General features: G+C 57.1%; 108 protein-coding genes, 1 tRNA gene and 2 riboswitches (2 of these 111 running past the window's edge). Of the genes, 48 read left to right on the plus strand and 61 right to left on the minus strand.

Annotation, left to right across the window (positions count from 1 at the left end):
• Both V6N04_RS01415 and V6N04_RS01420 read left to right on the plus strand, forming a co-directional pair.
• Positions 1-273: the 3' end of an ABC transporter permease gene (locus V6N04_RS01415; protein WP_371168326.1), read on the plus strand. The gene continues 789 nt to the left of window position 1, outside the view; the window shows 273 of its 1,062 coding nt (coding positions 790-1,062); the start codon falls outside the window, past its left edge; the stop codon is at positions 271-273.
• Positions 273-1,043 carry an ATP-binding cassette domain-containing protein gene (locus tag V6N04_RS01420; RefSeq protein WP_371168327.1) on the plus strand — a complete coding sequence of 257 codons (771 nt, stop codon included), beginning with the start codon at positions 273-275 and terminating at the stop codon, positions 1,041-1,043. The genes V6N04_RS01415 and V6N04_RS01420 overlap by 1 nt, the downstream gene beginning before the upstream one ends.
• Positions 1,044-1,164: 121 nt before the next feature.
• Here V6N04_RS01420 and V6N04_RS01425 read toward each other — a convergent pair whose 3' ends face one another.
• Positions 1,165-2,760, minus strand: a complete 1,596-nt coding sequence (locus V6N04_RS01425) for a GMC family oxidoreductase (protein WP_371168328.1) — start codon at positions 2,758-2,760, stop codon at positions 1,165-1,167.
• A 109-nt stretch (positions 2,761-2,869) separates the two neighbouring features.
• Between V6N04_RS01425 and V6N04_RS01430 the strand changes: the two genes are divergently transcribed.
• The 5 genes from V6N04_RS01430 (at position 2,870) to V6N04_RS01450 (ending at position 7,605) form a co-directional block, all read left to right on the plus strand.
• Complete coding sequence (locus tag V6N04_RS01430; RefSeq protein ID WP_371168329.1) at positions 2,870-4,102, plus strand: TRAP transporter substrate-binding protein; 1,233 nt, start codon at positions 2,870-2,872, stop codon at positions 4,100-4,102.
• A gap of 95 nt (positions 4,103-4,197) precedes the next feature.
• Entirely contained in the window at positions 4,198-4,866 is a 669-nt protein-coding gene (locus V6N04_RS01435) for a TRAP transporter small permease (protein ID WP_371168330.1), read from the plus strand.
• Positions 4,866-6,224, plus strand: a complete 1,359-nt coding sequence (locus V6N04_RS01440; protein WP_371168331.1) for a TRAP transporter large permease — start codon at positions 4,866-4,868, stop codon at positions 6,222-6,224. The genes V6N04_RS01435 and V6N04_RS01440 overlap by 1 nt, the downstream gene beginning before the upstream one ends.
• A gap of 8 nt (positions 6,225-6,232) precedes the next feature.
• Positions 6,233-7,030, plus strand: a complete 798-nt coding sequence (locus V6N04_RS01445; RefSeq protein WP_371168332.1) for an IclR family transcriptional regulator — start codon at positions 6,233-6,235, stop codon at positions 7,028-7,030.
• Positions 7,031-7,248: 218 nt separating this feature from the next.
• On the plus strand, positions 7,249-7,605 hold the full coding sequence (locus tag V6N04_RS01450) for a hypothetical protein (RefSeq protein WP_371168333.1): 357 nt from the start codon (positions 7,249-7,251) through the stop codon (positions 7,603-7,605).
• Positions 7,606-7,681: 76 nt separating this feature from the next.
• Here V6N04_RS01450 and V6N04_RS01455 read toward each other — a convergent pair whose 3' ends face one another.
• From V6N04_RS01455 to lipB, 3 genes are all read right to left on the minus strand, one after another.
• Positions 7,682-9,355 (minus strand): cytochrome c oxidase subunit I, encoded by a 1,674-nt coding sequence (locus V6N04_RS01455; RefSeq protein WP_371168334.1) that lies wholly within the window; start codon positions 9,353-9,355, stop codon positions 7,682-7,684.
• A 194-nt stretch (positions 9,356-9,549) separates the two neighbouring features.
• The gene (locus tag V6N04_RS01460) at positions 9,550-10,032 is read right to left on the minus strand and encodes a c-type cytochrome (protein ID WP_371168335.1); all 483 of its coding nucleotides are present in this window, start codon (positions 10,030-10,032) and stop codon (positions 9,550-9,552) included.
• 107 nt (positions 10,033-10,139) lie between these two features.
• Positions 10,140-10,820 carry a lipoyl(octanoyl) transferase LipB gene (gene lipB / locus V6N04_RS01465; protein ID WP_371168336.1) on the minus strand — a complete coding sequence of 227 codons (681 nt, stop codon included), beginning with the start codon at positions 10,818-10,820 and terminating at the stop codon, positions 10,140-10,142.
• A gap of 124 nt (positions 10,821-10,944) precedes the next feature.
• Between lipB and V6N04_RS01470 the strand changes: the two genes are divergently transcribed.
• The 3 genes from V6N04_RS01470 to V6N04_RS01480 all read left to right on the plus strand — a co-directional run bounded on the left by V6N04_RS01470 (position 10,945) and on the right by V6N04_RS01480 (position 12,758).
• Positions 10,945-11,031: transfer RNA gene (locus tag V6N04_RS01470), tRNA-Leu, on the plus strand.
• A 153-nt stretch (positions 11,032-11,184) separates the two neighbouring features.
• Positions 11,185-11,691 (plus strand): DUF2244 domain-containing protein, encoded by a 507-nt coding sequence (locus V6N04_RS01475; protein WP_371168337.1) that lies wholly within the window; start codon positions 11,185-11,187, stop codon positions 11,689-11,691.
• Positions 11,692-11,810: 119 nt separating this feature from the next.
• Positions 11,811-12,758, plus strand: coding sequence for a DMT family transporter (locus tag V6N04_RS01480; protein ID WP_371168338.1), 948 nt, complete (start codon positions 11,811-11,813; stop codon positions 12,756-12,758).
• A 57-nt stretch (positions 12,759-12,815) separates the two neighbouring features.
• On the opposite strand, the gene V6N04_RS01485 is transcribed toward V6N04_RS01480, so the two are convergent.
• A complete protein-coding gene (locus V6N04_RS01485) occupies positions 12,816-13,274 on the minus strand; it encodes a GatB/YqeY domain-containing protein (protein ID WP_371168339.1) in 459 nt (152 codons plus the stop codon).
• A gap of 195 nt (positions 13,275-13,469) precedes the next feature.
• On the opposite strand from V6N04_RS01485, the gene carA reads away from it, so the two are divergent.
• Positions 13,470-14,642, plus strand: coding sequence for a glutamine-hydrolyzing carbamoyl-phosphate synthase small subunit (carA, locus tag V6N04_RS01490; RefSeq protein ID WP_371168340.1), 1,173 nt, complete (start codon positions 13,470-13,472; stop codon positions 14,640-14,642).
• A gap of 103 nt (positions 14,643-14,745) precedes the next feature.
• Positions 14,746-16,671 (plus strand): glycosyltransferase, encoded by a 1,926-nt coding sequence (locus V6N04_RS01495; protein ID WP_371168341.1) that lies wholly within the window; start codon positions 14,746-14,748, stop codon positions 16,669-16,671.
• Here the strand turns inward: V6N04_RS01495 and V6N04_RS01500 are convergent.
• Positions 16,655-17,326, minus strand: a complete 672-nt coding sequence (locus V6N04_RS01500; RefSeq protein ID WP_371168342.1) for a GntR family transcriptional regulator — start codon at positions 17,324-17,326, stop codon at positions 16,655-16,657. The genes V6N04_RS01495 and V6N04_RS01500 overlap by 17 nt on opposite strands.
• A gap of 127 nt (positions 17,327-17,453) precedes the next feature.
• Between V6N04_RS01500 and V6N04_RS01505 the strand changes: the two genes are divergently transcribed.
• From V6N04_RS01505 to V6N04_RS01515, 3 genes are all read left to right on the plus strand, one after another.
• On the plus strand, positions 17,454-18,125 hold the full coding sequence (locus tag V6N04_RS01505) for a pyrimidine 5'-nucleotidase (RefSeq protein WP_371168343.1): 672 nt from the start codon (positions 17,454-17,456) through the stop codon (positions 18,123-18,125).
• A gap of 3 nt (positions 18,126-18,128) precedes the next feature.
• Positions 18,129-19,328 carry an FAD-dependent monooxygenase gene (locus V6N04_RS01510; protein ID WP_371168344.1) on the plus strand — a complete coding sequence of 400 codons (1,200 nt, stop codon included), beginning with the start codon at positions 18,129-18,131 and terminating at the stop codon, positions 19,326-19,328.
• A 101-nt stretch (positions 19,329-19,429) separates the two neighbouring features.
• Entirely contained in the window at positions 19,430-19,630 is a 201-nt protein-coding gene (locus tag V6N04_RS01515; RefSeq protein ID WP_371168345.1) for a hypothetical protein, read from the plus strand.
• Here the strand turns inward: V6N04_RS01515 and V6N04_RS01520 are convergent.
• The 3 genes from V6N04_RS01520 to V6N04_RS01530 are packed head-to-tail and all read right to left on the minus strand — an operon-like array spanning position 19,627 to position 21,722.
• Complete coding sequence (locus tag V6N04_RS01520) at positions 19,627-20,754, minus strand: aminotransferase class V-fold PLP-dependent enzyme (RefSeq protein ID WP_371168346.1); 1,128 nt, start codon at positions 20,752-20,754, stop codon at positions 19,627-19,629. The genes V6N04_RS01515 and V6N04_RS01520 overlap by 4 nt on opposite strands.
• A gap of 60 nt (positions 20,755-20,814) precedes the next feature.
• Complete coding sequence (locus tag V6N04_RS01525; protein WP_371168347.1) at positions 20,815-21,270, minus strand: Lrp/AsnC family transcriptional regulator; 456 nt, start codon at positions 21,268-21,270, stop codon at positions 20,815-20,817.
• Complete coding sequence (locus V6N04_RS01530) at positions 21,267-21,722, minus strand: Lrp/AsnC family transcriptional regulator (protein WP_371168348.1); 456 nt, start codon at positions 21,720-21,722, stop codon at positions 21,267-21,269. Before V6N04_RS01530 ends, V6N04_RS01525 begins: the two co-directional genes overlap by 4 nt.
• A gap of 137 nt (positions 21,723-21,859) precedes the next feature.
• Between V6N04_RS01530 and ilvC the strand changes: the two genes are divergently transcribed.
• Positions 21,860-22,882 carry a ketol-acid reductoisomerase gene (gene ilvC, locus V6N04_RS01535; protein WP_371168349.1) on the plus strand — a complete coding sequence of 341 codons (1,023 nt, stop codon included), beginning with the start codon at positions 21,860-21,862 and terminating at the stop codon, positions 22,880-22,882.
• Between the two features lie 49 nt (positions 22,883-22,931).
• Here the strand turns inward: ilvC and V6N04_RS01540 are convergent, their stop codons facing one another.
• Both V6N04_RS01540 and V6N04_RS01545 read right to left on the minus strand, forming a co-directional pair.
• Positions 22,932-23,387, minus strand: coding sequence for an SRPBCC family protein (locus V6N04_RS01540; RefSeq protein ID WP_371168350.1), 456 nt, complete (start codon positions 23,385-23,387; stop codon positions 22,932-22,934).
• A gap of 1 nt (position 23,388) precedes the next feature.
• Positions 23,389-23,697, minus strand: coding sequence for an ArsR/SmtB family transcription factor (locus V6N04_RS01545; protein ID WP_371168351.1), 309 nt, complete (start codon positions 23,695-23,697; stop codon positions 23,389-23,391).
• A gap of 78 nt (positions 23,698-23,775) precedes the next feature.
• Between V6N04_RS01545 and V6N04_RS01550 the strand changes: the two genes are divergently transcribed.
• Positions 23,776-24,678, plus strand: coding sequence for a DMT family transporter (locus V6N04_RS01550; protein ID WP_371168352.1), 903 nt, complete (start codon positions 23,776-23,778; stop codon positions 24,676-24,678).
• Between the two features lie 3 nt (positions 24,679-24,681).
• On the opposite strand, the gene glmM is transcribed toward V6N04_RS01550, so the two are convergent.
• The 8 genes from glmM to V6N04_RS01590 form a co-directional block, all read right to left on the minus strand.
• Positions 24,682-26,034, minus strand: coding sequence for a phosphoglucosamine mutase (gene glmM, locus V6N04_RS01555; RefSeq protein ID WP_371168353.1), 1,353 nt, complete (start codon positions 26,032-26,034; stop codon positions 24,682-24,684).
• A gap of 3 nt (positions 26,035-26,037) precedes the next feature.
• Entirely contained in the window at positions 26,038-27,042 is a 1,005-nt protein-coding gene (gene folP / locus V6N04_RS01560; RefSeq protein ID WP_371168354.1) for a dihydropteroate synthase, read from the minus strand.
• Complete coding sequence (locus V6N04_RS01565) at positions 27,042-27,953, minus strand: dihydroneopterin aldolase (protein ID WP_371168355.1); 912 nt, start codon at positions 27,951-27,953, stop codon at positions 27,042-27,044. Before V6N04_RS01565 ends, folP begins: the two co-directional genes overlap by 1 nt.
• Positions 27,954-28,055: 102 nt before the next feature.
• Positions 28,056-28,700, minus strand: coding sequence for a cell wall hydrolase (locus tag V6N04_RS01570; RefSeq protein ID WP_371168356.1), 645 nt, complete (start codon positions 28,698-28,700; stop codon positions 28,056-28,058).
• A 153-nt stretch (positions 28,701-28,853) separates the two neighbouring features.
• Positions 28,854-31,403 carry a pyruvate, phosphate dikinase gene (gene ppdK / locus V6N04_RS01575; RefSeq protein ID WP_371168357.1) on the minus strand — a complete coding sequence of 850 codons (2,550 nt, stop codon included), beginning with the start codon at positions 31,401-31,403 and terminating at the stop codon, positions 28,854-28,856.
• Between the two features lie 173 nt (positions 31,404-31,576).
• Positions 31,577-33,685, minus strand: a complete 2,109-nt coding sequence (gene glyS / locus V6N04_RS01580) for a glycine--tRNA ligase subunit beta (RefSeq protein ID WP_371168358.1) — start codon at positions 33,683-33,685, stop codon at positions 31,577-31,579.
• A 5-nt stretch (positions 33,686-33,690) separates the two neighbouring features.
• A complete protein-coding gene (locus V6N04_RS01585; protein ID WP_371168359.1) occupies positions 33,691-34,158 on the minus strand; it encodes a DUF6446 family protein in 468 nt (155 codons plus the stop codon).
• Positions 34,155-35,102 carry a glycine--tRNA ligase subunit alpha gene (locus tag V6N04_RS01590; RefSeq protein ID WP_371168623.1) on the minus strand — a complete coding sequence of 316 codons (948 nt, stop codon included), beginning with the start codon at positions 35,100-35,102 and terminating at the stop codon, positions 34,155-34,157. Before V6N04_RS01590 ends, V6N04_RS01585 begins: the two co-directional genes overlap by 4 nt.
• 265 nt (positions 35,103-35,367) lie before the next feature.
• Here V6N04_RS01590 and V6N04_RS01595 point away from each other — a divergent pair, with 265 nt between their 5' ends.
• Positions 35,368-37,173, plus strand: coding sequence for a serine protease (locus V6N04_RS01595; protein ID WP_371168360.1), 1,806 nt, complete (start codon positions 35,368-35,370; stop codon positions 37,171-37,173).
• Between the two features lie 9 nt (positions 37,174-37,182).
• Here the strand turns inward: V6N04_RS01595 and V6N04_RS01600 are convergent, their stop codons facing one another.
• The 4 genes from V6N04_RS01600 to metZ form a co-directional block, all read right to left on the minus strand.
• Positions 37,183-38,631, minus strand: a complete 1,449-nt coding sequence (locus tag V6N04_RS01600; protein ID WP_371168361.1) for a TrkH family potassium uptake protein — start codon at positions 38,629-38,631, stop codon at positions 37,183-37,185.
• Positions 38,632-38,713: 82 nt separating this feature from the next.
• The gene (locus tag V6N04_RS01605) at positions 38,714-38,941 is read right to left on the minus strand and encodes a DUF1127 domain-containing protein (protein ID WP_371168362.1); all 228 of its coding nucleotides are present in this window, start codon (positions 38,939-38,941) and stop codon (positions 38,714-38,716) included.
• A 102-nt stretch (positions 38,942-39,043) separates the two neighbouring features.
• Positions 39,044-40,147 (minus strand): GTP cyclohydrolase FolE2, encoded by a 1,104-nt coding sequence (gene folE2 / locus V6N04_RS01610; protein WP_371168363.1) that lies wholly within the window; start codon positions 40,145-40,147, stop codon positions 39,044-39,046.
• Between the two features lie 84 nt (positions 40,148-40,231).
• On the minus strand, positions 40,232-41,413 hold the full coding sequence (metZ, locus tag V6N04_RS01615; protein ID WP_371168364.1) for an O-succinylhomoserine sulfhydrylase: 1,182 nt from the start codon (positions 41,411-41,413) through the stop codon (positions 40,232-40,234).
• Between the two features lie 73 nt (positions 41,414-41,486).
• A riboswitch (SAM riboswitch) is annotated at positions 41,487-41,565 on the minus strand.
• Between the two features lie 126 nt (positions 41,566-41,691).
• On the opposite strand from metZ, the gene V6N04_RS01620 reads away from it, so the two are divergent.
• Complete coding sequence (locus tag V6N04_RS01620) at positions 41,692-42,393, plus strand: glutathione S-transferase N-terminal domain-containing protein (RefSeq protein WP_371168365.1); 702 nt, start codon at positions 41,692-41,694, stop codon at positions 42,391-42,393.
• 74 nt (positions 42,394-42,467) lie between these two features.
• Here the strand turns inward: V6N04_RS01620 and V6N04_RS01625 are convergent, their stop codons facing one another.
• From V6N04_RS01625 to ftsY, 3 genes are read right to left on the minus strand one after another with little or no spacing between them, the layout of a single operon-like run.
• A complete protein-coding gene (locus V6N04_RS01625) occupies positions 42,468-43,076 on the minus strand; it encodes an inner membrane-spanning protein YciB (protein WP_371168366.1) in 609 nt (202 codons plus the stop codon).
• Positions 43,077-43,085: 9 nt separating this feature from the next.
• Entirely contained in the window at positions 43,086-43,988 is a 903-nt protein-coding gene (locus V6N04_RS01630; RefSeq protein WP_371168367.1) for an EamA family transporter, read from the minus strand.
• A gap of 7 nt (positions 43,989-43,995) precedes the next feature.
• Entirely contained in the window at positions 43,996-45,291 is a 1,296-nt protein-coding gene (gene ftsY, locus V6N04_RS01635; RefSeq protein ID WP_371168368.1) for a signal recognition particle-docking protein FtsY, read from the minus strand.
• 110 nt (positions 45,292-45,401) lie between these two features.
• On the opposite strand from ftsY, the gene V6N04_RS01640 reads away from it, so the two are divergent.
• Complete coding sequence (locus tag V6N04_RS01640; protein ID WP_371168369.1) at positions 45,402-46,148, plus strand: BUD32 family EKC/KEOPS complex subunit; 747 nt, start codon at positions 45,402-45,404, stop codon at positions 46,146-46,148.
• Here the strand turns inward: V6N04_RS01640 and V6N04_RS01645 are convergent.
• Together V6N04_RS01645 and V6N04_RS01650 are read right to left on the minus strand one after the other, a co-directional pair.
• Complete coding sequence (locus V6N04_RS01645; RefSeq protein ID WP_371168370.1) at positions 46,145-46,780, minus strand: lysoplasmalogenase; 636 nt, start codon at positions 46,778-46,780, stop codon at positions 46,145-46,147. The two genes, V6N04_RS01640 and V6N04_RS01645, sit on opposite strands and share 4 nt — an antisense overlap.
• Positions 46,781-46,912: 132 nt before the next feature.
• On the minus strand, positions 46,913-48,598 hold the full coding sequence (locus V6N04_RS01650; protein ID WP_371168371.1) for an NAD(P)H-dependent oxidoreductase subunit E: 1,686 nt from the start codon (positions 48,596-48,598) through the stop codon (positions 46,913-46,915).
• A 149-nt stretch (positions 48,599-48,747) separates the two neighbouring features.
• On the opposite strand from V6N04_RS01650, the gene V6N04_RS01655 reads away from it, so the two are divergent.
• From V6N04_RS01655 to dtd, 9 genes are all read left to right on the plus strand, one after another.
• Positions 48,748-49,809: an alkane 1-monooxygenase gene (locus V6N04_RS01655; protein WP_371168372.1), complete on the plus strand. Its 1,062-nt coding sequence runs from the start codon at positions 48,748-48,750 to the stop codon at positions 49,807-49,809.
• Positions 49,810-49,906: 97 nt separating this feature from the next.
• Positions 49,907-50,734 (plus strand): TerC family protein, encoded by an 828-nt coding sequence (locus tag V6N04_RS01660; RefSeq protein WP_371168373.1) that lies wholly within the window; start codon positions 49,907-49,909, stop codon positions 50,732-50,734.
• Between the two features lie 151 nt (positions 50,735-50,885).
• Positions 50,886-51,773, plus strand: coding sequence for a 5-bromo-4-chloroindolyl phosphate hydrolysis family protein (locus V6N04_RS01665; protein WP_371168374.1), 888 nt, complete (start codon positions 50,886-50,888; stop codon positions 51,771-51,773).
• A 17-nt stretch (positions 51,774-51,790) separates the two neighbouring features.
• On the plus strand, positions 51,791-52,984 hold the full coding sequence (locus tag V6N04_RS01670) for a toxic anion resistance protein (RefSeq protein WP_371168375.1): 1,194 nt from the start codon (positions 51,791-51,793) through the stop codon (positions 52,982-52,984).
• A 22-nt stretch (positions 52,985-53,006) separates the two neighbouring features.
• Positions 53,007-53,957, plus strand: coding sequence for a DUF2927 domain-containing protein (locus tag V6N04_RS01675; RefSeq protein WP_371168376.1), 951 nt, complete (start codon positions 53,007-53,009; stop codon positions 53,955-53,957).
• A 27-nt stretch (positions 53,958-53,984) separates the two neighbouring features.
• On the plus strand, positions 53,985-55,094 hold the full coding sequence (locus V6N04_RS01680) for an SPFH domain-containing protein (RefSeq protein ID WP_371168377.1): 1,110 nt from the start codon (positions 53,985-53,987) through the stop codon (positions 55,092-55,094).
• A gap of 4 nt (positions 55,095-55,098) precedes the next feature.
• A complete protein-coding gene (locus V6N04_RS01685) occupies positions 55,099-55,626 on the plus strand; it encodes a cytochrome b (RefSeq protein ID WP_371168378.1) in 528 nt (175 codons plus the stop codon).
• Positions 55,627-55,635: 9 nt separating this feature from the next.
• Positions 55,636-56,751, plus strand: a complete 1,116-nt coding sequence (locus tag V6N04_RS01690) for a TFIIB-type zinc ribbon-containing protein (RefSeq protein WP_371168379.1) — start codon at positions 55,636-55,638, stop codon at positions 56,749-56,751.
• Between the two features lie 16 nt (positions 56,752-56,767).
• On the plus strand, positions 56,768-57,205 hold the full coding sequence (gene dtd, locus V6N04_RS01695) for a D-aminoacyl-tRNA deacylase (RefSeq protein ID WP_371168380.1): 438 nt from the start codon (positions 56,768-56,770) through the stop codon (positions 57,203-57,205).
• 23 nt (positions 57,206-57,228) lie between these two features.
• On the opposite strand, the gene V6N04_RS01700 is transcribed toward dtd, so the two are convergent.
• The 9 genes from V6N04_RS01700 to V6N04_RS01740 all read right to left on the minus strand — a co-directional run bounded on the left by V6N04_RS01700 (position 57,229) and on the right by V6N04_RS01740 (position 68,686).
• Entirely contained in the window at positions 57,229-58,161 is a 933-nt protein-coding gene (locus V6N04_RS01700) for a 2-hydroxyacid dehydrogenase (protein ID WP_371168381.1), read from the minus strand.
• Complete coding sequence (gene rodA / locus V6N04_RS01705) at positions 58,158-59,306, minus strand: rod shape-determining protein RodA (protein ID WP_371168382.1); 1,149 nt, start codon at positions 59,304-59,306, stop codon at positions 58,158-58,160. Before rodA ends, V6N04_RS01700 begins: the two co-directional genes overlap by 4 nt.
• The gene (mrdA, locus tag V6N04_RS01710) at positions 59,303-61,258 is read right to left on the minus strand and encodes a penicillin-binding protein 2 (protein ID WP_371168383.1); all 1,956 of its coding nucleotides are present in this window, start codon (positions 61,256-61,258) and stop codon (positions 59,303-59,305) included. The genes rodA and mrdA overlap by 4 nt, the downstream gene beginning before the upstream one ends.
• Complete coding sequence (locus V6N04_RS01715; protein WP_371168384.1) at positions 61,255-61,794, minus strand: rod shape-determining protein MreD; 540 nt, start codon at positions 61,792-61,794, stop codon at positions 61,255-61,257. The genes mrdA and V6N04_RS01715 overlap by 4 nt, the downstream gene beginning before the upstream one ends.
• Positions 61,791-62,735, minus strand: coding sequence for a rod shape-determining protein MreC (gene mreC / locus V6N04_RS01720; RefSeq protein ID WP_371168385.1), 945 nt, complete (start codon positions 62,733-62,735; stop codon positions 61,791-61,793). Before mreC ends, V6N04_RS01715 begins: the two co-directional genes overlap by 4 nt.
• A 53-nt stretch (positions 62,736-62,788) precedes the next feature.
• Positions 62,789-63,826, minus strand: coding sequence for a rod shape-determining protein (locus V6N04_RS01725; RefSeq protein ID WP_371168386.1), 1,038 nt, complete (start codon positions 63,824-63,826; stop codon positions 62,789-62,791).
• A 181-nt stretch (positions 63,827-64,007) separates the two neighbouring features.
• Positions 64,008-65,345 carry an MFS transporter gene (locus tag V6N04_RS01730; RefSeq protein ID WP_371168387.1) on the minus strand — a complete coding sequence of 446 codons (1,338 nt, stop codon included), beginning with the start codon at positions 65,343-65,345 and terminating at the stop codon, positions 64,008-64,010.
• 39 nt (positions 65,346-65,384) lie between these two features.
• Positions 65,385-66,923: a 2-isopropylmalate synthase gene (locus V6N04_RS01735; RefSeq protein WP_371168388.1), complete on the minus strand. Its 1,539-nt coding sequence runs from the start codon at positions 66,921-66,923 to the stop codon at positions 65,385-65,387.
• A gap of 290 nt (positions 66,924-67,213) precedes the next feature.
• Complete coding sequence (locus V6N04_RS01740) at positions 67,214-68,686, minus strand: MORN repeat-containing protein (RefSeq protein ID WP_371168389.1); 1,473 nt, start codon at positions 68,684-68,686, stop codon at positions 67,214-67,216.
• 186 nt (positions 68,687-68,872) lie between these two features.
• Here V6N04_RS01740 and V6N04_RS01745 point away from each other — a divergent pair, with 186 nt between their 5' ends.
• Positions 68,873-70,534 (plus strand): NAD+ synthase, encoded by a 1,662-nt coding sequence (locus tag V6N04_RS01745; RefSeq protein WP_371168390.1) that lies wholly within the window; start codon positions 68,873-68,875, stop codon positions 70,532-70,534.
• Between the two features lie 21 nt (positions 70,535-70,555).
• On the opposite strand, the gene V6N04_RS01750 is transcribed toward V6N04_RS01745, so the two are convergent.
• A complete protein-coding gene (locus tag V6N04_RS01750; protein WP_371168391.1) occupies positions 70,556-71,491 on the minus strand; it encodes an MBL fold metallo-hydrolase in 936 nt (311 codons plus the stop codon).
• 207 nt (positions 71,492-71,698) lie between these two features.
• On the opposite strand from V6N04_RS01750, the gene V6N04_RS01755 reads away from it, so the two are divergent.
• Both V6N04_RS01755 and V6N04_RS01760 read left to right on the plus strand, forming a co-directional pair.
• Entirely contained in the window at positions 71,699-72,187 is a 489-nt protein-coding gene (locus V6N04_RS01755; protein WP_371168392.1) for a VOC family protein, read from the plus strand.
• Between the two features lie 8 nt (positions 72,188-72,195).
• Positions 72,196-72,624, plus strand: coding sequence for a DUF1801 domain-containing protein (locus V6N04_RS01760; RefSeq protein ID WP_371168393.1), 429 nt, complete (start codon positions 72,196-72,198; stop codon positions 72,622-72,624).
• A 30-nt stretch (positions 72,625-72,654) separates the two neighbouring features.
• Here V6N04_RS01760 and V6N04_RS01765 read toward each other — a convergent pair whose 3' ends face one another.
• A complete protein-coding gene (locus V6N04_RS01765; protein ID WP_371168394.1) occupies positions 72,655-73,113 on the minus strand; it encodes a metallopeptidase family protein in 459 nt (152 codons plus the stop codon).
• 5 nt (positions 73,114-73,118) lie between these two features.
• Here V6N04_RS01765 and gltX point away from each other — a divergent pair, with 5 nt between their 5' ends.
• The gene (gltX, locus tag V6N04_RS01770) at positions 73,119-74,444 is read left to right on the plus strand and encodes a glutamate--tRNA ligase (RefSeq protein WP_371168395.1); all 1,326 of its coding nucleotides are present in this window, start codon (positions 73,119-73,121) and stop codon (positions 74,442-74,444) included.
• Between the two features lie 25 nt (positions 74,445-74,469).
• Here gltX and V6N04_RS01775 read toward each other — a convergent pair whose 3' ends face one another.
• The 5 genes from V6N04_RS01775 to V6N04_RS01795 all read right to left on the minus strand — a co-directional run bounded on the left by V6N04_RS01775 (position 74,470) and on the right by V6N04_RS01795 (position 78,252).
• A complete protein-coding gene (locus tag V6N04_RS01775; RefSeq protein WP_371168396.1) occupies positions 74,470-75,057 on the minus strand; it encodes an HD domain-containing protein in 588 nt (195 codons plus the stop codon).
• Between the two features lie 69 nt (positions 75,058-75,126).
• On the minus strand, positions 75,127-76,269 hold the full coding sequence (locus tag V6N04_RS01780; RefSeq protein WP_371168397.1) for a saccharopine dehydrogenase family protein: 1,143 nt from the start codon (positions 76,267-76,269) through the stop codon (positions 75,127-75,129).
• A 13-nt stretch (positions 76,270-76,282) separates the two neighbouring features.
• Entirely contained in the window at positions 76,283-76,531 is a 249-nt protein-coding gene (locus V6N04_RS01785) for a SemiSWEET family sugar transporter (RefSeq protein ID WP_371168398.1), read from the minus strand.
• 2 nt (positions 76,532-76,533) lie between these two features.
• Positions 76,534-77,589 (minus strand): saccharopine dehydrogenase, encoded by a 1,056-nt coding sequence (locus V6N04_RS01790; RefSeq protein WP_371168399.1) that lies wholly within the window; start codon positions 77,587-77,589, stop codon positions 76,534-76,536.
• A 12-nt stretch (positions 77,590-77,601) separates the two neighbouring features.
• Positions 77,602-78,252, minus strand: a complete 651-nt coding sequence (locus V6N04_RS01795; protein WP_371168400.1) for a histidine phosphatase family protein — start codon at positions 78,250-78,252, stop codon at positions 77,602-77,604.
• Between the two features lie 146 nt (positions 78,253-78,398).
• Between V6N04_RS01795 and fdhF the strand changes: the two genes are divergently transcribed.
• On the plus strand, positions 78,399-81,146 hold the full coding sequence (fdhF, locus tag V6N04_RS01800; RefSeq protein WP_371168401.1) for a formate dehydrogenase subunit alpha: 2,748 nt from the start codon (positions 78,399-78,401) through the stop codon (positions 81,144-81,146).
• Positions 81,147-81,192: 46 nt separating this feature from the next.
• On the opposite strand, the gene V6N04_RS01805 is transcribed toward fdhF, so the two are convergent.
• Positions 81,193-82,002 carry a M90 family metallopeptidase gene (locus V6N04_RS01805; protein WP_371168402.1) on the minus strand — a complete coding sequence of 270 codons (810 nt, stop codon included), beginning with the start codon at positions 82,000-82,002 and terminating at the stop codon, positions 81,193-81,195.
• Between the two features lie 184 nt (positions 82,003-82,186).
• On the opposite strand from V6N04_RS01805, the gene V6N04_RS01810 reads away from it, so the two are divergent.
• Complete coding sequence (locus tag V6N04_RS01810) at positions 82,187-83,605, plus strand: MATE family efflux transporter (protein WP_371168403.1); 1,419 nt, start codon at positions 82,187-82,189, stop codon at positions 83,603-83,605.
• Here V6N04_RS01810 and V6N04_RS01815 read toward each other — a convergent pair.
• Positions 83,576-84,142, minus strand: coding sequence for a gamma-glutamylcyclotransferase family protein (locus tag V6N04_RS01815; RefSeq protein WP_371168404.1), 567 nt, complete (start codon positions 84,140-84,142; stop codon positions 83,576-83,578). The genes V6N04_RS01810 and V6N04_RS01815 overlap by 30 nt on opposite strands.
• Positions 84,143-84,213: 71 nt before the next feature.
• A riboswitch (glycine riboswitch) is annotated at positions 84,214-84,302 on the plus strand.
• Between the two features lie 152 nt (positions 84,303-84,454).
• Here V6N04_RS01815 and gcvT point away from each other — a divergent pair.
• The 3 genes from gcvT to gcvP all read left to right on the plus strand — a co-directional run bounded on the left by gcvT (position 84,455) and on the right by gcvP (position 88,900).
• On the plus strand, positions 84,455-85,579 hold the full coding sequence (gene gcvT / locus V6N04_RS01820; RefSeq protein ID WP_371168405.1) for a glycine cleavage system aminomethyltransferase GcvT: 1,125 nt from the start codon (positions 84,455-84,457) through the stop codon (positions 85,577-85,579).
• A 27-nt stretch (positions 85,580-85,606) separates the two neighbouring features.
• Entirely contained in the window at positions 85,607-85,966 is a 360-nt protein-coding gene (gene gcvH / locus V6N04_RS01825) for a glycine cleavage system protein GcvH (protein ID WP_371168406.1), read from the plus strand.
• A gap of 90 nt (positions 85,967-86,056) precedes the next feature.
• Positions 86,057-88,900: an aminomethyl-transferring glycine dehydrogenase gene (gcvP, locus tag V6N04_RS01830; protein WP_371168407.1), complete on the plus strand. Its 2,844-nt coding sequence runs from the start codon at positions 86,057-86,059 to the stop codon at positions 88,898-88,900.
• Positions 88,901-88,963: 63 nt separating this feature from the next.
• Here the strand turns inward: gcvP and V6N04_RS01835 are convergent, their stop codons facing one another.
• On the minus strand, positions 88,964-90,013 hold the full coding sequence (locus tag V6N04_RS01835) for an ornithine cyclodeaminase (protein ID WP_371168408.1): 1,050 nt from the start codon (positions 90,011-90,013) through the stop codon (positions 88,964-88,966).
• A gap of 23 nt (positions 90,014-90,036) precedes the next feature.
• The gene (rocF, locus tag V6N04_RS01840) at positions 90,037-90,966 is read right to left on the minus strand and encodes an arginase (protein WP_371168409.1); all 930 of its coding nucleotides are present in this window, start codon (positions 90,964-90,966) and stop codon (positions 90,037-90,039) included.
• Between the two features lie 185 nt (positions 90,967-91,151).
• On the opposite strand from rocF, the gene V6N04_RS01845 reads away from it, so the two are divergent.
• The 4 genes from V6N04_RS01845 (at position 91,152) to V6N04_RS01860 (ending at position 95,300) form a co-directional block, all read left to right on the plus strand.
• Positions 91,152-91,577, plus strand: a complete 426-nt coding sequence (locus tag V6N04_RS01845; protein ID WP_371168410.1) for an Lrp/AsnC family transcriptional regulator — start codon at positions 91,152-91,154, stop codon at positions 91,575-91,577.
• 132 nt (positions 91,578-91,709) lie between these two features.
• Entirely contained in the window at positions 91,710-93,197 is a 1,488-nt protein-coding gene (locus V6N04_RS01850) for a di-heme oxidoreductase family protein (RefSeq protein WP_371168411.1), read from the plus strand.
• Positions 93,194-94,222 carry an imelysin family protein gene (locus V6N04_RS01855; RefSeq protein WP_371168412.1) on the plus strand — a complete coding sequence of 343 codons (1,029 nt, stop codon included), beginning with the start codon at positions 93,194-93,196 and terminating at the stop codon, positions 94,220-94,222. The genes V6N04_RS01850 and V6N04_RS01855 overlap by 4 nt, the downstream gene beginning before the upstream one ends.
• A 4-nt stretch (positions 94,223-94,226) precedes the next feature.
• On the plus strand, positions 94,227-95,300 hold the full coding sequence (locus tag V6N04_RS01860) for a DUF1513 domain-containing protein (protein WP_371168413.1): 1,074 nt from the start codon (positions 94,227-94,229) through the stop codon (positions 95,298-95,300).
• A 4-nt stretch (positions 95,301-95,304) separates the two neighbouring features.
• On the opposite strand, the gene V6N04_RS01865 is transcribed toward V6N04_RS01860, so the two are convergent.
• The 5 genes from V6N04_RS01865 to V6N04_RS01885 all read right to left on the minus strand — a co-directional run bounded on the left by V6N04_RS01865 (position 95,305) and on the right by V6N04_RS01885 (position 100,633).
• Positions 95,305-95,670 (minus strand): GFA family protein, encoded by a 366-nt coding sequence (locus V6N04_RS01865; RefSeq protein WP_371168414.1) that lies wholly within the window; start codon positions 95,668-95,670, stop codon positions 95,305-95,307.
• Between the two features lie 122 nt (positions 95,671-95,792).
• Positions 95,793-98,303: a GcvT family protein gene (locus V6N04_RS01870; RefSeq protein WP_371168415.1), complete on the minus strand. Its 2,511-nt coding sequence runs from the start codon at positions 98,301-98,303 to the stop codon at positions 95,793-95,795.
• A gap of 109 nt (positions 98,304-98,412) precedes the next feature.
• Entirely contained in the window at positions 98,413-99,069 is a 657-nt protein-coding gene (locus tag V6N04_RS01875) for a hypothetical protein (RefSeq protein WP_371168416.1), read from the minus strand.
• Positions 99,062-99,598: an AAA family ATPase gene (locus V6N04_RS01880; protein WP_371168417.1), complete on the minus strand. Its 537-nt coding sequence runs from the start codon at positions 99,596-99,598 to the stop codon at positions 99,062-99,064. The genes V6N04_RS01875 and V6N04_RS01880 overlap by 8 nt, the downstream gene beginning before the upstream one ends.
• A gap of 48 nt (positions 99,599-99,646) precedes the next feature.
• Positions 99,647-100,633, minus strand: coding sequence for a 2-hydroxyacid dehydrogenase (locus V6N04_RS01885; RefSeq protein WP_371168418.1), 987 nt, complete (start codon positions 100,631-100,633; stop codon positions 99,647-99,649).
• Positions 100,634-100,760: 127 nt separating this feature from the next.
• Between V6N04_RS01885 and V6N04_RS01890 the strand changes: the two genes are divergently transcribed.
• Together V6N04_RS01890 and V6N04_RS01895 are read left to right on the plus strand one after the other, a co-directional pair.
• Complete coding sequence (locus V6N04_RS01890) at positions 100,761-101,297, plus strand: SH3 domain-containing protein (protein ID WP_371168419.1); 537 nt, start codon at positions 100,761-100,763, stop codon at positions 101,295-101,297.
• Positions 101,298-101,353: 56 nt separating this feature from the next.
• The gene (locus tag V6N04_RS01895) at positions 101,354-102,262 is read left to right on the plus strand and encodes a cation diffusion facilitator family transporter (protein ID WP_371168420.1); all 909 of its coding nucleotides are present in this window, start codon (positions 101,354-101,356) and stop codon (positions 102,260-102,262) included.
• A gap of 7 nt (positions 102,263-102,269) precedes the next feature.
• Here V6N04_RS01895 and V6N04_RS01900 read toward each other — a convergent pair whose 3' ends face one another.
• The 6 genes from V6N04_RS01900 to V6N04_RS01925 all read right to left on the minus strand — a co-directional run bounded on the left by V6N04_RS01900 (position 102,270) and on the right by V6N04_RS01925 (position 108,459).
• Positions 102,270-104,294 carry a M3 family metallopeptidase gene (locus V6N04_RS01900; RefSeq protein WP_371168421.1) on the minus strand — a complete coding sequence of 675 codons (2,025 nt, stop codon included), beginning with the start codon at positions 104,292-104,294 and terminating at the stop codon, positions 102,270-102,272.
• A 77-nt stretch (positions 104,295-104,371) separates the two neighbouring features.
• Positions 104,372-104,869 carry a GNAT family N-acetyltransferase gene (locus tag V6N04_RS01905; protein ID WP_371168422.1) on the minus strand — a complete coding sequence of 166 codons (498 nt, stop codon included), beginning with the start codon at positions 104,867-104,869 and terminating at the stop codon, positions 104,372-104,374.
• Positions 104,847-105,878 carry a HesA/MoeB/ThiF family protein gene (locus V6N04_RS01910; protein WP_371168423.1) on the minus strand — a complete coding sequence of 344 codons (1,032 nt, stop codon included), beginning with the start codon at positions 105,876-105,878 and terminating at the stop codon, positions 104,847-104,849. Before V6N04_RS01910 ends, V6N04_RS01905 begins: the two co-directional genes overlap by 23 nt.
• Positions 105,879-105,890: 12 nt before the next feature.
• Positions 105,891-106,355: a dUTP diphosphatase gene (gene dut / locus V6N04_RS01915; protein ID WP_371168424.1), complete on the minus strand. Its 465-nt coding sequence runs from the start codon at positions 106,353-106,355 to the stop codon at positions 105,891-105,893.
• Between the two features lie 49 nt (positions 106,356-106,404).
• Positions 106,405-107,604 carry a bifunctional phosphopantothenoylcysteine decarboxylase/phosphopantothenate--cysteine ligase CoaBC gene (gene coaBC, locus V6N04_RS01920; protein WP_371168425.1) on the minus strand — a complete coding sequence of 400 codons (1,200 nt, stop codon included), beginning with the start codon at positions 107,602-107,604 and terminating at the stop codon, positions 106,405-106,407.
• A 75-nt stretch (positions 107,605-107,679) separates the two neighbouring features.
• A complete protein-coding gene (locus tag V6N04_RS01925; protein WP_371168426.1) occupies positions 107,680-108,459 on the minus strand; it encodes a ChaN family lipoprotein in 780 nt (259 codons plus the stop codon).
• A 103-nt stretch (positions 108,460-108,562) separates the two neighbouring features.
• Here V6N04_RS01925 and cobU point away from each other — a divergent pair, with 103 nt between their 5' ends.
• The 4 genes from cobU to V6N04_RS01945 all read left to right on the plus strand — a co-directional run bounded on the left by cobU (position 108,563) and on the right by V6N04_RS01945 (position 112,203).
• Positions 108,563-109,105, plus strand: a complete 543-nt coding sequence (gene cobU, locus V6N04_RS01930; protein WP_371168427.1) for a bifunctional adenosylcobinamide kinase/adenosylcobinamide-phosphate guanylyltransferase — start codon at positions 108,563-108,565, stop codon at positions 109,103-109,105.
• Positions 109,102-109,686, plus strand: coding sequence for a histidine phosphatase family protein (locus V6N04_RS01935; RefSeq protein WP_371168428.1), 585 nt, complete (start codon positions 109,102-109,104; stop codon positions 109,684-109,686). The genes cobU and V6N04_RS01935 overlap by 4 nt, the downstream gene beginning before the upstream one ends.
• 58 nt (positions 109,687-109,744) lie before the next feature.
• Positions 109,745-110,617 (plus strand): glutathione S-transferase, encoded by an 873-nt coding sequence (locus V6N04_RS01940; protein WP_371168429.1) that lies wholly within the window; start codon positions 109,745-109,747, stop codon positions 110,615-110,617.
• Between the two features lie 62 nt (positions 110,618-110,679).
• Positions 110,680-112,203 carry a YifB family Mg chelatase-like AAA ATPase gene (locus tag V6N04_RS01945; RefSeq protein WP_371168430.1) on the plus strand — a complete coding sequence of 508 codons (1,524 nt, stop codon included), beginning with the start codon at positions 110,680-110,682 and terminating at the stop codon, positions 112,201-112,203.
• Here the strand turns inward: V6N04_RS01945 and V6N04_RS01950 are convergent.
• Entirely contained in the window at positions 112,160-113,092 is a 933-nt protein-coding gene (locus tag V6N04_RS01950) for an alpha/beta hydrolase (RefSeq protein ID WP_371168431.1), read from the minus strand. The genes V6N04_RS01945 and V6N04_RS01950 overlap by 44 nt on opposite strands.
• Positions 113,089-113,296, minus strand: the 3' portion of a protein-coding gene (gene gshB / locus V6N04_RS01955) for a glutathione synthase (RefSeq protein WP_371168432.1). Its footprint extends 734 nt past the window's final position; the window shows 208 of its 942 coding nt (coding positions 735-942); its start codon lies beyond the right edge, outside the window; the stop codon is at positions 113,089-113,091. Before gshB ends, V6N04_RS01950 begins: the two co-directional genes overlap by 4 nt.

A 113,296-nucleotide genomic window follows, 5' to 3' on the forward strand; every position in this document is an offset into this window, starting at 1 on the left:
TGGGCCCTGATAGGTCGCATCGGTTCCGTATCGCCCACATCCGGGCAGCTGTTAAACATCGAAAGCATTACCGCGGTGGTGATCGGAGGTATCTCATTGTTCGGAGGTCGGGGTTCGATCTTGGGGACATTCTTCGGTGCACTGATTGTTGGGGTTTTCACACTTGGGCTGCGGCTGGCAGGCGCAGACGCGCAGTGGACATATCTTCTAATCGGCGCGTTGATCATCGGAGCGGTTGCCGTTGACCAGTGGATTAGAAAGGTAGCAGCATAATGGAACCGATTTTGAAAGGTCGTGGTCTGGTAAAGCGATATGGTCGCGTGACCGCACTTGATGATTGCGATTTCGATTTGATGCCAGGCGAAATTCTTGCTGTCATTGGCGACAACGGGGCGGGCAAAAGCTCACTGATCAAGGCGGTGTCTGGTGCTGTTGTTCCAGATGCTGGGACGGTCACTCTAGAGGGCAAAGAGGTTTCATTCTCGTCACCCATCGAGGCGCGTGAAGCTGGAATCGAAACAGTCTATCAGACGTTGGCCATGTCTCCTGCGCTATCGATTGCCGACAATATGTTCATGGGCCGTGAGCTTCGGAGACCGGGCTTTCGGGGCACATGGCTTCGGCAGCTAGACCGTCCTGCAATGGAAAAATTCGCCCGCGACAAGCTTACCGAACTTGGTCTGATGACAATCCAGAACATTAATCAGGCGGTCGAAACCCTGTCTGGAGGCCAGAGACAAGGCGTCGCCGTCGCCCGCGCGGCCGCTTTTGGCTCGAAGGTGATCATCCTTGATGAACCGACTGCTGCGCTAGGCGTGAAAGAAAGTCGACGGGTGTTGGAGCTGATTCAGGACGTAAAATCGCGAGGTATCCCGATCATCCTGATTAGCCACAACATGCCACATGTATTCGAAGTCGCAGACAGAATTCATGTACACCGACTGGGGAAACGACTTTGTGTCATTGATCCCAAGGACTACACAATGTCGGATGCGGTGGCATTTATGACAGGCGCAAAAGCAGCGCCTGTGGATACTGCATGACGCGCAGTAGCCGGTGAAACCCAGTTTCTGAACATGGTCGCGTAACAACTTGGATCCGACTTAATCCAGGCAAAGGAACGACCGCCAGCCGCATGAAAGGCTGGTCCAAGCTGGTGTGGCATTAAACGTTATCCAACATCAAATCGCTCGCCTTTTCGCCAATCATAATCGCCGGCGCGTTGGTGTTGCCGCTCACGATTTCCGGCATGATCGAGCAATCCGCGACTCGTAGTCCTTCAAGCCCGTGGACTTGCAGCTTGCTGTTAACCACCGCATCTTCTCCTTGTCCCATCTTACAGGTTCCCGTCGGGTGATAAATCGAGACCGAATTGTTGCGGGCCCAGTCGAGCGTGCCTTCGTAGTCATCTTGTGAAAGGTCCGCTGTTGGCCGGAACTCCTCGGATATTTTCGATGCTAGTGGGCGGTGGCGTGCGATATTGCGCGCGATGTTCACGCCGTCGACAATCGTTCGGCAATCGGTTTCGGTTGCAAGATAGTTCGGGTGGATTGTCGGATAGGTTCGAGGGTCGGGGCCATTCAGTCTTATTTCACCCCGGCTTTCCGGCCGAAGTTGACATACGGACATTGTGAATGCCGAAAACGGATGAACCCCTTCACCAGGGCTGTCTGCGGACCAAGGTTGAACGTGGAACTGAATATCAGGCGTCTCAACCTCGGGTCGGGTTTTCAGAAAGCCGGTTGCCAAACTTGCCGCCATGGTCATCGGACCTGCGCGGAACATTGCATATTTCAGCGCAATACGGGCCTGATTGAACAGGCTGCGCACCTCGTCGTTCAATGTCGGCTCGTTGCATTTGAAGACAAGCCGGGCTTGTAGATGATCCTGCAGATTGCGACCGATACCCCGCAGTGCGTGCAGTGGTGAAATACCATTGTCTCTAAGATGCTCTGGGTCGCCAATCCCCGACTGCATCAAAAGCTGAGGCGAGTTGATCGCACCTGCCGACACCACGACCTCGCGGTTTGCGGTGATCGTATGCTCCGCTCCCGCACGATCAAGATAGGTCACCCCTGTGACGCGTTTACCATCCAGATTGATCGATTTAACCTGCGCATGTGTGATGATCTGCAGGTTTTGGCGGTCGCGGATTGGTTTCAGATAGGCGACTGCAGCTGAGCAGCGCCGGCCCTTGCGAGTGGTCAGTTGGAAATACCCGACACCTTCTTGATCGGCCCCATTGTAGTCTGGGTTGAATTTGTATCCAGCTTCTTGTGCGGCGGCCACCCACGCGTCGCAGATCGGTCGCTGGATGCGCATATTCGACACGCTGAGCGGCCCACCAACACCGTGATACTCGTCGGCGCCACGTTCCTGATCCTCGGCCCGTTTGAACAGCGGCAGGACGTCATCCCAGCCCCATCCATCATTGCCCATCTGACGCCAACGATCATAATCCTCGGCCTGGCCGCGCACATAGAGAAGCCCATTTAACGAGGATGAACCACCAAGGACCTTGCCGCGCGGCCAATCTATTGAACGACCGTTTAGTCCGGGATCGGGTTCAGTCTTGTAACACCAGTCAAGCGACGGGTTATGCATGGTTTTGAAATAGCCAACTGGAATGTGAATCCAAGGATTGGTGTCTTTCCCTCCGGCCTCGAGCAGCACAACACGGTTTGAGGGGTCAGCGCTGAGACGATTGGCGACGACGCAGCCCGAAGACCCTGCACCGATGACGATAAAATCTGCCTCCAATTTATGCCCCTCCCGAAGTTGTTGAAAAAAAGTCTAGGCAATTTGCGCGAAGCAATCTAGCCTTAAATGAAACAAAACGTCTCAATAATTACAAAACGGGAGGAATGTAATGACAATTGATAACAACCTAAAAGGAATCTCACGCCGAGATTTCTTCCGCGTTGCAGGACGTTACGGGATGAGCTCGACGCTTTTGGCCGCGGGCAGTTTCGGTGGCGCGATGAGCCTCGCGAATCTCGCGAGTGCAGCCGAATCGACCTATGAGAAGCGCTTTTCGAAGCCCGCGAAGCACAATCTGACCTTTGGTGCGGCCGGGTTTAACCCCGCCAACCTGCTGATCGAACGGGCTGGTGCTTTGGAATTCGCACGGGACTTGGAAAGCCGGACGGATGGCGAAATTCGGATCGAGTTCATCGGCAACAACCAGATTTGCGGACAGACTTCATGCGTTGAAAAAGCGCAGCAAGGGATCATCGACATCTATGCGGCGTCGACGCAGAACTCGGCGGGCGGCGCCCCTTACCTGAACATTCTGGACTATGCCTATATGTTCCCCAGCCGGGCGGCGCAGTATCATTTCCTGTATAGCCCTGAATCGCAGCGCATCCTGCGCGACCCACTGGAAAAGCGTCACGGGTTGAAGTTCCTGTTCAGCCATTGCGAATTGCGCGGTATCCAACTGGGTCTTGGTTGGGAGAAGCGGCCAACGGTCACCAAGCTTGAAGAGCTATTCGGCACCAAAAACCGTGTCACTGGTACGCAGCTTGGCCGAATTGCAATGCAGGCGCTGAACCTGAACCCGGTGCCTGTGGCATGGGAAGAAACTCTAGACGGTCTGAAGCAGGGCTTGATTGACGGGGCCGAGACTTGGGCGTCAGCCGTGGCCTATGCCAACATGTCGCCTGTGGTCAGTCAGTCGGTCGACCTGAAGTTCTTCGCCGGGACCGAGCATACGTCGATGACGACCGCCGCGTTCGATAAGCTTGAGGGCTATTTGCAGGACGCAGTCATGGAAAGCTCCTACTGGACACAGACCCATGTTCAGGCTGCGAACGAGGCCGCGCTGGTGAAAACAGTAGGTTGGTCCGATCCTCAGCTGCCCGGCACGATCTTCAAGGAAAACAACGTGCGCAACGCGTTCTTGGCCGATGACCAGATCAAAATGGCGGAAGAAATGTGTTCGCCGCAGTTCCAACCCCAGCTTTGGGAACAATGGCGCGAGCGCCTGAATGGCTGGGCCGGCGGCATCGATACGTATCAGGAAATCTTCGACATTGCGCGGCAGATTCCGACCGATACACTGCCCGAAAACGTAGAGCCACGCCGCTGGTGGCGCGCCTAATACGGGCTATTACTATTGGGCCGGCGCAGGGTATCGCGCCGGTCTTTCTTGCCTGAAGACCGGATCAAATCCGGCGGGCATCAAGGGAGGATACGATGGGCTTCTGGTCTGATATCAGCGCCATATTCAGCGCGTTCGCGTCGCAGGACAGTTTTGAAATTCGCAACGCGCTTAAATCTGATGCGGTTTGGGTGTTTGGGGCCGTGGTCGCGGCTTTGGGCGGCTTTGTGATCATGTGGATCTATCGCATGGTCCCACTTCTAGATCGCCATCTTGAACGCACGATTATGGTCTGGAGCTATTTGGCCATCGCCTTCATCATCTTCTGGGGTGTGATCGACCGTTTCATCTTCTCTAACCAGCAGCCATGGTCGACCACTGTCCCACCGCTATTGTTCATGATCATGGCATGGTTCGGTGCGGCCTTTAACGTGCGTTTGCGCACCCATCTAAGCTTTGCAGAATTTCGAACCGCAATGCCACGCACTGGGCAGTTTTTATGCCTGTGTTTGGACGCTGTTTTATGGTTTGTCTTTGCGGTGATTGTTGTTGTGACAACAACACGGCTGACCGCGTTGTCTGCCTCGAATTTTCAGATCGTTCTTGGCACCGACAACGTGATGCAGTGGTGGTTCCTGATCACCGTTCCCTTGTCTTTCGTCCTGATGATCGCACGGGTGTTTGAGAACTTGATTGATGACATTCGAAACTTCAAATCGGGAGAGCCCTTGATCAAGCAAGCCGTTATCGGAGGGGATGTCTGATGGATGTTTCAACCTGGGTCACACTTATTTCCATCGGCGTTACGGTGTTTTTCATGCTGGGCGTCCCGGTGCTTTTGGTCATCGCTTATTGGGTCATCGGGTGTTCGTTCGTGCTGGGGCTGACATTAGACAATATGGGGTCCGAGCTTCTGAACGTCTTCAACAAGGGCTTCGCGCTTCTTGCCATGCCTCTGTTCATCCTGACCGGAGACCTGATCAACCAATCCGGCATCGCGCGACGATTGTCTGACTTTGCGTATTCCTGTCTTGGATGGCTGCGTGGCGGGCTTGCGATGGCATCTCTTGGCGCGTGCGGATTGTTCGCGGCTATATCTGGGTCGAACTCGGCCACCACAGCGACCATCGGGTCCATGTTGCATCCGGAAATGGTGAAGGGCGGCTATGACGAACGCTTTTCGGCAGCCACGGCGGCGGCAGGCGGCACGGTCGGGATCATCATCCCGCCCTCGATCATCTTTATCGTTTACGGGTTTTTGATGAACCTCCCGATTTCGGATCTGTTCGTCGCAGGCATCATTCCCGGCGCCTTGATGGTGATCGGGATGCAGTTTGCCTGCTGGATCATTTGCCGCATCAACGGATGGGGATATCTGATCCCTCTGCAACTGAACCGCGTTTTAAAAACTGCGTTTGGTGCATGGCTGGGCTTCTTCGCCATCGGTTTGGTGCTTTGGGGCATTTACACAGGCAAATTCTCACCAACCGAGGCCGCAGGCGTTACTGTCGGGTTCTGCGTCATCGCAGGGCTGGTCAGCTATCCGTTGAACAAAATTCTGGGCACCGACAGAGACAAGCCTGCGACTGAGAAATCATATCTCGAAATGTTCGTGGTCGAAGGCTTCACCATCCCGCAGATTCCATCGATCGTGGTTCGGTCGGCGCAAATTACCGGTATTCTTGCGCCGCTTATCGCCATATCGGTGGTCATGCAGCAAATCCTGTCGCTGCTTGGCGCGCAACAAGCCATCGGAGGGTTTGTAACCTCGATGGGTGGCTATCATGCGGTGCTGTTCACCTCGATGATGATCGTGTTCTTCTCGGGCATGGTGCTTGAAAGCCTGCCGGTCACGATCATTCTGGCCCCGATCCTTGCCCCCATTGCGGCATCCGTCGGGATCGACCCGATCCACTTCTCGGTGATCTTCCTTGTTGGCGCGTCCATTGGCTTCATCACGCCCCCTTATGGGCTGAACCTTTATGTGGCGTCCGGTGTCACGGGAGTTCCCTATTTCAGGCTGCTTCGGTATACGGTGCCTTATCTTGCAGCGTTGATTGGCGTTTGGATTCTGGTGTCACTTGTTCCTGATCTGGCGTTGGTCCTGCTGCCAAACAGGTAGGCAAAGATATGGCAGACGCTCCGGCGACCTCGACACCCTCGCAGATACCGACCAATCTGCGCTTGCTTTTGCTGGTGGAAGAAGTTGCCCGCCGGGGTGTCGCCGTCAAACCCGCCGAGTTGATAGACGCCATCGGATTGCCAAAACCCACGATCCATCGGCTGTTGCAAACGGCCGAGGCAGAGGGGTTCCTTCAGCGGGATCTTGACGGGCGCTCGTATGGTCTTGGACCACGATTGCGCGCGCTGGCGTCAAACGTGATGTCATCTGAACACCTAAGAACTGCACGCCTTGCCATACTGAAAGGCCTTGCCGATGAAGTGGGCGAGACCTGCAACCTGGCCACCCCAGATCGCGAAGGCATGACATATCTCGACCGGGTCGAGACAAGCTGGCCCCTACGCATCCAATTACCAATCGGCACACAGGTTCCGTTTCATTGCACAGCCAGTGGTAAGATGTATTTGTCTTCATTGCGACCAGCGACGTTGAACGGCCTGATATCGGCCCTGGACCTCGAGGCCAAGACGGCGCAAACAATTACGTCAGGCGTGGATCTCAAGGAAGAACTTCGCCTCACCCGGCAACGGTCCTATTCAACGGATGACGAGGAGTTCATGGTTGGCATGGCAGCTGTGGCTGTGCCAATACTGGACCAACAGCGGCGTTTGCTCGCCACACTCTCGATCCACGCACCTGTCCAGCGCCATGGTGTCACAGAACTCGTATCATTTCTCGCGCCTCTCAAAGAGGCCGCTGCGAAATTGGCAATGTTGCATAAGAACAGTTCGACCCAGAGCACCTGAGCGTCAAATGTAGCGAACTTTTTCCCGAACTCTCACAGAGTGGTCCAAAGCCTCTTGGGAAGCCTCTGAACGTTCGCGGTCGGGAACACGGCCAGTGACCGCTGAGCAACCCAAGTGCGGGGCTGGTGTGTGGGAATCGCATAACCCTCGCTAGGACGTGATTGGCGTCAGGGCCAGTCGCGGCACTATGCTGGCACTGATAGAAAGAGGAGAGTTCGATGCGCATGCTACTGCTTGGGGTGATCTGTGCAGCGTCGCCAGCCTTAGCCCACGAGGCCACGATAAATGGCGCGACCGCGCAGCAAGAGGGCGGCGAGTGGCGCATTGCCGTAAGTCTTGCGCATGAGGAAACCGGTTGGGATGATTATGCAGATGGCTGGCGGGTTGAGAACGAGGCGGGGGATACGTTAGGCACCCGCGTTCTGCACCATCCTCATGCAAATGAACAGCCATTCACTCGCAGTCTGTCGGGCGTGATTGTGCCCGACGGGACCGAGGCCGTTTGGATACGAGCACGCACAAGCGCCGACGGTTGGGGGAATGCTCGGTATCGGTTGGAGTTACCTGCCGAGTGATACGAACTCGACGATTGGGTGAACAAAAAAGGCCCGGACAATGTCCGGGCCTTTCTTTTGTTTTGATCAGGGCTGATCAGTGAGAATGGCCCTTATCCCAGTCTTCCTGCTTTGGCAGGATTTCGAACGTGTGCTCTGGCGGAGGCGTGGGCAGTGTCCATTCCAACGTATCCGCATACTCGTTCCAATAGTTGTTCTCGGTGATCCGTTTGCCGCGTGTCAGCGTGTAGAAAACAATACCGATGAAGAACAGGAACGACGCAAACGACAGGAACGCACCGTAAGAGCTGATCTTGTTCCAATAGGCGAACGCTTCCGGATAGTCGATGTACCGACGCGGCATCCCCTGACGACCCAAGAAGTGTTGTGGGAAGAAGGTCAGGTTCACACCGATGAAGAAGGTCCAGAAGTGGATCTTACCGGCCCATTCCGGGTACTGGCGCCCAGACATCTTGCCGATCCAGTAGTAGATACCTGCGAAGATACACATCACCGCACCGATCGACATGACGTAGTGGAAGTGCGCCACAACATAGTAGGTGTCATGATACATCCGGTCGACGCCGGCTTGCGACAGCACAACTCCGGTAACGCCACCAACCGTGAACAGGAACAGGAAACCGAACGCGAACAGCATGGGCGTATTGAACTCGATCGAGCCCCCCCAAAGCGTCGCGATCCACGAGAAGATTTTGATCCCGGTCGGGACTGCGATCACCATCGTGGCCAGCATGAAGTAGGACTGCTGGTTCAGCGACATACCGACGGTGTACATGTGGTGTGCCCACACAACAAAGCCGATCACGCCAATAGCGATCAAGGCCCAGACCATCGGTACATAGCCAAAGATCGGTTTACGGGCGAAGGTGCCGATGACATGGCTGATCAGGCCAAAACCCGGCAGGATCACGATGTACACTTCCGGGTGTCCGAAGAACCACAGGATGTGCTGATACAGGATCGGATCGCCGCCACCTGATGGGTCAAAAAACGTCCCGCCGAAGTTACGGTCAACCAGAAGCATGGTGATTGCGCCGGCCAGAACTGGCAGGGACAGAAGGATCAACCATGCGGTGACAAAGATCGACCAAGCGAACAGCGGCACCTTGAACAGGGTCATGCCGGGGGCACGCATGTTCAGGAACGTCGTGATGATATTGATCGCGCCAAGGATCGAAGAAGCACCCGACACGTGGACCGCGAAGATCGCAAGATCCATGGAATAACCGCCCTCGGTTGTGGACAGCGGGGGATAAAGCACCCAACCCACGCCAGAACCAAGCTGGTCATTGCCGCCCGGCGCCAACATTGACGCAACACCCAGTGCCACGCCAGTGGCATAAAGCCAGAACGACAGGTTGTTCATGCGCGGGAATGACATATCCGGCGCACCGATCTGCAGCGGCATGAAATAGTTGCCAAACCCGCCAAACAAGGCCGGGATGACAACGAAGAACATCATCAGGACGCCGTGATAAGTGATCAGGACGTTCCAAAGGTGACCATTTGGCGTACATTCCGCCGCGGCATCCGCGAAGAACCGTGCGCCTTCTAGGCACATATACTGTACACCTGGCTCCATCAGTTCCATTCGCATGTAAACTGTGAAGCTGACCGAAATGAAACCGGTCAGGCCGGCCAGAAACAGGTAAAGGATCCCGATATCTTTGTGGTTGGTCGACATGAACCACCGGGTAAAAAACCCGCGCTCGTCGTGGTGGTCCTGGTCGTGAATGGCTGCGTCCGCCATGTATCCCTCCCTTGGGGTTAACTAGTCGGGGGCGGGGAATTACCCCACCCGGCTTTTTAACGTGTTTAATATGCAGTGCCGGGGCGAGCAACGACGCAATGGTCGCAGGGGCCAAAAAAATGCGCCCCACAGCGCGATTTGCGGTGTGGGGCGCAGGATATCTTGGAAATTTCAGCCGCTTGGCGGAAACTTGATCAGTTGGTAGCGGTCGAATCGCCTTCGGTTGCTTCACCTTCGCCCTCAGCGGCGGCATCATCTGCCGGCATCTCAGGCGAGAATGTCGCCAAGAATGCCACGATGTTTTCCGGCTTACCCCACTTAAAGGTCATCTTGGATTTGGCTTTGCCGTCGCCTGTGTGTTCTTTCAAGAAGTCCTTTGGGTTCTTGATGTAGGCATCCAGCAGCTCCGGGGTCCAGATCAGGCCAGCTTCACCGGCAGCAATCAAAGATTTCCCGTATTTGAATCCTTCAACGGTACCGGCCTGACGCCCGACAACACCATAAAGGTTTGGTCCGGTCTTGCCGCCTTTGAACAGAACCTCGCCTTCTGGGTCAACTATGGCATGGCAGGATTTGCACTTCTTAAAGTCCTTTTCGCCTTTGGCGACATCGCCTTCAGCAAATGCAGCGCCCGACAGGGCCAGGATCATGGCTGCGGAAGAGAGAATCGTCTTCATGTTGTTCCTCGTGCTAGATCGTTTCACGCGTTATGCGTCATTGTGCTGGACAGTGCTTTGATTACAAGCGGAATGTAAGATGGCGAGCTGTCGCAGGCAGCGGGGTCTTAACGAGATGGACCAAATGTTTCATCGAACGTTTTGCGCAAAGCGACGTCCACATCCTGCAACGTCACTGGCAATCCCAGGTCAACAAGGCTGGTCACGCCATGTTCCGAGATACCGCAAGGCACAATACCCGAGAAATGCTCCAGATCAGGTTCGACATTGATCGAGATCCCGTGGAAACTGATCCACTTCCGAAGTCGCACGCCGATAGCAGCGATCTTGTCCTCAGGTGGTTGGCCGGTGACGGTCAGCGGCTTGTCGTTGCGCACGACCCAAACGCCAACACGACCCTCGCGCTGTTCGCCATCGACGTTGAATTCGGCAAGGGTTCGGATCACCCAGTCTTCCAGCGCCCCCACGAATGCCCGAACGTCACGTCCGCGTTTGCCAACATCCAGCATCACATACGCCACCCGCTGACCGGGACCATGATAAGTGTACTGCCCCCCGCGTTTCGAGGCGTGGACCGGAAACCGGTCCGGTGCAACCAAATCCGCCGGGTCGGCTGAAGTGCCCGCAGTATAGAGAGGGGGGTGCTCCAGAAGCCAAACCATCTCACCCGCCTCGTCGCGGGCCATAGCGTCGACATGGGCTTCCATTCGGGCAACCGCTTGTTCGTATTCGATGAGAGTATCGGCAGTTTCCCAGGTGACTGGGGGCATATCGGGTAAGGCTTTCATATCTCTCATTTGGCACCGCATGGAGACATTGTCAAAAAGAGCCCGGAAAACTCCAGCGCGGGTGTTTTTGGACTTCACATCCCTAAACCCCTTCGCTATGAAGCGCGTCACCTAGCCTAGGCTTGCGGTCGTGGCGGAATTGGTAGACGCGCAGCGTTGAGGTCGCTGTGAGGTAACACTCGTGTGGGTTCGAGTCCCACCGACCGCACCAAGGCTTCTGGTTTCTCCTGATACTTCGAATAGCCATTAGATTTCGGGATTTCGTGTTTGCCTGCTTACCACCAGCGGGCTACAAATGGCCACTCTAGGATGCGTGAGAAGCAGCGACTGGTTCGCTAGAAAAGCATTTAGAAAGCCGCCAACCATGCCATATGAGTGGATCGCACCCCATACACCTAATCCCCCTAAGGCCGAACTGCATTTGTGGCCCTTTCGATCCTTACCACGCCGCGGATTCGTTGGGATCATGGCAATGGGATTCACACTGATTCTGATCCCCATTCTGGCCTTGTTAGGCACAGTGACATTATGGTGGCTGTTGCCTTTTGCACTGGGCGCGATGGGCGCGCTGTGGTTCTTTATCGAAAAGAGCTACAAGGATGGTGAAATCCTTGAGGAGCTGTGTATTTGGCCAGACCACATGACGCTGACGCGCTTCGGGCCACGCAAGGCGCACAAAAAATGGGAGGCCAATCCCTATTGGGTGACGGTCCACCTACACAAGACTGGGGGGCCCGTGCCGAACTATGTCACGCTAAAGGGCGATGGGCGCGAGGTCGAGATCGGAGCTTTCTTGTCGGAGGATGAACGGCCACAGCTCTATGAGGAACTGTCAGAGCGACTGCTGCGCATCAAATCGCACGGGCCATAAGCTCCTGTCAGAAAAGTCGGCGCGTATGTGGTCACCATCGTAACCGCACGAAACGGATCGGCTTGCTTTGCGTGGCGTGCTAACAAAATGTACGTACCGACAACAGTGAACGCATTCCTATGACCAACAGTCCCTCGCCCACCCTGGATCTACGATCCACCGCAATGCTGCTGTTGCTGGCCGCTGTCTGGGGAGGTTCATTTTTCTTTGGAGAGGTCGCCTTGCAAGAGGTGCCGCCGCTTACAATCACCCTTTACCGAGTCATCGGGGCCCTACCGGTATTAGCTGCTATCGTAGTTCTGAAGCGCATCCCGATCCCGCGTTCCATACGGATCTGGTGGGCTTACCTTGTGATGGGCGCGCTCAACAACGCAATTCCCTTCTCGTTGATATTTTGGGGACAGACGCAGATCGAAAGCGGTCTGGCGTCCATTTTGAATGGGACAACCGCCATGTTTGGTGCGGTGGTTGCGGGTCTATTGCTACGTGACGAGCCTCTCACCACGAAGAAAGTCATCGGCGCGGCCCTCGGTTTGGCTGGCGTGGCTTTCATCATGGGACCAGAGGCGATAACTGACTTCAATCCAAGTAATCTGGCACAGCTCGCGATCCTCGGCGCGACCTTATCCTATGCGTTTGCCGGGGTTTGGGGAAAAACCGCCCTGTCTGCGCAACCTCCCCTTATGAATGCGCTTGGCATGGTCGCAGGCAGCACTCTGTTGATGACACCGATGGTCCTGATTTTCGATGGACCGCCAAATTTGATGCTTTCAACCAGCATTTGGGGCGCGCTGACTGGCCTTGCCGTCCTGTCGACGGCGCTCGCTTACGTGCTCTACTTCGCTATTTTAGCCCGAGCCGGAGCGGCCAATCTGTTGCTCGTCACTCTGCTTGTACCACCATTCGCCATAGGACTTGGTGTCTTGTTTCTGGGAGAGGCAATGGGAAAGCAAGAATGGATCGGTTTTGGCATCATCGCTGTGGGGTTCGCCGTGACGGACGGGCGCTTGTTCTCGCTTTTCAGGCGCAAAGCGCGGGTGGCGACGAAGCCAGGCCATGGGTCATGACCTGAGCTTACAAGAGGCCTCCGGCGATAGTTTCGCCGCCAGAAGCAAAGTCCAGGCTTAGCCCAGCTTCTCTTTCACCATCGGGCCGACTTTGCCGAAATCCATTTGGCCAGTGAACTGCGCCTTCAATGCGCCCATCACCTTGCCCATGTCGCGAATACTCTCTGCCCCAACCTCTGAAATGGCGGCAGCGACGGCTGCATCGGTTTCGTCATCCGACAGCTGCTTGGGTAAGTAGTCTTCAATCACCAGTATCTCAGAGCGCTCTTTCTCGGCCAGTTCAAGCCGCCCGCCTTCTTCGTAGGCACGAGCACTTTCCTGACGCTGCTTGACCATCTTGCCAAGAATGGCAAGGACATCGGCATCAGTCACTTCGACCTCTTCGCCGGTTCCGCGCATCGCAATATCACGATCCTTGATCGCAGCGCTGATCAGCCGAAGCGTCGACAAGCGCGCGGCATCCTTGTTCTTCATAGCCGTTTTCAGGGCGTCGTTTATCTGGCGTCGCATGTCCATATGTCTGTCCGTTTGCTGTGAGCTTCACGAAGCTTGAAACCTATCGAATAATAAGATGGCATTCAACTGGCGAGTTGATGCGCTAACACCTTGAAAATCAAGGATATGCGAAATTTCCTGTTCGTGACGCTGCCCCTTGACCCCGCGTCCCCACACCTCTAGTTTCGCGCCAATTTGTCGATCGGGAGTCGCCTAATGTCTGCAGCCACCGCACTTGCTACTACCCCTGCCAAACCAACCGCCTGCCTTGCGCTAGCGGACGGTACGATTTTCTACGGTCACGGGTTCGGAGCCGTGGGCACCACCACCGCTGAACTGTGCTTCAACACCGCGATGACCGGATATCAAGAGATCATGACGGACCCGTCCTATGCGGGTCAGGTGGTCACGTTCACGTTTCCTCATATCGGCAATACCGGCGTAAATGACGAAGATGATGAAACCGCAACTCCAGTTGCCGCGGGCATGGTAGTGAAATGGGACCCAACCGAGCCGTCGAACTGGCGGGCGACCGAACGGCTGGTCGATTGGCTGGGCAAACGTGGCAGAATTGGCATAGGAGGCGTTGATACGCGACGCCTGACCCGCGCGATCCGCCATCAGGGCGCCCCGCATGTCGCAATCGCACATGATCCCGAAGGCAATTTCGATATAGAGGACCTGATTGCTCAGGCACGCGATTTTTCCGGGCTAGAGGGGCTGGACCTGGCCAAAGACGTCACCTGTGCCCAGAGCTATAAATGGGACGAAATGCGTTGGGCTTGGCCTGATGGGTATCCAAAGCAAGAAAGCCCCCGCAACAAGGTGGTTGCCATCGACTATGGTGCCAAGCGCAATATTCTGCGCTGCCTTGCATCGGCCGGGTGTGACGTCACTGTTTTGCCGGCCACTGCGACGGCGGACGACGTGTTAGCGCTCAATCCTGACGGCGTATTTTTGTCAAATGGTCCGGGCGACCCGGCCGCAACCGGTGAATATGCGGTGCCGATGATCAATACGATCCTTGAGACAACTGATTTGCCGATCTTTGGCATTTGTCTGGGTCATCAGATGCTGGCGCTGGCCCTAGGAGCCCGCACCATCAAGATGAACCACGGTCACCACGGGGCCAACCATCCCGTAAAAGACAATGACACGGGCAAGGTGGAAATTACTTCGATGAACCACGGCTTCGCAGTTGATACAGCCAGCCTGCCCAACGGTGTTGTCGAAACCCACGTTTCGTTGTTTGACGGATCCAACTGTGGGTTGCGAATGAAAGACCGCCCGGTCTTTTCGGTCCAGTACCACCCCGAAGCCAGCCCCGGACCTATGGACAGCTACTATCTGTTCGAACGGTTTTCGGACGCAATGGACGCCCGCGGTTAACCGACCACCAGACAGGAAAGTTGTAGGAAATTGTGCTTGGTTAACCGGCTGTTAACCACAGGCTTGCCATGTTCATTCGGTCGTACAACCCGAAAGCACGAATATGTCTGCAACCAACCTGCGTCTTGTCCCGGCCGACCGCGCACCAGCGCGTGGCTTGGAGGCGGTCGGGCAGCCAAAACAGAAACGCAGGCCGCTCGGGCAGGTATTGGTCGACATGGGGGCACTGACCCCTGAAAACTTGGCAATGGCGGTGTCTCTGCAAGCCCGCGAGGATGCACGTTTCGGCGATATACTCCTAACCAATGGCTGGGTGCGCAGCGCGGATCTATATGCCGGACTCGCACGCCAGTACGGGTGCCAGATCGCTGATCTTGGTCGCGAACCACCCGATGTTCGTCTGATCGATCAGTTGGGGGCTGCGTTCTGTATTCGCAATGGAATCGTGCCCTGGAAACATGTTGGTGGCGCAACGGTCGTGATCTGTTCACGCCCCGATAGGTTCCAGTATCTTAAGGAGGAATTTCCTTCAGAATGGGGGCGTTGCTTTCTGGCCATCGCGCCGGAACAAGACATTCAACGCGCATTGATCGAAATGCGCCACCGCTCGCTCGCGATACGCGCTGAAAGCCGCGTAAGTGATGCCGAAAGCTGCCGCAGTTGGCGCTCGGGCTCTGTTGCCCGCCTTGCCGCCGCCCTTTTAATTGCGGTTTGCGCAGTGTTCATGCTGTCCTCATTCGTCGGTTTCGTCCTGCTGGTTGGCTGGGCCGTGCTGACCTTGCTCCTAAACTCGTCCCTCAAGGCGATTGCGGCCGTCCAGTTCTGGCGCTTCAGCCGCAATCCTTCGAAACACCCCGACCTGCCTGCGCCGACCAAGGGCTTTCTGAAACTGCCGACCGTCTCGATCCTCGTGCCGTTGTACAAAGAACGCGAGATCGCAGCGCGGCTGGTCAAGCGGTTGGAACGGCTATCTTATCCGCGCGAACTGCTTGATGTCTGCCTTGTCGTGGAAGAAGACGACACGTTGACGCAAGAAACTCTTGCCGGATCAAACCTGCCCCGCTGGATGCGCCAGATTATCGTCCCGCGCGGCGCGGTGAAAACCAAACCGCGCGCCATGAACTTTGCGCTCGATTTCTGCCGTGGCTCGATCATCGGTGTCTATGACGCCGAGGACGCACCCGACCCAGATCAGATTCACAAGATCGTCCGAACATTCTCGGAACGGGGGCCAGATGTGGCCTGTCTTCAGGGGCGGCTTGATTTTTACAATGCTAGGACAAACTGGTTAAGTCGTTGTTTCACAGTGGAATACGCCACCTGGTGGCGCATTGTTCTTCCCGGTGTCGCAAGGGCTGGCTTTGCCATCCCTCTCGGCGGAACGACTTTGTTTTTTCGACGGGACGCGCTGGAGGAATTGGGGCGCTGGGACGCCCATAATGTCACGGAAGATGCCGATCTTGGTATCCGGCTTGCCCGCCGCGGCTTTCGCACCGAGCTGGTCGACACCGTCACGGAAGAAGAGGCCAACTGCCGTGTCTGGCCGTGGATCAAACAAAGGTCGCGCTGGATCAAGGGATACGCGATGACCTACGGCGTCCATATGCGCCAACCTCGACAATTGTGGCGCGATCTTGGCTGGTGGAAGTTTCTTGGATTTCAGATCCTGTTTCTTGGCAGCCTATCGCAGTTCCTGCTGGCCCCAATCCTTTGGACGTTCTGGGCATTTCCGCTGGGCCTGCCCCATCCCTTACGTGGTGTGGTCCCAAGCGAGCTATTGATCATTCTGGGAACCGTATTCATGGCAACCGAGCTTTTGACCATCACCGTGGGAATTCAGGCGGTCAGCAATGCCAAGCTTCGATGGCTTCGCTTTTGGGTCCCGACGCTACACTTCTATTTTCCGCTGGCCTCGCTTGCCGCAATGAAAGGGTTTATCGAGATCGTCACGAAGCCGTTCTATTGGGACAAAACGCAGCATGGTGCCTTTGACCAAGCCGACCAGGACATGGTCACTCTCCAGCCATAGAATCCAGCTTGATCCGCGTTTCGAACGCCTTCGAGATGTGGGTTTTCAATGCCGCGTGGGCTGCGTCCTGATCGCGCGCTTCAATCGCGGTTACGATGGCATCATGTTCGGCCACCGCCACCTCGCTGCGACCCTCGGCAGCCAGGGACGTGGTCGCCAACAGCGCCATTGTCCGATGAACCAAATCCAACTGCTGCACCAGGTACCGGTTGTGTGACGCCAAGTGCAGTTGCTTATGAAAGCGGCGGTTTGAGCGCGACAGCGCGGCGGGGTCAGACAGCCGTTGGCGGTCATCCTCGACCATATCGCGCAGCACTCGAATTTCCTCGGGTGTTGCGTGTTGGGCAGCCAACGCGGCGGCGAGCCCCTCCAGCTCAGAGCGGACCACATATAGCTCGGCCAGTTGATTGTGACTAAGCGACGCGACGATCAGACTGCGCCCGTCGCGCGCCAAAAGCGATTGCGTTTCCAGTCGTTGCAAAGCTTCCCGGATTGGGGTGCGCGAGACGCCAAACCGTTCGGCCAATTCGCTTTCAACCAAGCGGTCGCCGGGCTCGTAGACGCCAGTATCAATTGCCTCAAGGATCAGTTCATAGGCGTCCTTCTGTCCCTGTTTTGCGTCTGCCACGGCGTCCTCGTCCTTAGTATGGCCCATTTGAGCGTCACCTAAACATGCAAGCGAACCCAAATCAAACCCGAACCCGACAACACAGTGTCGCAGCGCGCCAGAATTACGCCCCTGCCCCCTTTTCCCCGCCCCCCAACAAGAGTAGCGTCGCGCCATGGTCGCCGATCAATTTTCCCATGTCAGCGCCTGGGTCTTTGACCTGGACAACACGCTGTACCCGCCCCATGCACGCCTTTTCGATCAGATCGAAATCCGCATGACCAACTGGGTTATGCAAGAACTTGGCGTGGACCGGCCCGAGGCTGATCACTTGCGCCAACACTACTGGAAAACCTACGGCACCACGCTTGCCGGCTTGATGCGAGAGCATGACGTCGACCCGGCACCGTACCTTACTGATGTGCACGATATCTCGATGGATCACTTGGACGTTGACCCCGATCTTGCCCGGCACATCCGGTCCCTGCCGGGGCGCAAGATCGTGTATACCAACGGTTGCGCGCCTTATGCAGAGCGGGTGCTGGCGGCGCGCGGGTTGGCCAACCTTTTTGATGCCGTCTATGGCGTGGAACACGCGAATTTTCATCCCAAGCCAGACCGAACTGCCTTCGACAAGATATTCGCCCGTGACGGGATCAGCCCAGATGTGGCCGCCATGTTCGAAGACGACCCACGTAACCTTGCCGTGCCTCACGCATTGGGTATGCGCACCGTCCACGTCGCCCCGGACCCCGAACCCGCCGCTCACATTCATCACCACACCGACGATCTGACTGCTTTCCTGAGCAACTTGGTCGACGCCGCCTGCCCCGAGACGAAAGACTGACCCATGACGGATTATAGCGCAGACATCTTCATTTCTGGCGGCGGCATAGCAGGTCAAGTCGCAGCCGCAGCCTTCGCCGAGGCTGGGTTTACCGTGGTCATGGCCGATCCCTTCACCCCTGTGGTGACCGCAAGCGACGACAAGTCCGATTTACGTTCGACAGCCTTCCTGCAACCGGCCCGGCAGTTGTTCGAGAGGATCGGCCTTTGGTCCTTGCTAGCACCGCACGCCAAGCCCCTGGATCAGCTCGCCGTCGTCGACACCACCGGCTGGCCGCCTGAAATACGAGATCAACGTGTATTTCAATCCGGCGACATGAGCGATGAACCGTTTGGGTGGAACCTGATGAACTGGGTCGTACGGCGTGAAATCTGGGGATATTTGAAAGAACAGCCAAAAATCGTGCCGCTGTATGGCGCTGGTTTTCGCTCTATAGTTCAGCGTACCGGAGAGATCATCGTCACACTCACAAATGGCGACAAGATCCGTGCGCGGATGGGAATTGCGGCAGATGGGAAACTGTCACCACTGCGCGAGGCGGCCGGCATCACCGTTTCCACCACGCGGTACGGGCAAAAATCGCTGGCCTTTACGATCACTCACGATCTGCCACACGAAAATGTATCGACCGAGATTTACAATGAAGGCGGACCCTTCACGATCGTCCCACTACCGGACATCGGCGGTGAAAGCGCCTCGGCGATTGTTTGGATGAACAAGGGGCCTCGCGCTGTTGAATTGATGAACATGCCCGTGGCTGAGTTCGAAGACGTCATGTTTGAACGTTCCACTGGACTGTTGGGCCGGATGCATTTGCAAGGCAACCGCTCAATTTGGCCGATCATAACGCAAACGGCCGATCAGTTGACCGCTGGCCGCGTGGCAGTGGTGGCCGAGGCCGCACATGCCCTACCCCCGATTGGGGCGCAGGGGCTGAATACGTCTCTGAACGACGTGATCGCATTGCTGGAGTTGGCGGAAGCAACGCCAGATACCATCGGAGATCCAGCAATGATGCGTGCCTACGCAAAGGCACGGTCCACTGACATCGCACGGCGCGCCCGCGTCATTGACCTGTTCAATCGTGTCACCCGCTCAGGAGATGGGTTTCTGCAAGCCGTGCGCTTGTTGGGATTAAAAGCCGTTCACGATGTGAAGCCGATGCGAAAGCGCGTGATGCGGGCAGGCTTGGGACCAAGTTGAAACTGCTGCGGCATCCCGACGCAAGGTCAGCGTGACGCATTCCAATTCTCGACTATACTGGCGACTACGTCCCTCAACGCAGCGAACAAGGACCAACCGCCATGACATCTGAAAAAACCGCAGAAGAAAAAGCCGCCGAAAACCGCGACGAAAAAATTGCCTTCATGATCATGGGTTTGATCGTCTTAGCACTCGTCGCTGGATTTCTTGTGATGGGAATCACAGGTGTTGGGCTTGTGGCGCTTGCGACAGTCCCAGTGATCTATTTCCTGCTGATCATGATGGCGACCGGCAAGGGCTAGAGCACTTTCGACAACACGGCGTCCAATCGCGCAACGCTTGCGTCAACGTCATACAGTTTGTCGAGACCAAACAGCCCCAGCCGGAAGCTGGAGTAATCGTCGCCCTCGTCACACATCAGCGGGACACCAGCGGCGATCTGCACGCCCTCTGCGGCAAACGCCTTGCCTGCTTTGATGTTCGGATCTGAAGTATAGGACACGACGACGCCCGGCGCTTCGAACCCTTCGGCCGCGACGGATTTCACACCCTTTGAGGCCAGCAATGCGCGGACACGGCGGCCTTGCACCCACTGCGCGTCTTGCAGCTTTTTGAAACCATATTCTTTCGTTTCAATCATGGTATCGCGAAACGCCCGCAAGGCGTCGGTGGGCATCGTGGCGTGATACGCATGGCCCCCGCCCTCATAGGCCTCCATGATGGACAGCCACTTGCCCAAATCGACCGCGAAAGACGTTGATGTCGCCGATTTGGCCAGATCTCGCGCGGCGTCGTTCATCATCACAAGCCCAGCCGACGGTTGCGCCGACCAGCCCTTTTGCGGGGCGGAAATCAAGACGTCTACACCGGTTTCCTTCATATCCACCCAAGCGCAACCCGATGCAATACAGTCCAGAACGAAAATCCCTCCGATTGCATGAACAGCGTCTGCAACAGCTTTCAGATAGTCATCCGGTAAGATCATCCCGCTTGCGGTTTCGACATGCGGCGCGAACACCACGTCGGGGCGTTCGTCTTTGATCCGGGTAACCACCTCGTCGATTGGAGCGGGTGCGAATGGGGCGTCGGGCGCATTGCCAACGCGACGCGCTTTCATCACGGTCTCGTTCGAAGGGATTAAACCAGCCTCGAATATCTGGCTCCAGCGAAAGGAAAAGAACCCATTGCGGATCACCATGACGCGTTTACCCGTTGCAAACTGGCGCGCTACGGCCTCCATCGCGTATGTGCCGCCGCCGGGCACAACCGCTACGGCATCCGCGTTATAGACCTCTTTCAACGTGGCTGAGATATCGTTCATCACACCTTGGAATGCCGTCGACATATGGTTCAACGAACGATCAGTGAAGACCACCGAGAATTCGAGCATTCCATCGGGATCAATATCGGGCAAAAGTGCGGGCATGGTCGCGTCTCCTTCACATAGCCAAGTGAGACTGACGGAAAACCACCTTGCAGGGAAGGGTCAAATTGGCCCGGGCCTGCGTTCTTCTGACAAAAGTACGTTGGCTTCCACATCGCCAACCCCCGGCAATGTCATGACCCGTCGCCTTAGCACCCGCTCGAAATCTGCCAGATCACGTGCCACGACACGCAGACGGTAATCATACAGCCCCAGCACGTGTTCAACGGTTTGAACTTCGGGGATGGCCGAAACCGCGCGTTCGAAGTCTTCCAGGCTGACTCGCCCTTTTGTCGCCAGTTTCACGCCAAGGAAAACGGTGACGCCAAAGCCCAGTGCCTCACGATCAAGATCCAATCGTCGGCCCGCCAGAACACCGTGTTCGGTCAACCGCTTGATACGGCGCCACGTCGCAGGTTGGCTCAGCCCAACATCGCGCCCCAAAGCACCGGCCGATTGGGTCGCATCTTCTGCTAGCGCCCGGATTAGAGCCCGGTCGATGTCATCAACTTCGATCATAGCGGCAGGCTCTCATCAGCCTTGATCCGCGCAACCTGCATCAGAGCTTCGATATCCGCGATGTGAGGCAACCCCAAGATTTGATCCCGATAGATCGCCTGATAATGCGGCATATCCCGCGCAACGACGGACAAACGAACATCGACACGGCCGAGGAAGGTCTGGATTTCGATCACTTCACGAATGTCACGTGCCGCAGCGATGAAGTCGTCGAAGGCGCGCGATTGGGTCTTATCAAGCGTAATGCGCAAGCTGACCTCGACCGCATAGCCAAGCGCGCGCCAATTGATCACCGCACGCGGGCCCCGCAAGATTTTCTGATCACGTAGCCGGTCGATACGACGTGTCAGCCGCGCTGTGGACATCCCTATAAGATGGGCAAGATCAGGCGCTGCCATCATCGGGTCCGCCTGCATCTGCCTAAGAATGCGTCTGTCGGTGTCATCTAACATGATTATTTCATTATCATTCTATATGACGAATTAAAACTGCTACATTGAGTGTAAATTCCGCCTTTTCGCATCTCGCACACCACAGCAACATCCTTATGATGCCTTCAGAATGAAACACATCTAAGGGAGCGCCCGATATGCGCGTTTATTACGATCGCGATTGCGACATTAACCTGATCAAAGACAAAAAAGTGGCCATCCTTGGCTACGGTTCGCAAGGCCACGCGCATGCTCTGAACCTGCGCGACTCGGGCGCGAAGAACCTTGTCGTTGCGCTGCGTGAAGGCTCGGCTTCGGCCAAGAAAGCCACCGCCGAAGGTCTGGAAGTCATGGGCATCGCAGAAGCCGCCGCTTGGTGCGACGTTATCATGTTCACCATGCCCGACGAACTGCAGGCTGAGACCTACAAGAAATATGTCCACGACAACATCAAGCCCGGCGCAGCCATCGCATTCGCTCACGGCCTGAACGTGCACTTCGGCCTGATCGAGCCCAAAGAAGGCGTTGACGTGATCATGATGGCCCCGAAAGGCCCCGGCCACACAGTTCGCGGCGAATACCAAAAAGGTGGCGGCGTACCGTGCCTTGTTGCTGTGAACACAGACGCGACCGGCAAAGCGCTGGAAATCGGCCTGTCCTATTGCTCTGCCATTGGTGGCGGTCGCTCAGGCATCATCGAAACCAACTTCCGCGAAGAGTGTGAAACCGACCTGTTCGGTGAACAAGCTGTTCTGTGCGGCGGCATCGTTGAACTGATCCGTTGCGGCTTTGAAACTCTGGTTGAAGCTGGCTACGCACCGGAAATGGCCTATTTCGAGTGTCTGCACGAAACCAAGCTGATCGTAGACCTGATCTATGAAGGCGGCATCGCGAACATGGATTACTCGATCTCGAACACTGCCGAGTACGGCCAGTACGTCACCGGCCCGCGCATCCTGCCTTACGAAGCCACGAAGAAAGCTATGAAAGAGTCGCTGGAAGACATCCAGTCAGGCAAATTTGTTCGTGACTTCATGCTGGAAAACGCTGTTGGTCAGCCGACCATCAAAGCGTCGCGCCGTGCCAATGATGAGCATCAGATCGAGGTGGTTGGTAAGAAACTGCGTGACATGATGCCTTGGATCTCGGCTGGCAAACTGGTCGACCAAGAAAAGAACTAAGACGGTCAAACGTCAGGGAAAGGGCGGTCCAAGTGGCCGCCCTTTTTCGTTAGGCGGTACAGGCATTGGCATAGAAATTGCCAAAGACATTGTCCCAGCCGCCATTGTAGCCATTGCGACGATCATCGGCATCGTCACCCAAGATCTCCCAACCTGAATGAGTGAGCGTGACTTCTGTTTGCTCATCTCCTAGCACCGCGAACGCGACATCGACGCGCGTGGGCGTATCTGCATTTGCGCCCGGATGCCACGTCATGGCGATCTTGCTGCCGGGTTCATATTCCAGCACTTCGCCCCAATCTGTTCGCGTTCCGTCATACATCGTCTCATAGACCGCACCCCCAACGCGTGGCTCGATTGTTACTGCTAGAGCCGCCTTGCCCTTCGAGGCGGACACTGCATGGCCATCCAAGGGCCACCAGCTTGAGGTTCGGTTCACAAAGACATCGAACGCATGATCAGCAGAGCATTTGACGCGGATGGTTTTCACAACGGGATCGGTCATTTCAGTCAATCTTTCTTTCGTTGATTTCTTGGGCGAAGCTTTCAAGCACATCGCCCCAATACTGGTCGAGCCACTGACGAAGTTCTGCCAGCCCCTCTGGTCGCACGGCATAGATGCGGCGCGTCCCTTGTTCGTGACACACCACCAAGCCCGCGTCGGACAAGACCTTCAAATGCTGAGAAACCGCAGGGCGGCTGACAGGCAAACCCTTTGCCAGTGCGCCCACCGGTCGGGGGGCTTTCGCCACAGCTTCAAAAACCTGGCGTCGGGTTGGATCAGCTAGTGCAATGAGTGATTCTTGGTAAGCCATAACTTACCGTAAGTGAATACTTACCAATTTGCAAATTCTTCGGATGACACGCTCTTGGCTGCGGGATATGTGGATCAGATGACAAGCAACCCGACAACCTCAGACTGGGCAGGCGTTGTTGCCCTTGGATTGATTTGGGGCGGCACCTTTATGGTCGTCGCCATCGCGCTTGAAGGCTATGGCCCGATAACCGTTGCCACCGCGCGAACTACTTTAGGGGCGCTGGCCCTGCTTGGTCTGATGCTGGCCCGAGGGAAACGGATGCCTGGCAGAGACCCCGCCCTGTGGCGCTCGATCGTTGTGATCGGCATTCTGTCGACCGCCCTACCATTTGTCCTGCTGAGTTGGGGGCAGCAATATGTACCATCCGCTTTCGCCGGGCTGTCGATGTCTGCGATCCCTCTGATGGTGCTTCCGTTGGCTCATTTCTTTTCAGACGAACCCTTGAACACGCGGCGGATGATCGGTGTCACACTGGGGTTTAGTGGCGCATTGGTCTTGATCGGGCCGGGTTTGGCGCAGCTTGGGCAAGGCGCAGAACCCTTGGCCCAACTTGCCTGCATCGGCGCAGCGTTTTGTTATTCGCTAGCGTCGATCACCACGCGACGTTGCCCGCCTGTCGACCCGCTGGTCCTGTCGGCCCTAACGCTGGTGGTCGGATCAGTGCTGCTTTTACCGTTGATGTTGGCGCTTGAAGGCGTCCCTGACTGGCAGGGTGCCCGACCGGGAATAGCACTGATAGGCTTGGGGTTGATCCCCACCGCACTGGCCACACTTTTCCGCGTTTCGATTATTCGCAGCGCCGGGTCCGTGTTCATGACGCTCGTAAACTATCAGGTGCCGATCTGGTCGATGGTGTTCGGCGCTTGGATCCTGTCCGAGGCGCTGCCTGTCAGGTTTTACGTCGCGCTCGTACTTATCCTGACGGGACTGGCGATCAGCCAGTGGTTCAGTCTCAGGCGGATGCTTTTGGGACGGTAGATTTCAGACCAAAGCGGCGGCGGCTTCGACCTCGGCGACGATGCTGTCAACGACATCTACAAGCAAGGCATCATCCTCACATTCGGCCATCACCCGGATCAACGGTTCGGTTCCCGATTTTCGGATCAACAGGCGACCACGTCCGTCCAGTTTCGCCTCGGCATCGGAAATCGCGGACTTTACGCTGGTTGCATCCAATGGCGTTTGCCCGGCCTCGTAACGCACGTTTTTCAAAAGTTGTGGCACGGTCTCAAAAACCTCGCACAGCTCCGACGCGGGCTTGCCCGTTTCGACCATGCAGGCAAGGAACTGGATCCCTGCGAGCAGCCCGTCACCAGTGGTCGCGAAATCGGTCATGACGATATGGCCGGACTGTTCACCACCAAGATTAAATCCACCCGCGCGCATCGCTTCGACCACGTGACGGTCGCCAACTTTGGTGCGCAAAAGCTCCAACCCTTTCGAGGACACATAACGCTCAAGCCCAAGGTTCGACATCACCGTCGCGACCAGCTTTCCACCTTTCAGGCGGCCTTCGTTTGCCCAATGACTGGCGAAAAGGCCCATGATCTGATCGCCATCGGCAACCCGGCCTTTCTCGTCAATGATCATGATGCGATCTGCGTCACCATCCAGGCAGATGCCCAAATCCGCACCGGTCTCGACCACTGTTTTGGCAGCAAGCGCGGTGTTGGTCGATCCGCAGCCTTGGTTGATGTTGGTGCCATCAGGCCCAACGCCCACAGGTACGATCTCGGCACCAAGCTCCCACAGAGTATCTGGCGCGGTTTTGTAAGCCGCCCCATTGGCGCAATCGATCACAACCTTGAACCCATCAAGCCGCTTGTTCTCGGGGAAGGTTGTTTTGAGGTATTCGGTATAGCGCATCCGGCCTTCGTCAATCCGCTTGGCGCGCCCAATGTTTTGTGGCTGCACCGGCTCGACCCCATGGTGCACCAGCCGTTCGATCTCGGCCTCATCTTCGTCGGAAAGCTTAAATCCATCCGGGCCGAAAAACTTGATGCCATTGTCATGGAACGGGTTGTGTGACGCCGAGATCATGATGCCCAAATCCGCCCGCATCGAGTGTGTCAACCGCCCGACTGCAGGCGTCGGAACCGGGCCCAGCAAAAGCACGTTCATGCCGGTCGATGTCAGCCCAGCGGTCAGCGCATTTTCCAGCATATAGCCAGACAAGCGTGTGTCCTTTCCGATCACGACCCGGTGCCCGTTGGACCCATCGCGTCGGAAATGCCGGCCTGCCGCCGCGCCAAGCTTCAATGCCATGTCCGCCGTCATCGGCCAGCTATTGGCCAGTCCGCGCACACCGTCAGTTCCGAAAAGCTTATCAACCACTGCTCAACTCTCTCTTTCCATCAACGCCGCTTGCAAACGGATCGCTTGCCGGGTCTCAAACGTGTCGTGCACCCTTAGGATCTGCGCCCCTTGTTGAATGCCGTGAAGCGCGACTGCCAGCGATCCTGCAACCCTGTCCTTCGCGTCATCCACCTGTCCGATTGTACCAATGAACCGCTTTCGAGACACGCCCAATAGTATCGGCAATCCCAGATCATGTAACAGCGACAGGTTCTTCAGCAAAGTCACATTGTGTTCCAAAGTCTTACCGAAACCAATGCCCGGATCGGTCACAATCCGCTCAGGCTTGATGCCTTTGGCCTCGGCAAATGCGATCCGTTCGGCCAAAAAGTCCATGACATCGAACAGTACATCGTCATAACGCGGATCGTTCTGCATGGTCTCGGGCTGGCCCTGTGCGTGCATCAGGCAGACCGGTACATCACGCTCGGCGACCAAGTCAGCCAATTCGGGATCGAAGGTAAACGCAGCCACGTCGTTCACCATATCCGCGCCCGCATCCAGCGCTGCCTCGGCCACGCGCGCTTTGCGTGTGTCGATCGAAATCGGGGTGGATATCCCGGCCTCGCGAAGGGCTTTGATCACCTCGGCGGTGCGCCTGATCTCTTCGCGTTCAGACACCTCTTGCGCGCCCGGCCGTGTGCTTTCACCCCCGATGTCCAAGATATCGGCATCACGCGCCATATCACGTGCGCGGGCCACCGCAGCCTTAAGCGTGACGTGATCCCCGCCGTCCGAAAAACTGTCTGGCGTCACGTTCAGAACACCCATGATCCGAGGGCGATCCAGTGTCAGCCCACACAGATCAGACCGAGGGTCGGCCAGACGGGATCGCATGCTGGACGAGCAATCCGCAACACCGCCCCGCTTTGACACAGCCCCCCGTTCCCGCATCAATACCTGATCGAACCAAACTGTCGAAGAGCCGGCCAGAGGCAACCCTTCGAAGGGTGATCCAGTGCGAGGGAGTGCCTGTGCGTAAGGCATCAAGGGGCCGCTGCCAGCGTCACCGCCCGGCACGTCAGGCTGGAAATGTCAGGCACGTCGGCGCCGATGACCAACAGTTCCCCAGCATTCAGGAACTCGCCAATCCAAACCGCCAGACCAAGCGGATCGGTGCTAATGGGACTGCCTACGGTGTCCAAAACAATCTTGGACGGGGCCCAAACGCTGACCTGGTCATTCTTCATCCCCCAGTCCAACTCGGTCCGGGTTCCGACGACCACACAACGGGGATCGATTGAGGACAAATGCCATGCGTTCTGTTCAATCGACAGCAGGTCAATATGACGCTGGGGCCCACCATCGGCCGCGGATATGCTATGTTGATCGCGTTGCGATACACACAGAACGAACGCACGTTCATCGGCTTGAAGCCGGTCCAAAAAGCCACCCAATGCGGGGTCGGAGAAAGCTGAATTGTCGAGATAAATCAACGTTGGGTGCACCGTGGTCGCCGCGCCATCCGCCAACCGTTCGGATGAACGATCGCGCACGATCTCGACCCCTAGATTGCCGGGTCCGCGGTCCAGTTTCTCAATGCGAACAAAGACTCTTAGCGATTGCGGCTCGGTCAAAATGCGATCTGCGATGCGTTCGGCTAAGGTCTCAAGCAGGTTTAGCCGCTCTGCCGCCAATTCTGCCTCGATCGCTTCTGTGACGGTATCATAAGACAGAATATCGTCCACATCATCCGTCACGGCACCAGTGCTTGGCGCGACCTCAACTACAACACTGAAACGTAAGCGCTGCGTGGTATCTCTCTCGGCTTGAAACGCACCGATTTCCACATCAACAATGTGATCGCGAACGGAAATCCTGTCGGGTTCTACAACCCCGGTCGTGCGCGCGGCCCGCTCCTCTAGCGGTGCAAAAGCGGTCGATGCATCATTGCCCATGAAAGCCCTCATACTTGATGTGGTCACAATGCCCCTTCAAGACCGGGGAAGGCCAGTGCAAATCGTCGGATAAGAGGTCTGAAACGACTGGGCGGGCATCCATCAACGATAGAAGCGGTGCACCCCGATCTTGGCGGTCCGCGTCAATCGTTTCGCCCAAGATGGAACCACCGCGGTTGTGTGATAATGCGTCGCCCCACCCGTCAACCCACGATCCGCACCATCTATCATCGCCTGTGCAACTTTCCCAAGCCGCGCATAGGCAGCGGGTTCCGAGATGACTTCGGCTCGGCCATCGCATGTATAGGTAAACTGACACGCATATTTCCGCCCGGTGCCTTGGTTAATCACGCCGCAGATCGAGTTGGGAAAACGCGGACTCTCGACTCTGTTCATGATAACCTCGGCCACTGCGAACTGACCCTTGATTGTCTCGCCCCGCGCTTCGAAATAAAGCGCTTCTGTTAGGCATTGCCACTCTTTGCTTTCAGTCGGAGCACCCTGACTTGCCAACCATTGGGTCGAGTACATCGCGGTCGAAGGAACAGGTACAGCATCACCTGCCGACGGAAGTTTTCCCAACGCCGCAATGCGTTCCGCAGGCATGGCAGCCAACCCATCATGATCGTGCCCCAACAGGGCATCAAATGGGCTACTGGCCTCCTGCGCTTTTGCAACATCAGACGTGAAAATCAGCATTAAACTCAGGCAAAATGCGCCTGCTACTGCGCGAATAGTCATAATCATTAATCCCCCCAACCCGGAAATAAACCGGGCCACAACGACGAGGATTTACGAAAAAATATGTCCGTCGTCCAGTCTGGCACAGAATGACGGATAATTTGAAACGCTCTGAGTTTCGCGAAATCTACCGGAACGTCGAAAATTTATGAATAAACGTCAAAGATTTACGCGGCGCTCGTCCATCAACTCTTCGATCGCAAGATGCGCCGCAGCCAAACGGGCGACAGGCACCCTGAAGGGCGAACATGATACGTAGTCAAACCCCGCATTTCGACAGAATCGGATCGATTCTGGGTTGCCCCCGTGTTCACCGCAGATCGACAAAGTCAGTTCAGGGTTTTCCTGCCGCCCGCGTGCCGCGCCCATCTGCAATAGCTCGCCCACTCCGTCCGCATCGAGCATATGAAACGGGTCCTCGTCATAGACGCCCTGCGCGACGTATTCGCCCATGAACCGCCCAGCGTCATCCCGCGACAGACCGTAGGTCATCTGAGTTAGGTCATTAGTGCCAAAGGACATGAAGGACGAATGCTGCGCAATTTCACTGGCACGCAATGCGGCCCGCGGTGTTTCAACCATGACCCCAAGCCGATAGGTGAAATCAGTCCCCTTCTCGATCCGCACCTCAGCCGCAACCGCGTCGATCCTGGCTTTCACGATCTCAACTTCGCGCTTGGCCGATACCAGCGGGATCATAACCTCGGGCACGATGGGATCGCCGGAGCGCGAAGCCTCGATCGTGGCTTCAAAGATCGCGCGCGCCTGCATATCGTAGATTTCTGGCACGGTGATCCCAAGCCTTACGCCACGCATACCAAGCATCGGATTGAACTCGCGCAGCCCCGCGACGCGGCGTTCGACATCCCGCAGGGGAAGATCCAGCGCTTCAGCAAGCTCTCTTAGTCCTTCGCGACCATGTGGCAGGAACTCGTGAAGGGGGGGGTCAAATAGGCGGATGCAGACCGGCAAACCCTGCATGATCTCAAACAACTCTGTGAAGTCGTCGCGCTGCATAGGCAATAGCCGGTCAAGTGCGGCCCGCCGGTCGTCAGTGTGATCTGCAAAGATCATTTCGCGCATCGCCAGCAGGCGGTCATCGTCAATAAACATATGCTCGGTCCGGCACAGCCCAATGCCTTCGGCAGCGAACATCCGGGCGTTGCGCGCATCGGGCGGTGTGTCTGCATTGCAGCGCACGCCAATGTCACGATATTCGTCCGCCCAAGCCATCAAGGTCTGAAAACTCTCGCCCAATTCTGGGGGAAGTTTTGCAACCGTGCCCGCATATGCTTCGCCGCTTGTACCGTCGATGCTGATGACATCGCCTTCCCCGAACGCACGCCCATCCGGCGCTATCAGCGCCCGTTTCTTCTTGTCGAGCACCAGATCCTGCGCACCGACAACACATGGCAGACCCAGCCCACGCGCGATCACGGCCGCATGGCTGGTGATCCCACCACGAATAGTCAAAATCCCATTGGCCGCGTGCATGCCGCGAATGTCCTCTGGGCTTGTCTCACGGCGTACAAGAATACAGTCCTCGCCCTGTGCCGCCATCGCTTGCGCCGCACGCGCGTTGAAGACAATTTTTCCGGTTGCTGCACCCGGGCTTGCAGCAATGCCCGAGCCGAATAGATCGCGTTCGACTTCTGGATCGAACTGGCTGTGCAAAAGCTCGCTCAGCGCGCGCGGTGGAATGCGCAGAACAGCCTCTTCGCGACTAATAACATCGTCTTTCGCTAGGGCGACGGCAATGCGCACATTCGCCCGCTCACTGCGTTGCACCCGCACGGCATCCAGAATGAAAAGCTGTTCGTTATCAATGGTGAACTCAATCTCCATCTCTTCGCGCAACCGGGTGCGGCACAGCTCTCCGTATGAGATGAGGTTGGCGAAATTCTCAGGCAGAACCTCTTCTATCGAGCGGCCACGTGGGTCCTTGGTCAGGTACATCACATCGCGATCTTCCGCCTCGGTCAGCGCATCTCGCCCCTGGCTTTTGCACAGGTAACGCCCACGGATTTCCTGATGCCCAGACTGACCGTTTACGAATTGGATTACACCTGAACCGGAGACATTCTGTCCGACACCCAGCGCCATTTTCTGAACCACCAGACCAAGCCCGGCATCAGCAGGCGCGCCCTTGGCTTCACGCAGCAGCCGAGCGGTTGTGCCCTCCCACGCGCGCGCCATCGAACGCAGAATTTCCGACAATTGCTCGGTCGGGTCTTGTGGGAAATAGCTGTCTGTCTCTTCTTCATAAAGGTCGAGGGCAGCTTGCAACGTGTCCGATGTGGGCGCGGAAAACTCGTCGAACTCGTCCGGGTCAAGGCGGGCGACATTCACAGCATAGGACTGGATAAAACGGAGGTAGAGCGCATTGGCCGCCGCTTCTCCATGCGACTTGATGATTTTGGCGTGGACGGCGTCATTCATCCCGATGTTCAAGATTGCACCCGGGCCGCCCCAGTCGGGGTCCTCCGACGAGGGGCGGACGGAAACCAGAGGATCGGCGCCAAACAGTGTCATCATTTGCGCAAGATCAGGCATATCGCCTGCCGAAATTCCGTGTACCGCCTCGAAACTCAGCGCGACAGTTTTCGGAACCGGCATATCGAGCCGGATCAGGCGTTGCAGGCACTTGGCCCGCCCGCCGTGGCGCGTGTTTTCGATTGCCGCTGTTGGCGTGATCTCTGTAAAGGGCATGTGGTCCACTTTCTGCACTGCAGCACCGTCTTATCGGGGAGTACCATAGCGCGCGAAACCTGTGGGACAAGCCTTAGGTTTAGGAAATATAAGCCGAGGGTTCAGGGGCGCTGCCCCTCGGACGTCCCTTATGGGACGCCCTCACCCCGGGATATTTAAGGAAAGAAAATGGATCAGCCTTCGATACGGGACAGGTCAGCGACACCACCCGAAATCGTGCGGATGCGTGATAGCAGGTTCAGGCGGTTACGGCGCAGAACTTGATTGTCGCTGTTGATCTGGACGGCTTCAAAGAAGGCATCAATGGGCGCGCGCAGGGTTGCCATGGCTGACATCGCGGCGGCGAAATCCTCGGCCTCCATCGCCGGAGTGATCTTTGCCTCGGCCTGATCAAGGGCTGAGAAGAGCGCCTTTTCCTCGTCACTTTCCGCGAATTTCACGTCGGCGCCGTATGAGTATTCAACGCCATCCTTTTCTTCAGCTTGCGCAAGGATGTTTGAGGCACGCTTGACACCTTGCAGAAGGTTTTCGCCGTCATCGGTGGCGAGGAAGTCGGACAAAGCCTCGGCGCGTTTGACCAACAGGGTCAGATCATCGTTGCCCGGCATGGCGAGGCACGCGTCGATCACATCGTGACGGATGCCTTTGTCTTTGAGGTAGACTTTGAGGCGGTCGTGGAAGAAGGAGAGGAGGTTTAGGTCCACATCCAGTCCCGTATAATCCTCAGTATCTTGGTCATTGGGTCGAGCGGAACCATTCGCGGCCAAGCCGACCGCTATCTGTTCTTCCAATCCAAAGCGCAGCCCATTTTCCAACACCAACCGAATAAACCCAAGTGCCGCACGACGCAAAGCAAACGGGTCTTTCGACCCAGTCGGTTTTTCATCAATCGCCCAGAAGCCTGTCAGCGTGTCGAGCTTGTCCGCAAGGGCAACCGCTACCGAAATCGGCGCGGTGGGCACGTCGTCAGATGGGCCAAGTGGTGAGTAGTGTTCTTGCGCGGCATTCGCGACCTCTTCGGGATACCCAGCAGGGGCCGCGTAGTACTTGCCCATCAGGCCTTGCAGTTCCGGGAACTCATAGACCATTTCTGAGGACAGGTCGGCCTTGGCCCAGCGCGCGGCTTTTTCGGCCAGATCGTGGTCTGCTCCGACACTCGGCGCGATTGCTCCGGCGAGCTGTGCGATCCGTTCTATCCGGTCCGCCAGCGTGCCCAGCTTGTTGTGGAATGTCACGTTGGCAAGGCTATCCAGCCACGGATGCCCCCCGGCCTCAGCCACGCGAATGTCGTTTTCCCAGAAGAACTTGGCGTCGGCCAGGCGGGCAGACAACACTTTCTGGTTGCCCGCAAGGATGGTTGCGCCGTTGTCGGCAGTTTCGCGGTTGGCGACGGTGATGAATTTCTCGATCCGGTCGAATTTCGGATTCTTGACCGAGAAGAACTTCTGATGCTCGCGCATCGAGGTTTGCAGCACTTCTGGCGGCAGATGGATGAATTCATCGTCAATGTCGCCCATCAGGACCACAGGCCATTCAACAAGGCCGGCGACCTCGGACAGAAGCGCTTTGTCCTCGACAATCTCAAGCCCTCGGGCGAAGGCAGCGTTCTGCGCCTCGGCCCAGATATGATCGGCGCGCTCGTCCGGCGACAAGACGACCTTGGCGGCCTTCAGTTTGGCTTCGTAGTCGGCAAACCCGGTCACGGCAAAGCGGTCGGGGGCCATGAAGCGATGACCTGCGGTCTTGTCGCCCGACGTGATCCCATCGACATCCATAGGAACGACGGTCGCACCGGCTTCATCAGACAGGATGCACAAGATGGAGTGCAGCGGGCGCACCCAACGCAAAGATCCCGCCCCCCAGCGCATCGATTTGGGCCATGGGAAGTTACGTATGGCGGCTTCCAACACTTCGGCGATGATGTCGGCGGCGGGGCGGCCCTGTTTTTCGATCAGGGCGAAGTAAACCGCACCTTTAGGCGTCTCGCGTTCCTCAAGCTGATCGCGGGTCACGCCTGCCCCACGCAGAAACCCATCGATCGCTTTATCGGGCGCGCCCACTTTTGGGCCTTTGCGTTCCTCGCGCGTGTCGGGCGAGCGATCCAGCAAGCCTTCGACAGCCAGCGTCAGGCGACGGGGCGTGGACAGCGCGGCGGCACCGGCATAGGTCAGACCAGCCTCGACCAAACCATCAGTCACAAGCTTTTTCAGGTCCTCAGCCGCGCGCTTTTGCATGCGGGCTGGGATTTCTTCCGAGAAGAGTTCGATCAGCAGGTCAGACATATCGCTTACTCGCTATATTTTTCGTTCAGCTGGTGCCAGGTGTAGCCCCGGCCATCGGGGAAAACAGCGACCACGCGGTCAACCCCGTCCTGAATGTTGCGTTCGCCAAGAAAGGCCACGGCCTCGCCGTTTTCTAATGCTGCGCCGATTTGAACGGCGTCAAAACAGTCGAACCAGCCAGGGGCGGTCAGGGGTGTGGCCTCGTCATAAATTTCGAAGGTTTCGGTCAACATGGCAAGGCTCATCGAGGTGGTGAAGCACCCACGATAGCGCAAGGGCGAACTGTTCGCATCGATCCCTTCGAAGCTGTCGTAAAGCACAATTTCGGGCTCGCCGGTGACCACATTGGTCATGCGAAGCGGTGCGTCTGCCGACACCTCGTCATAGAATGCGTAGAGTTGTAACCAGTAGATGGCCACACCTGCGATAAGTGCCGTTACCACGATAAATGTCCCTATGATCTTGCCGCTCACGCCGCGTCCTCGCCGCCTTCGGTCCAACCGCCTGCGCGGGTTTGAACGAATGCATCGGCGCAGAGTTTCGCCAAGGCCCGCACCCGACCGATATAGGCCTGACGCTCGGTGACTGAGATCACACCGCGAGCGTCCAATAAGTTAAACAGGTGCGAAGCTTTGATGCATTGGTCATAGGCCGGGTGGGCCATCACGATACGCTTGCCAGTTTTGGGGTCGATGTGCTCCTGATCAAGGATCGTCTGGCACTCGGCCTCGGCCTCTTCAAAATGCCGCAGCAGCACGTCGGTGTTGGCCACATCGAAGTTCCAACGAGCGTATTCTTCCTCGGTCTGTTTGAATACGTCGCCATAATTCAGTGCGATGGGCGCATCCGGGGCATTGAACGGCATGTCCATGACGTGATCCACGCCAAGGATATACATCGCAAGACGTTCCAGCCCGTAGGTCAATTCGCCCGAGACCGGGTGGCAGTCATAGCCGCCGACTTGCTGGAAATAAGTGAACTGGCTGACTTCCATACCGTCGCACCATACCTCCCAGCCAAGCCCCCAAGCGCCAAGCGTCGGGCTTTCCCAATCGTCCTCGACGAAACGGATATCGTGCATGTCCATGTCGATGCCAATGGCTTCAAGCGATCCCAGATACAGCGCTTGCAGATTAGGCGGGCTGGGTTTGATCAGCACCTGAAACTGATAGTAGTGCTGCAAGCGGTTCGGGTTCTCACCATAGCGGCCATCCGTCGGACGTCGCGAGGGCTGTACATAGGCTGCGGCCCATGGTTGCGATCCGAGCGAACGCAATGTTGTCGCCGGGTGGAACGTACCCGCGCCCACTTCCATATCGTAAGGCTGCAATACCGCGCAGCCCTTCTGGGCCCAATAAGTTTGAAGCCGAAGAATGATCTCCTGAAAGCTTTGCGGTCTCGTGTCGCTTTTGGCCATGGAATTGCCCGTCTGGTCGTTGCCGGAATATCTGCCCTCAATACGGCCTGCCCCCCAAAGGGTCAACGCGTGAAACGGCACATCGCAACGACCAGCTGCTGCAGTTGCCACCCCACTGGCACGCGTTTGTTGCCAAAGCGACCCAACCTGCTGGACCCGCCCGCGGAAACTGTCATATTGCCAACCTGTTATTGACCGACGCAGGGCGAATTGTGTTATTTGCTCCAACAGAATCCCAACACGCGCCATCGGGCCAAGAGGATATATGACCAAACGCATTGCCGCAGCCCTTTTGACAGGACTTTCAACCAGCCTGATTTCCCCTTTGGCGCACGCACAACAAGCCAATGTAGTCGCATCACAGGCCGAGAACCTGCGCTGGATTCAGATAGAGGCCCAACCCACCCTGCGCGAGGCAGAGGCGCGCGTACGCAACTATGCCAGCCGGTTGGAGGGCGTGAACGGATTTCGTCTATCCGGCAATTGGTATGCCATCGTTCTTGGACCGTACACCGAAGACGCCGCAGCAATTCAATTGCGATCGCTGAAGAACGCCGGGGTGATCCCGCGTGATAGTTTCATCACATTCTCGGGCGAACTACGCCAACAGTTCTGGCCCGTTGGGGCAAATGCCCTAACCACTCAACCAGTGATCCCAGCCGCACCAGAGGATACTGACCAGCTTGCCTCGGTTGCTCAGCCCAACGCGCAAGCAATTCTGACACAACCCGAAGCGCCGCGTGATGAAACCAAGCGTGAGGCATTGGATGGCGAGCGGTTGTTGGACCGCGATGGGCGAAAAGCCTTGCAAGTCGCACTGAAGTGGGATGGCTACTACACCTCCGCTATCGATGGGGCCTTTGGTGCGGGCACACGTCGGTCCATGGCCGCGTGGCAGTTGGATCGCGGCTACGATGCTACGGGCGTCCTGACCACGCGTCAGCGCAAGGAACTGCTGGACGGCTATCGCGCCGTGATTGCTTCGTTAGGAATGCAGCCTTACGCAGACGACCAAGCCGGAATAGCCATGAGCATCCCCGGCGCCATGGTCAAATTTGACCGCTACGAGGCCCCATTCATCCATTTCGACACGCTGAATGACAGCGGCGTCAAGCTGGTGCTGATCAGCCAGACCGGTGATCAGAACACACTTTACGGCCTATATGACATCCTTCAATCATTGGAAATCGTCCCTGTGGACGGACCCCGCGAACGGCGCAAATCATCGTTTACCATTGAAGGAAGCGACGCCAAGATCTCGTCTTACACCCAAGCTAAACTTGAAGACGGCACCATAAAAGGGTTCACTCTGATTTGGCCGCGGGGCGATGACAAGCGCCGTGATCTTGCACTGGGCGATATGAAGGCAAGCTTTGCCTCGCTGGGATCAAAGGCACTGGCCGATGATGCAGGGCTTGATGCATCGACGCAAAGCCTTGATTTGTTGTCAGGTCTGGAAATCCGCTCGCCGGACCTGTCCCGCTCGGGGTTTTATGTTGACGGAGATGGCAACATCCTGACCACGACAGAGGCTGTGCAAAGTTGCAGCCGGATCTCGATCAACGACGACTACAACGCCGAGATTCTGGCGACAGATGCGAAGCGCGGACTTGCGCTTTTGAAGCCGACAACACCATTAGCACCGATCGCGCACGCTTCGTTCTTATCGGTCGATCCACGGCTGAAATCGGACGTGGCAGTGGCCGGGTATTCCTATGAGGGCCGTTTGACTGCCCCAAGCCTGACCTTTGGTACACTATCTGAACTGGTGGGCTTGAACGGTGAAGACGGCGTGAACCGCCTGACACTGGCCGCCCTGCCCGGCGATGCTGGCGGGCCAGTTTTGGACGCAGGCGGCGCTGTGACAGGCATGTTGTTGCCCGGGCAATCGTCGGACGGGCGCAGCCTTCCCGATGGGGTAAGCTTTGCGCGGGATGCGGGGGCTGTCACCTCGTTCCTGTCGGAAAACGGCGTCGTGCCGGATGCGACGGAAGTGGTCGCGTCACTCGATCCGGTTGACCTCAGCGCTCGCGCATCCGACATGACCGTGCTGGTGAGCTGCTGGAACTAGCGCCCGCGTTCAGCCGCGCCAGAACGTGACGGTGAACAAAACAAATACCGCCAGAAGTTCAAGACGCCCGATTAACATCGCGGCGGACAATATCCATTTGGCGGTATCACTCAGCCCCGAGAAATTTCCAGCAGGACCAATGATGTCGCCAAGCCCTGGCCCGATATTGGCAAGTGCTGCCGCGGCACCAGATACCGAAGTGATAAAGTCCAGCCCCGTCATACCAAGCAGCACGGCGATAATTCCAAGCGTCACGACGAAGAAGACGAAAAACCCCATGACAGATGACAAAATACCGTCATCAACCCGCCGTCCTGCGTACCGAGGTGTAAAGACGCCATGTGGCGAGTGGATCGAGCTGATCTGGGCCCGAATCGCAGAAAAGAGCAGTTGATAACGGAATATCTTGATCGAGCACGCCGTCGATCCCGCACATCCACCAATCAGACCGAGAAAAAAGAAGATGACGACGGGAAACGGGCCCCAAAGTTGATAGTCAACACTGGCATATCCTGTCCCGCTTATGATCGAGGTGACATTGAATATACCTTCTCGAAACCCGTGTTCCAAATGGTCGCCATTGGCGATCAGGCGATAGAGAGTCATCATGATGGTAACGGTTAGAATCGTCGCCAGATAGGCTCTGATTTGCGGGTCTCTGAAAAAGGGTTTCGCGGTACCACTGATCAATTGGATGTAGCGTACAAACGGAAGGCTTGCGAGGATCATAAAGAAGGATGCGACATACTCCGGCGCACCTTGAAATGCGCCAAACGATGCATCTCGCGACGAAAACCCGCCGGTCGAAAGTGTGGTCATGGCGTGATAGATTGCCTCGAACGGGGGTAATCCGACAGCAAGATACGCGATGATGCAAACGATCGTAAGCCCCGCGTAAATCTGACTGATCCTGCGTGCAATCTCGGCGGCGCGGGGCAATACTTTTCCCATAGTATCAAAGGCTTCCGAGCGGAAGATCTGCATACCACCAACCCTGAGCTCCGGCAGAAATACCATCGCAACAACGATGATCCCGATACCGCCATACCACTGCAAAAGCGCGCGCCAGAACAAAAGCCCCTTTGGCATCTCGTCAAGATCATTCAGCACAGTAGCGCCCGTGGTGGTCATCCCTGACATTGCTTCGAAAAACGCGTCGACCGGGCGTACGCCGATGTCTGATAACACCAAAGGCAACGCCCCAAAGATCGGCAAAGCAACCCAAACGCCGGTGGTCAGAAGGAAGGTTTGTTGGATGGATAGCCCACGCCCAACTCCATTGGCAGTCGCCAAGGCCATGGACCCCCCTACAAGTGTGGTGATCACTGCACTTTCAAGAAATGTCGCCCAGTCAGAACTGCCATAATACATGTCGACCCCCATAGGGATCAGCATGGTGATACCAAGTGCTGCGACCAACAGGCCGGTGACATATACGACGGGTCGCAAATCGAACATGGGCGCAGGGTTGGCCCCCCGCGCCCAGACTGTCAAGGATCAGATGGCCTTGCCGATGCGTCTTCCGCGCGGCTGTGCCTGATCAGATATAGAGCATGTCCCGGAACACATGGCGCGGGATGTCCGCGCGGGAAAGCCCCAGTTTGGCCAACTCGGCGTCACTGCGTGCTTCAAGTGCTTGAACGTCTCGCATGCGCGAGCTGTTTTCACTGGCCCGCATCATGGCGTGCCCGAAAGCCGTCATCCAAGACCAGAGTGTTGCGGTGATCGAGCGACGCTCGACACGGATGTTTGTAGTGTGCGTAGCCATTGGAAACCCCATGGAAATGGTTGTTGGTTTCCTCCCTGACCCAAAGATAGGTCAGGCAACGTGACTTTACCAATGCGTTAGACGCAACCCCGCCTTGCAACACTATCCGACGTGGAACAGCGTGGAAAACAGTTTGGGATCAAGGCTTTCGGCTTCAAAGGTCGCGCCTTCGGTCAGGATCGACACAGCATCATGGCTGTGCAGGCTTTCCTGATGACTGGCAACAATGCGGAAATCCCCAATGCGCGCGTCCTCTTGCAGATGCTCACAGAACAAGCGCGCGGCGTCCTCAACAAAAATCGGGTTGGCAGCATTCAATTCCGCAAAGGCCTGTTCGTCTTCGCGCTTGACCATCACCTGAGTTTCGGTGGGAACAGCGGCCCGGCACAGATCGATCAAATCCTCAAACCAAAGCGTCTGAGGCTGCTTCACCTTCTCAACAGAAATTCGCGCCACCGATCGTTGGGAGTGCGGCGTCGCAAGTTGCCCTCGCATCTGGCGCGCATGTTCGGACAACTCCAGCGAACAGGGGCAGGTCGAGCTGTAAACATAGTCAAGATGCATGAACTTGCGACGCTTGCCGCGATGTTCAACCAATTCCAGCGCAATATCGTAAAACTGATAGCCCGTTAGGCCAGATCGCAAGCTTTCCACCTTAGCCGGGTAGGAAAAGCGCATTTCAATGCGCGCGTCCAGGCTTTCAAGATCGGTTTTGTAATCGTCCAGCGCGGCCTCGATCACATCGAAACTGAAGGTTTTTTCGGCATGCGCATAGAAGCTGCGCATGATGCGCGACATGTTGATGCCCTTCTTGCCTGCCTCAAGGCTGACGGTGCCGGTCACCGATGTCTCTAACGTCACATCCTCGCCGTCGCGTGTGTGATATCGGATCGGTAGGCGGAAATTTGAAATACCGACATGCTGAATATGGCGTTTGGCGCCTTGGATCAGGCTGGCAGGGCCATTCTGAAGGTCGGGCATAGACGCGCGATAAGCGTCATCAACCGCGAAATCGGCTGGATAGTCACGATTGAGGTCCGGATAGTTCGACAGCTCCGCCCCCGGAAGAAGACGTGCAATCGCGGGATCAAGCTTTGCCACTTCAACGGGATCAGCCTCGGCCGCCCAATCGCGTAGCACATTCAGCGCATCACGCGCGGCTTTTTCCGTTGGCGCATCACCGCCCTTGCGCTTCATCTGGTTCATCGTGGACCCTCCGATCCTGTCGCACCCCGATAACATAGGAGTGTGACAGGGATTCTCCAAACGCGATGCACGAGATGCGACAAATCAGGCCGCGTTCAAGGCTCTCATAAGGTCGGCAATCAAGTCTTGTGTGTCTTCAAGGCCGATCGACAGGCGCAAAAGACCGGGCGTGATGCCCAGTTGCGCCTTTTGCTCATCGGATAGACGCTGGTGAGTTGTCGTGGCCGGATGGGTCACGATGGACTTGGCGTCACCAAGATTGTTCGATATCAGAACAATCTCGAGCGCATTCAGGAACCGGAACGCAGCGTCTTTGCCACCAACAAGTTCCAGCGTCAGAACCGTGCCCGCACCGCCGACCATCTGTCGTTCAGCAAGGGCTTTGTCTGGGTGGCTGTCCAAAAGCGGATGAATAACCCTTGAGAGTTTGGGATGTCCGTCCAAAGCCTGCGCAATGTCCAGCGCCGAGGCCGCCTGTGCTTTCACACGAAGCTCCATCGTTTCAAGGCCTTTGAGCATGACCCACGCGTTAAACGGGCTCATCGCGCCGCCGGTATGTTTCAGATAAGGCTCAAGCGTTTTGCGGATGTAGTCCTGCGTACCAAGCACAACGCCGCCAAGGCAACGTCCCTGCCCATCCACGTGTTTCGTGGTCGAGTAAACGACAACATCCGCACCTTGCGAGATCGCGCGACTAAAGACCGGCGTTGCAAAGACGTTATCGACCACCACCAATGCGCCGACCGCATGGGCAATCTTGCTGACACCTTCGATGTCGATGACCTCAAGCGCAGGGTTCGACACACTTTCAAAGAAACACACCGCGGTATCCGGTCGGACCGCAGCGCGCCACGCATCCAGATCGGTGCCATCAACAAGCGTAATTTCCACGCCAAATCGCGCCAGAATATCTTCCAGGACAAACAAGCATGAGCCAAAAAGCGCGCGCCCGGCAACCACATGGTCGCCAGCCTTCAGGATCGACATCAGCGCGCCGTTGACAGCAGCCATGCCAGAGGCTGTTGCAAAGGCGTCCTCGGCCCCTTCAAGCATCGCCATACGGTCTTCGAACATAGCGACAGTAGGATTGCCATAGCGGGCATAGATGAACTCTTCCCGCGTGCTTTCGATAAAGCGGGCTTCGGCCTGTTCGGCGCTGTCATAGACGAACCCTTGGGTCAGGTAGATCGCCTCGCTTACCTCGTTGTACTGGCTGCGGCGCGTGCCGCCATGAACCGCCTTGGTCCGGTTTGTCCAGTCTGTCATCGCGCGTTCCTTTCGCACAAAAAAACCCCCACCGCATCACGAGCGTCGGGGGTGAATTTTGCGAAGCACTTTGCCCGCAAGGTCCCTGACCTCTTTAGCAGATTATTTAACGTGGCCCGCAATCCGGTGTACAAATCGCCACGCGCTAGCCCTAGACCTTGTCGAACAAAGCGTCAAGACATCAACATGATCGCTGGATCGTGAAGTGCCCCCCGTATCTGCGTGGTTGCCATTTGGGTCCGGCCTGTCATCCTAAGCGCTCTGACAGGAGGAACGATATGCCCAACCCGATAGAGCTTTACTACTGGCCCACGCCCAATGGATGGAAAATCTCAATCGCGCTGGAGGAGATGCAGCTACCTTACGAGGTGAAGCTGGTGAACATCGGGGCCGGAGAGCAGTTCGAACCGGATTTCCTGAAAATCGCGCCCAACAATCGGATGCCCGCAATCATCGACCCTGATGGGCCTGATGGTGCGCCAATTGCGATCTTCGAAAGCGGCGCGATCTTGCAATATCTGGCTCGCAAAACCGGTAAATTTTGTGGAGAGACCGAGCGCGCACGCGTGGCCGTCGATCAGTGGCTGATGTGGCAGATGGGCGGGCTGGGGCCGATGGCTGGACAGGCGCACCACTTCCTGAAATACGCCCCTTCCATGGATCCGCCCCATGATCTTCCATACGCGAAAGATCGTTATCGCGCTGAAACTGGGCGGCTTTACGGTGTCATGGATCGCCAGCTTGCAGATAATCGTTATCTCGCCGGAGACTTCTATTCGATTGCGGACATGGCCTGTTGGGGCTGGGCATCGCTTTGGGAAGGGCAGGAGCAAACGCTTGACGACAAGCCGCATTTGGCGCGTTGGCTAGATGAAATCGGCGCACGGCCCGCCGTACAGAGGGGTCGTGCTGTTGCCGCTGAACAACGTGGGAATCTGCAAACGGATAAGAAGGCGCAGGACTTGCTGTTCAAGCGATAAGGGGCTTTGCCCCAGTTTGAGAGCCGTGCGGCTTTCAAACTTCCCCAGGATATTTCTGGAAAGAAAATTAGGCGTCAGCTTTCGCTGGTGTCTTCGTCTATGCCGAAGCGTTTGAACAGGCCCGCCTGCGTCATAAAGAAGGCGAACATGGCCAGCGGCAGGCCGAAGGTTTTGAAATTGACCCAAGCATCGGTGGACATCATGCGCCAGATCACCTCGTTCGCGACGGCAAGACCTACGAAGAATAGTGCGAGGCGTTTGGTGAGGATCATCCAACCTTCGCGTTCGAGCGGCAGGGCCTTGTCCATCACGGCCTCCAGATAGCTGGTGCCGCGCATCAGGCCAAAGCCCAAAATACCCGCGAAGAGCAGATAGATCATCGTCGGCTTCATTTTGAAGAAGCGCTCGTCGTTGAACCAGATCGAAAGGCCCCCGAATCCGACGACCAACACAAGGGTCATGATCTGCATTTTCGACAGGTGACCCGTGAGCTTCCACATTGCCAGAGTAGCAAGGGCAAGAACCGGGATGAACATCGCGGTTACCGCCACAAAGCCCGAATACTCGGTGCCGCCAACCATAAAGGAGCGGTCTTTCAAAAATGTGTAGGCCACAAAGAACAGAATGATCGGGCCATATTCCAGCGCGCCCCTAAGGGTCGGGTTTACGTGTTTCTCGGACATGGAGCCTCCTTAACCGCTCATCTCGACTATCACAGCGCCCGCGGCGATCAAACCCATCATCGTCAGGCGCTTGGGTCCGACGCGTTCATTCAGCACGAGCCACGCGATAAGAGCGGCGAAAACGGTGGATGTTTCGCGCAGGACGGCGGCCTCGCCAACGCTGTCCAATCGGGTGGCAAGCATGATCGAACCAAAGCTGAAATAAGCCACAAAAGCGCCAATTATTCCCCGGCCTGCCAAAGGGGCAAGTCTTGGCCGCGTCGGCATGTTTCGCCAACGAAACGCCGCCACCATGGGCATGAAGAAACCGTCGATGAAGAAAAACCAAGCGAGGAAAGTGAATGGGTTGGCAGTGGCTCGAATGCCGTAGGCGTCATATGTGGTGTAAGCGGCCACAAAAAGCCCGGTCAGAACTGCCATGGCAAGCGCGGGTTTCAGCTTATCCCGGCCCATCTGCCAGTGTCGCAAGTTATAGACAGCGAGCGAAAATATCCCGGCGACCAATGTGGCCACCCCCACCCACTGCATAGCCGTGAATGTCTCACCGAACAGAAAGCCCGCCCCGATGACGGTAAAAAGGGGGCCCGTGCCACGCACGACCGGGTAGACGACAGAATACGAGCCCAGCGCATATGTGTAACTTTGTGCGAGTTTATAGCCCACATGGATCAGGAAGATCACCGCAAAGATGGGCCACATATGCGGTTCAGGCCACGGCACAACGAACAAAGCGAAGGGGGCAGCGATCAGTCCATAGGACAGATCAATTGCGCCGCGCGACAGCCATGGGTCGTGGCTTCCTTTCTGAAGCGCGCCGAACAATGCGTGCAGAAATGCCGCAAACAGCGCCAGTAGGAGGGCCAGACGGTGCCCCGCCTCGGTGCCCTCCAACGATATGAGCCAATCGCTCATGCCGTCGTTACTCGGTGATGCCGATCAGGGCGCGCGCGAATTCTTCTGGGTCAAATGGGGCGAGGTCGTCGATTTGCTCGCCCACGCCTATCGCGTGAATGGGCAGTGCAAATTTGTCGGCCAAAGCGACCAGCACGCCACCTTTCGCAGTGCCATCCAGCTTGGTCATCACCAGGCCGGAGACATCCGCCAAATCCTGAAACGTCCCAACTTGGGACAGGGCATTCTGGCCCGTTGTCGCATCCAGAACGAGCAACGTGTTGTGTGGCGCAGTTTCGTCCTTTTTCTTGATGACGCGGACAATTTTGGCCAGTTCCTCCATCAGATCCGTCCGATTTTGCAGACGCCCCGCGGTATCGATCATCAACAGGTCGGCGCCGTCCGCCTCAGCCTGCGTCATAGCATCAAAAGCCAGCGAGGCGGGATCCGACCCCTCGGGCGCGGTCAAAACGGGCACGCCCGCGCGTTCGCCCCAGACCTGAAGCTGTTCAACAGCTGCCGCCCGGAACGTATCGCCAGCCGCGATCACGACCTTCTTGCCAGCCGCTGTGAATTGGCTGGCGAGTTTGCCAATGGTCGTGGTCTTGCCCGCGCCATTGACACCGACAATCAAAACGACCTGCGGACGTTTGGGGTAAAGCGGCATCGGGACCGCAACAGGTTCCATGATGCGCGTGACTTCCGAGGCAAGGACGGATTTGATCTCGGCCACCGAGAGTTTCTTGCCGAAGTGGCTTTCCGAGATGTTGGCGGTTACGCGCATAGCGGTGTCAACGCCCATGTCGGACGTGATCATCAAGTCTTCGAGGCTTTCCAGCATATCATCGTCAACCGTCCGTCGCACGATAGTTTTCGTTTCCCGACGTCCGAACATGCGGCCCAGCAGGCCGGGTTTGGCGGCTGGGGCTGGTGTGTCCTCGCTGAGATCGATAGCGGCGGGTTCAGAGGTTGAAACGGGTTCCGGTTCCGGTTCCGGTTCCGGTTCCGGTTCCGGTTCCGGTTCCGGTTCCGGTTCCGGTTCCGGTTCCGGTGAAATCTCTTCAACTTCAACGATTTCCGCAACAGGCTCAGGCTCAGGCTCAGGCTCAGGCTCAGGCTCAGGCTCAGGCTCAGGCTCAGGAATTACATCTTCGGGGGCGGGCTCTGCGTCAACCTTTTCTGGCGCAACATCTCCGACCGAAGTTTCGTCCACGGCCTCAAGCTGTTCCTCTTCGCCACCATCTTCGACAATAGCCTCCAATCCTTCTTCCAGTTTGGAGGAGGATTTGAACAAACGTTCCTTAAGTTTCGAGAAAAAAGCCATGTACGCCCTCTTGATCACTTCCTACCCAAGTAAGCCACAAAGGCAGCGGATGGAAGGGGCAGCGCGAAAGGCGCTTTAACCACCGGACCGCGTCGGGTTACATTACCCAAATGACACGCCACGACACCCAGTTCGCTGACCCGACATTACAGCATCAGCTTGATTTGTTTCTGGCCGATCCAAAGGCACGTATAACGCAGATCAAGCATCGCGATGAACGCTATTGGGCGAAGAAATGCGAGACTCTATCGCTTCGTTGGCGGATACAAAAAGGCGACCCCAAGCTGGCGTTTGAGGCCGATCGCACCGGCCATCATGCCCTATCCGATGCCGGCGTTCCCGTGCCAGAAATCGTGGCTGAGGGCGAGAACTACATTGTCACCAAGGACAGTGGCGAAACACTGTCCCATCTTCTTGTACAACAAACCCAGGATCCGTCGGCACGGATTGCAGCTTTCACCGAAGCAGGCCGTCAACTTGCCCGCATGCACGCCAAGGGCCTGACGCATGGGCGTCCTGCGATCAAGGACATGTGCTGGGACGGGACCAACTTGGTTTTTCTGGATTTCGAGCGGTATTCACCGACCAGAAACACACCCAAAGGGCACATGCAGGATCTGATCATCATGATCCATTCCTGCTATGCGTTCTTACCCGAAGACAGCCCAGAGGCGGACGCAGCAGCAGCCGCTTATCGCAGGTTTGACGAAACCGGCACTTGGGACCGAGCGTCGGCTTGGTGTCGGAAAATGCGCTGGATTGATGTCGTCACGAAACCGCTTCAATGGGGCAACCGAGCTGGCGCGATGGAATTCAAGGCGATTCCCTTTACACTAAAATCATTCGGCGTCAGTTAGGTCGTTAGACCACCCCACAAAATCAGAGCCTGACCTGCAATGTAAAACGACCAAATCGCGTATCCGGCTAACTTTCGATGACGGTTGGTTTCAGACATTCGAAAAAGCTCAATCGCTAAGATCACGTCAGAGATGATGAACAGCATGGCCCCCAACAGGCTCCAACCAAGTGGGAGTGCCAGCGCGGTTAGTCCCATTGCGCCAATAATGATCACATAGATGCGGACCGGCCAGCGAAGTGCACCTGTAAACGGGGCCAGCCACAGCTCGGTTGACACCATCAACGCCACCAAAGCGATCGCGGCTATCGGAGTGGAGACAAACGCCTCGTAGAATGGGGCCTCTGACAGGGTCAGGAAGTGCAGGATATAAAGGACATGCGCCAAAGCGAAGGCAGACAGGCCATAAAGGAATGGGCCGTCACCGTCACGCGACAATCCAAAATCACCAAGCGCCGATAGGAACAGCCCGGCCACCAGAAACACCCCTGCGCCCCCCAGATAAGCCGCAACCGCAAAGAGCAGAAGTGGGATCGTTTTGATGATCGACCTTGGCCAACTCGCCGGTGCGGACGTGCGCGGAAAGTAGGCCATTGCGACAACAAGGCCCGAGACGAAAACGAGTTGAGACATGATCCGCTTATACCTCGCGCTGCGTTAATAGTCGGTGATCACGCGTGACCCCCTGCCACAGCGATGCGCGGCAAGGGGTATTTGGTCAAGCTTGACGTCGGCGGAAGTTTAGCCGCTGCCTGAAGGCCGCGACTAAACCTCGTCGGCGAAGTGCTTCATGGTCAGCAGGATAGGGTTAGGTGCCGCCTGCCCCAGTCCGCAGATCGACGCATCCTGCATCACCGTGCATAGCTCTGTCAGAAGGCCTTGATCCCACTGATCTGCTTGCATCAGCTTCACCGCTTTCTCGCAGCCCGACCGGCAAGGCGTACATTGCCCGCAGCTTTCATCCTCAAAGAAGCGAAGCATGTTCAGGGCTGCATCTTTGGCACTGTCTTGATCAGACAACACAACGACCGCGGCTGACCCGATAAAGGTGCCATGCGGTTGCAAGGTGTCGAAATCCAACGGGATGTCATTCATCGATGCGGGCAGCAGGCCCGAGGATGGTCCGCCCGGTTGATACGCCTTGAACGCGTGCCCATCGGCCATACCGCCACAGGCCTCGATGATGTCGGTGATGGTCGACCCGGCGGGCAGCAGATGCACACCCGGATTGGCAACGCGCCCAGATACCGAGTAGCTGCGCAGGCCCTTGCGGCCGTTCTTCTCAACCGAGGTCAGAATTTCTGGACCCTCTTGCATGATGCGCGCAACCCAGTGCAGCGTCTCGACGTTATGCACCAGCGTTGGGCGGTCAAAGATACCAACCTGCGCCACAAATGGTGGCCGGTGACGGGGAATGCCGCGCTTGCCTTCGATCGATTCGATCATCGCGCTTTCTTCGCCGCAGATATAAGCCCCCGCCCCGCGCCGCAGGTCAATATAGCCCGGTTCGACAATCCCGGCCTTTTCCAGCGCCGTGATTTCATCGGCAAGGATCGCCAGCACCGCCGGATACTCGTCGCGCATATAGATGAAGCAGGTCTCGGCCTCGACTGCCCAGGCTGCGATCAGCATACCTTCGAGCATCAGATGCGGGGTGCGTTCAAGATAGTAGCGGTCTTTGAACGTGCCCGGTTCGCCCTCATCGCCATTCACGGCAAGGTATCGCGGGCCTTCATTGGCGCGTACAAAGCCCCATTTGGTGCCCGATGGGAATCCAGCGCCACCTAGGCCACGCAGACCCGCTGACAAGATGGTCTCTTGCACAGCCTTCCAGTCGCCACCTTCGCGAAGCTTGCTCAGTTGGGCATAGCCGCCTTCGGCCTGATAGGCCGCGAGACCCTGATAGTCAGGCACATGCGCATGGGTGTCATCAGCAGCAATCGCGGCCTGAACCTTTTCAGGTGTGGCGTAGTCAATGTGGTTGTGACCAATTTCGAGCACCGGGGCCGTATCACAGCGGCCCATGCAGGGCGCACGGACGACACGCACCTCGGAGGCATCCAACCCATCCTCAAGCGCTTTTTGCAACGCCTCGGACCCGGCCAGTTCGCAGGACAAGCTGTCACAAACACGGATGGTCAATGCGGGTGGAGGTGTCTCGCCTTCCCGCACCACATCGAAATGCGCATAGAAGCTGGCGACTTCGTAAATTTCAGCCTGACCGATTTTCATCTCTACGCCCAGCGCGCGAATATGCGCGGCGGACAGCTGGCCATAGTGATCTTGAATTAGGTGCAGAAACTCAATCAACAGATCGCGGCGACGGGGCCGATCCCCAAGCAGGTCCTGCACTTCAGCCAGCGCATCCGGGTCAATCTGGCGGCCTTTGGGTCTGTGGCGACCCTTGCCCTTACCTGACTTCCAGATACCTTTTTTTTCGTCCAGCGCCATGGCCAACCCCAATCTCTATTCGCGCTCAACATAGCCAGAGGCGAAACCCGGGCGCTATCCAAAAGCGACATACACATGGCGGATTGCGCATAGTGGTGAATTCGCTGATAGTCTTAACAACTTGCCACTGATCCTGCGCGCGGTTCGCTATGTCCGGAATTTTTTCCCATCCCCTAAGAGTTTACGCGCTCGCCACTCTGGCGCCGATCCTGCTGATCGCACTGGGTGCCGTCTTCGGGGGCTTCTTTGCAATCGCAGCTCTGATCTACATGACCGCACTGGCTTACGGGCTTGATGCTGTCATCTCCCGCACTGCTCCCACCCATCAAGAGGACGAAACGAAGGGCGCCGCAGATATACTGTCTGTTACCCTCGGCTTGCTGCATTTCACGCTGCTCGCGCTGATTGTCTTTGCCCTAAGCGGCGGTACGGGTCTGACCATAGGCGCAACGGCTTTGGTCTTTCTGGCGGCGGGTTTGTTTTTTGGACAAGTTTCGAACTCCAACGCGCACGAACTGATTCACCGAGGTAATTGGGCGCTGCGGACGTTGGGCAAATGGGTCTATATCTCGCTACTGTTTGGGCATCATGCCTCGGCTCATCCGAAGGTTCATCACCGATGGGTGGCCACACCAGATGATCCAAATACGGCGCAAGAAGGCGACAGCTTCTATGATTTTGTGGCTGACGCTTGGATTGGCTCATTCGTGGCTGGTTACGAGATGGAGAAGCAAGATCTTCAGCGCCGATCTAAGCCCGGACTTAATCCGTATTATATATATGTCCTTGGCGGCTTTGTGATGCTGGTCCTTGCAGCGGTTATAGGAGGTATCGGCGGATTGATCGGATACGTCCTGCTTTGCCTTCACGCGCAAATTCAGCTGCTGTTATCTGATTATGTTCAGCACTACGGCCTTCTGCGAAGCAAGAATTCGGAAGGAGACTACGAGCCTGTTGGGCCCAAACACAGTTGGAACGCGCCCCATTGGTTTACCGGCCATATGATGTTGAACGCGCCAAGACACTCGGATCATCACGCCCATCCGATGCGCCCCTACCCATCGCTTGCGCCGCCAAGTGAAGGCGAGGCCCCGATCCTGCCCTATTCGCTGCCAATGATGGCGACCATTGCGTTGGTCCCACCGCTTTGGAACCGTGTTATGGGTCGAACCCTCAAGAGATGGCATAAACAACAAGATCAGCCGACCTGACCGGCCGCGCATCTAAGGAGAAAGCGGAGCTGTCTTTCCCCCTTGCCCAGTTTTTGCCCGCCATTATGCTGCACCAGGTTGAAATTCGGAGGGGCGTATGGTCGATCTATTGACGTTTGAAAACATGGGCAATTTGCTGATGTTGTGTTTCTTGCAAGCAGTGTTGGGATTCGACAACCTTCTATACATCTCGATTGAAAGCCAGCGCGCGCCTGTTGCGCACCAAAAGTCTGTCCGGTTTTGGGGCATTATCATTGCAGTCGCTCTGCGCGTTGTCTTGCTTTTCACTATGATCCACTTGATCGGTGCACTTTCAGCCCCGTTTTTCACCTTCAACATGCCCGGTATCATCGAAGGCGGTGTGAATTTCGCCACCCTGGTCTTTGTCCTCGGGGGTATATTCATTATCTACACTGCAGTGAAAGAAATCGGCCACTTGTTGTCTGTCGATCATTTGCACACCGATCTTGGGAACAAACCCGGCAAATCTGCCTTTAGGGTCGTTTTGATGATTGTGTTCATGAACTTGATCTTCAGCTTCGACAGCGTTTTGTCTGCCCTCGCAATTACAGACGTCTTCCCTGTTCTGGCCGCCGCTATCTTGATATCCGGTCTTGCGATGCTGCTGTTGGCAGACGGCGTTACAAAATTCCTTGAAAAAAACCGTATGTACGAGGTGCTGGGCCTGTTTATCCTACTGATTGTCGGTGTTGTCTTACTGGGCGAAGCTGGACCTGCTGCGGCCCACGCAATGCATGATGACAGCCTGCAAATCAAACTCATGGGCTACGACCTCGTCCCAATGTCCAAGACCACCTTCTATTTTTCCGTCATCGTGCTGTTTGTCGTCGAGGCGATCCAATCGGGTTATTCCCGCAAACTGGCCGCTGAACGTCGTGCCGCCCAAAGCCAAGATCATTCATAAACCCATAGCGATAATGGCCGCGTGCCCCTATATTGCAACTGACGTGGCGACCGAGGAAGGAGCCAGACGTGTCTGAGACCGGATTACAGAAAACTGCATTTTTCGTGCTTGTCGCGTTGATCCTCTATGTTTCGATCACAGGGGGCGCGTGATGTCACAACGCTATGGCGGGCAATACAGTCCAAAGGGAAACGGGGACGAGAAGGGAAAAACACCGCCTCGCTCGCCCTATCACGGCCAATCGCGCACTCGTGCGGGTGGACGCGTCAACCTGTTGTTCCTCGCGCCGCTTCCGCTGGCATTTCTCGCATTTTTCAGCACCCCCAATGGCCTGATCCTCCGGCTGTTGGCGTTTGGCATCCTGATTTCTGCTGCATGGCTGACCCGCGAGGGCGTGCTGGCACAAGAAGAATACGATGCCCGCAAAATTGCGCGCCGACCGGCCATGCCGCGCAAGCTGTTTGGGTCCATCCTGACAGGTCTTGGCGTGTTTGTTGCTGCATCGGTTGATGGCGCAATGCTGACCTCGGGCGTGTTCGGCGCGTTTGGGTTCGGGCTGCATATGCTTGCCTTCGGTCTTGACCCAATGCGCCACAAGGGCATGGATAATATTGACGAATTCCAGACCGACCGCGTTGCCCGCGCGGTCAACGAAGCTGAAAAGCACCTGAGCGCCATGAAACAGGCCATCGGGCGCACCAAAGACCGCCACCTTGATGCGCGGCTAGAGCAGTTTACAACCACCGCCCGCGATATGTTTCGCACTGTCGAAGATGACCCGCGCGACTTAACGGCTGCGCGCAAGTATCTGGGCGTCTACCTGTTGGGTGCACGTGATGCGACGGCCAAGTTCGTTGACATTTACATGCGCGATCCATCTGGGGGCGCACGGGCCGACTATGAAACCCTGCTGGACGATCTCGAGGCCAATTTTTCGGCTAAAACCCAGCAATTCCTAAGCGATGATCGCACAGACCTTGACGTTGAAATCGAAGTCCTGCGCGAGAGATTGGCACGCGAAGGCGTGCGCATGGAGTAACTTGTGAGGACTTTTCAATGACCAATACGACCCGCCAACAGGCCGAAGCTGCCCTGAAAGACATCGAAGAAGTGACAGCCGTCGTGCTGCCAGAGCCATCGACCGCGCTTATCCCGTTGGAAAAGGCCAACAAGAAGGTCACAGCGGCCATACAAAAGCGGATGAACGAGATCGACATGGAGAACACCCAGTCGATCATCGAGTTCGGATCCGCAGCGCAAGCCGAATTGCAAGTGATCAGTCAAGATATGTTGGCGGGTGTGCGCAACAAGGATGTAGGCCCCGCAGGGGACGGCTTGCGCAATATCGTAACCACGATCCGTGGCTTTTCGATTAGTGAAATGGACATGCGACGCGAGCGCAGCTGGTGGGAAAAACTTCTAGGCCGCATGGCGCCTGCCGCGAAATTCATGGCACGTTACGAGGATGTTCAGGGCCAGATCGACAGCATCACCGACAATCTGCTAGGTCACGAGCACACGCTTTTGAAAGACATCAAATCGCTCGATAAGCTCTATGAAAAGACACTCGAGTTCTATGATGAGCTTGCGCTTTACATCTCGGCTGGAGAGGCCAAGCTGGCCGAACTCGATGACAATGTAATCCCAGCGAAAGAGGCTGAAGTGGCCGATGCGCCAGAAGATCAGGGCGTGATAAAAGCACAGGAATTGCGCGATTTGCGCGCTGCGCGTGACGATTTGGAACGCCGCGTACACGATCTGAAGCTGACGCGCCAAGTGACAATGCAGTCTCTGCCGTCGATCCGTCTGGTTCAGGAAAACGACAAGTCGTTGGTGACCAAGATCAACTCGACCCTCGTGAACACTGTGCCACTTTGGGAAACGCAACTGGCGCAGGCCGTGACAATCCAACGCTCTGCCGAGGCCGCCGCTGCAGTCAAGGACGCCACCGATCTGACCAACGAGCTTCTGACAGCCAACGCGGAAAATCTGCAAGAAGCCAACCGCATGGTGCGCAAAGAAATGGAGCGCGGCGTTTTCGACATCGAAGCCGTGAAATCTGCCAACGCCACCCTGATCGCAACGATCGAGGAAAGCCTTGCCATCGCGGACGAAGGCAAAGCCAACCGTGCGGCTGCCGAAGAAGAATTGATCAAGATGGAAGCCGAATTGAAAAACACTCTGTCCGCTGCGAAAGCCCGCGGCACAGCGTCCGGCCACAACATCGCCGAGGCCGTGTCAAACAGCTGACACGGGTGAACATGGGGGCAACATGCGCCTGAACGCGCTTAAAACAGCTATGGGAGTGCTGGCGGTAACGCTGGCACTTTCGGCGTGTCAGACGCCCTTGCCGGGGGCTGGGCCAGAAACTTCACCCACGCCCAAGCCACGGACCGATGCTGCGCCGCAAGAACCAAGTGCAGAAAGCAAAGCTCTTGGTGTCTATTATGCAAGTGTTCAACGCAGCCTCTTGACCCAAGGATTGCTGCGCACGGATGGTGGCGGTGCCGACGTTCCGTTCAGCGCTGCGATGCTTGCCCGAAACTTCGAACGGATCGCGTTTTTTCAGGAATATTCACCATCAGGCGGAAAACTGATTGCACGCGAACGCGCCTCTCGACTGACACGTTGGGAAGAACCGGTACGGGTTTCCCTACGGTTTGGATTGTCTGTTCCGCCAAGCGAACGCACGCATGATCGGTCGCTGCTATCGCAATATCTACGCCGGTTGGCACGTGTTACAGGCCACCCGATCAGCCTTACAAATGGTAAAGGGAATTTCGCGGTATACGTCTTGAACGAGGACGAGCGAAAGGCGTTTGGTCCCGAACTTCAGCGCATCGTTCCGGGTATCAGCCCGGTAAGTCAACGCGCGGTGATCAATATGCCCCGCGACACCTATTGCCTTGTCTTTGGGCGTGACCCCAAGGACAACGGAGTGTTTGATCAGGCGGTTGCCATCATCCGCGCAGAACATCCCAAGCTCATGCGGGCATCGTGCATTCATGAAGAAGTCGCCCAAGGTTTGGGTCTGTCCAACGACAGCCCCTCGGCCCGGCCATCGATCTTCAACGACGATGAAGAGTTCGGGCTACTCACCACACATGACGAAAACCTACTTCGCATGCTTTATGACGAACGGCTGCGCCCCGGCATGATCGCCGACGAGGCCCGTCCGATTGTAAAACAAATTGCCGTCGAATTGACCGGCGGCTCAGTATGACCGACACCCCAAGGAGGGAGCGTAACTATGGGAATTCTTGATTTTTTAACCGGCGAGTTTATTGACGTCATTCATTGGGTGGATGACACCCGAGACACAATGGTCTGGCGGTTCGAGCGTGAAGGGCACGAGATCAAATACGGCGCCAAGCTGACTGTCCGCGAAGGGCAGGCGGCCGTGTTCGTTCACGAAGGGCAACTTGCCGACGTGTTCACGCCGGGTCTTTACATGTTGGAAACCAACAACATGCCGATCCTGACGACGATCAATCACTGGGATCACGGCTTCAAATCCCCGTTCAAGTCCGAGATCTACTACGTCAACACGACGCGGTTCCACGACCTGAAATGGGGCACCAAAAACCCGATCATGTTGCGTGACCCCGAATTCGGACCAACTCGCGTGCGTGCCTATGGCACCTACAGCGTGCGAGTTTCGGACCCGGCGAAGTTCTTGGTCGAAATCGTCGGAACCGACGGCGAATTCACCATGGACGAGATCAGCTATCAAATCCGCAACATCATCGTTCAGGCGTTCAGCCGCGTTATCGCGTCCTCGGGCATTCCGGTTCTGGATATGGCCGCCAACACCGCCGATCTTGGCAAGCTGATCGTGACCGAAATCTCTGGCATCGTGGCTGAATACGGCCTAACGATCCCCGAATTCTATATCGAAAATATCTCGCTGCCACCCGCGGTCGAGGCCGCGTTGGACAAGCGCACCTCGATGGGGATTGCCGGTGACCTAGGCGCCTATAGCCAGTATTCGGCAGCCGAAGCGATGACATCTGCGGCTCAAAACCCCAACGGAGGCGGCGGTATGGGCGCAGGTCTTGGGATGGGCATGGGAATGGCCATGGCTGGTCAGATGGCACAAAGCGGCCCATGGGGGAGCGCCCCTGCAAGCACCCAAACGCCACCGCCAGCCCCGATCGAGCGCGTGTGGCACGTGGCGGAGAACGGCCAAAGCACCGGCCCGTTTTCCAAAGCTGCGCTGGGCCGAATGGCATCATCAGGCGACCTGACACGCGACACCCATGTTTGGACCCCGGGATTGGACGGCTGGAAGCCTGCTGATGAAGTGGCAGAGCTGGCGCAGCTTTTTACAATCCTTCCACCACCGCCGCCTGGAGCATGATGCTTTGAACCGTCGTACGATGATCAAGTGGCTGCATTGGTTGGCCTTTGGGTTGATTCTGTATTTCTTCATCGTTGAACCCGAGGGTGTTCGAGGCAGCCCCGGTCTGGGGCTGGCAACGCACTCTGGAATGGGCATTATTCTTGCGTTGGTGGCTGCCGTTTGGCTGGGGCTATTCGTCAAAAACGGACTGGCGGGACGTGCTGGGCCAAAACTGCCTGTATGGGGCAAACGATTCCATGGGCTTTCCCATCGTTTGCTTCAAATCGGTTTGCCGGTAACGGTCGCGACCGGTGCTTTTGCCGGTTTGGCAGCTCCGTTTGCTATCAAAGCCTTTGGCGTCCTCCAGATAAACCCCGCCGCAGGGACGAAAGGGCTGCACGAATTTACCGAAGAGATCCACGAGATCGCATTCGATGCGTTAGTCGTCCTAATCGTTGCCCACGCTGGATTCCATTTGTGGCGCCACTTCATGCTAAAGGACAACGCCCTACGAATAATGGTGCCAAAGATGCTCCATAGATATCTTTAGGGGAATTCCATGGCCTACCCGCGCGAAGACACAGAAGCTCCGCTGGAAGAACACCGCTTTCCCTGCGACCAATGCGGGGCAGATATGCGTTTCGATCCGGAACGCAATGAACTGACCTGTGACCACTGCGGCTTTCACGCGCCAATTGATGATCGTCCAGCCATGGTTCCGGTTATCCGCGAATTGGATCTGAAACGTGCATTGGCGGATCAGCTGCCGGATGCCGAGACAGAGGTGACACGCGTCGTTACTTGCCCAAATTGTGCGGCGCTGATCGAGTTTGATGACCATACTCACGCCACTGAATGTCCGTTCTGTGCAACACCCGTTGTGACCGACACGGGCACACATAGGCGTTACAAACCAAAAGGAGTGGCCCCGTTCGAGGTTGAAGAGAGCGAAGCGCGACAAGCAATGACAGATTGGCTTGGACGTCTTTGGTTCGCCCCCAACGGGCTGCGGGATTACGCCCGTAAAGGGCGTAAAATGACGGGCATCTATGTGCCCTATTGGACCTTCGATGCCGACACCAAAACCAGATACTCTGGCCAACGCGGTACTGTGCATGAACGGGTGCGCACCGTGATGGTGAACGGCGAACGACAGCAAAGGCGGACCCGTCACGTGAAGTGGCGCTCGGTCTCGGGCCGCGTTGCTCGGTTCTTTGACGATGTGCTGGTGCTGGCATCGCGCGGCCTGCCGAAAAAGTACACGGACGCACTGGAACCTTGGGACCTGTCCCGGCTGGAGCCATATCGCCCTGAATACCTCGCCGGTTTCCGGGCCGAGGGATACACGATCGAACTTGAGCAGGGTTTTTCCGAAGCACGGGACTATATGAACCGCATCATTCTGCGCGACGTGAAATTCGACATTGGCGGCGATCGTCAGCGGGTCAGTGACATGGATACCAATATGTCGGACGTCACCTTCAAGCACATCTTGCTGCCGGTTTGGCTTGCCGCATACAAATATCGCGGGCGGACCTATCGTTTTGTCGTGAATGGACAGAATGGACGGGTCCAAGGGGAACGTCCGTACTCTGCGTGGAAAATCACTTTTGCCGTCATTCTGGGCCTGATCGCGGCCATCACCATCGGCTATTTGTCTGCACAAAGCCAATAAGCATCAGGGAATTAACATGAGAGCCTTAGTACAACGCGTCAGCGAAGCCGCGGTGCATGTGGACGGCACACTGATCGGGGACACTGGCCCCGGCCTGTTGATCTTGGTTTGCGCGATGGAAGGCGACACCGAGGCCAATGCCGACACCTTGGCCGCCAAGATCTCAAAACTGCGTATCTTCAAGGACGAAGCGGGCAAAATGAACCGCTCGCTGGTCGACACGGGTGGGGGTGCTTTGGTGGTCAGCCAGTTCACACTCGCTGCTGATACATCGCGCGGCAACCGGCCCGGATTTTCGACCGCTGCTGCCCCATCCGAAGGCGAGCGCTTATACGAGTATTTCGCAGACGCGCTTCGCAAATTGGGCATCAATGTTGCACAAGGTCAGTTCGGTGCGGACATGAAAGTGTCTTTGGTGAATGACGGACCCGTGACCATCTGGATGGAGTTCTGAGGCGCGACAAGCCTGAGCATGTCTCAATATCCGGCGGTACGATCCAGCAAATGCAGTAGCGGCTCGCCTGCCTCGCTTCTGCGAAGGTTTTCAGCAACGACGCGTGCTGCTGTATTGGGGCGAGTGTCCGACGCGATGTGCGGAGTCACTGTTACCTTCGGATGCGCCCAAAAGGGATTGTCGTCTGGCAAAGGCTCAACACGGAAGACATCAAGGGTGGCGTGGCCAATCTGCCCGCGATCCAACGCGGCCAGCAATGCGGCGTCGTCAATCAACGGCCCACGGCCGGGGTTAATGACAACCGCGCCTTGCGGCATGAGGTCCAGCCTCTCTTCGTTCAGCACGTTTTCAGTCTCGGGCGTTGAAGGCAGCAACAGAACGACAATCTCGGCGCCCGCAAGAACAGAGGCCAGCCCCTGCTCACCGCTATAGCATGTGACGCCCGGGATATCCTTTTGGGTTCGGCTCCACCCGCTGACCTTAAAGTTCAGCGCGACAAGTGCTTGTGCCTCTGCGGCACCCAGTTCCCCCAGTCCCAACACAGCGACCGAACGGTCCCGCGCCAAGGGCGGGACATGCCGGTTCCAAAGGGGCTGAGTACGATGGACGAATTCGTCCATCCCCAGATGGTGACGCAGCACATGACCTGTCACCCATTCAGTCATGCCTTCGCGCAGGCCCCCATCAACCATCCGCGTATAGGGAATGGTCAGGGTTGGGTTGCCAACCACCTTTTCGGCCCCAGCCCACAGCCCAAACACCGCCTGGGCACGTATGAACGGCGTGAAATCCTGCACGGGGCCATTTGGCGCATAAACGATGTAATCAACGGTTTCCGGCGGCATGTCATCGGACAGATTGACGGCGATCCCGACCTCTTCAAGTGATTTGTGTAACTCGGTTTCATAGATGGGCCACAGCGCTGGGTTGCCCGCGTAAAGAACATTGATGGTCATCGTTTCTGCCTCGCTCTATGCACATGGGCGCTTTGCACCAAACCAAATCCAACCAGCAAAACCAACATGGCCGACCCACCATAGCTGACCAAGGGAAGCGGCACGCCCACAACCGGTGCCAAGCCCATGACCATGGACATATTCACAGCAAAGAACAGGAAGAACGTTACGGCCACCCCAAGGATCAGAAGCGAGCTGAAACGGTCCTTATTCTGGAACGCCGCCGCCGCGCAGAAAGCAAGGATCAACACGTAAAGCCCCAACAGAGACACCCCGCCGATAAAGCCCAGTTCCTCGGCCAGGGTGGTGAAGATAAAGTCGGTTTGTTTCTCTGGCAGAAAGTTCAACCGCGACTGCGTGCCTTGCATGAACCCGCGCCCGGTCCAGCCACCTGACCCCAAAGCGATCTTAGATTGTGTGATGTGATAGCCTGCCCCCAAAGGGTCTGATGATGGATCCAAAAAGGTGTCGATCCGACGGTATTGGTAGTCCTTCAGAAGTTGCCAATCTGTACCGCGCGACATGAAGACGGACGTCACCAGCCCGACGCCGGCGGCAATCACAGCGCCGAAGTACCAAAGGCTGACCCCCGCCAAAAACATCATTGCGCCGCCACCTGCCAACAACAGGATCGAAGTGCCAAGATCGGGCTGCTTCAAGACCAACGCGGTGGGCAAAAGAATCAGAATAATCGGAAGTAACACCCAAAACGGGCGCGAGACCTTTTTGATATCGAGCCAGTCGTAATAGGCGGCCAAGATCATAACCAAGGTGAGCTTCGACAGCTCTGACGGTTGTAGCCGCATGAACCCCAGGTCGATCCAGCGCTGAGCACCCATTCCGGTGGTTCCGATCAGCTCTACCAAAACCAGTAATATCAGAGAGATGATATATCCCAGCCCAGCCATATTGCGCCAAAACCAGATGGGCACCATCGCGATGGCGAACATAAGGAACATACCCAGCGCAAACCGTTTCATTTGGGCGGCTGCCCATGGTTCCATACTGCCGCCAGCCACGGAATAGAGCATCAGAAACCCCATTCCCGCCACTGCTGTAAGCAACAAAACCAAGAACCAGTTTACGTAAAGCACCTTACGTAGCCCGGCTGGGACGTATTTGACGTTATACTCTAAATAGCTCATGCGCGGTTTTTGCTGTCGACGAAACGCTCGACGGGCGGGCGGCTCAGCAATTCCTCAATGTCACGTTGACGCGCCCGGATCGTGCCGCGCTGGCTCTCGGGATAGGCCTCCAACGGCGGCTCTCCGTTATAGGCGGTTTGCAGCAGGATATCGCGTGCGATAGGTGCTGCCGCTTTGGAGCCACCCCCGCCGTGCTCAACAACCACTGTGACCGCGTAGCGCGGCGCCTCAGCAGGGGCATAACACACAAACAGCGCATGGTCGCGACGGTTCCAAGGCAAATCCTCGTTCCGGGTCACCCCGCGTGCGCGCTCGGCCTTGGTGATATTGCGCACCTGACTTGTACCGGTCTTGCCCGCCATGCGCAGTTCCTCAGCAACGATCTTAGACCGCCCTGCTGTACCCCGCTTGGCATTGACAACATCGTACATACCTTGACGAACAAGGCGTAGGCTTTCGGACCCGACACCGAGCACCCCATCATTGCGAATAGGCTGTTCTACCCCGTTGATCGCCCGCACAAGACGCGGAGAAATCGCCTGACCAGTCGCGATACGCGCCGTCATTACTGTCAGTTGCAGCGGAGACGCCAAGACGAAGCCTTGCCCTATGCCCGCATTCAAACTGTCACCGATAACCCAATCCGCCCCCCGCGCTTGCCGTTTCCAGTCCTTCGTCGGGATAAGGCCCTGCGCAACCGCTGACAGCGGTAGGTCGTGTCGTTCCCCCAACCCTAACTTGCGGGCCATCGCGGCAATCTTCTCGATCCCGACGCGCTGCGCGATTTCATAATAATAAACGTCGCAGCTTTGCTCCAAGCTCTTGTTCAGATCGACCTTCCCGTGACCCGCACGTTTCCAGCAGTGGAACCTGCGGCCATGAACCTCCAAAAACCCGTTGCAGCGTATGATCTCTCCCGGGCTGACCACACCTTCTTCCAGCGCCGCAAGCGCTGTCACCATCTTAAAGGTCGACCCCGGCGGGTAAGTCCCCTGCGCTGATTTTGCTGCAAGCGGGCGATAGGGATCTTCCAACAAGGAATTATAGTCCGCGCTTGAAATGCCGCGCACGAATTTGTTCGGGTCGAAAGACGGTGCGGACCCGATGGCCAAGACATCACCGTTCCGCGTGTCCATCACAACAGCCGCCGCGCTTTCACCCGCAAGCCGGGCCTGAACATAAGCCTGCAAATCGGCGTCCACAGTCAGCTGGACATTGTCCCCCACCTGTCCTTCTTCGCGCCCCAGCTCGCGCATTTCGCGGCCCACAGCGTTTACTTCGACCTCCCGCGTGCCAGACGAACCGCGCAGGTCGAGTTCCATCTTCGTCTCAACCCCGCTTTTCCCGATTTGGAACCGGGGAATTTGTAAAAGCGGGTCTGGGTCCTCAAGCTTGCTTAGGTCGTAATCCGAAACCGGGCCGACATAGCCCACGACATGGGCGAAATCAGACGCGCGCGGATAGATCCGGGATAATCCAACCTCGGGCGTGACGCCGGGCAATACGGGCGCGTTGATTGCTACTTCGGTCACATCTTCCCAAGCGACGCGGTCTGCAACTGTGACCGGAACGAAAGAGCTTCGGCGCTTCATCTCGTCCAGCACCCGCTCAACCTCGTCGTCTTCAATCCAGACCAGCTTCCGAAGGTTGTCTAGCACCTTGACGGGATCGCCTGCATCTTCGCGCACCAGAACGATACGATAATTCTGCTCGTTCCCGGCAATCAGCTTACCATTGCGGTCGTGAACCAAACCCCGCGCCGGCGGGACTAGCTGGAACTTGATACGGTTCTCTTCTGCAAGGGATCGGTACTCTTCGGTCTGGTCGACCTGCATGAAGCGCATACGTCCGACCAGTAGGGCCGCAAAGGACACCTGCAAGCCGCCCAGAAACAGACCGCGGCGCGTGATCTTGCGCGCGCTCTTCTCTGTATCGATTGGCGAACGTTTCATGCGGCTTGCCCTTTAATCGGATCATCACCCGGTTGCAGCTTTTCGACGCCCAAAACATAGACAGACACAAAAACAGCAATCGGATATATGGCGACGGTTGCCAGCAGTTGCAACAAGGCGCGACCAAATGGCACCTGTTCCACGAAGAACACGCTTAGCAGCAGACGCTGGGCAATCAGCATAGCAAACAGAGTGGCCGCCACCAGCCCCCATTCCACTAAGAAATGCTGTTCGCGCATTGCTGGTTCACGACGGCGCAGGAATTCGGATCCTGCCACAATCATCAACGGCCAAACGCCGGGTACGCGTAGGAACATCATGTCCATAATGAAAAACAGTAGGGCAACCAGCAGCACAGGTACATAATCCGGGCGACGCAAAACCCAAGCAAAGACGAAGGCAAGAAGAACATCGGGACCTGGGATGCGCCCGGGCGTTAGATCAATTGGCAAGAGCCGCGCAAACAAAACGACCATGGCGATCCCAACCAGCCCTGCGGCAAACAGCATGCGCATGAGGGTTAGCCGATCGGTCATCCATCCGCCTCCTCGACAACGGGTGTTCCGGGGGGCGTATCTTCGACCTCCAAATCGATTTGCGGCGGGGGTGCTAAGGCAGGGGTCGAGACGATCAAGGCACCGTCGTCGTCCACCTTTTCGCCGGGGTGACTGCGCAGAACGCGTAGAAATTCAAGCCGTTCATAATCCGCCGACAGCCGCACCCGAAGGCGCCTGTCCGTTCCCATGGCCACATGCCCCACCAAAAGCCCTGCCGGGAACACGCCCCCATCACCGGACGAGACGACACGGTCGCCGGGCCGAACCTTCTCTGGGGCTTCAAGGAATTCTATCGGGGGGGCTGCACTGTTGTCACCCACAAGCAGCGCAGTCTGTCCTGAGGGTTGAACCATGATCGGCACGCGACTGTTGCTGTCGGTAAGTAGGATTACGCGGCTGGTCTGCTGACCCACCCCCGAGATGCGGCCGGACAGGCCCAACCCATCCGTGGTGGCCCAACCGTCCATGATCCCGTCACGTGCCCCGATATTCAAAAGCACGGATTGTCGAAAAGGAGATCCGCTGTCCGTCAACACCACGCCCGTGACATAGGACAGTTGGGCATCAAGGCGCACATTATTTAGGGTCAAAAGCTGCGCGTTTTCCTGTTCCAACTGAAGGGCGGCTTCTTTCCAAGCCTTCATTTGCTGAAGCTCACGCCTTAGCTCTTGGTTTTGCTCGTATATCCGCTGATAGGACTGAAAATCTTCAACCATGCCCACCAATTTGGTCACTGGCACCAGCGCCCAGTCAAAGCTTGGCACAACGCGGTCCACCAGATTTGCGCGGAATTGTTCAACGCGCGGACTGTCGATGCGCCAGACAAGGAAGACCAAAAACAGACACACCATCAGTATCCCGACAAAAAGCCGACGCAATGGGCGGGCGTAGATGTCGCTCTGATTGGGTTTCTTTGCCAAAATGGCCTCCGGTTGCACCAGACAGCGCTTGCCCCGGAACCAGGGCGGAACTGTCAGCTATCGTAGTCGATGACGTGGCGCAGTTGCTTTTCGAATTCCAGCGCCTTGCCGGTACCCAGCGCAACGCAATTCAAGCTTTCGTCGGCAACTGAGATGGACAGGCCTGTCTGCTCTCGCAGGGCCAAATCAAGTTCACCCAGCAGCGCGCCGCCACCCGTCAGCATAACACCACGGTCCACAATGTCTGCGGCCAGATCAGGCGGGGTCGCCTCCAACGCGGTCATCACGGCCTCGCAAATCTGCTGAACCGGCTCGGCAAGGGCTTCGGCCACTTGCGCCTGGCTGATCTCTGTCTCTTTTGGAACACCATTCAGAAGATCACGCCCGCGGATTTGCAGCGACGCACCACGCCCGTCATCGGGCATCCGCGCGGTTCCGATCGAGGTCTTGATCCGCTCAGCGGTGGTTTCACCCACCAGAATGTTCTGTTGGCGACGCAGATAGTTGATGATCGCGTCGTCCATCCGGTCTCCGCCCACACGGACCGAGCGCGCATAAACGATGTCGCCCAACGACATAACCGCAACTTCAGACGTACCGCCGCCAATATCGACAACCATGTTGCCCGTTGGATCTGTGATTGGCATGCCCGCCCCTATCGCTGCAGCGATAGGTTCCGCAACCAGGCCTGCTTTACGGGCACCTGCCGAAATAACCGACTGGCGAATGGCCCGTTTTTCCACAGGCGTTGCTCCGTGGGGAACACAGACGATGATCTTTGGTTTCGAAAACGTCGTGCGTTTGTGGACCTTGCGGATGAAGTGCTTAATCATCTCTTCCGCGCTGTCGAAATCCGCAATCACACCTTCGCGCATCGGGCGGATCGCCTCGATCGAGCCAGGTGTCCGGCCAAGCATCAGTTTTGCATCTTCGCCAACGGCCAGGACTTTTTTCACACCATCTTTGACGTGATAGGCCACCACAGACGGCTCGTTCAGAATGATCCCTTTGCCCTTCACATAGACGAGCGTGTTCGCAGTCCCGAGGTCAATCGCCATATCCGACGAGAACATACCCAATAAACCAGCCATCAATGCCTACCCCGTTTGCAAACCCTTCAAGTCCGCGATTCCCATCGGGCGCAGACCGAAGAATATATAAGCGCCGGTAAGCGTAGGTGAAAGCCCTAATGCACGCGCACAGGCGGATCACTGGCGGCTTATTGCTTAGTCGGAAAGGGCAAAGTTGTTGGATTTGTGCAAGTCACCAACTTTAGCCATTGGTGGGCCAAACCCGATGTTCATCATCAATGACAAAGACATGAGCATGCCGTCGGCCCTGACCGTGATGCGCGCGAAGATGGGGATGTTCAGGTGGCAGTTCTGGATGCGAGTGTTCGACCACCCGCTCTCCCGCCGCTGGCCACATCCAAATTGCTGACAATATACCGACAACACCCAAGCCACCCAAAACGACCAAAGCCGACGCCAGGCCAGCGCCTTCTCCGACCCATCCTGCCAATGGGTAGGTTATCAACCAACAAGCGTGCGACAGTGCGAACTGAGCGGCGAATATCGCTGGGCGGTCCTCGGCATGGACCGAGACCCGCAAGAGCCGACCAGACGGCGTTAGAATTGCCGAATACCCTGCGCCAAGAAGCGCCCAAAATACCAAGAAGACTGGCCAACTTGGCAGCTGCTCTCCAACAATAAGTGACGCAAATACAAAGGCTAGCGCGGTAACTCCCACCGCCGAAGGAAGCATGACGTTTCGTTCGCGCATACGCGTCAACAGGCGTGGCAGTATGATCGCGGCCAGCATTGAACCACCCCCGTAAGCGGCCATTGCCGTGCCAAGGTCGCGCGCGCCAAATCCATATTCACCGCGGACCAGCACCACCGTGTTTACCAATACAAAGGCGCTGATCGCCGCAGCCGTTAAGTTCAACGAAAGCAACCCCCGCAGCCGGGGCGTGGCCAGATAGATGCGTGATCCTCTGGTTAACCGCTCTCGGAATGGTCGCTGTTCTTTGGGTGGGGGGCGTGACGGCAAATTGGCTTTCGCCACCAAAGCGGCGGAAATCAGGAAGCCGATGACCGTGCCGGCAAACAGACCATGAAACGAGATGAACAGCAGCAAAAACGCCGCCAAGGCCGGGCTTAGCAGGTTTTCGAGGTCATAAGCCAATCGCGTCAAAGAAAGCGCATTTGTATAATCTTCCTCGTCCGTCAAAATATCTGGAATCGTCGCCTGAAAGACGGGTGTGAAGCTTGCGGAAGCGGTTTGTAGCAGGAATATCAGAACGTAGATGTGCCAAATCTCGGTGATGAACGGCAAAGCCAGTGCCACGCTTGCACGCACTAAATCCGCCCCGATCAGGACCAGTTTTCTTGGCAAACGCTCTGCCAGAGCAGCAAGCACAGGCGACAGTCCAACATAGGTGACCATCTTGATGGTCAATGCCGTTCCCAAGACCGCACCAGCCGCGTCCCCCGCCAACTCGAATGCCAAAAGCCCCAGCGCGATTGTCATCAATCCGGTGCCAAGAAGCGCGACAACCTGCGCTGCAAACAGCGTGGCAAATATCCGATGAGAGAGAATTCTGATCATACGGACGAGTGTAGCCCCGCCCGTATGTCGGTCAATGTGTCAAACCGCTTCGGGTTTGGTTTTTTCGCGACGTACAAGCAGGTTGTTCAACGCGTTGACGTAAGCCTTGGCCGATGCCACGACAGTGTCCGTGTCCGAGGATTGGCCGGTCACGATCTTACCGTTTTCCTCCATCCGAACGCTCACTGTCGCTTGCGCGTCTGTGCCTTCGGTCACGGCGTGGACTTGATACAGTTGCAGGCTCGCGTCGTGGGAAAACAGCTCTTTGATCGCATTGAATGTTGCGTCGACTGGACCGTCGCCAGTTGCGGTTTTCTGATGATCCACGCCATCGATTTCCAGCGTCAGGTCAGCGGACTGAGGCGCTTCTGTCCCGCAGATCACCCGCAGGAACTTCACCTGAATACGGTCATTGGCGGCGTCCGTTCCATCACGCATCAGGGCGATCAGGTCGTCGTCAAACACCTCTTTCTTGCGGTCTGCCAGCTCTTTGAACCGAACGAACACGTCTTTCAACTGGTTGTCGCCAATATCGAAACCCAGTTGGTTCAGACGATCGCGCAGCGCGGCCCGGCCCGAATGCTTGCCCAGCACCAAGCTGGTCTCGGACAGGCCCACATCTTCGGGGCGCATGATCTCGAACGTCTCGGCGTTTTTCAGCATGCCATCTTGGTGGATGCCGCTTTCATGTGCGAATGCGTTCTTGCCCACGATAGCCTTGTTGTACTGCACCGCAAAACCCGACACCTGTGCCACACGGCGCGAGATGTTCATGATCTTCTTAGTGTCCACGCCCGAGCTCCACGGCATGATATCATGGCGCACCTTCAGGGCCATCACTACCTCTTCCAGTGCCGTGTTGCCTGCACGTTCGCCCAACCCGTTGATCGTACATTCGATCTGGCGCGCGCCCGCTTCGACAGCCGCCAAAGAGTTCGCCGTCGCCATGCCCAGATCGTTGTGGCAGTGGGTGGCGAACGTCACCTCATCCGCGCCTGGTACTTTTTCGATCAGCATACGGATCAGTTCAGCACTTTCGCGCGGCGCGGTGTAACCTACCGTATCGGGGATATTGATCGTCGTGGCCCCGGCCTTGATCGCAATCTCAATCACACGGCACAGATAGTCATGCTCGGTCCGGGTCGCGTCCATTGCAGACCACTGCACATTATCGGTCAGATTACGCGCATGTGTGACTGTCTCGTGGATCAGATCCGCCATTTCGTCTTTAGTCAGGTTGGGGATTTCACGGTGCAGCGGCGAGGTGCCAATAAACGTGTGAATACGTGGTTTTGCGGCGTGGCGCACGGCCTCGGCGCATCGGTCGATGTCCTTAAAGTTGGCGCGGCTCAGCCCGCAAATCACCGAGTTTTTGGACCGTTTTGCAATCTCGGAAACGGCGGCGAAATCGCCCTCGGATGCAATCGGGAAACCCGCCTCGATGATGTCCACGCCCATCTCGTCCAGCATCTCGGCGATTTCCAGTTTTTCGTCATGGGTCATCGTCGCGCCTGGGCTTTGCTCGCCATCGCGCAGGGTCGTGTCAAATATCAACACTTGGTCTGATGTCTTGGTCATTTTCTTATCTCTTCAATATCAGTGTCTTAGCCATTTACCCCAGAGGGCTTACCCGGTTCGGGCGCATGTTTTCCATATGGGGCGGAGTATGTGGCGCGGTTGACATATCCTCTGAGCGGTCGCGCCGAACCGGCACGCTCAGAGGCGGCTAAGAAGTAGCAGAAGGCTCTGACCCAGCGCGGGGCGAGCGATGATATGTGTCTGCGTTTCCATGGTGGCGACTATACGGTGGAATTGCGCAAGTTAAAGCCCCTTTTTCCGTGAGATACGGATCGGGTGCCCAAAACGGCTCAGTTCGCAGACGCTCCCGCGCTGGCTTCCGCCGCTGCGGCACCGGCGTCCCCGTCGACTTGGGGTGCTGGTGATGCGGTCACTGCCCCAGCGATCACGCCGTCCTCCCAATCGCCTTCCTCAATGCTGCCGTCTGCACGGGTCACAACGCCTTTGCCGTTACGTTTTCCTTTAACGAAACTACCCACATAGCGGTCTCCGTTCGCATATAGCGCTTCGCCAAGACCTTCGAACAGCCCCGAGATCCAGTCGCCTTCATATATGAAGCCATCGGCAGCCACATATTTTCCCTTCCCCTCGCGTAGACCACCGACAAAACTGCCTTCGTAAACGGAACCATCTGTGAATTTCGACATTCCCTGACCGTGCGGCTGACCCGCCTGCCACTGTCCTGTATAAGAAGACCCGTCCGCAGCGGTTAAGCTACCCTGACCGTCATAGAGCGCATCCTTGAAGCCCCCGTCGTAGACCGTACCGTTGGAATACCGCGCAACACCTTTGCCCTCGATCACCCCGGCCTTCCATTCGCCATCGTAGACATTTCCATCCGGGTAATTGATCACCCCTGCCCCGTCGGCAAGCCCGCCCCGGAATTGCCCCTGGTAGGTCGAGCCATCGGGATAGGTAACGCTCCCGTCGCCCTCGATCACACCGGCAACCCAGTTCCCGTCATATTGATAACCATCCGCGCCGACAAACAGGCCCTTACCGTTGCGTTTGTCATCAGCAAATCCACCTTCGTACCGGTCTCCATTCGCATATACGACAACGCCTTGCCCTTGGCGGGCACCGGCTTCGAAGTTGCCTGTGTATATATCACCATTGGCCTGTTTCAGGACGCCCTTGCCCTGCATCTGTCCTTTGGACCAATTGCCGTCATAGATCATACCGTCAGCTTGCGTCAGGATGCCCGTTCCATCACGTTCACCACTGCGCATCTGGCCGTCGTAAAAAGATCCATCTGCATAGGTCGAGTTGCCTCGACCCTCTTTCACGCCTGCGACCCAATCACCCTCATAAACATAACCAGAGGGGCTTTGCAGCCGCCCTTGTCCGTGGTGCATGGCGTTGCGAAATCCGCCTTCGTACTTGATACCATTGGCATAGATCGCCATGCCAGATCCGTTGATCTTGCCATCGACCCAATCGCCTTCAAAGGTCGAGCCATCAGCGAACGTGATCTTCCCGAAACCTTCTGGCTTTCCTTTGGCAAAGCTGCCCTCATACACAGAACCGTTGGGGAAGCGGGCTACGCCCTGCCCAATGATCTCACCCTCGAAGAACTCACCGGTATATTCATATCCCGTGGGCAGCTGCAGCGTGCCCATGCCATGTTGCACGCCGCCTTTGAACGTGCCTTCATAGACAGCGCCATCTTCGTATTGTTTGGTCTCCACCTGAGCGAATGCCGGCAACACGCCCAGCGCCAAACCGAACGCAACACTTTGAAAACCAATACGAAGGCGAGCCATGTGCAACCTCTTTGCTGAGCGTACAATGTCGCGCGCACCCTCGCACGACCCCGGCCAAGCCTAAGCGAGCGATAGGTGTGAAACAACGGTTTTCACACGCGTGGTCTTTAACCCGCTCACAAACCTGCTACATCTGTGCCAAAGATGAAGCCTGGCATTGGGTGTCGGGTGACAAGGATACGCGCGATGAGTGACCATTTCCGCCTGACATTGGCACAGCTGAACCCAACCGTCGGCGCCATTTCCGCCAACGCAGACAAGGCCAGAAAAGCTTGGGCCGAAGCAAAGACGGCGGGCAGCGATATGCTGGCATTGCCCGAGGCGTTCATCACCGGCTATCAGACGCAAGACCTTGTCATGCGCCCACAGTTTTTCCGCGATGCGATGGCCGCTGTGGATCAACTGGCCGAAGACTGCGCGGATGGTCCTGCGATTGGAATCGGCGGGCCGTTTCATGACGGCAAAGATCTCTATAACGCTTACTACATCCTGAAAGGCGGTAAAGTGGCGACGCGTGTGCTGAAGCAGCGCCTGCCCAACTTCACCGTGTTTGATGAAGAACGTCAGTTCACATCCGCCGACCCGCAAGGGCCGTACGCCATGGGTCCAATCCGCATAGGCACCCCGATTTGCGAGGACGCTTGGCATGCAGATGACGTCTGCGAAACGCTGGCCGAAAGCGGCGCTGAGTTTCTGTTGATCCCCAACGGTTCGCCCTATTACCGTAATAAATTCGACGTGCGGATGAACCACATGGTGGGTCGTGTGATCGAAACCGGTTTGCCCTTGGTTTATCTGAACATGGTCGGCGGGCAGGATGATCAGATATTCGATGGTGGTACCTTTGCGCTGAACCCCGGCGGCGAGCTTGCCCTACGGATGAGCGCCTTCGACGAGGAGATTCGCCACATCAACCTGACCCGGACCGATGAGGGTTGGAGGATTGAAAGCAGCGACATCGCCCCACATGGCGACGAGTGGGAGCAAGACTACCGCGCCATGGTCGAAAGCTTGCGCGACTACATGGGCAAAACCGGGTTCAAACAGGTGCTACTGGGCCTGTCTGGTGGGATCGACAGCGCAATTGTCGCGACCATTGCCGCCGACGCGCTTGGCCCGGAAAACGTGCGCTGCGTGATGCTGCCATCGGAATACACCTCGCAAAGCTCGTTGGATGACGCCAAGGACATCGCGAACCGTTTGGGCTGCACCTATGACTTCGTACCGATCAAAGAGGGCCGCGACGCGATCACCAACACGCTCGCCCCGTTGTTCGAAGGCACCAAGCCTGATGTGACCGAGGAAAACATCCAGTCCCGCCTGAGGGGGCTGCTGTTAATGGCCCTGTCTAACAAAACCGGGGCGATGCTTTTGACCACCGGCAACAAATCCGAAGTCGCCGTGGGTTATGCGACGATCTATGGCGACATGTCGGGCGGATACAACCCGATCAAAGACATGTACAAAACCCGCGTGTTCGAGCAATGCCGTTGGCGCAACGCCAACCACCACGACTGGATGAAAGGCCCCGAGGGCGAGGTCATCCCCGTCTCGATCATCGACAAACCCCCGTCTGCCGAGCTGCGCCCGGACCAGAAAGACGAAGACAGCCTGCCCCCCTATGAGGTGCTGGACGCAATCCTTGAAGGGTTGATCGACGACGAGAAGTCAGTGGCAGAATTGGTCGCCGATGGCTTTGACAAGGCCACCGTTAAGAAGGTCGAACACCTGATCTACATCTCGGAATACAAACGCTTCCAGTCTGCGCCCGGCACTCGTCTGACCATGCGCAGTTTCTGGCTGGACCGCCGTTATCCGATTGTAAACCGCTGGCGGGATGAAAGCTGATCACCCCGCCTTGGTAACGCTCTAGCTTAACAACAGTTGATAGCTGTGGGGCACATAGCTGAACCCGTCGTCGCGTGTTTCCACGTACCCTATGGCGGGGAAAGGCATGTGATAGCCGATGAACGGCATCTTCTCGGCAGCCAGCATACCAAGCAAATTACGGCGGGTGGCGGCAGCGGCTTCTTTGTCGCGGTCAAACTTGACCTCCCAGTCCGGGTAGGCCAGCGACCAAACATAGTGATTGGCGAAATCGGCGGCAATCAGCAAAGACTGCCCGTTGCTTTCAAGGCGGTATGCCATGTGGCCGGGCGTGTGGCCAAAGGCCTCGACCGCTTCGATGCCGGGCACGACTGTATCTCCGCCCGAGATCATGGTCATTTGTTCAGCCAGCGGGGCAACCTTCGCATCAAAGCCCTCATTACCAGCCGCAGCCCAATGGTCAAACTCGACCGCGCCGGTAACATAACGCGCGTTGGGGAAAGTGACTCCACCGTCGCCTGACAGACCACCGATATGATCGCCGTGCATATGGGTCAGCACAACGACATCAACTTGGTCGGGCGTATAGCCTGCATCCGCCAAGGCGGCCGTGATGCCGGCCGGGTTCAGACCGGTATCAAATAATACAAGCTCATTGCCGGTATTAACCAGCGTCGGAGTGAAGAAAAACTGTGCCGCCGTATCCGGAATGTTGGCCTGCGCTGAGGCATCAGCAAATTCCTCGGCGCTGACGTTCATTCCAAAGATGCTCTGCGGTTCGCCGACTGTTCGGTTGCCAGCCAACAAAGTGGTCACTTCAAAATCGCCAAGTTTGACGGTCTGAGAACCGGTTCCTGCCAACCCCGTCATCGCGGCTTTGGCTTGCGCGCGACCGGCGACAAGGCCGACCAACGGTGCCGTTGCTCCCGCCACAAGCAGGTGACGGCGGGAAATTGCGGGCGTGAAAAAGCGTTTCATGTGGATCCTCCCAGTACGTAATGCTGTTGACGTATTGAATGTACTATACGCGAAAATCGTCAGTGGCAGATCGGCGTCACGCAAACGTGACGGCGGGCGGGGTCCATTCAGTTCTCCGGCTCAACTTCAACATCGCATGAGCAACGATTTACTGCTTGACCTCAAGCAGGCTTGAGGTCGCAAGTTGGTGGTTGAAATGGAGGGATCATGAGTAAATCGACCATAGATCACAGCCAGGCACGTGGATTTAGACCGCGCGCATTGGGCGAAATTGCCATACGCTGCAAGGACTTCCATGGGATGATCGCATTCTATCGCGATATACTGGGCTTGATCCCTTTTGGCGATACGACAAATCCAAGGGTGGTGTTCTTCCAGCTCGGAGAAAGCCACGGAGGTCACACTGCGGTCCTGGCACTATTCCGTCATGACGCCCCAGCGACTGGCCGCACTCGGTCCGGCTCCCACAGTCCTGAAACTGGCCCTCGTTCATCCCTGCATCACATTGCACTATCACTTCCATGGGAAGAACAGGATGCGGTGGTCAAATGGTATCGCGCAAATAATATGGAACATAATGTCGAGCATTTCGACTGGGTAGGCTGGCGAGGCGTGTTCACATTTGATCCCGATGGCAACACCGTCGAATTGGTGGCGAAGAACCCTAACTGGACCGCTGCAACCAATCCGCGTTAAACTGGGACATGGCCACCAACAAGACCCAAGCGACAAGCCAAAGCGTGGAAAGCTTCATCGCATCCGTCGATCCTGCGTCAAAGCGCGAGGATGCAATGAAACTGGACAAGGTTTTTCGCGACATAACCGGGTATCAACCGACCATGTGGGGTCCATCGATTATTGGATACGGCTCGTATCACTATCGCTATGACAGTGGGCGCGAAGGGGATTTTCTGGCCACTGGCTTTTCCCCGCGCAAGGCGCGCCATTCAATCTATATCATGCCGGGTTACGCGGATTACGGTTCGATCCTTGATCGGCTTGGAAAGCACAAAATGGGCAAGTCATGTCTTTATGTGAACAAATTGGCCGATATTGATCTGGATGTATTGGCTGAGCTGATCCGAACCGGTCTGGACGATCTGAACAAGACGTGGCCGGTGCAACCGAGCTAGAACGTAAATCCTATCGCGGCTTGGTCATTCTCATTCGGCCCACCACTCTACAATTTCATCAACGTCGCGCCGCGACCACCCGAAATGATGTGAAAACTGATGAACGACAATATGCGCCAACAGTTCAGCCAGGCCCACATCACCAAGCGACGCCCATTCATCCAAAATTGGCCTTCGGAATAGCCAGATGATATCTGGGGTATCTGGTTTCGTGGCGCTCGATTTATTGATCAGCGGAATGCCCTCATAAACTGACGTCAGATCAAACGCGTCTTCTATCTTCATTTCAGCCAGCAATACTGCGTTGGGCATATTCTCGACCCGAAATTCGACTTCCAGCGCTTTATCAATGAACGACGAAGGCAATCGCATCCTCGCGTCGTTAGCAAGCGCATAGATATCAGCAATCGTCGGGGCGTATTTGCGGTTCATTCGTAAAATATGGACAATTGTCGCCCAGTATGAAAGAGGGTCGGGCCAAGGAGACATCACCCATGACCACCACCCGCTTTGCCCCTTCGCCCACAGGTTACATCCACGTTGGCAACCTGCGCACCGCGCTGTTCAACTATCTGATCGCCGCCAAATCGGGCGGGCAGTTCGTATTGCGTCTTGATGACACAGACCCAGAACGGTCCAAGCAGGAATATGCGGACGCGATTATGGAGGATCTGGAATGGCTTGGTCTGACATGGGACCGCGTTGAAAAGCAGTCCGACCGGTTAGAGCGGTATGAGGCCGCCGCGCAAGAACTGCGCGATATGGGTCGCTTTTACGAGTGTTTCGAGACGCCGACAGAGCTGGACCTGAAGCGCAAAAAACAGCTGAATATGGGCAAGCCGCCGGTCTATGACCGTTCGGCGCTGGAGCTAAGCGATGACGAAAAGGCCAAGCTACGCGAAGAGCGTGGTCAGGGTCACTGGCGCTTTAAGCTCAATCAAGAACGCATCAACTGGACCGACGGTATCTTGGGCGACATCTCAATCGACGCGGCCTCTGTGTCCGATCCTGTCCTGATCCGTGGTGACGGCCAATTCCTGTATACGCTCGCCTCGGTTTGTGACGATATTGACTTCGGGATCACCGATGTCGTGCGCGGCTCGGATCACGTCACCAACACCGCCACGCAAATCCAGATCATCGAGGCATTGGGCGGCAAGGTGCCGTCATTCGCTCATCACTCCCTGCTGACTGGCCCGCAGGGCGAGGCGCTGTCGAAACGCCTTGGCACTTTGGCCATTCGCGACCTGCGTGAGCGCGGCGTGCAGCCGATGGCTCTACTTAGCCTTCTGGCGCGTCTTGGATCGTCGCAGCCCGTTGAGCTGCGTAACTCCCTGGACGAGATTATCGAGGGCTTCGATCTGTCGACCTTCGGTTCGGCCCCCACTAAGTTCGACGTCGAGGACCTGTTCCCGCTGACAGCTCGCTATTTGGCCAGCCTACCCGTCGATGCAGTGTCTGACACCCTGGACGCACTGGGCGTCCCTATGGAAACGGCAGGCGCGTTCTGGACCGTGGCACGTGAAAACATCACGACACTGGCTGATCTTGAAGGTTGGTGGACACTGTGCCGTGATGGTGCGGATCCAGTCATCGATGAAGAAGACCGCGAGTTTGTGGACACGGCGATGGGCCTGCTGCCTGACGGTCCGTATGACGCAGAAACATGGGGCAGTTGGACAAAAGCCGTGAAGGAAGCCACTGGGCGCAAAGGGCGTGGGCTGTTCATGCCATTGCGCAAAGCAGTTACCGGTATGAACCACGGGCCAGACATGTCTGCGCTACTGCCATTGCTGCAAGTCATTCGCGCAAAAGGGTAAACTCCCCGCGCCAGAGAACGCGCGGCTAGGCGTCGCGCGTCTCGTTCAACTCCATATGCCCGTCAGTGCGGCTGAACACCCGACGCAACATCGGCTCGAAAAACTCCAATGGTTTGGTTGGATACTCCGGATCAAAGCTCACTTGATCGTAGTCGTGACAGAATTTCACGCAGGCGTCGTAGTGCGGGCTGTCTTTGTATTTCTCGCGCGCGTGGCGATCCCCACCCAGATGGTGGTTGTAGTAGTATCCCTGAAAGACGCAGTGATGCAGCAAAATCCAATGCGTGCGCTCGCTGACATAGGGTTTCACGATAGCGGCCGCCAGTTCTCCGTGGTTGAACGGAGACAACGTGTCGCCAAGGTCGTGAATTAGCGCAGCAATCACCAAATCCTCTGGCTCACCTGCTTTATGCGCACGCGTCGCAGTTTGAAGCGAGTGTTGATAGCGGTTGATCGGATAAGGCGTTTCCTCCTCGTCCATATCCTTCATCGCAACCAAAATGCGGTCCGCGACAGCGTTTGCATAGGCCTCGTCATATTCCATGACGGCAAGGAAATCCTCCTTGCTAGCGTTCTCGAAACTCGTCCAAGTCGGTTTTGGTTTGTCCAGCATGATGACCTCGCTTTCCACTTCAGATTAGCGGAGCAATATCACCACGCTGTTCAAAAAACGACAGAGCTATCAGCCCAGATGGTCAACCACCGCCACATGTTGCGCCAGTTCGCGCACATGACCCATCCAATCATCAATTGTAGCCAGATCGGATGTCGCAGCCGTGACACCCGCTTTGGCCTGTCCATCCACAATCATATCGATGGCCAATGACACCGGCGTCGACACAAGCCGCGCCATCGCTGTTCCGCGCACGTCACCCCATGCGTCCATCACATAGGTTTTGTGATAGACGTGGGTACCGTCCTTCTCTGCCTTCAAGGCAACACACATGATCACGCGGTCCGGCTCGCCCTCGTCATAGGCATTGTCGCGCCAGAACTGGTCCGACATCTCTTTCAGCCGCGCATCACCTTCGGAGCCTTGAAGGGTTTCCACTTCGGCAAACACGTCCTTCCATGCCTCTGTCCATCCGTTCAGGCGCAAGGTTCCGCGCACGAACAGATCGACATTCCAGTCTGGGTCAAACGCATAATCCTCCATAAAGGGGATCGAGTCGCGGTTGGGATAGACCTCGAAGCTTTCGGTCGTTTGCAATGGCGCGTCATAGGAGGAAATGGCGTCCCATGGGCGTGCCACATCGTAAGGTTTACCGTTTTTTATCGAACGTGACGGGGACCGAAGTGCGGTTAGAACACCCAGCGGAGACCAACTGAATTTATAGCGAAACGGGTTGGCGATTTTGGGAACGCCGCCGCAATAGCTGATAAAACTCAACGTGTTATCAGCGTCATAACCTGCGCTGGCGCGATAGTCCGCCACCAGCCAATGCGCCATCAGGTGGTCGATGCCGGGATCCAGCCCGATTTCATTCACGCAAGACAGGCCCGCGTCTTTGAATGCCTCGTCCAACGCGCGCATCTCGGGCGAGATATAGCTGGATGAAACGAAGTGCGCACCTTTCTCAAGGCAGAGCTTCGCGACCGGGACATGCAGGTCACCGGGCAGCATCGATACTGCGATATCGCCGGGGGCGAGGGCAGACGCAAGCGCGTCCATGTCGAATGCACGAATATCACTATTCAGATCACCGACCGCATCCTGCGCTTTCTCGATAGTCCTGTTCCAGACAACAACGTTGCGACCGTTTTGGATCAGACGACGCAGGCCCGGAATGGCCGACAGGCCGGTGCCACACCAATGGATTGTCATTTCAAGCGCTCCTTCAGCCAAATTTCAGTTTTGCGACAATGATTGACCCAACCAAAGCCAAAGCAATTGCGTTGGCGATCACCATGGGCCACGCCTCAAGCATGACACCATAGACCAACCAAAGCGCCACCGACACAAACACCAACAGGTTCGTCGATAGTGAAAGGTCCTTTGTGTGTTTGGTGCGCCAAGTACGAATGGTTTGTGGCATCCAGCAGATCGTACTGACGATCCCAGCCACACTGCCGATAAAGGTTTCCATGTTCAGATGTCCTTCATATGGGTGCGGAACGTCGCTTCCGCGCGGCCCCAGACACCTGATTTCAGATCGGTGAGTGTTAGCAACGAGGGTAAAAGCTGCCCCGCATAGTCAATCGAGCTTTCAAGCGGCAACATCGAAGGCAGATTATCGATGGCCATGACATCCAGCACAGGGTCATTGGACACGCGAAGCGCTGGAGCGTCCCAACTGGTGGCTTTGTCATAGACCGGCACCGGGTTGTAATCGCTGTCCGGATCACAGGCCACGTCCCCGATTGCGGTCAACTTGCGATCCATCGTTAGCGCATCACGAGGAACAAAAACCGGTGTTTGAGGTCCAGCCAGAATGCAATTGATGAACACGTTGTGCTGAAGGATTTCTGGGAAGGGACCGCCGCTTGCAGTTTCCGCCATGTCCCATTTGGTCACTGCGACGCCCATCGCCTCCATCAAATCAGACGCGCCTGTGCCCACGCGGCCAAGTGCGCCGATGACGATGGCATTCGGGCGAGCCGTTCCTGTCGAATCCAACTCAACCCGCAATTCTTCCAGCAGCGCATCTTTGTTCCTGTAAGCGCCAACGGGACCACAAAGCCGACCGTGTTGCTGCGCGGCCCAAGCCTTCAGCGTCACGGCAGCGCCAGCAAATCCAGCCCAATAACCAAAGGCCGCAACGCGTCGTCCCGATTCCTCAACCAGATACTCCAAGTCGTAGAGCGTGCCACCACCCTCTTTGAAACGCTCCAACAAAGCGCGGCCGGAGTGCTGGCCCTTGAAGGCATGTCCGAACATGATGTGGCGATGTGGCAAGGGCGTGCCATCTTCAGGCAATTCCTTCAGTCCAAAAATTATCGCATCTGCAGGCGCATTTGGCCAAGAGTTCTCGGCCGCGATCTCGCACCCGGCATCGCGGTAACCCTCAATCCCAATGGCCCTGACTGAGCTTTCCTCGACCGTGACACGCAGCCCGCCATCGACCAGCGCCTTTGCGCCTTCCGGCGTCAAACCCACCCGATCCTCGTTGGGGCGTTGTTCGGCACGGACCCATAGATGTGTCATGAGGGATGCTCCTTAGAAATGTGTTTGCGCATGATGGCGGTCGATGGGTTCCAGATGCGGCACCGCGTTGAATTGGATCAGGGTCAGTCCGGCTGGCGTGAGCCTTAGACGGTGAACCGAGCTGTTCATGATCGGCAAAATTGCACGAGTGAATGGCCCAAGGTCCAACCCCATCACAACACGCGTCGCCATGCCGATGAAACCGCCAGAAGTGAAGATAATTGCATCCTCGCCGCGCTCGGCAATGTCGTGAATCACATCGCTGACACGGGCCTGAAAGTCCTGAAAGCTCTCGGGAGCGCCTTCAATCTTACCTTCTTGCCACGCAGCGAAAGTCAATGGCAGGTGATCAATGAAATCTCCATGCCCACGGGGGTGGGGAATGCCAAACTGGGCGTGCATCCGCTCTGACAGATCAAAATACCGCACCTCATCCAGCCGCGCATCCTGCGTATATTCTTCCATCCCCCATTCCTGTGCGGTTTGGTGATGGCGCGTCAGTGTTCCCGTATAGGCTGCTCCGTAACGCTGCCCTGTCGCTCGCATATGCTCGCCCAACCAGCGGGCCTGCTGGCGCCCCAAATCGGATAAGCGGTCGTACCCGGCCTCGTCTGTTGCGGTGTTGTTCGCCTGTCCGTGCCGGACAAGAGTGATGGTGGTCATTGGCGACTCCTTTGCGACCATTGCTAGAGAGTCGGATCGGTCACGAAAAGGGGGGCTGGCGCAAAAACGGCGTTGGGTGTCGGGATTGAATGTCTTACGTGCGGGTTTGCATGGTTTATACTACCCTTCGAAAGACGGAGGATCCGATGAGCGACGGCATCAAATTTACACTGGATGGGCGCGAAGTAGTGGCGCGTGAAGGCGAAAGCATCTGGGATGTCGCCAAACGCGAAGGCACGCTGATCCCGCATCTGTGCCACAAGGATGTGCCGAACCTGCGTCCGGACGGAAACTGCCGTGCCTGTGTGGTCGAGATCGAGGGTGAACGCACACTTGCCGCATCCTGCATCCGCGAGCCTGGCGAAGGCATGGTGGTCACGACAGACAATGCGCGTGCGAAAACGGCCCGCAAGATGGTGGTCGAGCTTTTGATGGCCGACCAGCCAGAGGTCGCTCATGACACCACTTCCCACCTTCTGGATATGGCGCAACTGAACGGCGTTGAAGAAAGCCGTTTTCCAAAGCTCGAAGAGGGCCGCATTCCGCTGTTAGATGACAGCCACGTCGCGATGAGCGTCAATCTGGACGCTTGTATTCAATGCAACCTCTGCGTCCGCGCTTGCCGCGAAGTGCAGGTCAACGACGTGATCGGTATGGCCGGTCGCGGGCATGATGCCTATCCCGTGTTTGATATTGCCGATCCGATGGGCGCCTCGACTTGTGTGGCCTGTGGCGAATGCGTTCAGGCCTGCCCGACTGGCGCGCTTATGCCTGCCAAGGTCAAAGATACCGCCGATTTCGATAAGGAAGTCGAAAGCATCTGCCCCTTCTGCGGGGTCGGCTGTCAGGTCAGCTTGCGCGTGAAGGACGACAAGATTGTTTATGCAGAGGGCATTAATGGCCCTGCAAACGAAGGGCGTCTTTGCGTGAAGGGTCGCTTCGGCTTTGACTATGTCAACCACCCACACCGCCTAACCAAACCACTGATCCGGAAAGAAGGCGCTCCCAAGGGGCTGAACGTTGACCCATCCGATCCGTTCACTCATTTCCGTGAAGCATCATGGGAAGAGGCGTTGGATGTCGCGGCCAAAGGCTTGATGAGCTTGCGTGACGAACATGGCGGCGAAGCCGTGGCCGGGTTCGGGTCGGCAAAATGTACGAACGAAGAAGCCTATCTGTTCCAGAAGTTCATCCGTCAGGGCTTCACCCATAACAACGTCGACCACTGCACGCGTCTTTGCCACGCATCCTCGGTGTCGGCCCTACTGGAAAACGTGGGCTCTGGCGCCGTGACCGCGACGTTCAACGAAATCGAAAATGCCGACGTTGCCATCGTCATCGGATCAAACCCGATCGAAAACCATCCGGTTGCTGCGACCTATTTCAAGCAATTCACCAAACGCGGTGGCAAGCTGATCATCATGGACCCGCGCGGCACGTCGCTCAGCCGGTTCGCGACCCACATGTTGCAGTTCAAGCCCGGCGGTGACGTCTCGATGCTGAACGCGATCATGCATGTGATTGCCGAAGAGGGCCTGACGGACGAGACCTACATCGCCGAACACACCGAAAACTGGGAGGCGATGCGCGAGCATCTGAAAGCATTCTCGCCCGAAGATATGGCCGAGATTTGCGGTATCTCTGCTGATGAATTGCGCGCCGCCGCCCGCACCTTTGCGAACGGCAAAGCCGGTATGATTTTCTGGGGCATGGGTGTCAGTCAGCACGTCCACGGTACAGACAATTCGCGCTGCCTGATTTCGCTGGCTTTGATGACCGGAAACGTCGGACGTTCGGGCACAGGCCTGCACCCTCTGCGCGGTCAAAACAACGTGCAAGGCGCGTCGGACGCTGGCCTGATCCCGATGTTCTATCCCGACTATAAGTCCGTGAAGGACGAAGATGTTCAGGCGCTCTATCGCGAAGTCTGGGGCATCGAAGATTTGAACCCTAATCCCGGCCTGACCGTGGTCGAGATTATGGACGCTGTCTATGATCGCAAAATCAAAGGCATGTATATTCTGGGTGAAAATCCAGCCATGTCCGATCCCGATGTGACTCACGTACGCGAGGCCCTCAAGCGGATGGAATTCTTGGTCAGCCAAGACATCTTCCTGACCGAAACCGCCGGATATGCAGATGTGGTCCTACCCGCCGCTGCACTCGCCGAAAAGACTGGCACCACGTCAAACACCAACCGTCAGGTGCAGATGTGTCGCCCTGCGGTGGCACCTCCGGGTGAGGCAAAAGAGGATTGGTGGATCACCACCGCACTGGCCAAACAGATGGGCATGGGCTGGACCTATGACCATCCCAGCCAAATTTATGCAGAGATGGAGCGGGTGATGCCGTCACTGGCAAACATCACATGGGATCGTTTGTCTGAACAAAACGCCGTGACCTACCCGTCGCTCAGCCCGCAAGATCCCGGTCAAGCCGTGGTGTTCGGTGATGGCTTCCCCCGTGAAAACAAACGCGCGCGCTTTACCCCCGCCGCAATCCTGCCACCAGCCGAGTTGCCGGATACGGAATATCCCATGGTGCTAACCACTGGGCGGCAGTTGGAGCATTGGCACACTGGGTCCATGACCCGCCGTGCCACTGTTCTGGATGCGATCGAGCCAGAGGCCAACTGTTCACTCAACCCCAAGACCCTGCGGGAAATGGGGATCGAAGCTGGCGACATGGTGCGTCTGACCACCCGGCGTGGATCCATCGAAATCATGGTGCGCGCGGATTACGGCGTGGCCGAAAACATGGTGTTCCTGCCTTTTGCCTATGTAGAGGCCGCGGCCAACACACTGACCAATCCGGCGCTCGATCCCTATGGCAAGATCGCCGAGATGAAGTTCGCGGCTGTGAAAGTCGAAAAAGCGATGATGGCGGCTGAATAATCGCCAAGCACTCGGAATGGCGCGACTGGATGAACCAGCCGCGCCGTTAGACCCAGCTTTTGGGGTCTAACCTGAACAGCTTTGACAATTCGTCATAGACCGCCGGCTCTTGCTGATACAGCGCTTGTGGCCGTTCAAAGAACACCTCGACCGCCACGGCGAAAAATTCCTCGTGACCTTCTGCGCCGTACGGATCGATTACCGTGTCGCGGCCATTTCTGAGATTGGTCAGATGGGCCTCATACCCTTCAACAAAGACCTGCGCCCATTCCGCGAAGCTCTGATCGGGTCCAAGCACTGGCACGCCGTCTGTATGGCCCGACAGGTCGTCGATCTGGTGGGCAAATTCGTGAAACACGACGTTATGGCCGTCACGATCATTTATGGCGCCTTGTTGGGAATGCGCCCAAGACAAAACAACAGGGCCGCGCGCCCAGCTTTCGCCCAACCGCACGGTTTCCTCTTCGGTCACGACATAGCCGTCGTGAACCTGCCTGCGCGACTTGAAAGCTCCAGGATAGATCAGGATCGTATAGAGATTTTTGTACCAAGTATCGGTGTTTGCAACCAGCAGACAGGCTTGTGTCGCAATCGACAATCGCATCTCTTCGGTCACCTCCAAACCATCACACCCGATAAATTCGATCTGATGCAAAAACAGGGAAATTTTGCCCTCGAGTTTGTCACGCAACTCGCGTGGAAGCCTGTTTGTCAGCGGGACCTGCGCGCCAATAACGGCGCGTTGATGATCGTTTAGCGGTGTGGACAATAGCTCTGCACGAGTTTGTTTTCTTGACCAATATCGATAGCCGAACACTCCGGCAATCAACACCAACACGCTAAGAAAATAGATCATTCACACACCTCAATTCGGCCAGACATCCTATACCGACCTAGTTAAGTACTTTTTTAGCGATTGTCAGTGCATCGGCGCTGATGTCAGCTAACCCATGCATAAATGCACAATGTCTGTTCAAAATCGCCTCTGGTGATCTTTTGTTCCGTCAGGCAGTCTGATCGAACCAGTGTAAGGACAGATTATGACAAGTAGCGACAGTACAGACACCGCCCAAGCAGCATTCCTAGAAGGCAGCTTGATGCGCCACATCACGGTAATGTCGCTGACGGCGTCGGTGGGCCTAATGGCCATTTTTCTGGTCGACCTGGTTGATATGATCTTCATTTCGATGCTGGGCCACAAGGAACTTGCAGCCGCGATCGGCTATGCTGGCGCGATCTTGTTCTTCACTTCGTCCTTCGGGATTGGCATGTCGATCGCAGCAGGCGCACTGGTTGCGCGCGCGCTGGGTGAAGGCGACGCCCATATGGCCCGACGACGAGCAGCAACAGCACTTTTTTACGGCGTGATCATCGGGGTAATTTTTGCCGCAGTTGTCTGGATCTATGTACCCGAACTCTTGGGACTCGTTGGGGCATCGGGTGAGACACTCGATTTGGCCACCACATATCTTCGGATCATTCTGCCCAGCCTGCCAATCCTGATTGTCGCAATGATCGGAGGCGCTATTCTACGCGCGCACCGCGACCCCCGAAGGGCAATGATGGCCACCATTTGGGGAGGTGTCGTGAACGCCGTGCTTGATCCCATTCTGATCTTTGGCCTAGACCTTGATCTAACGGGGGCTGCCATCGCATCAGTCTGCGCGCGCATCACTATTGCGGTCGCCTCGATCTATCCTGTGATGAAACACCATGGCGGGTTGGACCGTCCCTCAAGCGACGAAATTCGCGTGGATCTTCCCGCGCTTATGACAATCGCCGTACCCGCGATCTTGACTCAGTTCGCAACCCCTATTGGACAAGCCTATGTCACCCGTTCCATGGCGGAGTTCGGAGAGGACGCCGTCGCCGGGATGGCGATCATCGGCCGTTTGATTCCTGTTTCGTTTGCCGTGATTTTCGCTCTGTCTGGTGCCATTGGGCCCATCGTGGGCCAAAACTTTGGCGCGGGTCGATTAGATCGGGTGCGAGGAACGATCAGGGACGGAATGATCTTCGTCCTTGTGGTCACCGTCTCTATCAGCCTGATCCTGTATTTAGCTCGCGCGCCCATCGCTAACCTTTTCAATGCAGAAGGCCCCGCCCGCGAACTGGTGTATCTGTTCTGTGGACCATTGGCACTGGCTTGGTATTTCAACGGAGTGATCTTTGTGACCAACGCAAGCTTCAACAATCTCGGCCACCCCTTCTATTCCACATGGGTGAACTGGGGGCGCCAGACCTTGGGAACGATCCCCTTGGTTCTGCTCGGCGCGACCTATTGGGGCGCGCCCGGGGTGCTGATTGGACAAGCCGTTGGTGGTTTGATTTTTGCGGGGATCGCCCTAATCCTATCGGCAAGGGTGCTGCGCATGGCAGAGCAAGGTCAATGCGATACCACACAGCAACCCTACCAGCGCCAATCGCGCCTAATCTCGCTGTTTAATTACCGCAGATAGTCGCGAGAGCCCTTCATCAACGACGCTTAACTCCTCGTCAGTCAAGACCTGTGCGCGGGGATAGATGGGCGCGGCGCGGTCATCAATAATTGGCGCATGCCAGCCCTCGGTCGTCTCGAAGAAATGAACTGCGCCGTCCAGTCCAAACTCGGTCAGGTACCCCTGCACAACCACGTCGATATAACTCAGAAGAACCGGGTTTTGATCTGTTGGCGAATGATGCTCCCCTTGCGCAATCGCATAGATCGCGACGTCGAGGTCGCCGGCGTTATGACGAAGCTCCCGCCCCAGCGGTACGCGGGCATAAGCGCGCTCGCGTTCATCCAGCGCAACCCAGTCTGAACCCGGAACAGACGCTATCAAGCCCTCAATATAATCGTCTCGATCTGGCACCGCAGTCAGATAGCAAATGTCGCGCGAAGGTGAACGTCGCCAAGCGCGGCGCCACCCGTTGACGCGCGCGGGTTGGGCGTTCTCATACGCATGTGTCCGCCGGTTCACCAACGAGCCATAACCAAAAAAATACGGGTCTTGCATGGGGTTAGACTGCAACCGCATACAAAAGTATTCAACCTCTTGCCCCAAACAATTTTGGACGCTAGGTTAGCGACATCGCATCGGGAGAATCTGGCGAAAGCCGGTGCCGAAGGAGCAACCGCCCTGGTAAACTCTCAGGCCCACGGACCGACGCGGCGCATAGGACTCTGGAGAGAGGCACTGACGTGCCCGCCGAAGGGATAACGATCTCAGGCGCACAGGACAGAGGGGGCATCATTGGGCGTGTAAGCGTTCGAACGATGTCGGGCGCATGGCTTCCATAGCATTCCGACGACAGATGGAGGAATGATCATGGGTGCATCCCAAGACGATCTGAAACGGACGGGTCTTTATGACCTTCACGTAGAGCTTGGCGCCAAGATGGTGCCGTTTGCTGGCTATGAGATGCCCGTGCAATATCCGCTGGGTGTTATGAAAGAGCATCTGCACACCCGCGATGCCGCAGGCCTGTTCGACGTCAGCCACATGGGTCAGGTGATCCTGCGCGGTGACAACCCCGCTTTGTCGCTTGAACGCATCGTACCCCAATCTGTTGTCGCCCTTGCCGAGGGTCGCCAGCGCTATGGTCTGTTTACCAATGACGATGGTGGCATTCTTGACGATCTGATGATTGCCAACCGCGGCGACCATTTGTTCCTTGTGGTAAACGCCGCCTGCAAAGACGCCGACATCGCCCATATGCGTGCGCATTTGACCGATTGCGAGATCGAAGTGATCGACGACCGCGCGCTGCTGGCCTTGCAAGGTCCCGCCGCTGAGGCCGCATTGTCCAGCCTCGTGCCCTCGGCCGCAGATATGAAGTTCATGGACGTTGCCGTGACCGACAGCGATTTCGGAGAGCTTTGGATTTCGCGATCAGGCTACACCGGCGAAGATGGCTACGAAGTCTCGGTCCCCGAAGCGAACGCCGAGGCGTTTGCCCGCGCCCTGATCGCAATCGACAGCGTAGAGCCGATCGGACTAGGCGCACGCGACAGTTTGCGGCTTGAGGCTGGCCTTTGCCTGTATGGCAACGACATCGACACAACCACAACACCGGTTGAAGCGGCGCTCGAATGGGCCGTGCAGAAAGTGCGTAAAACCGGAGGCGACCGCGCAGGCGGCTTCCCCGGTGCCGACCGCATCCTGCCCGAGTTTGACAACGGCGCAGGCCGCCGCCGCGTGGGCCTTCTGCCCGAAGGTCGTGCGCCAATGCGGGCCGGTACGGAACTTTATGCGTCAGCGGATGCCGACACCCCGATCGGACAAGTTACGTCGGGCGCATTTGGCCCATCGATCGAGCGCCCGATGTCTATGGGCTATGTCAGTATTGACCACGCCGATACCGGCTCTAAGATTTTTGGTGATGTGCGCGGCAAGCGCCAGCCCGTCACGGTCGCGGACATGCCGTTCCGCCCCGCCACCTATAAACGTTGACCCCAGAATACCAGCAGGAGACACCAAATGAAGTACACCGAAGAACACGAATGGCTGCGCGAAGAAGATGGCAACTACATCGTGGGCATCACAGCCCACGCCGCCGAGCAATTGGGCGACGTTGTTTTTGTTGAGCTGCCCGAGGTGGGTGACACCGTCTCGAAAGATGACGAGATTGTCGTAATCGAAAGCGTTAAAGCGGCATCAGACATCCTTAGCCCACTGGACGGCGAAGTCGTCGAAGTGAACGAGGCCATCGTGAATGAGCCGACAAAGGTCAACGAAGATGCCGAGGGCGAAGCCTGGTTCTTCAAGATCAAGGCGTCCGACACCAGCCCATTGGACGACTACATGGACGAAGCCGGATACAAAGATTTTATCGGCTAAGTTCGGGACTATTCCCGATTTCTGAATTGCGCGGGGGCTTTGATGGCCCCTGCCCACCCAACATGCCCTGACCCCGAACGGAGAACCGCCATGTCGTTCACGCCCACCGGTTACAAACCCTATGATTTCGCCAATCGTCGCCATATCGGCCCCTCGCCCAAAGAAATGGACGAGATGTTCGAAGCCGTTGGCGTCAAGGATTTGGACGACCTGATCAGTCAGACCGTCCCTGACAGCATTCGTCAGAAAGAAGCTTTGGATTGGGGGCCTGCCCTGTCTGAACGCGAAGCGCTGCACAAAATGCGCTATGTGGCTGTGAAGAACAAAGTCATGCGCTCGCTGTTGGGGCAAGGCTATCACGGGACGGTTACGCCGCCTGCGATCCAGCGTAACATTCTGGAGAATCCGGCATGGTACACGGCTTACACGCCCTACCAGCCCGAGATTTCGCAGGGCCGACTTGAAGCGCTTCTGAACTACCAAACCATGATCTCCGACCTAACAGGGCTCGAGATTGCCAACGCGTCGCTTCTGGACGAGGCCACGGCCTGCGCCGAAGCGATGACCATGGGCCAACGCATCGCCAAGTCGAAAGCCACCAAGTTCTTTGTGGACGAGGCTTGCCACCCACAAAACATCGCAGTCATGAAAACCCGTGCGGCCCCTCTAGGCATTGAGATCGTCATCGGCGACCCCGAAACCGATCTCGTACCCGAAGACGTGTTCGGCGCGATCTTCCAGTACCCCGGCACCTTCGGTCGCGTGCGCGATTTCACCAACCAAGTGGCAGCTCTGCACGCTGTGAAAGCAGTGGGCATCGTGTCGGCTGACCCACTGGCGCTGACCGTCTTGAAAGAGCCGGGCGCAATGGGGGTCGACATTGCTGTCGGATCATCCCAGCGCTTTGGTGTTCCAATGGGCTTCGGTGGCCCACATGCCGCCTATATGGCGACCGCCGACAAGCACAAGCGCAACATGCCGGGCCGTTTGATCGGTGTGTCGGTCGATGCGCGCGGCAACCAAGCCTATCGCCTGTCGCTGCAAACGCGCGAACAACACATCCGCCGCGAAAAGGCGACTTCAAACGTCTGTACCGCGCAAGCTTTGCTGGCGGTGATGGCCGGATTCTATGCCGTGTTTCATGGCCCCGAGGGTCTGAAAGCCATCGCGCAGGACGTGCATCTGAAAACCGTTCGCCTGGCCAAAGGGTTGGAGGATGCAGGCTTCACCATCACCTCCAAGCACTTCTTTGACACGATCACCGTGCATGTCGGCGCGCTTCAGAACACCGTTCTGAAATCCGCCCGCGAAGAAGGCATCAACCTGCGCCCGGTTGACACGGAATATGTTGGGATCACACTGGACGAAGCCACCCGCCCCGCTGTGATCGAAGGCGTCTGGCGCGCTTTCGGCATCAATCGCGCATACGACGACGGCGATAATGAATACCGCCTACCCGATGACATTCTGCGCACATCAGAATACCTCACCCACCCGGTCTTCCACATGAACCGGGCCGAGACTGAGATGATGCGCTACATGCGTCGTCTGGCGGATCGTGATTTGGCGCTTGATCGCGCTATGATCCCGCTTGGGTCATGTACCATGAAGCTGAACGCCGCCGCCGAAATGATGCCGGTCAGCTGGCGTGAGTTTGCTTACATCCACCCGATGGCCCCTGAAAGTCAGGTCGAAGGCTATGCGGAAATGATCGCGGATCTGAAAGAAAAACTCTGCCTGATCACCGGTTATGACGATATGTCGATGCAGCCGAACTCTGGCGCGCAGGGCGAATATGCAGGGCTTTTGACCATTCAGGCCTATCATCGTGCCAATGGTGAAGGTGATCGCAACGTCTGCCTGATCCCGATTTCGGCGCATGGTACCAACCCAGCGTCCGCTCATATGGTCGATCTGGATGTCGTCGTGGTGAAATCCGCCGAAAACGGAGACATCGACCTTGATGACTTCCGCGAAAAGGCGGCCGCTGCTGGCGACAAACTAGCGGCTTGTATGATCACCTATCCATCGACCCACGGTGTTTTCGAAGGCACCGTGCGCGAGGTCTGCAAGATCGTCCACGATCACGGTGGTCAGGTCTATATCGACGGCGCCAACCTGAACGCGATGGTTGGTGTATCGAAACTCGGTGAAATCGGCGGCGACGTCAGCCACCTGAACCTGCACAAGACGTTCGCCATCCCGCATGGCGGCGGTGGCCCCGGCATGGGTCCAATTGGTGTGAAAGCACATTTGGCACCACACTTGCCGGGCAATGGTCTTGCTGGGGAAGAAGGGGCGGTTTCCGCAGCACCCTATGGCTCGGGTTCGATCCTGCCAATCAGCTGGGCTTATGTCCTGATGATGGGTGGCGACGGTCTGACCCAAGCCACCAAGGTTGCGATCCTGAACGGCAACTACATCGCGGCCCGTCTGAAAGGAGCGTTCGACGTCCTGTTCACCGGGAACAACGGACGCGTCGCGCATGAGTGCATCATCGACACCCGCCCCTACGCGGATAGCGCAGGCGTGACCGTTGATGACATCGCCAAGCGCTTGATCGACAACGGGTTCCACGCGCCGACCATGAGCTGGCCGGTCGCAGGCACCCTGATGATCGAACCGACCGAGTCCGAGTGCAAGGCCGAGTTGGATCGCTTCTGCGACGCCATGTTGGCGATCCGCGAAGAAATTCGCGATATCGAAGAGGGTAAGATTGACCCAGAGAACAACCCGCTGAAGAACGCGCCCCACACATATGTGGACCTCGTGGGTGAATGGGATCGACCCTATACCCGCGAACAAGGGTGCTTCCCGGCCGGCAGCTTCCGCGTCGATAAATATTGGTCGCCAGTTAACCGCGTCGACAACGCTTATGGCGATCGCCACTTGGTCTGCACATGCCCACCGCTCACGGATTACGTCGACGACTAAATTCGGGTTGTGTACCAAATAAGACGGGCGGTGGAGAGATCCACCGCCCGCTTTGCTTTGTGCTTAGCCCTTAGACCGCTCCAACATCCCGAACAGATCACGCGGGTCATCCGGATCGGCCAGCATGTCCAGCCGAGTGAAAAACGCCGTACCCTCGATCGCTTTGGAGACATAGCGCAGGGCCGAGAAATCCTCGATCGCGAAGCCAACGCTATCAAACAGCGTGATTTCCTTGTCCGAACGACGCCCTTTGGCTTGGCCGGTGATGACCTCCCACAGCTCGGTGATGGGGTGATCTTTTTCGAGTTGCTGGATTTCGCCTTCGATCCAAGTCTGCTCGGGATATTCCACGAAGATGTTCGAGCGCAGCAGGATGTCGCGATGCAGTTCCGTCTTGCCTGGGCAGTCGCCACCAATAGCGTTGATATGCACGCCTTCACCAACCATGTTGTCGGTCAGGATCGTGGCATATTGCTTGTCGGCGGTGCAGGTGGTGATGATCTGCGCACCTTCCATGCTTTCTTCGCCGGTTTTGCACGGCACGACGGTCAATCCCTGTCCAGCTAGGTTACGCGCGCATTTCTCGGTCGCTGCAGGGTCGATGTCGTAAAGACGCACCGTATCGATACCGCAGATCGCCTTGAACGCCAGACACTGGAACTCCGATTGCGCACCGTTGCCGATCATCGCCATCGTGGTCGCACCCTTCGGCGCAAGATGTTTGGCCGCCATTGCGGAGGTCGCAGCCGTGCGCAAGGCCGTCAGAACAGTCATCTCGCTTAGCAGTTTCGGATATCCAGAGTTCACATCGGCCAGAAGACCGAACGCCGTCACGGTCTGCAGCCCCTCTTTGGTATTCTTCGGGTGGCCGTTCACGTATTTGAAACCATACATCTCGCCATCCGATGTTGGCATAAGTTCGATCACCCCAACGTCCGAGTGGCTAGCAACGCGGGGCGTTTTATCAAACAACTCCCAACGCTTGAAATCGGCTTCAATCTCATCAGCAATCTCGCGCAGAACGGTCTCGATCCCAATGTGGTGGACAAGACCCATCATGTGTTCAACGGACACGAAAGGGACATAAGCAAGTTCAGAAGGTAGAGGCGGCATGGGAAGTCCTTTCGAAGGTCAAATCAATAGCTTTGAGTGTGGCGATCCAAAACGCGACGCCCAAAGAGGCTCGCGGTCAGGTCGACCATCAGACGGGCAGTGCGGCCACGGTCATCAAGGAAGGGGTTCAGCTCGACCAGATCAAGCGAAGTGACAAGTCCGCTGTCATGCAGCATCTCCATGATCAAATGGGCTTCGCGGAACGTCGCGCCACCGGGCACGGTTGTGCCAACGGCCGGGGCAATCGCAGGCTCGATAAAGTCGACATCAAGACTGACATGCAAAAGCCCATCCGCCTGCGCAACTTCATCAAGGAAGGGACGCAACAACTTTGCGACCCCGTTTTCATCAATCGCGCGCATGTCATAGGTTGTTGCGCCTGACGCTTGCAGCAATTCACGCTCCAACCCGTCAACGGACCGCAACCCCAGCATACACAGTTTCTTAGGGTCAAGCTTTGCAGGCAAAGGCTTGCCCAGCAGATCAGGGAACCCTTCAACACCGCAGGCAAACGCCATCGGCATACCGTGAATGTTACCGCTTGGCGAACTGGCTGGTGTGTTAAAATCCGAATGCGCATCGAGCCAGAGCACGAACAGCGGTCGCCCCTGCTCGGCCGCCGCAGCAACATGGCCGGTAACGGTTCCAAGCGCCAAAGCGTGATCACCGCCCATATAGATCGGCAGCACATCTTTCTTCGCCAACTCATATGCGTTGCGATGCAGGCTGCGAGTCCACCCGGCGACCTCCGGCAAGAGTTTCAGGTGATCGTGTTCAGTTTCGACGTCATCCACGTCGTCTCGCGCCGCATCTCCCAAATCCACCACCGAATGACCAAGCGAGGCCAGTTCTTCTGCCAGACCCGCTGTCCGATACGCTGCTGGACCCATGATGCAGCCACGACGCCCTGCGCCTTCTTCCATGGGTACACCGAGAAGGTGAATATGTGTCATGTATCGTCTCCGTCGAGGTAAGAATGCTGGGAGGGACACCGCAGTTCAGAACACTCTTCTGCGGTCGCCATCGCGCGTGATTGAGCCTGCACCCTACCATATGCCTATTTAGACATTGGATGTCAGTATTGATAATCAGATGAGGTTTTATTTTACTTTTTGTATAGACTTACTTATCTAAAGTTATGCACATCTTTGATAAACTCGACCGCGAACTCATCGCTCTTTTGCGCGAAGACGGCCGCGCACCAATCTCTAAACTCGCTGAAATCCTTGATGTCACCCGCGCAACCGTGCAGGCTCGTCTGGATCGCCTGCTTGAAAGCGGCGCTGTGTTGGGGTTCACCATCCGGGCGCGCGAAGACCATGGACCAGACGGTGTTCATGCGATCATGATGATCGAGGTGACCGGCAAATCTACGACTGCGGTCATCAAACGCCTGCGCGGGATGCCCGAGCTTCGCAGCCTGCATTCCACAAATGGTAAATGGGATCTGGTGGCCCAGCTTACTGCGGCCAATCTGACCGAGTTCGACCGGATATTGGGCGAGGTACGCGTGGTCGATGGCATTACGAACAGTGAAACCAGCATCTTGCTCAGCACCGTATAGATTTGGGCAAATTGAGCGGCACAGGCCCGCGATAGCGTCGCCTGCGACATATCCGACAATTTTTGTCAGAACTACTTTACCCTGTTACATTCTGCCCCTAATAAGAGCGCGCGTTCTTCAGGAGCCGCTCAAATGCGTACTGTCCTTTCGTTGGTAGCTGTCCTTGCCAGTGGTACAATCCTACTGGCCAAGGAACACACGCCACTGGGCGAGCCCCATCTAAACCCAATAGCTAGAACGCATGCAGAGCTTGCGCGGATCAAAAACGCCACACAGTACGATCCCAAGGGACCTTCACCATACGAGGCTCGCCCAGCAGGCGCGGCGACGGCGATGTCGGCACCCGTAAGCGCACCGTTTTCGCAACCAACGGCGGGGCTGAACGATATACAAGCCTTGGAGTTTCGGCTTGGCGAGGCCTTGTTTGAAAAACTATGGGTTCAGGCACCTGCATCGACCGTTTCATCTGATGGGCTGGGACCCCTATACAATGCAAGGGCGTGCTCGGCCTGCCATGTCAATGATGGGCGGGGGCATCCTTCGACAGACAAAACGTCGTCGCTTGGATTGGTGCTGCGCCTGTCGCAGCTGGACACGCAGGGAATGGCGCAGCCTGACCCCAATTACGGGTTTCAGGTGCAGGACCGAGCAATCACAGGCCATGCTGCTGAAGCCGCTCTGACGGTGACTTATTCTAAACGGACTGTCGACTTAGGCGATGGCAGCCAGATCGAGCTGCGCGTGCCGTCATATCATCTCGAAAACACCAAGTATGGCGCGTTGGGTGCGGAGACACTGACGTCCCCCCGTGTCGCCCCGCAGATGATCGGGCTGGGCCTGTTGGAGGCAATCCCCGAGGCCGACATCCTTGCCAATGCAGATCCGAACGACGTTGATGGCGATGGCATATCAGGCCGCCCGAACACGGTTTGGTCGCGCGAATTCGACCAGTGGATGCTGGGACGATTTGGGCATAAGGCGGGTAACCCGACTGTTAGACAGCAAACAGCAGATGCAGCGAATGGAGATATCGGCCTCTCAAGCGCTTTATTCCCCGCCGCCTACGGGGATTGTACAGAAACGCAGACCGATTGCCGCGATGCACCGCATGGAAACACCGCCACCCAAGACAATCAAGAGCTCGGAGACACTGCTCTTGATCTGATGGCGTTTTACGCGGCGAACCTCGCCGTACCTGAACGTACCGACACCAGCACGCCGAATGTGCTGCGCGGAAAGGCCCTGTTTCACGACGCGGGTTGCGCCGCGTGCCACACGCCCAGTTTCGTCACCCATCGGTTGGAAGATGATCCCACGCGGTCCTTCCAGCTGATATGGCCCTACACCGATATGCTGTTGCACGATATGGGGCACGCGTTGGCAGATCACCGACCGGACTGGCAGGCTGATGGCCGCGAATGGCGCACCGCACCGCTGTGGGGAATTGGACGCACCAGTCAAGTCAGCGGGCAGACCACTTTCTTGCACGACGGACGCGCCCGCACGTTGCTGGAGGCGATCCTTTGGCACGGCGGCGAAGCCGAACCTGCGCGGGAAGCCGTACGTCAAATGAACGCATCCGACCGCGAAGCCCTCATCTCATTTCTGGAGTCGTTATGAAGTTTGTAATCACAATCGTTGCTGCAACCCTGTTACCCACGTTGGTACACTCTGCAACACCGGACCCAAAGGTCGATCACACCGCCGTGGCGGATCGTATCCTAGCCGTCCTTGATGACCAGTTTGCCACGTTCCGCGATGAAGCTGCTGTATTGGCCGACCAGTCGCAAGCGTTTTGCGCGGGCGAAACTCCTCGCAGCGCCGTCGACGCCGCGCTGGCAAGCACCTGGATCGCATGGGCACCGCTGGATGCATATCAGTTTGGCCCGATTGAGGCCCAATCCGCCGCACTGGCCGTCAACTTCTTCCCCGACAAGAAGAACTTTGTTGGACGGGCATTGAAAGGTCTATTGAAGCGACCAAACGCCGAACAAGCTGACCCAAAAATCGTTGCCGCTTCCAGTGTCGGGTCACAGGGTCTGCCCGCAATCGAACGTCTTCTCTATGATGATCTACAAACCTGCCCTGCCCTTGTCGGCGTGTCCGGCAATCTCGCCCGAATTGGCGTTGATCTTTACGATGGTTGGTTTGCCCCGGGTGGTTGGGGGGATCTGGTTCGCAACGCAGGTCCCGAGAACCCAGTTTATCTGTCACACCAAGAGTTCACGCGCCAGATTTTCACCGCATTGGATTTCTCCATTCTCCGGCTAAAACAACACCGGATCGGTCGTCCGCTGGGCACGTACGAACGCAGCTTTCCCAAAAGTGCCGAAGCATGGCGTTCCGGTCTGACGAACGACATCATGTTGGCGCAGCTTCAGGGCATTTCCGACATCGTCGACCGGGGGTTCGCCGGTGCCATTTTCAATCCGTCGCGCGCATGGATCGTGAAGGTCGTGGCAGATACACAGGCGCGGGTGAACGCCATCGGCGCGCCACTGGCCGAGGCCATGGGCGATCCCATAAAACGGGTGCGCGCCGAGGGTTTGCAAACAAAACTGGATTTCCTGCAACTCCAGCTTGATCAGGATATCGGCCCCGGTCTCGACGTGGAGACAGGGTTCAGCGCGGGCGATGGGGACTGATCACATGAAACGCCGCTCTTTCTTATCGGGATTGTCTGCAAGCGTCGGTGTGGCCGGACTGGCGCAGCCAGGCTGGGCCGCAGCCGGGTCGCCCGACTTCATCACGGCTGGCAATCGTGCAGACAAGTCGTCTTGGTTGGTCGGATTTACCCGCGAAGGTGAACTGATATTCGAGCTGCCCATCCCGAGCCGCGGCCATGCTGCCAGTATCCATCCAAAACGGCCCGAGGCTGTGGCTTTTGCACGCAGACCGGGGCGCTTTGCTGTCGTCATCGAGTGCATTGGCGGCCACGAGGTCGCCCGCCTGGAAAGCCCAGAGGGGCGGCATTTCTACGGCCACGGTGCCTATTCCGCCGATGGCAAAACGTTGTTCACAACCGAAAATAACTATGACGGCCCGGCTGGTGTGATCGGGGTCTGGGACGCCGCGGACAGATATCGCCGGCTGGGAGAGGTCCCAGCGGGTGGGATCGGGCCCCACGAAATCCTGCGACTGCCGGATGGTGGTTTCGTGGTCGCAAATGGCGGAATTCAAACGTACCCGGACATGGCGCGCGCGAAGCTGAACCTGCCCACCATGCGCACAAACCTGACGTATCTAACAGCCGATGGGCAGATTGCGGATCAGGTCGAACTTAGCGGCGAGATGCACCAAAACTCGATCCGCCACATTGCTGTTGACGGCATGGGGGCGGTGATTGCTGCGCTACAATGGCAAGGCAATCCGACGCACAAGGTGCCCTTGGTCATGCGCCATATGCGCGGTGGTAAATCAGAATTTTTACCTCATCCAGACGATCTTCGTCTGAAAAACTATGCAGGTTCCATCGCTGTTTGCCCACAGACCGGCGAGATTGCGGTCTCCGGGCCGCGCGGCAATCAAGTGATTTACTATGACGCACACGGCACGCCAGCAGGCAGCAGCAGGCGCGGGACCGCATCGGGCGTTGCCCCCGCACCCAACGGCGGGCTAGCAATCACCTGTGACGGCGGGTTCGTTCACCGCCTAGAAGGCACGGAGCGATTTGTAGCGGTCAGTCAGGACTACGCATGGGACAATCATCTGATCTCGTTGTAGGCTCTCAGTCCAGAAACTCCCACGAGTGTGCTCCATCGAAGCGGCGCACCTTCAGCCCGTCCATCACCTCCAGCGGCGCCATGCGCATATTCAGTGCGATCCGATCCTGATCTGCATTTTCTCCTGCCGCCCAGTGAGTCACCGCCCCACACGTCTTACAGCTACAGAAATCGATCATCTTGTCGCCCCAGCTATAGGTTTTGAGGTTGTCTTGCCCTGTCAGTATCGTCCCATTGTTGGGTGGGCAATGTGTCCACAAAGCGCCATATCGACGGCATATCGAGCAATTGCACGACACCACAAACTCGGGTGGGTCGACTTCGAACGTCACGGCTCCGCAATGGCAGCCACCCTTGATTTTCTCTGTCATAGTTCCCTCCCATCTAGCGTCCAACAAAACTGCCCGAGGTGAGAACAAAAGGCAAACAAATTGTGCAGCAGAAACGAAAATGGCCCCGCGTGGGGGCCATCATCAATACCTGATCGTAAAACCTATCCGTTCATACGGATCGTCTCGTTCTTCGGATCATAGGGGCTATCGACGGTGATCTCTGCATCCCAGAGTTTGTTCTGCATTTTCACCTTCAGCTTAGTGCCCGGCACAGCCAGCTCAGGCGTAACATAGCCCATGCCAATCGACTTTCCAAACGCGACAGAGTACCCACCCGAGGTCAGGCGGCCCACCTTGGCATCCCCATCAAACAACGCCTCGCGGCCCCACGGATCGGCGTCATCCGGCCCGTCGATCAAAAGCGTCACACATTTCGACCGGATACCTTTTGCGACCATCTCATCCTTACCGTGGAAGTCTTTCTCAAGGTCGATGAAACGCGGCAGGTCGGCCTCAGCCGGGGTGGCGTCACGGCCCAGTTCGGTACCAAAGGCACGATAGGATTTTTCCTGACGCAACCAGTTTTGTGCCCGTGCGCCGACCAGCTTCAGCCCATGCTTTTCACCAGCACTCGTCAAAAGATCCCACAGATAGTTCTGCATCTCCATCGGGTGGTGAAGTTCCCAACCGAGTTCGCCCGTATAGGCCACACGGATCGCATTCACAGGGCACATGCCCAGTTCGATGTGTTTGGCTGACAGCCATGGGAACCGTTTGTTGGACAGCGCAGTCTCTGGGTCCGCGTCATTGATGATCTCTTTCAGAACATCACGCGATTTGGGACCTGCGATAGCGAAAACGCCCCACTGCGTGGTCACGTCCTGCACGCCAACCCAATCGTTCGATCCGCCAGTACTCCAGTCTTCGACGGCCTTCAGCAGATAATCCTGATCGTATTCCGTCCAAGCTCCTGCGGAAACGAGGTAATACTCGTTCTCGGACCGGCGCACGATGGTGTATTCGGTCCGCGTGGTACCATGGCTGGTCAGCGCGTAAGTCAGATTGATGCGGCCAATCTTGGGCAGTTTGTTGCAGGTAAACCAATCCAAGAACGCGGTCGCGCCGGGGCCATAGACATTGTGTTTGGTGAAGGCCGTCGCGTCGATCAGGCCGACACCTTCGCGGATCGCTTTCGCCTCGTCGACCGCGTATTGCCACCAGCCGCCACGGCGGAACGAGCGGGCTTCTTCGTCAAAATTCGACGGCGCATCAAGCGGACCGTAATAATTTGGACGTTCCCAGCCATTCACCCAACCGAATTGCGCACCCTTTTCCTTCTGACGGTCAAAAGCAGGCGAGGTGCGCAACGGACGCGCCGCTGGGCGCTCTTCGTCCGGGTGGTGCAGGATATAAACGTGATCGTAACACTCTTCGTTCTTGCGCGCGGCGAACTCGGTGGTCATCCAGCTTGAAGAATAGCGCTTAGGGTCGAGCGACGCCATGTCGATCTCGGCCTCGCCATCAACCATCATCTGGGCAAGGTAATACCCTGTCCCGCCAGCGGCGGTGATGCCAAAGCTGAAGCCTTCGGCTAGCCACATATTGCGCATACCCGGAGCCGGACCAACCAGCGGGTTACCATCAGGCGTGTAACAGATCGGGCCGTTGAAATCGTCCTTCAGGCCGCTTTCTTCACAGGATGGCATGCGGTGGATCATTGCCATGTATTGTTCTTCAATCCGCTCAAGATCGAGCGGGAACAGATCGGCGCGGAAGCTGTCTGGCACGCCATGTTCGAAGCACGCCGGGGCGTGTTTTTCATAGACACCAAGGATCCAGCCGCCCCGCTCTTCTCGTACATAGGATTGCGCATCAGCGTCACGGATCACCGGATGCTCCGGATTGCCAGCTTCGCGGTAAGCTTGCAGCGACGGATCGACATCGGTGACGATGAATTGGTGCTCGACCGGGATCGCTGGGATTTTGATGCCCAGCATCTTGGCGGTGCGTTGCGCGTGGTTGCCGGATGCTGTCACGACGTGCTCAGCGGTAATCACCACCTGCTCGTCCGAGGCCACAAGATTGCCACCCTTCTCGACCATCTTGGTGCAAGTGACTTCCCAATGGGTGCCATTCCAATGGAACGCATCGGCCTGCATCTTACGCACAATCTCGACACCCCGTTGACGCGCACCTTTTGCCATCGCTTGCGTCACATCGGCGGGGTTAATGTAGCCGTCCTCGGTGTGATAAATCGCACCCTTCAGGTCTTCGGTCTTGATCAACGGCCAACGCTCTTTGATCTGATCGGGGCTCAGAAACTCGTAGTTGATACCAACCGTGTCCGCGGTCGAGGCGTAGAGCATATATTCGTCCATACGCTCGTCCGTCTGCGCCATGCGCAGGTTGCCAACCACGGCGAAGCCCGCGTTCAACCCGGTCTCTGCTTCAAGCTCTTTGTAAAACTTGACCGAGTAGTCGTGGATGTGGGTCGTCGCATAGGACATGTTGAACAATGGCAGCAGTCCGGCCGCATGCCAGGTCGAACCGGATGTCAGCTCGTCGCGCTCCAAAAGCATGACATCATCCCAGCCGGCCTTGGCCAGGTGATAGGCGATCGAGGAACCGACGGCTCCACCGCCGACGACAAGCGCTTTGACTTGGGTTTTCATGGGGCGACTCCCTTGGGGCATAATATGTTGCAATATACATGCCGTAAGGGCGCATATTATGCTAAGCCTGCCCGACCCTTACCTGCGAGAAAACGACATAGTGACGGTTTTAGCGCCCCGAAACCTTGCCAAGGTTTGCCACCGGTAGAACCGGGCCGATCAGCGCTTCAAGCTCGGCGCGACGTGGGTTCGTGGGATCAAATAGCGTCATGCACATATAGTCTTCGACCATCGCGGCCTGCGCTTCGAAGTTATAGGACAGATAAGCGCCGGGTTCGCGCGCGGGCCAGTAATAGGGATCGCCTTTACGCAGGCTCTCTGCGCCGGACCGCCAAGGCGTGTAGCCGGTGCGCGCGCGGTTTTGCCATTGCCAGACATGCACCAGTTCGTGCGCCATCAACAACGCCTGCGGCATAGGCAGGCTTTCGGGCCAGCCCTCGAACATATCGGCGCGATAAAAGTCGCGTTTTAGGAACACCTGATTCCAAAGAACAAGCCCTGCAGGAAACTGGATTTTTCGGTTGGGCTGAGGGACGCGATGGCAAATGCCCTTCGGCAATTTCCGAGCCTGGGGTTTCGGCGCAGCTTTTGCGTCCGGTTTCGGCTGCGGCAAGGGCAACACGCCAATCCCAGCACGAACGCGAACCTTGTCCGTATCCAGCGTATCGCCGAACAAAAGCCGCGACATCTCGACTTCGGTGTCGGAAAGAGGGCGCGCGCAAGCTGACAAAAGGATCAACGTCAAAACGGCCATGATTTTAAGCATTTTGATGGTTCTCTGCCCCTGTACAGACGCTACTATCCTCCAGAAACCGAGCAATTTCAGCCTGACCGGTTAACTTCACGATACGCTTATCTAACGCCGTCGCGATCAAAGCCTCGATGTTTCTTTTCGCACTATGTCGGGTTTTCCAGATGTAGCGATAGAATTCGAAGCTAAACCTCTCTGGGCAATCATCAGGCAAATCAACACGACTCCTACCATAGTCTTTGAACGTTCGCCAAAATACGCGCCACACCCTCAACCCCAAAGGGACATCCAACCAAACCAGCGTATCACATCGCGACAACCGCTCCGGCCATGTCACTGAATGGCCACCTTCGAAAATCCACTGCGCCCGTGCGTGGACTTCGCGGCAGAGCCGCGTCTTTTCTTCCCGATCCCGCTCAACCCAACCCGGCATCCAGTGAATCTTATCTATATGGATAACGGGAAGGCCTGTGCGCTTCCCCAATTCGCGCGCAAGGGTGGATTTGCCAGAGCCCGGCTGTCCAATAACCATCACGCGTTTCATCTTCGTCCTTGTTCCCAATCCAAAAGCATTAGATTGGCCAAAGTCCTGCTACAACATCCCCGGCACGACCTGATCCGGTGGACGGTGACCATCGGCGAAGGTTTTGATGTTGATCAGGACTTTCTCGCCCATCTCGACCCGTCCTTCGACCGTGGCCGACCCCATATGAGGCAGGGCAACCACGTTGGGAAGGTCGCGCAAACGGGGATTGATCTCGTTCCCGTGTTCGTAAACGTCAAGCCCGGCGCCCGCTATCTCGCCTGCACGTAGCCTCCGCGTCAGGGCGTTTTCGTCGATCACCTCACCGCGTGAGGTGTTCACGATTACTGCCTCGGGCTTCATCAACTTCAAGCGCCGCGCATTCATCAGATGGAAGGTCGACGGCGTATGTGGACAATTGATGGAAATCACATCCATCCGGGCCACCATTTGGTCCAGGCTTTCCCAATATGTGGCCTCGAGGCTCTCTTCAATCTGGGGGTGGAGCCGCTTTCGGTTGTGGTAATGCACCTGCATCCCAAACGCCCGCGCGCGCGCAGCGACCGCTTGCCCAATTCGGCCCATGCCAAGAATACCGACCCGACGCCCCTGAATACGGTGCCCCAGCATCGCAGTGGGCGACCAACCGGCCCAGTCGCCAGAGGTCATCAGGCGTATCCCTTCGGGAAACCGGCGTGTAACGGCCAGAATCAGCGCGATGGCCATATCCGCCGTATCATCCGCCGACACACCCGGCGTGTTCGAGATCAAAATACCCCGTTCGCGTGCCGAGTTGACATCGATGTGGTCCACCCCAGCGCCGTAATTCGCGATCAAACGCAAGCGTTCACCAGCGCGGGCCAGCATGTTGGCGTCAATCTGATCGTTGATGGTCGGCACCAGCACATCACACCGCGTCATAGCCTCGGCTAACGCCTCGCGCGTCATCGGTGTGTCATCATCCCGAAGCTCAACATCGAAAAGTTCCGTCATCCGGGTCTCAACAACCTCGGGCAACCGTCGCGTCACAACAACACTCAGACGTTCAGCGGGCATGTTGGCCCTCCCTTTGGCTTTTCTTTTGCGCGTCTCCCTGCCAAAGTGACAAGGATCGAGGCAAGGTACAAGCACCGCTGCGACGCAAGCGAAAGAAAATTGCGCGCAAGTTGGGGTGAGGCAGAACATGAAAGCACATATGCGGATATCCAGTGCGCTGGCGGGACTAGTTCTTGCCGTTATGGTTTTGGTGTGGCACAGCCCCGCGCTGGCGACCGAAAACACCGCCGCCCCCGAACGAGGTCCGGTCACCAACCTGCCTATGCCCAGATTTGTGTCCCTGAAAACGTCAGAGGGCAATGTGCGGCGCGGCCCATCTTTGCGCCACCGTATCGACTGGGTCTTCAAACACAAAGGCATGCCGCTGGAAATCACAGGCGAGTATGGTCATTGGCGCCAAGTACGCGACCGCGATGGCGTAGGAGGCTGGGTCCACTACTCGCTGCTGTCTGGTGCCAGAACGGCCATCATCGAAACCGACCTAAGCGCGCTTTACAGCCGCGCCGACCCCGAAAGCCAGATCAACGCCTATCTTGAGACCGGCGTTATTGCACGGATCGAGACGTGCAGCCCAGATTGGTGCCGGGTGAAAGCGGATGGTATCCGTGGTTGGACCCCAAAAGGTAACCTTTGGGGCGTACGCGACACCGAAGTGATCGATTAGGGCCCTTACACCCTCACGCTTGCGCCCCGCCGCTTTGATAGGGTAGCCCAGAGACGATGACGCATACACGCACCAGACTAAACCTATCTGCTGGCATCGCCTCGGCGCTGGTGGCGGTTACATTGGTCGCCCTTAAACTCTGGGCCTTGGGCGAGACACAGGCCCTGTCGGTGGCCGCATCGCTTGCGGACAGCGCAATGGACCTGATGGTGTCTCTTGGGGCACTTGCAGCAATTTGGTATGCCTCGCGCCCAGCCGATGACGACCATGCTTTCGGACATTCCGCCGCCGAAGATCTGGCTGCACTTGGTCAAAGCCTGTTCATAATGGTGTCCGCCGGCGTCATCACTTGGGCCGCCATCGCCAGACTGCTTTCGGGCGAACCGGCGCCGATCATGGCACCCGTGCGTGGGATCGCGGTAATGGTGATTTCCATCGGCCTGACCTTGGCACTGGTCTTGTGGCAGCGGCACGTTGCCCGGCAAACCGGATCAGCGGTCGTTAAGGCCGATAGCCTGCACTATCTGGGCGACCTTATTCCCAATATCGGCGCCATCCTGTCGCTTTGGGTCGTTAATCTCTTTGGGATGGAACAGGTCGACAGTGTCGTCGCCATCGGCGCCGCGATCATGTTGGTCGTTGGAGCCGTCCGCATCTTCAAAACCGCCTGGGATGGCCTGATGGATCACGCCGCGGACCCTGATCTTGTCGCCGGGGTCGAGCAAATCGCCGCCGCCCACCCCGGTGTACACGGCTTTCACGATCTGAAGACGCGTCGATCCGGCTCTCTCACTTTCATCAACATGCATATCGAATTGGACGGCTCCCAAACGCTTGAAGATGCCCATGCCATCGGGGCAAGCCTGCGCCGCGCAATCTTGCACGCATATCCTGACACCGACGTCATGATCCACAAAGACCCGGTCGGCGTGACACCGCACCCCGACGATCCGTCACGCAATTAGGGACCGGTCACTCGGCCGCCAGCCCGCGCCCCTTCAAAAGCGCGCCAACACCGGGCAAACGACCCCGGAAGGCGGTGTAGAGGTCTTCGGCCTCGACCGAACCGCCTTTGGACAGGATGTGATCTTCAAGCTTGGCAGCCATTTCCGGATCAAACGCATCACCAGATTCCTTAAAAGCCTCAAACGCGTCAGCATCCATCACCTCGGACCACATGTAGCTGTAGTAACCGGACGAATACCCGTCCCCCGCAAAGACATGCGCGAAATGCGGGGTCGCGTGGCGCATCCGAATAGCAGACGGCATGCCGATCCGCTCCAATGTGGCCTCCTGAGCAGCCATCGCATCCTTTGGTGCCGGGCCGTCATGAAAATCCAGATCGACAAGCGCCGAAGACAGAAACTCGACCGTTTGGAACCCTGTGTCATGGGTCGATGCAGCCAAAAGCCGTTGCAAAAGCGCCTTTGGCATCGGTTCGCCGGTTTCGGCATGCGTCGCAAATTTGCCCAGCACCTCTGGCACCTCCAACCAATGCTCGTAAAGCTGACTGGGCAGTTCCACAAAATCACGCGCAACCGACGTGCCCGAGATCGAAGGATAGGTTACATCCGACAGCATCTGGTGCAGCGCATGACCGAATTCGTGAAACAGCGTGCGTGCATCGTCCCAAGATAGAAGCGCTGCCTGACCGGCCTCGGGTTTGGCAAAGTTGCAGACATTCACAACGATCGGGCGGATATCGCCCGCCAGCTTTTGCTGGCTGCGCATGGCTGAACACCACGCACCCGAACGCTTTGATCCCCGCGCGAAATAGTCACCGATGAAGACCGCCACATGCTTTCCGTCACGTGTCACCTCCCACGCACGCGCATCCGGGTGGTATAGCGTGACGTCCAGAGGTGCAAACGCCAGCCCGAACAGCCGGTGCGCCGTGTCAAATGCGGCCTCGGTCATCCGGTCAAGTTGCAGGTAAGGCTTGATCTCGGCCTCATCCAAATCATGCTCTGCCTCGCGACGGCGTTCCGCGTAATAGTGCCAGTCCCACGGCTCCAGATCGCCGTTGTGACCATCTGAGTGCAGCATTTCTGTCATTGTCGCCGCGTCTTGCAGCGCTGCTGCCTTAGCCGGTTCCCAGACCTGCATCAGCAGATCACGCACCCGGTCCGGGGTGCCCGCCATTTCGGTCTCGAGCTTGAACGCAGCAAAGCTGTCATAGCCAAGAAGCCGCGCGCGTTCCTCGCGCAGGGCGAGGGTTTCGTCGGCAATTGCGCGGTTGTCCGTGTCGCCCCCATTTGCACCGCGCGCAGTATAAGCCTCATAGGCTGACTTGCGCAGGTCACGACGCGGAGAGTGCTGTAGAAACGGCGTGATGACCGAACGAGCCAGCGTGATGGCCGGGCCATCCAATTCCTTCTCAGCCCCCGCGGCGCGCGCGGCATTGGTAACGAAATCCGGCAGGCCCTCAAGATCGGCATCTTCAAGTGGCATGACCCACTCTCGCTCATCAGCCAGAAGGTTCTGCGTGAAATCGGTGCCCAGTGCGGCAAGCCTTTGTTGCGCGTCTTTAAGGCGATCCCGGTCCGCCCCTTTCAACAACGCACCCGATCGCACAAACCGGCGACGCGTCAGCATCAAAACCCGTTGCTGTTCTTCTGTCAGGTCAAGCGCATCGCGCCCCTGCCAAAGCGTTTCAATCCGCGCAAACAGCGCCTCGTTCATCGTCACCTGGGACGAAAACGCCGCCAGCTTAGGTGAAAACACCCGCTGAAGCGCCTCGCGGTCCGGCGTGCTGTCCGCGCCCGCTACGTTGTAAAACACGCCAAGCACACGGTCGAGCGGCGCATCCGCCAGCTCCAGCGCCTCGATCGTATTGACAAAACTTGGCGCGTCATCCGATCCCGCGATCTTGTCAATCGCCGCGCGGGTTTCTGTCAGTGCGGCCTCAAAGGCGGGTTCAAAATCGGCGTCGGTGATAACATCGAACGGCGGGATTTCAAACGGGGTGTTCCAAGTGGACAGAAGCGGATTGGACATGGGCGGCTCTCCTTTTAAGAGTAGCTATGCGGTACAACGCCAGATTACCAGAGACGGGAGCAAATCGGCAGGCTGTTTCAATCCTGATCAAGATCCCGACGAAAGGTCTCGCACTCAAGATCGCCGATCCTATCCTGCCCTGTGCAGGTAAACCCAGCTTTTTCAAGCACGCGTTTAGAGGCGGGGTTGTTCAAAAGCACACGCGCCTCAAGCGCCCACAGGCCGTGTTCTGTTGCCCTATCGATTGCCAGCGTCACGGCCTTCGTGGCGATGCCCCGATGGGTGAATTCCTCGCCGACCCGATAACCAAGCTGCGCCACACCATTGTCCACAGCAGTCAGGTTGACCCGCCCCAATATCTTGCCGCCGGACTTGAGCAGATACATCATTTCGCCTGCACCGACCTGCGCTTGCAGCACATCCGTTAGGCTGGTCAGGTCCCAATAGGTGTCCGGTCGCGGCCCGACATGGCGTTCAAAGTAGTCGCGGTTCCTGACCTCAAATGCGAACAATCCCGGCGCATCCTCAACCGACAAAGGACACAGCTCCAGATCAACCACAGCAAGGGCATCCATCACGTTTCGCAGTGCGAATGATCCGTGTGTCGGCATACATTGCGTCATAGATCAGCATCCGCCCTCGCAGTCCTTCACCAGCACCGGTGATCTCTTTGATTGCCTCGGTCGCCATGATCGCACCGATCACGCCGGGCAACGGACCGATCACGCCAGCCTCGGAACAGGACGGGGCCAGTCCGGGCGCAGGGGCTTCAGGGAACACGCATTGGTAACACGGTGCCCCGTGTGCTGGGTCGAAAGTGGACACCTGCCCTTCCCACTGGCTAAGCGCACCGCTGATCATCGGGATGCCAAGCTGCGCGGCTGTGCGATTGACCAGATAGCGGGTGTCAAAATTGTCGGAGCCTTCCAGAACCAAATCATAGTCCGCCAAAAGTTCCCGCGCGATGTCATCTGTCAGTCGTCGATGATAGGGTCGCACCTCGATTGCAGGGTTCTGTTCCCGCATCGCGGCTTCGGCCGAAAACACCTTTGGCGTGCCGATATCCGTATCCTTATGGATCACCTGCCGTTGCAGGTTGGAATTGTCGACCACATCGTCATCAATCACCCCGATTGTTCCGACCCCTGCGGCAGCCAGATACATAAGCACGGGCGAGCCCAACCCGCCTGCACCAACCACCAGCACACGGGCGTTTTTTAGGGCAATTTGCCCCGCCCCCCCGATTTCGCGCAACACGATGTGACGAGCATATCGGTCGAGTTCGGCGTCGGTGAATGGTCCTTCGCTAACAGAAGCTTCAGGGGCTTTCGGCGCGCGGTTGCGTAGCCACAAAATGACACGCCCATAACCAGCGACAAGGCCAACAATCACGAAGGCAACAGTCCAAGACAATAGGTTACCGCCCAAGGCGCGTCGTATGCCGCTACCTTCAGGAAGGATGACGTGACTCAGCAACACGACCGCGCCCAGAAGCGCGGTGAGCTGCCAGCGCCGGTTGCGGCTAAGCCCGCCGTACCCTCCGCCGATCCAGATGACGCCCGCCCAGAGAAGAACCCAGATCACATCGGTCTCCGATCAGCCACGCCCGGTGGAGCCAAACCCACCCGCACCACGGGTGGTTTCGGTCAATGCATCAACCAACTCGTATCCGGCCTGAACCACCGGGGCGATCACCGCTTGCGCAACGCGATCGCCATGTCCAACGGTGAACGGCTCGGAACCAAGATTGATCAGGATCACGCCAAGCGGCCCACGATAGTCGCTGTCTATCGTCCCCGGAGCATTGACCAGAGTTATACCGTGCTTAGCGGCCAGGCCCGAACGGGGACGGATTTGCATCTCATACCCGTCTGGGATCGCAACACGCAGACCCGTGGGGACAATACAACGCTCCATTGGGGAAAGAGTCAGACCCTCTGCACGCTTTTCAGCTGGGAAATTGGCACGCAGGTCAGCACCCGCCGCACCAGCAGTTTCATAGCTGGGCAGAGCGACAGCAGGGTCTGCGCCTTCAGCGTGTACGACTTTAATCTGTGGCATCTGCCCCTCTTTTTTCTTGTCCCAAATATCCCCGCCGGAGGCACAAAATCTACCCGTCCAACGCCTCAGCGATACGCGCAGCCAGTTGGCGCGCCACGTCATCCTTACCCATGCGCGGCCAGTCTTCGGTTCCTTGATCCGTAATCAACGTCACGTCGTTTTCCGTACCACCCATGATACCCGTTTCCGGACTGACATCATTGGCGACGATCCAGTCGCAGCCCTTACGCTCGCGCTTCGCGGTGGCATGTGCAATCACGTCGTTGGTTTCGGCAGCGAAACCCACCACAAGCTCAGGACGTCCTTTTTTCATCTGGCTAACGGTGGCCAGAATGTCGGGGTTTTCGGCAAACTCCAGAACCGGCAGGCTGCCTTTTTTGTCTTTCTTGATCTTCTTGTCCGAGGCCGATGCCACACGCCAATCCGCCACGGCAGCAGCAAACACAGCGGCGTCCGCAGGAAATGCGGCTTTGACCGCTTCCAGCATGTCCTGCGCGCTTTGGATAGCGACAACTTTCACGCCGCCCGGTGGCGGTACGTCCGCGGGTCCGGTAACAAAAGTGACATCAGCTCCGAGCGCCGACAGCGCCCGCGCCAAAGCCGTGCCTTGTGCGCCGGAAGATCGATTGGCGATATAACGCACCGGGTCAATCGGCTCATGCGTCGGGCCCGAGGTGACAACGACGTGCTTGCCCTTGAGGGGGCCATCCATCAACGCAGCTTCTACTGCCGCGACAATCTCAAGCGGTTCGGACATGCGTCCTGGGCCGTACTCGCCGCAGGCCATAGGGCCTTCGTTCGGCCCAACGAACAGCACGCCATCGTCTTTCAATGTCGCAACGTTGCGCTGGCACGCGGGGTGTTCCCACATCCGCACATTCATCGCGGGCGCAACCAGCACACGCTTATCGGTGGCCATCAGCAGGGTCGAAGCCAGATCATTGGCAAGCCCGCCCGCCATCTTGCCCAATAGGTCCGCCGTCGCCGGAGCCACGACCACCAGATCAGCCGCGCGGCTCAGCTCGATATGGCCCATCTCGGCCTCGTCCGTCAGATCGAAAAGCTCGGTATAGACTTTCTGCGCGGACAGACCCGAGGCAGAAAGAGGCGTCACGAATTCCTGTCCCGCCTTCGTAATCACCGGTGTGACCTCGGCCCCGCGTTCACGCAGACGGCGGATCAGGTCCAGCGACTTAAACGCCGCGATCCCGCCCCCAATGATCAAAAGGATATGTTTGCCAGCCAGCATATGCGTCCCCTTACTAGGTTCTTCAAACAGTTAAGGGACCGGGGCGGTGTGATCAATGGTCAGTTGGGTGCGAGTTTACTTGAAGGCGTCGCAAGGATCATCACGGATCACGGCAGGCGCATCATAGACCAGGTCAAACCCGCCTTCCGGTCGTACCCCATCCTCGGACTGACCGACCGAGATAACACGCAACCCCGGCTGCACGCGCTGCAGGTAAGACGCCACGCCCCAGTCGGCACGGGCATGTCCATTACCGGTTATCACGACGACGGGGCCATCAGCGTTTTGCGCCGATTTCTGTAGGGCCTCCAATGTCACGCGCGCCAAAGTGGCGTCGCGCAGGCGCTGCACTTCGACCATGCCGCCCAGCGCAACGCGGGGCATGGCTTCGCAATGGGCGTCAAACTGTAACTCGATCCGTTGATCATGTTGGTCCGTCGGCAAGGGATCGGACAGCCCGAATGCCTGAACATCGCCTTCGAAATGCGCGGCAACACCGTCCTTGTAGCTTGCACGCGCCACCTCGCGCGTGACGCCTGCGCCATAGACCAGCGCATCGCTCGCGGTAAAGATTGGCAAGTACATCGCATAGTCCGGCCAGCCATTTTCAGACCATTGGGCCGAGTAACCGGCCGGATCCGCCACCAAATCGCTTGCCTCATCCGGTGTCAGCATCTCGACCACCAAAGCGCGCGGTTGCAAGTCCGCGATAATCTCAGCCTGTACGTGATGGTGGGTCGGATTGTCGTGAGTCTCGCCCAAGACAACCACGTCGGCTTGCCGCATCAGCGCGAAATCGGCGGTGGTCGGTCCAGCATCCGTCGCGTGTGCCGCTAGCGGCAGCATAAGCGCCATCAAAAACAAACCTGAAATCATAGGTGCAGGCTAGGGTCATGCGCGACGGTGCTCAAGCGCTTTCGCCTTGGCGGACACCGTGTCGTGGTGTTAGTCAATCGCCATGACGGTTACACTTCCCTCTTTGACACTCGTACTCGGCGGCGCTGCCTCTGGCAAATCGGATTACGCCGAGCGGTTGGTGCTTAGCACCGGCCAACTGCTGGCCTATATCGCCACCGCACAGGCTTTCGATGACGAGATGGGCGCGAAAATCGAACGCCACCAAGCCCGCCGAGGCGGCAACTGGCGCACCATTGAAGCCCCTTTGGAGATCGGTCCCGCACTGACCGAGATCAGGGCGGACGAGGTGGTCTTGCTGGACTGCGCGACCATGTGGCTGTCCAACCAGATGGGCGCCGATCTGGCCTTAGCCGAAGCCGAGGCTGGACTGTTTGCATCACTCACATCATGCAAAGCCCCCGTCGTCATAGTCTCGAACGAGGTTGGCACGGGGATCGTGCCTGAAAACGCGCTGGCCCGCAGGTTTCGACAGGCACAAGGTGAGCTTAATCAAAGACTTGCCCAGCGTGCAGATCTTGTGATCACCGTTATGGCGGGGCTTCCCCTGACGCTGAAAGGCACATTGCCAGCCGGTGCGCCATGATCGGGCCGGTCAGTTGGTGGTGGGTGCGCCATGGGCCGACCCATGCGAAAACGATGGTCGGCTGGCGCGATTTGCCTGCGGATTTGTCGGATACAGACGCAATCAATCGGCTGTCCAACGCCCTGCCCCAAGACGCAGCATTGGTGTCATCAGATTTGAGCCGAGCAATTGCCACCGCAGATGCCATCCAATCGACCCGCCTTCGGTTGCCCCATCGCGAAGCGTTACGAGAATTTCACTTTGGCGATTGGGACGGTTTGCATTGGCAGACGGTCTCGGACCGCGACCCAGAGCTTGCACGCGCGTTCTGGGAAGACCCCGGCGATCACGTTGCACCTGGTGGTGAAAGTTGGAACCAGCTTGCCGCGCGTGTCTCGGGTGCAGTTGATCAATTGAATCCCCAAGGGCATCGGCATGTGGTTGCGGTGGCCCATTTCGGCGTCATCCTGACCCAGATCGCGCGGGCGGGCGATATGACCCCCTATCAGGCGCTCGGTCACAAGATCGACAACCTCTCTGTCACGCGACTGGATTGGGACGGGCGGGGCTGGTCAGTGCATTCCATCAATCACCTGCCTTGATCGCATTCGTCACAAATGACGATTTGCCTGCGGGCGCATGCGCGCTACGGTCATCGCTATGACCTATGATTTGTATATCGGTGACCGCACGTTTTCGAGCTGGTCCCTGCGCGGCTGGCTGATGTTTGAGAAGTTCAACATCCCAGCCCGCACCCATCTTGTCGGGCTCTATTCGGGCACCATGAAAGACGATCTAATACCATTGGCACCGGCCCGTCTGGTCCCTGTGATGCGGACACTAGAGGGAACAGTCGTCGGCGATACACTCGCCATGGCCGAGACATTGGCAGAACGCCACCCGGACGCCGGTATGTGGCCGGCCGACCCGTCGCAGCGTGCCACCGCCCGCTGGATGACGGCCGAGATGCATTCTGGCTTTGTCGACTTGCGTACCGACTGCCCAATGCAGCTTTTGGGGCAGTTAACCGAATTTAACCCGTCGGAAGGTGTAAGAGCGGATCTTGAGCGGATCGAAACGCTGTGGGGAATGGCACTAGATACCAACGACGGGCCATGGTTGTTTGGCAGCTATTCGCTGGCGGATGTGTTCTTTGCCCCAGTGGCTGCGCGGATCGCGGGTTTTGGCCTGCGGGTTTCAAACCCCGCACAAAAATATGTTGAAACTCATCTGTCTGACCCAGCCTTTCGGCGCTGGCGAGCGCTTGGTTTGACCAAAACCTACGATCCCGTGCCGTATATCGACGGCCAACCCATAACCGCATGGCCCGGACCGATACCGCGCCCCGCAACGCCGTCCGACGGGCCATCGCTCAACGCCAAATGCCCGTACTCTGGCGATCCTGTCACAGATTACCTTGAGATGGACGGTCAGGTTTGGGGGTTTTGCAATCCAACATGCCGGGACAAGACCTTGAACGACCCAGAAGCATGGCCTGCGTTCACGAAGATGGTTGCCGCTCACAAAGGTTAAGAATGATTAACCTTTCAGTAACCACGTAGCACTAGGCTCATCCCCAAAACGTAGGGTTGAGCATGGTTTCCCGGATTAACACCGTCGCATTCGAAGGTATCCGCGCAAGACTGGTCGAGGTGCAATGCGCACTTTCGCCCGGCTTGCCCAGCTTCGCCATCGTCGGCCTGCCCGACAAGGCCGTGTCAGAGGCACGCGAGCGTGTGCGCGCGGCCCTTTCGGCTATGTCGGTCGCGCTTCCGCCCCGGAAAATCGTTATCAACCTGTCACCTGCCGACATACCAAAGGAAGGCTCGCATTTCGACCTGCCCATCGCGATGGCCCTATTGGCAGAGGCCGGTATCATCCCGAAAGAAGACATCGCCGATGTGGTCGCATTGGGGGAACTTGCACTGGATGGCTCGCTTCTGCCGGTAACCGGCGCACTACCCGCCGCCCTTGCCGCCGCCGAGCACGATCTGGCGATGTTTTGTCCAAGAGACTGCGGATCCGAGGCCGCCTGGATCGGTGCCACACGCGTTCACGCCGCTTCCTCCCTCGCCGCGGTTCTTCAGCACTTCTCAGGACAGGCCCCCCTGCAGGTGGCCGAACCGGGAAACGTCTCGGTCGACGCCGTTGGGAAGGACTTGCGAGACGTGAAGGGTCAGGAGCGGGCGAAACGCGCGTTAGAAATTTCCGCTGCCGGACGTCACCACTTGTTGCTTGTCGGACCTCCCGGTTCAGGAAAATCCATGTTGGCGGCCCGCCTGCCCGGTATTCTGCCCCCGATGTCACCCAGCGAAGCGCTTGAAACCTCGATGATACACTCTGTTTCGGGCTTGCTTGAAGGGGGTGGCATCTCGCAGACCCGTCCTTTCCGAGCGCCGCATCACACGGCCTCTATGGCCGCGATGGTCGGTGGCGGACGCGGAGCAAAACCGGGAGAGATCAGCCTGGCCCATAATGGCGTCCTGTTCATGGATGAATTCCCAGAGTTCAGCCGTCAGGTCTTGGAAACGCTTAGACAGCCGCTGGAAACTGGCGATGTCACAGTTGCGCGCGCAAATGCGCATGTACGATATCCCAGCCGCTTCTTGCTTATCGCCGCCGCTAACCCTTGCAAATGCGGGCACCTGACCGATCCCAACCGGGCCTGCAACCGCGCGCCTTTATGCGGTGAGGATTACATGGGGCGCATCTCGGGGCCGCTTTTGGACCGGTTTGATATGCGGATCGAGGTGCCACCGGTCATGTTTCAAGACCTCGATCTTCCAGCGAATGGCGAGCAATCACATGCGATCGCCGCCCGCGTAACCTCAGCGCGCGCCATTCAGACTGACCGATATGCCGACCACCCCGACGTGACAACCAACGCCGATATCGAAGGTGAAATGCTGGCCGAAGTCGCAAATCCGGACACCGACGGCCGGGATATCCTTGTCAAAGCCTCAGAGCGGTTCGGCCTATCTGCGCGTGGGTATCACCGGATATTGCGTGTGGCGCGCACCATTGCTGATCTTGAGGCTGCCCCGGATGTGACCAGAAAACACATCGCTGAAGCACTTAGTTTTCGCCTGGTGTCGCATCGTGAAACTGTCGGCGGATGAAATCTGCGGTCCGGCGCAGCGCGACGCGCGCCTCTGGCAAGTATCCATCCTGAATAACCCATACATGCGGTGCATCGGGCCATTCATCCAACTCGACCTTTCCGCCAGCAGCTTTTAGCACCCGCGCCATGCGCAAGCTTTCGTCGCGCAAAATCTCGGTGGACGAGAACTGGAAAAATGCCGGTGGAGGGGCATGAAAATCATAGAGGATCGGCGACGCCAAAGCGTCATCCGCCGACTGCCCGCCAAGGTAATTATCAACAACAAGATCGCGCCGCTCTGCAGGCAATAGTGGATCACACGCCTTGTTTTCCTCAAATGAGGGCGAGGTGAACCGCAAATCCACAATTGGCGAGAAGGCAAAAACAGCGCGTGGGCTGGGAAGGACGCCTTGTGCTTTGGCAAGCACCGAAAAGACCAGCCCGCCGCCTGCGCTGTCCCCTCCGAAAATGATGTTGCCGGGGTCGTAGCCACGATCAATCAACGCCTGAAAGGCCGAAAATCCATCGTTAACCGCAGCTGGAAATCGATGTTCTGGCGCTTTTCGATAATCCGGTGCGCAAACCGGTAAGCCGGTAAGCCACGCCAGACGGGCCAAGAGTTTGCGATGCGTTTGGGGCGACCCAGCGACAAACCCGCCACCGTGAAAGTACAAAATTACCCGATCCGAGGGGGCGGGCCGGGTTGCCGGGCGTGACTCGATCCACAGTGCAGACAGCGTGTCTGTAAGATGAATGTCTCGGTACCACGCAAATGGCGGAGCGCGAAAAATCCAGTTTCCAGCAAACTCCAACTCTTTTCGCGCAAATCTTAGATCTTTAAGATGTCGCAAACGTGTTTTCACAAACAGCCGCGAAAACACTTTCGCCGCTGTCAGTTGAATGCTCATGCCCGGCGTGCCTCGATCGCCTGCCAGATTTTTTCCGCAATATTGACGTCATCAAAGCGTTCCAGCTCCTGAATGCCGGTTGGAGAGGTCACATTGATTTCGGTCAGATAGTCACCAATCACATCGATCCCGACGAAAATCTGGCCCTTCTCGCGAAGCAGAGGCCCAATGGCGGCGCAGATCTCTTGATCTCGCTTGGTCAAA

The sequence above is a fragment of the Aliiroseovarius conchicola genome (assembly GCF_041403445.1).
Classification (GTDB): domain Bacteria; phylum Pseudomonadota; class Alphaproteobacteria; order Rhodobacterales; family Rhodobacteraceae; genus Aliiroseovarius; species Aliiroseovarius conchicola.

What these genes read in the sequence shown, in the direction of transcription:
- V6N04_RS01420 (WP_371168327.1), top strand. Translation starts at nt 273, where the DNA reads ATGGAACCGATTTTGAAAGGTCGTGGTCTGGTAAAGCGATATGGTCGC.
- V6N04_RS01440 (WP_371168331.1), top strand. Translation starts at nt 4,866, where the DNA reads ATGGATGTTTCAACCTGGGTCACACTTATTTCCATCGGCGTTACGGTG.
- V6N04_RS01605 (WP_371168362.1), bottom strand. Translation starts at nt 38,941, where the DNA reads ATGGCTACGCACACTACAAACATCCGTGTCGAGCGTCGCTCGATCACC.
- V6N04_RS01530 (WP_371168348.1), bottom strand. Translation starts at nt 21,722, where the DNA reads ATGTTAGATGACACCGACAGACGCATTCTTAGGCAGATGCAGGCGGAC.
- V6N04_RS01670 (WP_371168375.1), top strand. Translation starts at nt 51,791, where the DNA reads ATGACCAATACGACCCGCCAACAGGCCGAAGCTGCCCTGAAAGACATC.
- V6N04_RS01890 (WP_371168419.1), top strand. Translation starts at nt 100,761, where the DNA reads ATGAAAGCACATATGCGGATATCCAGTGCGCTGGCGGGACTAGTTCTT.
- gcvH (WP_371168406.1), top strand. Translation starts at nt 85,607, where the DNA reads ATGAAGTACACCGAAGAACACGAATGGCTGCGCGAAGAAGATGGCAAC.
- V6N04_RS01485 (WP_371168339.1), bottom strand. Translation starts at nt 13,274, where the DNA reads ATGGACATGCGACGCCAGATAAACGACGCCCTGAAAACGGCTATGAAG.
- V6N04_RS01545 (WP_371168351.1), bottom strand. Translation starts at nt 23,697, where the DNA reads ATGGCTTACCAAGAATCACTCATTGCACTAGCTGATCCAACCCGACGC.
- V6N04_RS01775 (WP_371168396.1), bottom strand. Translation starts at nt 75,057, where the DNA reads ATGCTGGACAAACCAAAACCGACTTGGACGAGTTTCGAGAACGCTAGC.
- V6N04_RS01540 (WP_371168350.1), bottom strand. Translation starts at nt 23,387, where the DNA reads ATGACCGATCCCGTTGTGAAAACCATCCGCGTCAAATGCTCTGCTGAT.
- V6N04_RS01550 (WP_371168352.1), top strand. Translation starts at nt 23,776, where the DNA reads ATGACAAGCAACCCGACAACCTCAGACTGGGCAGGCGTTGTTGCCCTT.
- V6N04_RS01725 (WP_371168386.1), bottom strand. Translation starts at nt 63,826, where the DNA reads ATGGCTGGTTTATTGGGTATGTTCTCGTCGGATATGGCGATTGACCTC.
- cobU (WP_371168427.1), top strand. Translation starts at nt 108,563, where the DNA reads ATGACGGTTACACTTCCCTCTTTGACACTCGTACTCGGCGGCGCTGCC.
- gcvT (WP_371168405.1), top strand. Translation starts at nt 84,455, where the DNA reads ATGGGTGCATCCCAAGACGATCTGAAACGGACGGGTCTTTATGACCTT.
- ilvC (WP_371168349.1), top strand. Translation starts at nt 21,860, where the DNA reads ATGCGCGTTTATTACGATCGCGATTGCGACATTAACCTGATCAAAGAC.
- V6N04_RS01435 (WP_371168330.1), top strand. Translation starts at nt 4,198, where the DNA reads ATGGGCTTCTGGTCTGATATCAGCGCCATATTCAGCGCGTTCGCGTCG.
- V6N04_RS01520 (WP_371168346.1), bottom strand. Translation starts at nt 20,754, where the DNA reads ATGCCCGCACTTTTGCCCGATATTGATCCCGATGGAATGCTCGAATTC.
- V6N04_RS01505 (WP_371168343.1), top strand. Translation starts at nt 17,454, where the DNA reads ATGGTCGCCGATCAATTTTCCCATGTCAGCGCCTGGGTCTTTGACCTG.
- dut (WP_371168424.1), bottom strand. Translation starts at nt 106,355, where the DNA reads ATGCCACAGATTAAAGTCGTACACGCTGAAGGCGCAGACCCTGCTGTC.
- gltX (WP_371168395.1), top strand. Translation starts at nt 73,119, where the DNA reads ATGACCACCACCCGCTTTGCCCCTTCGCCCACAGGTTACATCCACGTT.
- V6N04_RS01925 (WP_371168426.1), bottom strand. Translation starts at nt 108,459, where the DNA reads ATGGCGCTTATGCTGCCGCTAGCGGCACACGCGACGGATGCTGGACCG.
- V6N04_RS01495 (WP_371168341.1), top strand. Translation starts at nt 14,746, where the DNA reads ATGTCTGCAACCAACCTGCGTCTTGTCCCGGCCGACCGCGCACCAGCG.
- V6N04_RS01795 (WP_371168400.1), bottom strand. Translation starts at nt 78,252, where the DNA reads ATGACCACCATCACTCTTGTCCGGCACGGACAGGCGAACAACACCGCA.
- V6N04_RS01855 (WP_371168412.1), top strand. Translation starts at nt 93,194, where the DNA reads ATGAAGTTTGTAATCACAATCGTTGCTGCAACCCTGTTACCCACGTTG.
- V6N04_RS01905 (WP_371168422.1), bottom strand. Translation starts at nt 104,869, where the DNA reads ATGGATGCCCTTGCTGTGGTTGATCTGGAGCTGTGTCCTTTGTCGGTT.
- V6N04_RS01740 (WP_371168389.1), bottom strand. Translation starts at nt 68,686, where the DNA reads ATGGCTCGCCTTCGTATTGGTTTTCAAAGTGTTGCGTTCGGTTTGGCG.
- V6N04_RS01835 (WP_371168408.1), bottom strand. Translation starts at nt 90,013, where the DNA reads ATGCCGCCTCTACCTTCTGAACTTGCTTATGTCCCTTTCGTGTCCGTT.
- V6N04_RS01805 (WP_371168402.1), bottom strand. Translation starts at nt 82,002, where the DNA reads ATGATCTATTTTCTTAGCGTGTTGGTGTTGATTGCCGGAGTGTTCGGC.
- V6N04_RS01660 (WP_371168373.1), top strand. Translation starts at nt 49,907, where the DNA reads ATGGTCGATCTATTGACGTTTGAAAACATGGGCAATTTGCTGATGTTG.
- V6N04_RS01850 (WP_371168411.1), top strand. Translation starts at nt 91,710, where the DNA reads ATGCGTACTGTCCTTTCGTTGGTAGCTGTCCTTGCCAGTGGTACAATC.
- V6N04_RS01860 (WP_371168413.1), top strand. Translation starts at nt 94,227, where the DNA reads ATGAAACGCCGCTCTTTCTTATCGGGATTGTCTGCAAGCGTCGGTGTG.
- V6N04_RS01640 (WP_371168369.1), top strand. Translation starts at nt 45,402, where the DNA reads ATGACACGCCACGACACCCAGTTCGCTGACCCGACATTACAGCATCAG.
- V6N04_RS01460 (WP_371168335.1), bottom strand. Translation starts at nt 10,032, where the DNA reads ATGAAGACGATTCTCTCTTCCGCAGCCATGATCCTGGCCCTGTCGGGC.
- V6N04_RS01595 (WP_371168360.1), top strand. Translation starts at nt 35,368, where the DNA reads ATGACCAAACGCATTGCCGCAGCCCTTTTGACAGGACTTTCAACCAGC.
- V6N04_RS01865 (WP_371168414.1), bottom strand. Translation starts at nt 95,670, where the DNA reads ATGACAGAGAAAATCAAGGGTGGCTGCCATTGCGGAGCCGTGACGTTC.
- V6N04_RS01500 (WP_371168342.1), bottom strand. Translation starts at nt 17,326, where the DNA reads ATGGGCCATACTAAGGACGAGGACGCCGTGGCAGACGCAAAACAGGGA.
- V6N04_RS01665 (WP_371168374.1), top strand. Translation starts at nt 50,886, where the DNA reads ATGTCACAACGCTATGGCGGGCAATACAGTCCAAAGGGAAACGGGGAC.
- metZ (WP_371168364.1), bottom strand. Translation starts at nt 41,413, where the DNA reads ATGACAGACTGGACAAACCGGACCAAGGCGGTTCATGGCGGCACGCGC.
- V6N04_RS01675 (WP_371168376.1), top strand. Translation starts at nt 53,007, where the DNA reads ATGCGCCTGAACGCGCTTAAAACAGCTATGGGAGTGCTGGCGGTAACG.
- folE2 (WP_371168363.1), bottom strand. Translation starts at nt 40,147, where the DNA reads ATGAACCAGATGAAGCGCAAGGGCGGTGATGCGCCAACGGAAAAAGCC.
- V6N04_RS01455 (WP_371168334.1), bottom strand. Translation starts at nt 9,355, where the DNA reads ATGGCGGACGCAGCCATTCACGACCAGGACCACCACGACGAGCGCGGG.
- lipB (WP_371168336.1), bottom strand. Translation starts at nt 10,820, where the DNA reads ATGAAAGCCTTACCCGATATGCCCCCAGTCACCTGGGAAACTGCCGAT.
- V6N04_RS01760 (WP_371168393.1), top strand. Translation starts at nt 72,196, where the DNA reads ATGGCCACCAACAAGACCCAAGCGACAAGCCAAAGCGTGGAAAGCTTC.
- V6N04_RS01885 (WP_371168418.1), bottom strand. Translation starts at nt 100,633, where the DNA reads ATGCCCGCTGAACGTCTGAGTGTTGTTGTGACGCGACGGTTGCCCGAG.
- V6N04_RS01480 (WP_371168338.1), top strand. Translation starts at nt 11,811, where the DNA reads ATGACCAACAGTCCCTCGCCCACCCTGGATCTACGATCCACCGCAATG.
- V6N04_RS01780 (WP_371168397.1), bottom strand. Translation starts at nt 76,269, where the DNA reads ATGACAATCCATTGGTGTGGCACCGGCCTGTCGGCCATTCCGGGCCTG.
- V6N04_RS01625 (WP_371168366.1), bottom strand. Translation starts at nt 43,076, where the DNA reads ATGTCCGAGAAACACGTAAACCCGACCCTTAGGGGCGCGCTGGAATAT.
- V6N04_RS01655 (WP_371168372.1), top strand. Translation starts at nt 48,748, where the DNA reads ATGTCCGGAATTTTTTCCCATCCCCTAAGAGTTTACGCGCTCGCCACT.
- V6N04_RS01750 (WP_371168391.1), bottom strand. Translation starts at nt 71,491, where the DNA reads ATGAAACGCTTTTTCACGCCCGCAATTTCCCGCCGTCACCTGCTTGTG.
- V6N04_RS01810 (WP_371168403.1), top strand. Translation starts at nt 82,187, where the DNA reads ATGACAAGTAGCGACAGTACAGACACCGCCCAAGCAGCATTCCTAGAA.
- V6N04_RS01950 (WP_371168431.1), bottom strand. Translation starts at nt 113,092, where the DNA reads ATGAGCATTCAACTGACAGCGGCGAAAGTGTTTTCGCGGCTGTTTGTG.
- V6N04_RS01475 (WP_371168337.1), top strand. Translation starts at nt 11,185, where the DNA reads ATGCCATATGAGTGGATCGCACCCCATACACCTAATCCCCCTAAGGCC.
- V6N04_RS01940 (WP_371168429.1), top strand. Translation starts at nt 109,745, where the DNA reads ATGACCTATGATTTGTATATCGGTGACCGCACGTTTTCGAGCTGGTCC.
- V6N04_RS01765 (WP_371168394.1), bottom strand. Translation starts at nt 73,113, where the DNA reads ATGTCTCCTTGGCCCGACCCTCTTTCATACTGGGCGACAATTGTCCAT.
- V6N04_RS01875 (WP_371168416.1), bottom strand. Translation starts at nt 99,069, where the DNA reads ATGCTTAAAATCATGGCCGTTTTGACGTTGATCCTTTTGTCAGCTTGC.
- folP (WP_371168354.1), bottom strand. Translation starts at nt 27,042, where the DNA reads ATGCCTTACGCACAGGCACTCCCTCGCACTGGATCACCCTTCGAAGGG.
- V6N04_RS01590 (WP_371168623.1), bottom strand. Translation starts at nt 35,102, where the DNA reads ATGGCCAAAAGCGACACGAGACCGCAAAGCTTTCAGGAGATCATTCTT.
- V6N04_RS01565 (WP_371168355.1), bottom strand. Translation starts at nt 27,953, where the DNA reads ATGGGCAATGATGCATCGACCGCTTTTGCACCGCTAGAGGAGCGGGCC.
- V6N04_RS01680 (WP_371168377.1), top strand. Translation starts at nt 53,985, where the DNA reads ATGGGAATTCTTGATTTTTTAACCGGCGAGTTTATTGACGTCATTCAT.
- V6N04_RS01650 (WP_371168371.1), bottom strand. Translation starts at nt 48,598, where the DNA reads ATGGCGCTGGACGAAAAAAAAGGTATCTGGAAGTCAGGTAAGGGCAAG.
- V6N04_RS01880 (WP_371168417.1), bottom strand. Translation starts at nt 99,598, where the DNA reads ATGAAACGCGTGATGGTTATTGGACAGCCGGGCTCTGGCAAATCCACC.
- glyS (WP_371168358.1), bottom strand. Translation starts at nt 33,685, where the DNA reads ATGTCTGACCTGCTGATCGAACTCTTCTCGGAAGAAATCCCAGCCCGC.
- V6N04_RS01510 (WP_371168344.1), top strand. Translation starts at nt 18,129, where the DNA reads ATGACGGATTATAGCGCAGACATCTTCATTTCTGGCGGCGGCATAGCA.
- V6N04_RS01870 (WP_371168415.1), bottom strand. Translation starts at nt 98,303, where the DNA reads ATGAAAACCCAAGTCAAAGCGCTTGTCGTCGGCGGTGGAGCCGTCGGT.
- V6N04_RS01525 (WP_371168347.1), bottom strand. Translation starts at nt 21,270, where the DNA reads ATGATCGAAGTTGATGACATCGACCGGGCTCTAATCCGGGCGCTAGCA.
- V6N04_RS01645 (WP_371168370.1), bottom strand. Translation starts at nt 46,780, where the DNA reads ATGTCTCAACTCGTTTTCGTCTCGGGCCTTGTTGTCGCAATGGCCTAC.
- V6N04_RS01755 (WP_371168392.1), top strand. Translation starts at nt 71,699, where the DNA reads ATGAGTAAATCGACCATAGATCACAGCCAGGCACGTGGATTTAGACCG.
- coaBC (WP_371168425.1), bottom strand. Translation starts at nt 107,604, where the DNA reads ATGCTGGCTGGCAAACATATCCTTTTGATCATTGGGGGCGGGATCGCG.
- V6N04_RS01785 (WP_371168398.1), bottom strand. Translation starts at nt 76,531, where the DNA reads ATGGAAACCTTTATCGGCAGTGTGGCTGGGATCGTCAGTACGATCTGC.
- V6N04_RS01620 (WP_371168365.1), top strand. Translation starts at nt 41,692, where the DNA reads ATGCCCAACCCGATAGAGCTTTACTACTGGCCCACGCCCAATGGATGG.
- V6N04_RS01450 (WP_371168333.1), top strand. Translation starts at nt 7,249, where the DNA reads ATGCGCATGCTACTGCTTGGGGTGATCTGTGCAGCGTCGCCAGCCTTA.
- V6N04_RS01630 (WP_371168367.1), bottom strand. Translation starts at nt 43,988, where the DNA reads ATGAGCGATTGGCTCATATCGTTGGAGGGCACCGAGGCGGGGCACCGT.
- dtd (WP_371168380.1), top strand. Translation starts at nt 56,768, where the DNA reads ATGAGAGCCTTAGTACAACGCGTCAGCGAAGCCGCGGTGCATGTGGAC.
- V6N04_RS01745 (WP_371168390.1), top strand. Translation starts at nt 68,873, where the DNA reads ATGAGTGACCATTTCCGCCTGACATTGGCACAGCTGAACCCAACCGTC.
- V6N04_RS01445 (WP_371168332.1), top strand. Translation starts at nt 6,233, where the DNA reads ATGGCAGACGCTCCGGCGACCTCGACACCCTCGCAGATACCGACCAAT.
- ppdK (WP_371168357.1), bottom strand. Translation starts at nt 31,403, where the DNA reads ATGCCCTTTACAGAGATCACGCCAACAGCGGCAATCGAAAACACGCGC.
- V6N04_RS01790 (WP_371168399.1), bottom strand. Translation starts at nt 77,589, where the DNA reads ATGACACATCTATGGGTCCGTGCCGAACAACGCCCCAACGAGGATCGG.
- V6N04_RS01570 (WP_371168356.1), bottom strand. Translation starts at nt 28,700, where the DNA reads ATGATTATGACTATTCGCGCAGTAGCAGGCGCATTTTGCCTGAGTTTA.
- V6N04_RS01935 (WP_371168428.1), top strand. Translation starts at nt 109,102, where the DNA reads ATGATCGGGCCGGTCAGTTGGTGGTGGGTGCGCCATGGGCCGACCCAT.
- V6N04_RS01845 (WP_371168410.1), top strand. Translation starts at nt 91,152, where the DNA reads ATGCACATCTTTGATAAACTCGACCGCGAACTCATCGCTCTTTTGCGC.
- V6N04_RS01900 (WP_371168421.1), bottom strand. Translation starts at nt 104,294, where the DNA reads ATGTCCAATCCGCTTCTGTCCACTTGGAACACCCCGTTTGAAATCCCG.
- ftsY (WP_371168368.1), bottom strand. Translation starts at nt 45,291, where the DNA reads ATGGCTTTTTTCTCGAAACTTAAGGAACGTTTGTTCAAATCCTCCTCC.
- carA (WP_371168340.1), top strand. Translation starts at nt 13,470, where the DNA reads ATGTCTGCAGCCACCGCACTTGCTACTACCCCTGCCAAACCAACCGCC.
- fdhF (WP_371168401.1), top strand. Translation starts at nt 78,399, where the DNA reads ATGAGCGACGGCATCAAATTTACACTGGATGGGCGCGAAGTAGTGGCG.
- V6N04_RS01730 (WP_371168387.1), bottom strand. Translation starts at nt 65,345, where the DNA reads ATGATCAGAATTCTCTCTCATCGGATATTTGCCACGCTGTTTGCAGCG.
- V6N04_RS01600 (WP_371168361.1), bottom strand. Translation starts at nt 38,631, where the DNA reads ATGTTCGATTTGCGACCCGTCGTATATGTCACCGGCCTGTTGGTCGCA.
- gcvP (WP_371168407.1), top strand. Translation starts at nt 86,057, where the DNA reads ATGTCGTTCACGCCCACCGGTTACAAACCCTATGATTTCGCCAATCGT.
- V6N04_RS01430 (WP_371168329.1), top strand. Translation starts at nt 2,870, where the DNA reads ATGACAATTGATAACAACCTAAAAGGAATCTCACGCCGAGATTTCTTC.
- V6N04_RS01735 (WP_371168388.1), bottom strand. Translation starts at nt 66,923, where the DNA reads ATGACCAAGACATCAGACCAAGTGTTGATATTTGACACGACCCTGCGC.
- V6N04_RS01715 (WP_371168384.1), bottom strand. Translation starts at nt 61,794, where the DNA reads ATGACCGATCGGCTAACCCTCATGCGCATGCTGTTTGCCGCAGGGCTG.
- rodA (WP_371168382.1), bottom strand. Translation starts at nt 59,306, where the DNA reads ATGAGCTATTTAGAGTATAACGTCAAATACGTCCCAGCCGGGCTACGT.
- V6N04_RS01515 (WP_371168345.1), top strand. Translation starts at nt 19,430, where the DNA reads ATGACATCTGAAAAAACCGCAGAAGAAAAAGCCGCCGAAAACCGCGAC.
- V6N04_RS01815 (WP_371168404.1), bottom strand. Translation starts at nt 84,142, where the DNA reads ATGCAAGACCCGTATTTTTTTGGTTATGGCTCGTTGGTGAACCGGCGG.
- V6N04_RS01895 (WP_371168420.1), top strand. Translation starts at nt 101,354, where the DNA reads ATGACGCATACACGCACCAGACTAAACCTATCTGCTGGCATCGCCTCG.
- V6N04_RS01690 (WP_371168379.1), top strand. Translation starts at nt 55,636, where the DNA reads ATGGCCTACCCGCGCGAAGACACAGAAGCTCCGCTGGAAGAACACCGC.
- V6N04_RS01945 (WP_371168430.1), top strand. Translation starts at nt 110,680, where the DNA reads ATGGTTTCCCGGATTAACACCGTCGCATTCGAAGGTATCCGCGCAAGA.
- rocF (WP_371168409.1), bottom strand. Translation starts at nt 90,966, where the DNA reads ATGACACATATTCACCTTCTCGGTGTACCCATGGAAGAAGGCGCAGGG.
- V6N04_RS01700 (WP_371168381.1), bottom strand. Translation starts at nt 58,161, where the DNA reads ATGACCATCAATGTTCTTTACGCGGGCAACCCAGCGCTGTGGCCCATC.
- mrdA (WP_371168383.1), bottom strand. Translation starts at nt 61,258, where the DNA reads ATGAAACGTTCGCCAATCGATACAGAGAAGAGCGCGCGCAAGATCACG.